The organism is Mycobacteroides salmoniphilum (assembly GCF_004924335.1).
Lineage (GTDB): Bacteria > Actinomycetota > Actinomycetes > Mycobacteriales > Mycobacteriaceae > Mycobacterium > Mycobacterium salmoniphilum.
On the sequence record NZ_CP024633.1, the window covers coordinates 1 to 114,234 of the forward strand.

The following is a 114,234-nucleotide window of genomic DNA, read 5'->3' on the forward strand; positions in this document are numbered from 1 at the left end:
TTGACTGATGAACTGAATTCCCAGTTCACGACGGTATGGAATACCGTCGTCGCAGAGCTTAATGGTGACGACAACCAGTATCTGTCCAGTTTTCCGCCGTTGACACCGCAGCAGCGCGCCTGGCTCACTCTGGTCAAACCGCTCACGATGGCCGAGGGTTTTGCACTGCTTTCGGTGCCGTCCAGCTTCGTGCAAAACGAGATCGAACGGCACCTGCGCGGGCCGATCGTGGAGGCCCTTTCCCGCAGGATCGGCGAGAACGTCGAACTCGGCGTACGGATCGCGGCACCGGCTCCTGGCGAAGATTCAGAGGTCGCCGGAGCAGCTCCAGAACTCGAGCTCGACGAGGTCGATGAGACCACCGAGGCGCTTGCTAGCGCACACGAATCGTGGCCTTCGTACTTCATCGACCGCCCTGGCGGAGCCGACAAGGCCGAGACCCCCGACACGAGCCTCAATTCGCGCTACACCTTCGAATCTTTCGTCATCGGCGCGTCCAATCGGTTCTCCCATGCGGCGGCTGTCGCTGTTTCCGAAGCCCCCGCCCGGGCCTACAACCCGCTGTTCATCTGGGGCGAATCCGGGTTGGGCAAGACACATCTGCTCCATGCCGCGGGGAACTACGCCCAGCGCCTGTTCCCCGGTATGCGCGTCAAGTACGTGTCCACCGAAGAGTTCACCAACGACTTCATCAACTCTTTGCGCGATGACCGTCGAGTCGCGTTCAAACGCAGCTACCGCGACATCGACGTTCTCCTGGTCGATGACATCCAGTTCATCGAGGGCAAGGAAGGTATCCAGGAAGAGTTCTTCCACACCTTCAACACCTTGCACAACGCCAACAAGCAGATCGTGATCTCCTCTGACCGGCCTCCGAAGGGCCTGGCCACTCTCGAGGACCGGCTGCGCACCCGCTTCGAGTGGGGCCTCATCACCGATGTTCAGCCCCCTGAACTGGAAACCCGAATCGCGATCCTGCGCAAGAAGGCGCAGATGGACCGACTGGACGTCCCCGACGACGTACTCGAGCTCATCGCAAGCCGGATCGAACGCAATATCCGTGAGCTTGAGGGTGCCCTGATCCGAGTCACCGCGTTCGCCTCGCTGAACAAGTCCCCCATCGAGTTGTCGTTGGCCGAGATCGTGCTGCGTGACCTCATCCCGGACTCCAACGCCATCCAGATCAGCGCGGCCACGATCATGGCCGTCACCGCCGAGTACTTCGATACCAGCCTTGACGAGCTTCGTGGGCCCGGTAAGACGCGTGCGCTGGCACAGGCACGTCAGATCGCCATGTACCTGTGTCGCGAGCTCACCGACCTGTCACTGCCCAAGATTGGCCAGACATTCGGGCGCGACCACACCACCGTCATGTACGCCGACAAGAAGGTCCGTGGCGAAATGGCTCAGCGGCGTGAGGTTTTCGATCACGTCAAGGAGCTCACCGCGCGGATACGCCAGCGCTCCCGACACTGACCTCATCCGTCCCCCACCCGGCCCGCGCGGCCGGGTTTTTTGTCTCACAACACCGATGCCGGCTCTCAACACGCGCCTATTTCAAGACTTTTGAAGATTTTTCTCGACGATTTTTTGTCACCCCGTGTGGCTCACACGTCACATCCACACCAGTGGAGGTTGTGCACAGGATTGTGGACTGCTGTGGGGCAAACCTGGGATCGGCTGGGAGTTGCTGAACGAATGACATCTGGTCCACACCCACCGTCCGCGAACCACGTCTGAATCCACAAACTCCTGACAACCCCGCTAGGCCTCTGTCGTGCGATAACACTTGTCTGTCCACAGATTCCACAGCACCTACTAATACTGCTTAAATCTCTATCTAATCTTCCTCTTTAAAAGCAGCTGTGTGGATGGACGCGTCAACAAGGCCCGTCGAGCCGGTAACCGAACGATGGACGACAGGGATCTCCGGGGAGACCGATCCGCTTTCCCGAAGCCTCGAAAGCATCTACGGTTGTGCTTCGGAAGTCGCATAGCCTGTCGGCTTCCCACTCCGAGTGACAGGACTTGTGCACGGTGCCCCGGTCAGTGCCGGACGGCCGCCGATGCGCTGTCGGCACTGTCACTAGGACGTGCCACGATGGCTATCAGGGATTTTTGTGTGGAAACAGTCCGAACTGGACAACGAGGAAGCGAAGGGTATTCATGGATCTTGCGAGCCCCACTGCCGCAGACACCAGCCTGAAGTTCAGGGTCGCGCGTGACGACTTCGCCGATTCGGTGGCGTGGGTCGCGCGGAGTCTGCCCTCGCGGCCGACGGTTCCGGTGCTGGCGGGTGTGCTGCTGACCGCGCATGACACCGGTTTGAGGTTGTCGGGCTTCGATTACGAGGTTTCCTCACAGGTGCAGGTGCCGGCCGAGGTCGCTGCTTCCGGTAGTGCACTGGTGTCGGGCCGGCTGCTCTCGGATATCACGCGGTCACTGCCCAACAAGCCGGTCGATGTGGCGCTGGAAGGCACTCGACTGCTGATCAGCTGCGGAAGCGCGAAGTTCTCGCTGCCGAGCATGCCGGTCGAGGACTATCCTTCGCTGCCTTCGCTGCCCGAGGAGACCGGAGCCCTGGGCGCCGAGGTGTTTTCCGAGGCGATCGGTCAGGTTGCAGTCGCCGCGGGCAAGGACGACACGCTTCCGATGCTTACCGGCATACGCGTTGAAATAAACGGCGACACAGTGGTTTTGGCGGCAACAGACCGATTCCGCTTGGCGGTCCGTGAGCTGAAATGGACCTCCGGTGCAGGTGAGATCAACGCTGCGGTGCTGGTACCGGCCAAGACGTTGTCCGAGGCGGCGAAGTCGGCCTCCAGCGGGTCAGACGTGCAGCTCGCCCTGGGATCGGGTTCGGCTATCGGATCCGAGGGCCTGCTCGGCATTGTCAGCAACGGCAAGCGCAGCACCACCCGCCTGCTAGATGCTGAATTCCCTAAGTTCCGCCAGTTGTTGCCGACCGAGCACACAGCTTTGGCGACGGTCGGCATTGCGGAGTTGGTCGAGGCCATCAAACGTGTTGCGCTGGTTGCTGATCGCGGTGCGCAGATCCGCTTGGAATTCGAGCCGGGGCTGCTGCGCCTGTCGGCAGGCGCCGACGATGTGGGTCGAGCCGAGGAAGAGCTGGAAGTCGAGTTTGTCGGCGAACCACTGACCATTGCCTTTAACCCGACCTATCTGACGGACGGGCTGGGGTCTCTGCACTCGAGCCGGGTGACGTTCGGATTTACCACGCCCAGCCGTCCGGCGGTGCTGCGTCCTGCGGAAGACGATCAAAGCTCCCCGGAAGGCACCGGGCCGTTCACGGCAGCGCAAACTGACTATGTGTATCTATTGATGCCGGTGCGCCTGCCCGGCTAGGGCTTGCGCCCCAAACGGTATAGGTACTGGTCATCGGAGGTTATGGGTCATGCAGCTGGGTTTGGTTGGACTGGGCAAGATGGGTTTCAACATGCGCGACCGGCTGCGGGCCGGCGAGCATGAGGTCATCGGGTACGACCCCCGCCCCGAGGTCACCGATGTGCCGTCGCTGAAAGCACTGGCGGATGCACTCGAGGCGCCACGCGTTGTGTGGGTGATGGTGCCGTCGGGGCCGGTCACGCAGCAGACGATCGCCGAGCTCGCCGAGGAGTTGTCCGAAGGCGACCTCGTGATCGACGGCGGCAACTCACGGTTCACTGAAGATCAGCCCAATGCAGATCTGTTGGCTGCCAAGGGAATTGGATACATCGACGCGGGAGTCTCCGGCGGGGTGTGGGGCAAAGACAATGGCTACGGGTTGATGGTCGGCGGCAGTGATGCGGATGTGGCGCGCGCGCTGCCGATTTTCGACACGTTGCGGCCGGAGGGCGACCGCGCGGATGGCTTCGTGCATGCCGGACCGGTGGGCGCAGGCCACTACGCCAAGATGATCCACAACGGCATCGAGTACGGGCTCATGCACGCCTATGCCGAGGGGTACGAGCTGCTGGCGGCCGAGCCCTTGATCACTGATGTGCAGGCCGTGCTGCAAGCCTGGACCAAGGGCACCGTGGTCCGATCCTGGCTGCTGGATTTATTGGCCAAGGCGTTGAAGGAAGATCCGGGCTTCGACGCTATTTCGGGATACACCGAGGATTCCGGCGAGGGGCGCTGGACCGTGGAAGAGGCCATCAACCACCGAGTGCCGGTACCCGTCATCGCTGCGTCCTTGTTCGCGCGATTTGCCTCGAGGCAAGAGGATTCGCCGGCGATGAAGGCAGTTTCAGCGCTGCGCAACCAGTTCGGCGGCCACGCGGTAAAGCGCGTCGGTCTCTCCGGCTAAGGCAGGCGCGTGGACTAGGTGTACGTACGACAGCTGGGATTACGGGATTTCCGGTCATGGGAGCGAGTTGACCTGGAGCTCGAGCCCGGACGCACGGTATTTGTGGGGCCCAACGGCTATGGCAAGACGAATCTAGTTGAAGCCCTGTGGTATTCATCCACGCTGGGGTCTCACCGGGTCGCGACCGACGCACCCCTGGTCCGCAACGGCGCGGAGCGGGCGGTGGTGTCGACCATCGTCGTGAACGAGGGTCGAGAGCTGGCGGTAGACCTGGAAATCGCGGCTGGTCGCGCCAACAAGGCCCGGATCAACCGATCCCCGGTGCGCAGCCCCCGCGAGATCGTCGGGATCCTGCACGCGGTGCTGTTCGCACCCGAAGACCTGTCCCTGGTGCGCGGCGACCCCTCTGATCGCCGGCGCTTCCTCGACGATCTGTTGATTCAGCGCCGTCCCCGAATGGCAGGTGTGCGTGCCGACTACGACAAGGTGCTTCGGCAACGCACGGCACTACTCAAGACGGCTGGGGCAGCGTTGCGGCAACGCAACGATCAAAGCGTGCTGGATACCCTCGACGTGTGGGACGGCCATTTAGTGGCGCATGGGGCCGAATTACTTTCCGCCCGTATCCAATTGGTGGGTGAGCTGCGGCCGCTGGTGGAGAAGTCGTATCAACTGCTGGCTCCGGCGTCGCGTCCCGCGGATATCGCGTACCGCAGCAGCGTGGTGGGTATCGAAGGGGAGCTGTCGGTGCAGCATCTCGCCGATGCGCTGCACGCGGGGTTGGTGGCCAAACGGTCCGCGGAGATCGAACGAGGCGTCTGTCTGGTGGGACCGCACCGCGATGACGTGGAATTGCGGCTCGGCGACGGGCCGGCCAAGGGGTTCGCCAGTCACGGGGAGTCGTGGTCCTTTGCGTTGGCATTGCGATTGGCGGCCTTCGACCTGCTTCGCTCCGACGGCACCGACCCGGTCCTCATGCTCGACGACGTATTCGCCGAACTGGACGGTGCCAGGCGTCGGTGCTTGGCCTCGGTGGCCGCCGATGCGGAGCAAGTTCTGGTGACGGCGGCGGTTCCGGACGACGTTCCCGAGGAATTGTCGGCACGCACGGTTACCGTCGATGTGCGGGAAGATTCCTCGGGAAGAAAGTCGGTGGCGCATGAGTGAGGAAGAGGCCTGGCCGCCGGAGCATTTGGCGGGGGTGACCGGGATGGATTTGGTGCGCCGGGTACTCGAAGAAGCGCGTGGTGCGGCCAAGCAGCAGGGCAAGGATGTCGGCAGAGGTGGTCGGTCTCCGCAGCAGCGCCGCAAGGTCGCGGGAGGGCGACGCACCTGGTCCGGACCGGGCCCAGATGCTCGAGACCCGCAGCTGTTGGGAAGGGCCGCAGGAGATTTGGCAAACCGGCGCGGATGGTCCTCCCGGGTGTCTGAGGGCGCGGTGTTCGGACGGTGGGATGCTGTCGTCGGTGAACAGATCGCCGCACACGCGACACCGACCGCCCTGAACGAGGGTGTGCTGACGGTGGCCGCGGAGTCCACGGCGTGGGCGACTCAGCTGCGGCTGGTGCAGGCTCAGCTGCTGGCGAAGATCGCCGCGGCCGTGGGCGACGGTGTGGTGACCAGTTTGAAGATCTCCGGACCGACCGCGCCGTCCTGGCGCAAGGGTCCCCGTCATATTGCCGGACGCGGTCCGCGCGACACCTACGGCTGAGGGCTCATCGCCGCGTCGCGCGATGGAACCGGCGTCTAGAGCGTCCTGACACGGGCAGATCCGAGATATGCGACGGAGGGCGTAAATAGAGGGGATGAAACATGCCCTGAAACTAGGTGCCGTCGGTACAGACCAGTAGGATGGTGCTAACACGGATCGCTGGGTCTATGGCCCGCGAGAGTCGTTACTTCCAGACAGGAGACAAAGTCGATCGTGGCTGCGCCGAAGAAGAGTGCCAAGAGCGAATACAGTGCCGACTCGATCACCATCCTAGAGGGGCTCGAGGCGGTCCGGAAACGCCCGGGCATGTACATCGGGTCGACCGGTGAGCGCGGTCTGCACCACCTGATCTGGGAAGTTGTCGATAACTCCGTCGATGAGGCGATGGCCGGGTACGCCTCCACCGTCGAGGTGACGATGCTTGAAGACGGCGGCATCCAGGTCAAGGACGATGGCCGCGGTATTCCGGTGGCCATGCACGCCTCCGGAATCCCGACCGTTGATGTCGTTATGACGCAGCTGCACGCCGGCGGCAAGTTCGACTCGGACTCCTACGCGGTGTCGGGCGGTCTGCACGGCGTGGGTATCTCGGTGGTGAACGCGCTCTCGACAAAGGTCGAGTTGGAGATCCTGCGGGATGGGCACGAGTGGCGGCAGGTGTACACCGCGTCGGTGCCGGGAACCCTGGAGGAGGGCGCCCCGACGAAGAAGACGGGCACCACGGTCCGATTCTGGGCGGATCCGAACATCTTCGAGACCACGACCTACGACTTTGAGACGGTCGCCAGGCGTCTGCAAGAGCAGGCCTTCCTCAACAAGGGTCTGACCATCAAGCTCACCGATGAGCGAGTGAGCAATGCAGATGTGACGGACGAAGTGGTCAGCGATACCGCTGAGGCACCCAAGACAGCTGAAGAGCAGGCTGCGGAATCTGCTGCGCCGCATAAGGTTAAGAACCGCGTCTTCCACTACCCCGATGGCCTGGTTGACTTCGTCAAGCACATCAACCGCACGAAATCAGCCATCCACTCCACCATCGTCGACTTCTCCGGCAAGGGCGAAGGCCATGAGGTGGAGATCGCGATGCAGTGGAACGCCGGTTACTCGGAGTCGGTGCACACCTTCGCCAACACCATCAACACCCACGAGGGCGGTACGCACGAGGAAGGATTCCGGGCGGCACTCACGACGGTGGTCAACAAGTATGCCAAGGAGAAGAAGCTCCTCAAGGAGAAGGACACCAACCTCACCGGCGACGACATTCGCGAGGGCCTGGCGGCGGTCATCTCGGTGAAGGTGGGCGAGCCACAGTTCGAGGGCCAGACCAAGACCAAACTGGGTAACACCGAGGTCAAGTCGTTTGTGCAGAAGGTGTGTAACGAGCAACTGCAGCACTGGTTCGACTCGAACCCGGCCGACGCGAAAACTGTTGTGAATAAGGCTGTTTCGTCGGCACAGGCGCGTATTGCGGCGCGCAAGGCTCGCGAGCTGGTTCGCCGTAAGAGCGCCACCGATATCGGTGGGCTGCCCGGCAAGCTGGCCGACTGCCGCTCCACTGATCCGTCGAAGTCGGAACTGTATGTGGTGGAGGGTGACTCGGCCGGCGGTTCGGCCAAGAGCGGTCGCGACTCGATGTTCCAGGCGATTCTGCCGCTGCGCGGCAAGATCATCAATGTCGAAAAGGCCCGTATTGACCGGGTTTTGAAGAACACGGAAGTCCAGGCGATCATCACGGCGCTTGGCACCGGTATTCACGACGAGTTTGATCTAGCCAAGCTGCGGTATCACAAGATCGTGCTGATGGCCGACGCCGACGTTGACGGCCAACACATTTCGACGCTGCTGCTGACGCTGCTGTTCCGGTTTATGCGCCCGTTGGTTGAGCACGGGCACATCTTCCTGGCACAGCCGCCGCTGTACAAGCTCAAGTGGCAGCGCACGCTGCCCGAGTTCGCGTACTCGGATCGTGAACGCGATGGGTTGATGGAAGCCGGGCTCAAGGCCGGCAAGAAAATCAACAAGGACGATGGCATCCAGCGCTACAAGGGTCTGGGCGAGATGGACGCTAAGGAACTGTGGGAGACCACCATGGATCCGTCCGTGCGTGTGCTGCGTCAGGTGACACTCGATGACGCTGCCGCGGCCGACGAACTGTTCTCGATCCTGATGGGCGAGGACGTCGAGGCGCGCCGCAGCTTCATCACCCGAAACGCCAGGGATGTGCGCTTCCTCGACGTGTAGTAGTCGCCGGCCCGACCGGGGAGATAGTTGCGGCCGGTTGCCGGCGGAACTCCCAGAAGCTGTCCTCGTCGTCCCAACCGGGGGTGGCCGGGCGCTTCTGGGGTGCATCTTTCGTCGCGACGGGGGGCTCTTGCGCGGGCGCGGGCGGGTTTCCCGCTTGCCAGGCGGCGCGTTCACGTGCCTGCCGCGCCTGGTCCGCGTGTATCTCCTGGGAAACGCTGCGCCGTCGTGAGTTTTCGGCTCTTCGAGCCTCGCCCAAACTCCAGCTGCAAGGCGTACAGCCGGTCCGCGTACCCCATCTTCCGTGTCCTTTCGCAGCTTGGAAGTGCCCAGATTTCACCTCTAAATACTTGAGACGTCGGTATGCCAGATTCGGTTCCATCGAATTTGGGGGTGTGGAGTGGTGCCGCGCAGGACGTCGGTCGCTCAGTTGATCGCCCCGTCTGGATCAAGATCCAGACGGGGCGCGGAGCGGGCGCCGGTCAATCACCAGAGGCCGGGTACCAGCCGGTAGCGGACGCGTGCCGCGTATTCGGGATAGCCGTCGAGTTCTCGGGTGAGCAGCCGCTCCTCCCCGACTGCTCGAAACCCCAGCGCGACGACGGTTACCGCGGCTCCGATCAGCCCGTACCAGGATCCCAGCAGCAGCGGCATGCCGATGAGGAACGGTATGGCTCCCGCGTACATCGGATGCCGCACATACGCATAGGGGCCGGTGTCGGCGATCGAGTGTCCACGTTCGGCCTGTACTTTCACGATGGGCGCGGCAAAGCTGTTGGCGCGGAACACAGAGATCATCGACAACAACGAAGCCGCGACGAGTACAGCGCCCATCACCTCAACCCACAGGGGAACGTCCGACCAACCCCAGCGATGGTCGAATCCCGGTATTGCGAACCAGATCGGCATGCCCACGATCGCAAACACCATGAAGACCTTGTCCCAGGTCGTTTGGTCTGGCTGGCGCGGTGAACCAAGCCGCTCCGCCAGCAGCGCAGGGTTGTCGTTCAGCAGCCACAGGTGCACACCGATGTTGAGGATGGTCATCTCGATGATCAGGGTCCACAACTGAGGCCAGTTCCACGTCCCGGCGGCCAACAGCATCAACCCGCCCAATGCAATGGTCGAGACGATGTTGGCGGTGAGCAGCTTGACCAGTAGTCGCTTTTTCGACGGAATGGCCTGAGTCATATGTCGACGCTACTGCGCGGACAACCTCTTCAACAGCAGTGACGAGCTATCGGCGTCCAGTTCGATGCCGAAGACTTCCTGGAGCGCGACCAGTACCTGGTCGGGTGTCAGATGCTGAGTGTCCCTGCCGATGCCGGGCCGTACGGCGTGCAGCTCCCGGTGGTCCAAGATGTATGCGTGATCGGGCGCTATACGTTGCACGAAAAGCCTTGTGCTGAAGGGGGAATGAGGACTTGATGCGACAAAGTAGCTCGCGGCGCGATAGTCGATCGGGTACTGAGGTTCGAGCACGAATGTGTGTCGGCTCATCCACCCCGTCTGCGTCCCGTCTCCGGCTGCCTCCGACAGGGTCCAGCCATCGGCCCCGGGTGTGACTTCACCGCGGCGCAGCTCGTACGTCCACGACCCGTCGGTGATGACGTCCTCATCGACGAGACGTATGGGCACAAGAGGACTGGTGCCGAACCCGACGTCACAAAGCCATCGTTGTCCGTCAAGTCGGACCACGAGCATGCCGTGTGTCGACGGCCGAATAGTGGTGGCACCCATCTGTACCCGGCCCTGAATGCCAAAGAAGTCGAAACCGAGACGCTCTAGAACGGCCGCGAAAAGCGCGACGTGTTCATAGCAGTAGCCGCCGCGGGGGCTGCGCAACAGCTTCGCCTGGACCGTCGGGATATCCAACGCAACGTGCTTGTGTAGTACCGCATCCAGGTTCTCCCACTTGATGTTCAGGACATGTCCGCGCTGCAGGCGGCGCAGGGTGTCCAAGGACGGCGACCGGGTGCCGTCGAAGCCTACGAAGGCCAGGTATTCGTCGAGCGCGAGCTCGTCTCCGTTCCACATGGTGTGGACAACGTACTAGCAGGCCGGGGTATCGCTGAAGCGCCGCGGACGATATCTGGCAGAAAGGTGGAACCGAATGGCGCGTTCGTGCGTCGGAGCACAATAGAAGGCGAATTCTGTCCACGATCAGGAGGTGAGGGCTATGAGCGAGGAGCTTCAGCGCGATCTCGACCTGATCCGCAGTGTCGCCGACCGCAGCGTGATGGACATTGAAGTCGCCGGTCGTGAGGCGACAGCCGAGGTCAGGCGGCAGTTGAATTCTGTGCAGGCGTCGGAGCATCAGCAGCAAGTGAAACCGGTCGTCCCGCCTCCGTCCGAGCTTGACGAGGACGACTACTACCAGTTTCAGCGATACGGGCGATGACAATCTGCGCTGAGTTAGGAGATCCGACATGCCTGCAGTGATCCCTGGGAACGGACCGGGAGGTCAGGGTCTCCAGGTAGACGCCACGCAGGCTCGCGAGGTAGCGCAGCAGCTGAAGCAACTGGGCGACAGTTTGATACCGGCTGCGTCCGCGCCGCAAGAGAGTCCAGGGCCGGAGAAATCCATAGCAGCCATCGCGGCGGTGTTCGCGGCCAGTGACCACTTTTCGAAAGAGTGCGGCTCCTTCCTCCAGAGGGAGGGCGCAACGCTGGAGCGCGCGGTCCATGCGTTTGAAGATATGGATCAACGGAACGCGGGGAACATCGGTGCCGTCGACCCGCGGAACAAGTAGGCGGACCGGATGGGGGATCCGACGCGGGCACAGATTGAACAATGGCGAACCGACCAGCTCGGCGCGGCAGCGAAGAACTGGGGTGAGGTTGCCGATCACGTCGAATTCGTGCTGAACGCGGCGAAGGAGGCGATAAAATCTCCCATCGGAAAGGGGCAATTCCTAGACAAGTTCAAGGAATCGGCCGAGGCGGTCATCGCGAGAACCCCTCACCAAATCGAGAGACTCCGAGCCGCTAAGACGGCAGCCGAAACGTCCCAGACGGACTTGAAGGACGCCAAGAGCGCGGCTGTGTCAGCGATCAACGATGCAGAGGGCGACGATTTCACCGTCAACCAGGACCTCTCACTCACGGATAGGAAGACGAACGCGTCCTTTGTGGACCGAGCGTTTCGGAAGATCACAAAATTCGTGCACGAGGGCATCATTCGACTTCGCGCAAGGGCACTCGTGGGTGTCGACAACAGGATCGCTGCCGAGCTGCACAAGATCGCTGAGGAGGTAAGCGCGTTCCGCGTTGGAGGAGCCGACGGGACCACAGTGCTTACTGGCGGGGCACTGCCGCCGGGGCAAAGCAGGAACCTTGGTCCGATCGCAGGCACTAATGCGCCCCCTATCTCGGGCATCAAGGGCACCGACCTGGGCGAGGTCATCGAAATCCCTGACGGCAAGGGCGGCAAGAAGCTGGTCGCGATCTTTGGTGACTCGTTTTCCGAAGATCGACTGGGGGGCAACCACTACAAGTCAGTTGCCGTCGAGGTCAAAGGGTTTGACGAACAAGGGAAGCCGATCTGGGGCGATGTCCTTACCGGTTACGACGGCGAGCAAGGGCGAGCCCCGCTTTTTCCGACGACCGGACTTCCTGGCGACGTGGCGAAGGGCCCGAATACCTTGCCCGCGGGAAGCATTGTCATGAACAACGGGGATGTTTACACGATGGTGGCAGCCACAAAGGATTTGCACCCGGATGGTGGAACATGGTTCGCGAAGGCCAACGGTGATTTCTCTAACGGTTGGCCACCGATCGGCTCCAGCTACCAGACGGCGGAAGCTTCACCCATCTCACAGGTCAGCGGGTATCAGGCCAAAGACGGGACCACCTACATAGCGGCTAATGGGTTCGATCGGGGCCAAGGTGTGACCATGTACCGAGTGCCCGACGGAGTCGATGTCACAGATCGCAAGAACTGGGAGCCATGGACGGGAAATGGATGGGGTAGTCGTGGGCAGATCACAACCCACGATGTCACCCAAGGACAGCGCTTCGGGGAGATAAGTATGCGTGAGGTTCAAGGCACACCGGTAATATCTGGATTTAATAGCACAACAGGCGATGTCGAAGTGCATGTTGGTGTTGGCGGTAACGACCCGACAAAAATATTCTCTAGCGCGCCGACCACGGTCATCAGTAGCGGCCAGCTTCCTCAACCGTATGGGGGGTATATTCTCCCTAATTCGACGCTAGATCGTCTACTTATTATGGGAAGCCAATGGGATACCACGACCAACGATACCTATCATTCGAGCGTAATTGAGGTTAACCCGAACCGGTAGAGGCGAAAGATACTGGGACAAAGGAAGTTACGGCGATGCGAAAGAAGTCACTACCGGCGAGGGCCACAACAGCTTCGATGGCGGCGTTTCTCGCCGTTCTGTGTGCGTGTCACGCAAATGCTGAACCGCCCAGGTTTCCCGATATGAACAGCTATTCAGCGGCCAATGTTGACGAATATGTAATTCTGCTTCCCAATGTCGGCCGCGAACCAATTAGGGCGGTGTATTTTCTCACCCCGGACGGCCTCCACTGCGGTTTTCTCAGAGGATCGGCGGGTTGCACGGGCGATAATATTCCTGGAGTGTCTGAAAAAGACAAGAATCCGTATACCTATGTAAGTACCGGTTCCGGTATTGAGCCGACTGCGTCGACGCCGTACAAAAATGGCCAGATCCAAGGACATGAGCTGAAGACTCTGCCGCCATTGCACTCCATTACGGTCGAGGGAGCGATCTGCGGTGTTGACGATGCAGGCACGACTGCATGTAGGGGGTCGGACGGAGGCGGGTTCGTACTGTCCAAGTTGGGGTCAACGTGGTTCCCGAAGGTGTAACCGCTGTCACTCCTCACCCATAGAGTGACCGCATGGCCGTCGAGCGTCCCACCATCTACTTTGCCTCCCAACAAGACTGGGAAGCGTGGCTGGACGAGAATCACGAGGACTCCCCCGGCGTGTGGATCAAGATGGCCAAGAAGGCCAGCGGGATCCCCAGCGTCAATCACAAGGAAGCCCTCGAAGAGGCTCTCTGCTTCGGGTGGATCGACGGACAAGCCAAATCGCTTGACGAGACATACACCCTGCGCATGTTCACCCCGCGCCGTGCCCGTAGCACCTGGTCGAAGATCAACGTCGGCCACATCGAACGGCTCACCAAGGAAGGCCGCGTCCGACCGGCCGGCGTACGAGAAGTGGACGCCGCCAAGGCAGACGGACGCTGGGACGCCGCCTACAGCTCGCAGGCAACCATCGAGGTTCCCGACGATTTCGCGCAGGCACTGCGGGCCCGGCCTGACGCGCAGAGGTTCTTCGACTCCCTGACCAAAACGGCACGCTGGCCGTTCCTGTTTCGGCTTGCCACCATCAAGAAACCGGAGACTCGCACCCGGCGGATCGTCCAATACGTCGAGCTACTGGCCGATGGAAAGACGTTGACCTAGCGCGCCTTCACGCCTTGTGCGCAACGGAGACGATGTAGTCCGAATGCAGCGAGAAGAGCCGCATACCCACCGAATTGAACTGCGCCCGCAACAACGGGTTGACGTGCTTCATATCCGGCTGGCGCAGTCGTTTGGCCAGGAATTTGGACAGTGGCGGATAGACATCGTCGGCAATCGACCACGTCTCGGCGCGTGCAAAGCCGATGTCCAACAAAAGATCCCGATACCCCTGCACGTCGACGGCCCAGGGCACCGCGCTCGCCGGCGCGCCCTGCCAGCCCTTCCGCGCCACCTGGTTGCGTGCCAGCGCGGTGAGTGCGGTGCGCCGCGGGACAATATCGGCGGTCACCAACCGGCCCCCGGGCTTGAGCACGCGCAGCGCCTCACGGAAGAAGTCGATGCGCGAGGGGAAGTGAAAGGCCGACTCGAGCGCGACCACTTTGGTGCAGGACTCGTTCGGGAACGGCAGATCGGTGGCGGAGGCCTTGACGTAGGAGACCGTCTTGGACAGACCTGCCTCGGCGACGCGACGGGTTGAGATGGCGATCTGTTCCTCGGCGATGTTGACCCCGGTGATCTTTTTCACCTTGAACTCGTTGGCCCACAAAATGTCCTGATCGCCGTACCCGCAGCCGCAATCGACCACCACGTCCGAGGAAGTAAACCCGGCGCTGGAGGCAACCAGGCGCGCGAGATCGCGGCTGGCCTCGTCGAGGGTTGTCGGGTGATCGCGCCAATAGCCAAAGTTGATGAAGAGCGATTCCTCGCCGAACAAGTTCTGCGGGCCGACGATGTCGTAGACCATTCCGGTCTTGGGGCCGTCGGTGTTCGATACCGCGACGGCCGCCATGCGCCGCCACTCGTCTGCCCATCGGCGTAGCCGTTCGCCGGTTGATTCCTCGGTGAAATCGGAAGTCAGAGTGGTCATGGCTGGCAGCTCCATTCGGTTCTGGCCGCCCCGTTGCGGCCCATGCCTGCGTAACAAACAGTACCGGATACTTTGGATATCGGCATCTAAAGCCGCTGAGAACGACGCACGGGACTGCATCCGAGAAGCCGGCGTACAAAGTGACTAGGCTGGTGGGGTTGCCCGGCCTTCTCCGGGCGCAGCATGAACGAGGAGCACATGACCGACACAACGCTGCCCCCCGGCGGTGATGACGCCGTCGACCGGATCGAACCGGTAGATATCCAGCAGGAGATGCAGCGCAGCTACATCGATTACGCCATGAGCGTCATCGTGGGCCGCGCCCTGCCAGAGGTGCGAGACGGCCTCAAGCCTGTGCACCGCCGCGTTCTCTACGCGATGTACGACTCCGGGTTCCGGCCCGACCGCAGCCACGCTAAGTCGGCGCGCTCGGTTGCCGAGACCATGGGTAACTACCACCCGCACGGCGACTCGTCGATTTACGACACCTTGGTGCGTATGGCGCAGCCCTGGTCGCTGCGCTACCCGCTGGTGGACGGCCAGGGAAACTTCGGCTCACCGGGTAACGACCCTGCGGCCGCCATGCGTTACACCGAGGCCCGGCTCACCCCGCTGGCCATGGAGATGCTGCGTGAAATCGACGAGGAGACAGTCGATTTCAGCCCCAACTACGACGGCCGTGTCATGGAGCCGACCGTGCTGCCGAGCCGGTTCCCGAACCTGCTGGCCAACGGCTCAGGCGGTATCGCCGTCGGTATGGCCACGAACATGCCCCCGCACAACCTGCGCGAGTTGGCCGAGGCGGTCTACTGGGCGCTGGACAACCACGAGGCCGACGAGGAGACCACCCTCAAGGCGGTCTGCGAAAGGATCAGCGGTCCGGACTTTCCGACATCCGGATTGATCGTTGGCACACAAGGGATTCACGACGCATACACCACCGGGCGCGGTTCCATCCGCATGCGCGGTGTAGCCGAGATCGAGGAAGATTCCAAGGGCAGAACGTCTTTGGTGATCACCGAGTTGCCGTACCAGGTCAACCACGACAACTTCATCACCTCGATCGCCGAGCAGGTGCGAGACGGAAAGATCGCCGGTATCTCGGCCATCGAAGACCAGAGCTCCGACCGTGTGGGCCTGCGAATCGTGGTGGTGCTCAAGCGCGATGCCGTCGCCAAGGTGGTGCTGAACAACCTCTACAAGCACTCCCAGCTGCAGACCAGCTTCGGCGCCAACATGCTGTCGATCGTCGACGGTGTGCCGCGCACGCTGCGTCTGGATCAGCTGATCCGGCACTACGTCAATCACCAGTTGGACGTTGTCATCCGGCGTACCCGCTACCGGTTGCGTAAGGCCAACGAGCGTGCGCACATCTTGCGCGGCTTGGTGAAAGCCCTTGACGCGCTTGATGAAGTGATCGCGTTGATCCGCGCCTCGCAGACTGTCGATATTGCCCGGCAGGGCCTGATCGAGCTGTTGGATGTCGACGAGATCCAGTCACAGGCCATTCTCGATATGCAGCTGCGTCGCCTGGCGGCCCTGGAGCGGCAGAGAATTGTCGAGGACCTCGCCAAGATCGAAGCCGAGATCGCCGACCTCGAGGACATTCTGGCCAAGCCGGAACGTCAGCGCGCCATCGTTCGAGACGAACTGAGCGAACTCGTCGAGCGCTATGGCGACGACCGCCGCACCCGGATCATCGCCGCGGACGGCGATGTCGCCGACGAAGACCTCATCGCCCGCGAGGACGTCGTCGTCACCATCACCGAGACCGGGTACGCCAAGCGCACCAAGACCGACCTGTACCGCAGCCAGAAGCGCGGCGGTAAGGGCGTACAGGGCGCGGGCCTGAAGCAGGACGACATCGTCAAGCACTTCTTCGTGTGCTCGACGCATGACTGGATCCTGTTCTTCACCACCAAGGGCCGCGTCTACCGCGCCAAGGCGTACGACCTGCCCGAGGCCGCCCGCACCGCGCGCGGTCAGCACGTCGCCAACCTGCTGGCCTTCCAGCCGGAGGAGCGCATCGCGCAGGTCATCCAGATCAAGAGCTACGAAGACGCCCCGTACCTCGTGCTCGCGACCAAGAACGGCCTGGTGAAGAAGTCCAAGCTCACCGACTTCGATTCCAATCGCAGCGGTGGCCTGGTGGCCGTCAACCTGCGTGATGGCGACGAACTCGTGGGTGCGGTGCTGTGCTCCTCCGAGGAGGACCTGCTGCTGGTTTCGGCGCACGGCCAGTCCATCCGCTTCAGTGCCACCGACGACGCCCTTCGGCCCATGGGCCGCGCCACCTCGGGGGTGCAGGGCATGCGTTTCAACGGCGAGGACGACCTACTGTCGCTGAACGTCGTCAGAGAGGGCACCTACCTGCTGGTGGCGACCGCCGGCGGCTACTCCAAGCGGACGGCGATCGAGGAGTACCCGGTGCAGGGACGCGGCGGCAAGGGCGTGCTGACGGTTCAGTACGACCCGCGCCGAGGCAGCCTTGTGGGCGCACTGGTCGTGGACGAGGACGCCGAGCTGTACGCCATCACGTCGGGCGGCGGCGTCATCCGCACGACGGCGAAGTCGGTGCGTAAGGCCGGCCGTCAGACCAAGGGCGTGCGGTTGATGAACCTCGGCGAGGGCGACACCCTATTGGCAATCGCGCATAATGCCGATGAGGGTGATGCTGACTCCGACGACGACATCGTCGGCGCAAGCGAGTAAGGAGCTGTAGGTGAGTTCACCGAACGATCCGGGGGAGTCTGGCGCCAACGAACGCCCCGTGGACCAGGCGGACTTGCCTCCCTGGCAGCGGGCGGAGCGGCGGCGTGGCTCACACGCCGCCGCTACCGGTCCGCAGCGGGTCCCCAGCAGGGAGCCGCGGCCAGGTGGCGCACCGACGGAGATCATTCCGATCATCGACGACGCCACCGCACCGCCGACCGCACCGACATCGGCACCGCGACCCGCCAGTCGACCCTCCGCGGGCCTGGATGCCCGGCTCAACCGGTTCATCTCGGGGACCGCCGCCCCGGCCGGATTCAACACCCCACTGGAACGGCCGGAACCGGAGCCCGAGCAGGAACCCGAGCCGTACGACGAGGTGCCGGAGCGTCCCGAAAGGCCGGAACGGCCCGAGCCGGCGCGTTCGGGCACCCCGTGGGGCGAGGCGAGCGCACAGGAGCCCGTGCGCGCCCCCAAGAACAACGACCTGCCCGACCTGTCGGGGCCGGTTCCCCGCCCACCACGCAGAAGTGAAGCGGCACAAAGTGGTTCAGCGGTAACGGTTGGTCCCGCACGCCGCGGCCCGCTGCGGGCGGCCATGCAGATCCGCCGTGTTGATCCGTGGGCGACCCTCAAGGTTTCGCTGGTGTTGTCGGTGGTGTTCTTCTTCGTCTGGATGATCGCCGTCGCGATGCTGTACCTGGTGCTCGGCGCGATGGGTGTGTGGTCGAAGCTCAACGAGAACGTGGGCGAACTCATCACCAACAGCGGCGGGGGCGAGTTGGTGTCCAGCGGCACCATCTTCGGCACCGCACTGCTCATCGGTTTGGTGAACATCGTCCTGATGACCGCGGCCGCCACCATCGGCGCGTTCATCTACAACCTGACCACCGATCTCGTCGGCGGTATCGAGGTCACACTGGCCGATCGCGACTAACGGTTTGGGATGCACCCCTCCTGTGCGGTAATCTCTGCGTTCGGTCCAGGGGCTATAGCTCAGGTGGTTAGAGCGCTTCGCTGATAACGAAGAGGTCGGAGGTTCGAGTCCTCCTAGCCCCACCACACTCGTTGGGAGGTCCACCACGTGAGAGTGCTGCTGCTGGTGCTCGCACTGCTGGGCGTGGCCTATGCGGCAGCCATCACCGTGGCGCGCAACAACATGGAAGTGTGGCACACAGCAGCAGGTGAGGGGCCTTAGCTCAGTTGGTAGAGCGCTACCTTTGCAAGGTAGATGTCAGGAGTTCGATTCTCCTAGGCTCCACTCAAGTTTCCGTTCCGCGCGACCCGATCAGCCGTACGGCTGAGGTTGCGGATCCACACTCGGCGCCAGGGTCGATGGCTCGGGCTGTCCCGAGCGGCGCAGCACGCTGAATGCGACGGCGCCCGCACCGAGTAGGCCAACGACCGCCAGCCCGGTCAAAGCGCGCGGCAGCTTGCGCTTGCGGGCACCGCTGACCACCTCCGGCAGGGCGTCCACCACATCGGCGACGGCGTCCTGTACCTCCGAAGACACCGCCTTGCCCCGACGCAGCAGCCTGCCCGCCACGCTGGTCGCCGATTTCGCCAGCCCGAAGCCGAGTCCGGCGGTACCGCGCGAGACGTCGATAGGGGCCAGCGCCGCCTCCTTGAGGCCACGCACGAGACGCTCCCCGGAGGTCAGCTTCACGGCAGGTTCAGCGTTCTTGGTCAGCAGGCTCATCGTCAGCGGGTCCCTTCGTCGGGCGGTGATCTCCAGAATGAGTGGTACTTCAGATTGCCACCTTTGCACCACCTATTGGGAAACATCCGCATGAATGTCTTTTCGGCGCGGATAAGGTGGTCGTCGTGACTTCACCAATCCAGACACAAACCGCCACCCTGCACACCAACCACGGCGACGTCGCCATCGCGCTCTTCGGCAATCACGCCCCGAAGACCGTCGCCAACTTTGTCGGCCTCGCCGATGGCAGCAAGGACTACTCCACCAAGAACGCCAAGGGCGAGGCCGCCGGCCCGTTCTACGATGGAGCCGTCTTCCACCGCGTCATCGAGGGATTCATGATTCAGGGCGGTGACCCGACCGGCACCGGCCGCGGCGGCCCCGGATACCAGTTCGGCGACGAGTTCCACCCCGAGCTGCAGTTCGACAAGCCGTACCTGCTGGCCATGGCCAATGCCGGACCGGGCACCAACGGCTCGCAGTTCTTCATCACCGTCGGCAAGACCCCCCACCTGAACCGCAAGCACACCATCTTCGGTGAGGTCGTGGACCCGGCTTCGCAGAAGGTTGTCGACGCCATTGCCTCCACCTCCGTCGGTCGCGGCGATCGTCCCACCGAGGACGTCGTGATCAACTCCATCACCATCAGCTAGGTCTTGATGGCTCATCCCGGACAGGTACCGGTCTACGGGTGCGCGTGGCACCCGGACCGGGCCACCGCGGTGCGCTGTGTGCGATGCGGGCGCCCCGTGTGTCCGGACTGCATGCGATCAGCGCCCGTGGGGCAGCAGTGCGTCGAATGCGTCCAGCAGGGCGCCAAATCGATGCGTCAGGTCAAACCGCTGCGGCAGGCGCGGGCCTGGGTCACCTGGGCGCTGATCGCCGTCAATGTGCTCGTCTATACCGCCGTCGTGGGGGGCAGCGACGAGACGATGGCCGTCACCACTAGTCCGCTGTTCCGCGAACTGGTGCTGTACTTGCCGTGGGTGGCGCAGGGTGAGCTGTGGCGCACCGTCACCGCGGGCTTCCTGCACTTCGGTCTGATGCACATCGGGGTCAACATGCTCTCGCTGGCGTTGATCGGGCCCGGGCTGGAACACGCCTTCGGCCGCGAGCGATACGCCACGATCTATGGCACCGCGTTGCTCGGCAGTAGCGCCATCGCGATGTGGTTCAGCCCGAATGCCTTGGTGGCCGGTGCCTCCGGCGCCATCTACGGTCTGCTGGGTGCGGCACTGGTGCTGTATCTGCGGGAGCGTTTGAACCCGCAGACCATCATCATTGTGCTGGTGCTCAATATCGGGCTGAGCGTCTCGCTGCCGGGTATCTCGTTGGCCGGACATATGGGCGGCCTGTTGTTCGGCGTACTCAGCGCCGGTGCGCTGCTCTACTACCGCGAGGTGTGCCGCGCGGTAGGCACGCCGGACCTTGCCCAGAAGCCGTCGACACCCTGGGTGCTGGCGGCCGTGGTGACCGCGTTGTCGGTCGCGCTCATTGTGGCGAGGGTGCTCACCTACACCGGTTAACTCACAAGGGCAGTTTGGCTTTGAGAAACTGCCATTGGGTGTGCTGCTTGACGATGTCCGGCACATCGTCGGTGAAGGGACGCTCGTAGTGCGCGGCGATCTCGGCAGCCGTGTGTACCTCGGTGATCCAGCCGTGCCCCGTCAGCCAATCCGCGGGTGGCATGCGGGAATCCGGATATGTGAGCATCCAGAAGTTCGCTGCCCGGATATATTCGGGGACAACGGGTTCGGCGAGTGATTCCCACGTCTCGGTCGAGGACAAGAAGATGTTGGCGTCGCTGCAGATGGCGCTGCCCGGCGCGGACAGCTCGATGATTCGTTCAAACAGCAGGTCCTGACTCTCGCTGGGTATGCCCGCCATGATCAGCGGAGCGATCAGCCAGGCGGTGGGTTGTTCCGGGTCGAAGCCCGCGGTGCACAGATCCTCGACCCACGGTCCTGCCGTCGTCGCCACGGGCACGAGCCGCTGCGTCACGGCAGCGACGGAGCCGTGCTCCTTGAGTACACGGCTTCGGAACTCCAGCGTGTGCGGATGGTCCACCTCGTACAGAACGGCATCCGTCGGCCATGGGAGTCGGTAGGCCCGAGTGTCCAGACCCGCGACAAACTGCACGACTTGCCGGGTTCCCAGCGCAAGCTCCGTGGTGATGAAGTCGTCACCGTATCGCGTGAAGATTCCCGACGCGTTGATGAGGAGGAAAGTGCCGTCGGCCGCCGACGGGTTCTCAGGAAATCCTGTCGCGAGGAAGGCACTACTGAGGGGCTCGTTCGCCGCGGCAACCAGGACCGCCGCGAGCGGATCATTGATCAGTGGGTGGCCGCGCTGACTTTCCAATGCACGCAGAGCCGCGGCGATCAGGTCGAACTGGTACTTGTGCGCCGGTGAGGTCACGGCCCTTTCCCGTTGACCGTCCAAGGAACCACCTGCCTTCCTGCACGTTGTTTTCAAGATATCCAGGGAGCGGCCAATCCGCGACGGTGTTGCGCAAGCTACCTGGCGGAGCCAGTCACCCCAGCGATCCTCATGGCGCGGCGAGCTCCTCGCACGGGGAAGGCTGCGCGCAATGCGCAAGATAATCGCTCGGCAGCGTCGCGGTGAGGAAACGGCGGTCCGCCAGATCGTCGAAATCCGGGGCCAGCGTGTCGCCGAACGGCCTGCCGTAGCGCTCGGCCAGCTCACGGGTGGTGCGTGTCCGGGTCAGCCACCCGTGCCCGGATAGCCAATCCCCGGGAGGGGTGCGTTCGTCGTAGCGCGCGAGTGCCGAGTAGTCGGCGCCGCGAAGTGCGTCCGGGAGAATGGCGCCCACGACGTCACCCCATGCCCGCCCCGAGGGGGCTAACGCGTCGTTGTCCGTCGAAATGGTGCTGCCCGGAGCCGACATTTCGATGATCCGCTCGAACATCGTGTCCTGGCTGCCGCCGGGGAGGTTGCAGATGACGGATTCTGCGAGCCATGCCGTGGGGGCGTCGGGGTCGAATCCGGCCAGGCTCAGCTCCGCCTGCCACTGATCACCGAGTCCACACAGGACCATGCGTTGGGTCGTACGAGGCGTGACACCCGCGTTGTCGAGTGCCTTCATCTTGAGCGTGAGGACCTCGCCATAGTCGATCTCATAGACGGTGGTTCCGGCGGGCCAGGACAGTCGGTAGGCGCGGGTATCGAGTCCCCCGGCCAGCAGCACCACCTGACGATTGCCGTTCTCGACGCAGGCGAGCAGGGATTCGTCGTAGTACCGGCACATCGCCGCCGCGTAGTTGGTGAGCAGGGACGTGCGGAGCTCATCCGCCGTCGACGGCTCCTCACGGAGGCCTGCGTCCAGGAGCGCGAGTGTGTGGGGATCGCCCACCGCTTCGAGGACTGTTCGAGCGTGCTCGTCCAACAGCAAAGGATGTGCGCGGCGGGCCTCGAGTACCCGCAGGGCAGCGATGGTCAGCCCAATCTGCATGCCCTGGCGGACGAATCCGCCGCTATGGCCGTCTCCCGACATGAAACTCAGCTCTCAATCCCCCAACCGTCAAACGACAGGCCTTTGCCAACTGGCCTGTTCGTACAGACGGCACCCTTGTGACCGATTGCATGGGAAACTTTAGTCGAGGCGGGACGGAAGGTCCCACCCCGGCGCTCCCCCGCGTGCCGCGTTCGCGACGGCTAGCGCGTGGCGGAGATGAAGTAGGCGTCTGACCACAGCGAAGTGATCTCGCTGTGCTCACGGGGGGCGGGCCGCCCGTAGTCGGCGGCCTGCTCCAGCCGGTTGATGGTAGCGACCTGCCAACCATGTTCACCGAGCCACTCGACGGGGTCTTTGCGCTCATCGTCGTAGATGAGATCGCCGATGCTGATGTCCTTGAGGAAGTCCGGCCGGAGCTTGTTGACCGCATCCTGCCACTGACTGGCGGTTGCCACCTGGCGGCGCCATTCGGTGGCGAGGAAGCTGCCGGGGGCGGAATGCGCGGTGATGCTCTCGAACAGCGCATCCTGGGCGGCACCGGGGAGGTAGGCCAGCAGGCCCTCCGCGAGCCACGCCGTCGGCTTGGCCGCGTCGAAGCCCGCCGTCTCCAGCGCCGCGACCCAGTCGTCGCGAAGGTCGACGGCGACTTCGCGCCGCTCGGCCAGGGGTGTTGCGTTCTGTTCGGCAAGGACGTGGTCCTTGAATTCGAGGACCTTCGGCTGATCGAGCTCGTAGACGACGGTGCTATCCGGCCAGGGCAGCCGGTACACCCGCGCGTCCAGGCCGGCGGCCAGGATTACAACCTGCCGGACGCCGGAAGCCGTTGCAGTAGTGAAGAATTCATCGAAGTACTTGGTACGAACGGCGAGATGATTGACCAGATAGGTGGTGGCGACGTCCCACTCGGACTCGGGTTTGGGGGCCGTCAGCGCCTCGGTGAGGTGGGGTTCCCCGGAAGCCTCGACGAAGGCGCGAGCGTACTCATCGCGGATGAGTGGCTCGGAGCGGATGGTCTCCAGGGCCCGGAACGACGACACCATCAGGGCCGTGAAACCGACGCTGCTGACAATGTCCCACTGATCGCCATCGGTCCGTGTCATGTGGCCGCCTCTTACCTAGGAGTAATTACCTAAGGCAACGATACGCGTGTTGAAGCCCTCACGCCCGATAGCGGGCGGCGCGCAGCGCTTCGTACACGTCGCGGGGGTCGGTACCCAGATCCCAGCGGTTCAAGACGATCAGGTCATCTCCGGACTCGATCTCCAGCAGCCGGGTGCGCCGACCGAGCCTGCGGAACTCGGTGACCTTCACCGAGTCCACGGTGGCCCGGGGCAGCAGCGTGACACGGGTGAGGCCCTGCAGCTCGAGACCCTCGTCGACGATGCGCAACTTCGGGCGGCACCGCCAGGACACCGCGGCGAATCCCAGCAGACCGAGGGCGGCCACGGCGGCCAGCAGACGTCCGGGTGCATCAGCGACAAGGAAGACGGCGATACCGAAGGCGACACCGACCAGCGCCGCGGCGGCGATGCCGGCGGGTTTCGGGCCCCATTCGGTGGCGGATGCGGTCGGGTTATCCACAGGCGTTATCCACAGTGGGGATAAATCACATCGTTGTGATTGGGTGTCTCGCGGGTTGACTCGATGCAAACGGGTGCTAACCGAACCGGCAACGGCAACATGGGATCGGTCAGGTCTTTTGTCACCGCCACCGCATGGTCAGCAGCAGCCCGGTGATCATGAAGGCAAACGCGATGGCGTAATTCCACGGGCCCAGATCCAGCATCCAGGTGATGTGCTGGGCGGCGAGCTGGAACACCATCAGCCAGGCCAGGCCGATGAGCATGAGGGTGAGGAAGAGCGCGACAAACCAGACGCTCGACGGACCGGCCTTCACCTTGACCGGGGTGCGGCTAACGGTGGTCGCGTTGAACGCGGACTTCTTGCGGACCTTGGACTTGGGCATCGACTACCTCGGAAGCATCTCGGATATGGCGGCACGACGACGGATCGCGGTGGCCGGAGTCGTTATGGGTTCTTACGCAGGTTACAGCGCGGTGCTGCGACAATCTTCTGGTGACCGCCGATGAGCCCCTAGCGCGAAGAGGTTCAGACCCCGATGAGGCCCCCGAACGCGGGGAGGACCCCCAGCGCACACCGGGGGTCCCTCCCGCTCGCGGGGGCCGCATCTGGCGCGTTGGCGTGCCCCTGGTCTGTGCGCTGGCCGGCTTTCTGCTGGCCGCGACGCACACGGTGTCGGGTGGCAACGAGATCCGCCGGGGCGACTCGCCATCGCCGCGGCTGGTGGATCTGGTGCGTGAGACGCAGAAGTCGGTCGACAGGCTCAGTGCCGCCCGTGACGGCCTGGCCAGTCAGATGGCGGCCGCGCGTGAGCAGTCGGCAGGGGGCGACAGCAAGGTGGCGGCGGCACTCGCGGAAACCGGCGAGATGGCCGATGCCGCCGGAGTGCGACCCGTCACCGGCCCCGGTCTGGTGGTGACGCTGACCGATGCCAAGCGCGACTCGTACGGCCGTTTCCCCCGGGATGCGTCGCCGGACGACTTGGTGGTGCATCAGCAGGATGTCGAGGGCGTGCTCAATGCCCTGTGGAGCGCGGGTGCCGAGGCGATCCAGATGCAGGATGACCAGCGCCTGGTCGCCAGCTCGGTGCCGCGATGTGTGGGCAACACGCTGCTGCTGCACGGCCGCACCTACAGCCCGCCCTACGTGATCACGGCCATCGGCGATGCCGACACCATGCAGGCGGCGCTGGACGCGGCGCCGTTGGTGACCCTGTATCGGCAGTACGTCGCGCGATTCGGCTTGGGGTACACGGTGACTCGTGGACATCATCTCGAGGTGGCCGGATATCGGGACGCGGTGGGGCCCGGCCGCGCGGTGCCGTTGCAGGGTCCGTAGGCATCGTGTGTCACCGTCCGGGTAAACCGGCTGGGAAAACGCTGGCGCGTGTCCGTACCCTGGATCTGTGCGCATCCTGGTCGTCGACAACTACGACAGCTTCGTGTTCAACCTGGTCCAGTACCTGGGCCAGCTCGGCGTGGACGCGGTGGTGTGGCGTAACGACGACCCGCGGCTGGCCGATACCGACGCGGTGGCCGCCGACTTCGACGGCGTACTGATCAGTCCCGGTCCGGGCACGCCGGAGAGCGCGGGGGCCTCCATCGCGATGGTGCATTCCTGTGCGAAGACGGGCACCCCGCTACTCGGGGTGTGTCTGGGACATCAGGCGATCGGGGTCGCGTTCGGCGGCACCGTCGACCGCGCGCCGGAGTTGTTGCACGGCAAGACGAGCACGGTCGAACACGAGGACGCCGGGGTGCTGCTCGGTCTGCCGAACCCGTTCACGGCCACCAGGTATCACTCGCTGACGATCCTTCCCGATACTGTGCCCGAGGGGCTCCGGGTAATCGCCCGCACGGCCAGCGGGGTAATCATGAGCGTCATGCACACCGAGCATCCGATCCACGGCGTGCAGTTCCACCCCGAGTCGATCCTCACCGAGGGCGGGCACCGGATGTTGGCCAACTGGCTCACCTATTGCGGTGCGCCCCTTGATGAACCGCTGGTGCGTTCGCTTGAGGCAGAGGTCGCGTCGGCGCTGAACGGGGTCAGCGGGCGAGTGGCCGCCCTCGGCGGGTGACGCTCTAGCCCGCGCCGAAGCGCAGCTTGATCGGTCCGTTGTATCCGACACCCGCGCCGGGTAGCGGATCCTGAGAGACCACGCGAGCTCTGTTACCGCCATCGGACGGCACATCCTCGGTGCTCAGTCCCCCGCCTTGCCACCCGGCCTGGTACAGCATCGGCTCGGCATCGGTCCAGAACTTGCCCACGATGTTCGGCATGCGGAACTGCCCGCCCTGGGAGACCCGGATTTCGATGACCCCGTCCTCGGGGAACATGGTTCCGGCCGGCGGATTCGTGCTCAGGATCTGACCCTTCGATTCCGGACTGGGAACGGGGATCACGGTGGGTGGTGCGGTAAAGCCGTAGGTGGGCAGGTTCTTGAGGGCGACGTCGACGTTCTGGCCGACAAGATCCGGAGCGGGCTTCTCTCCCGGGCCCTTGCCGACAACGATGGTGATGTTGTTGGTGACGGCCGAGTACTGCCCCGCCGGCGGGTTGGTGGCCATGACCCGGCCCTTGTCTTCGGGCAGCGACTTGGTCTCGCTCTGGGTGAAGGTGCCCTTGAAACCAGCGCCCTGAAGCTTCTTCACCGCGTCGCCGAAGCTGAGGCCGTGGCAGTCGGGTACCTGCTGGCTCTCCGGTCCGATGGACACGTTGAGGGTGACCTCGGAGCCCGCGGACACAGTGGAGCCCTTCGCGGGGTCGGTGTCGATGACCTTGTCGGGAGCGAGCTTTGAGCTGGTGTTCTTCTGGATCTTGGTCTTGAAACCGAGGTTCTGCAGCGCTGCCACGGCCTCGGACTGCGACCTGCCGGTCACATCCGGAACCTGAACATCGCGCGAGGGCCCGCTGCCCAAGATGATGGCGAAGGTGACCACCACGGTGAGCACCACCAGTGCGGCCAGGCCAACCAGCCAGCGGCTCAGCGGATTGCGCCGCGGCTCCGCGTAATGACTGGGAAGCGGGTTGGTCTGGGGCCCGGTGGCCGGGTACGCCTTGGAGTTGGCAGGGGTGTTGAGCATCGAGCTGCGCTCGGCGTCGGTGAGGACCTTCGGGGCCTCCGGTTGTTCGCCCTGGTACACCCGCATCAGGTCGGTGCGCATCTCGGCGGCGTTCTGGTACCTGTTATCAGGATTCTTCGAAAGTGCCTTGAGCACAACGGAATCCAGTCCGGGCGGAATCTCCGGGTTGCGCTTGGACGGCGCCACCGGATCTTCACGTACGTGCTGGTAGGCCACCGCGACGGGTGAATCACCGACGAAAGGCGGTTCTCCGGTGAGCAATTCGTATAGGACGCAGCCCAGCGAGTAGACATCGGAACGAGCGTCCACGGTCTCGCCGCGCGCCTGCTCCGGCGAAAGATACTGCGCTGTACCGATGACCGCCGCGGTCTGGGTGACGCTGACACCGGCGTCCGACACCGCGCGCGCGATCCCGAAGTCCATCACCTTCACCGCGCCGGTCTTGCTGATCATGATGTTGGCGGGCTTGACGTCGCGGTGGATGATGCCGTGCTGATGGCTGAAATTGAGCGCCTGGCACGAGTCGGCGATGACTTCGATCGCTCGGCGGATCGGCATGGGGCCGTCGTCCTTGACGATGTCACGCAGGGTGATGCCGTCGACGTACTCCATGACGATGTACGGCAGCGGCCCGGTGGGCGTCTCGGCCTCACCGGTGTCGTAGACCGCGACGATCGCGGGGTGGTTCAGCGCGGCGGCGTTCTGCGCCTCCCGGCGGAAACGCAGATAGAAGCTGGGGTCGCGGGCCAGGTCAGCGCGCAGCACCTTGATCGCGACGTCGCGGTTCAACCGCTGGTCGCGCGCCAGGTGAACCTCGGACATGCCTCCATAGCCGAGGATCTCCCCCAGCTCATAGCGGTCCGAGAGGTGCTGCGGAGTGCTCATTACGGTGATTTCGTCCCAGTGATCGGGTCCGGTTCGTCGACCGGAAGCAGAGCCACGATATTAGCTGGCGCAAGCGCTCCTGGCGAAGCTGAACCTGGACTTGAGGGTGCCTCGCTGCTCGAGGTTGTTGCCGAGGGGAGGGGAATGTCGTTCTTCTTCTCGCTGGCTCGCAACAAGATGAGCGCCGCGATGATGATCGCGAAGATGCCCAGCACCGCGGCGGCCCACATCAGGGCCTTCTGTCCGGGCGAGAACGTGCCGCGCCGGGGCGGTGGCGGCCGGTGTGAGCCCGTCGGCTGGCGGGTGCGGGACGTGGGCGGTGCGACGCGGCTGGGTGCCCCCACGGCGGGCCGCACCTGGGTGGCGGGCGGGATGGCCGCCGGCGTGGCCCGGCTGATGGTGGGTGCCTGGTTGGGCCGGGGCGGGCGCCGTCCGGCGCGTACCGCGGCCACCGCATCGGCGAACGGGCCGCCGCTGGTGTATCGGTTCTGCGGGTTCTTCACGAGCGTGATCTCGATGAGCTCGCGCACGTTCGGCGGCAGGTCGGCCGGCAGCGGCGACGGCGTTTCCTTGATGTGCTTCATCGCGACCGTCAACGCGCCGTCTCCGGTGAACGGGCGCTTGCCCGAAACCGCTTCGTACCCAACGACTCCCAGTGCGTAGACATCGCTGGCGGGGGTGGCGTCGTGGCCCAGCGCCTGTTCGGGGGCGATGTACTGGGCGGTGCCCATCACCATGCCGGTTTGGGTGACCGGGGCGGCATCCACGGCCTTGGCGATGCCGAAGTCGGTGAGTTTCACCTGCCCGGTGGGCGTGATCAGGATGTTGCCCGGTTTCACGTCGCGGTGCACCAGCCCCGCGGCGTGCGCGACCTGCAGGGCGCGGCCGGTCTGCTCCAGCATGTCCAGCGAGTGACGCAGCGACAGGCGGCCGGTGCGCTTGAGCACCGAGTTCAGGGGCTCGCCGTGCACCAGTTCCATCACCAGATAGGCGGTGCGGCCCTCGCTGTCCATATCGGTCTCGCCGTAGTCGTACACGCTGGCGATACCCGGGTGGTTGAGCATGGCGACGGTGCGTGCCTCAGCACGGAACCGCTCGATGAACTCCGGGTCCGAGGAGAATTCGGCCTTGAGCACCTTCACGGCCACCTTGCGGCCCAGACGGCTGTCGGTGCCCTCCCACACCTGGCCCATACCGCCGGTGGCAATGAGCCGCTGCAATCTGTAGCGACCCGAAAGCGTTTCTCCCACACGTACTGTCATGAGGCTCCCTGTAGTGCTGCGGCGATGACCTGTCGCCCGATGGGTGCGGCGACGGAGCCGCCGGTGGCCGCCAGTGCGCGGTCTCCGCCGTCTTCGACGAGTACCGCGATGGCCACCTGGGGGGTGACCGGCGTGGCCTGAGGATCAGTTGTGGCGCTGGACGCGGGAGCGAAGGCGATGTACCACGCGTGCGGCGGGGTGTTGCGCGGATCGGTGCCGTGCTCGGCGGTGCCGGTCTTGGATGCGATCTGCACGCTGGGGATGGCACCGGTCTGCGCGGTGCGCTGTTCTGAGGCAATCATCAGTTCGGTCAATGTGTTCGCGATAGCGGGTGTCACGGCTTGGCCGATGTCATCCGGGGTGGTGGTGGACAGATTCGAAAGGTCTGGGCCCTTAAGGCTATCGACCAGGTGCGGCTGCATCAGCAGGCCCTTGTTGGCGACTGCCGCGGCAACCATCGCGTTCTGCAGCGGGGTCACCGCGACATCCTTTTGCCCGATGCTCGACATCGCGACGGCCGCGTCGTCGGACATCGGCCCGACAGTGGAGGTAGCCACCTGGAGCGGAATGCCGTCGAGCTCGTGGTCGAGACCGAACGCCTGCGCGGCCTTGACCAGCTTGTCGCGCTTGAGTTGTTCGGATCCGAGTTTGGCGAAGGCGGTGTTGCAGGAGCGCGCGAAGGCCTCCTTCAGCGTGGTGTTGTCGCCACCGCCACAGGAGGCTCTGTTGTAGTTCTCCAGGGTTGCGTTGCTCCCCGGCAGGAAGATGGTCGGCGACGCGGTCACCTCGGTGTTGACCGTCTTGCCATCTGCCAGTGCCGCCGCGGTAGTGATCACCTTGAAGGTCGAGCCGGGCGGGTACGTCTGCGAAATGGCGCGATTCAGCATCGGTTGCGCGGGGTCGTCCTGCAGCCGCTTCCAGGCCTCGTTCTCCTGCGCGGAATCCTGACTGGCGAGCAGATTGGGGTCGTAGGAGGGCGTCGACACCATCGCGAGGATCTTTCCGGTGGAGGGCTCGAGCGCGACCACCGAGCCGCGGCAGCCGTTCTTGCACCCACGGTGCATGGCGTCGTAGGCGGCCTGCTGCACATCGGGGCGAATCGTGGTGACCACGCTGCCGCCGCGGGGGTCGCGGCCCGTGAAGAAGTCCGCGAGCCGCCGACCGAACAGCCGAGGGTCGGATCCGTTGAGCACGCTGTCCTCGGCGCGCTCCAATCCGGCGCTCGAGTAGTTGAGCGAGTAGAAGCCGGTGATGGGTGCGTACACCAGCGGGTCCGCGTACTGCCGCAGGAACCGGAAGCGGCTGTCGGTGGCCACCGAGGAGGCGAGCAGCTGCCCACTGGCCGAAATCTGTCCCCGCTGGCGCGAGTACTCGTCGAGCAGCACCCGTTGATTGCGCGGGTCGGCTCGCAGCCCGGGCGCTGTGAACACCTGGGTGAGGGTGGCATTGGCAAGCAGCAGCACGACCAATCCCATGACGACGAGAGACACCCGGCGGATCGATGTGTTCATACGCGATCGATCAGGTCTGTGCGGGCCTCCGCGATGGGGGCGGCGTTGGGCGCGGAATTAGTGGTGAGCGGCCGGCGGGCGATGTGCGATATGCGCAGCAGGATGGCCAGCAGCACGTAGTTGGACACCAGCGACGACCCGCCATAGGAGATCCAGGGTGTGGTGAGTCCCGTCAGCGGGATCAGTTTGGTGACACCGCCGACGACGATGAACAGTTGCAGCGCCAGTGCCGCCGACAGCCCGCAGGCGAGCAGCTTGCCGAAGCTGTCCCGCACCGCCAGCGCGGTGCGGAAGCCACGGACGATCAGGATGGTGAACACCAGCAGTACCCCGGCCAGGCCCACCAGTCCGAGTTCCTCACCGATTGCGGCGATGATGAAATCCGTTGAGGCGGCCGGAACCGTGCCCGGCTGGCCGTTTCCGAGGCCGGTGCCGAAGATGCCTCCGGTGGCGAAGCTGAACAGCGACTGCATCATCTGATACCCGTTACCGTCCGCGTCGGCGAAGGGGTCGAGCCAGGTTTCGACGCGCACGCGCACATGCGCAAACAGAAAGTACGCGAGGAACGCGCCGACGACGAAGAGACCAAGCCCGATCAGCACCCAGCTGATCCGTGCCGTGGCGATGTACAGCACCGTCAGGAACGAGGTGTAGAGCAGCAATGAGGTGCCCAGGTCTTTCTCAAAGACCATGACTCCGACCGAGATTGCCCATACCGCCAGCAGCGGGCCGAGGTCCCTGGCCCGAGGCGACTCCACGCCCCAGTAGCTGCGGCCGGCGGTGCGGAATAGGTCGCGTTTCGTCATCAAGAAGGCGGCAAAGAACACCAGCAACAGGATCTTGGCAGCCTCGGCGGGCTGAATCGACAAGAACGGCAACTCGATCCAGATCTTGGCGCCATTTCTTTCCGAGGCCGAGGATGGCAGCAGCGCCGGGATGGCCAGTAAGACGATGCCGACGATCCCGAAGGTGTACCCGTATCGCGCCAGCACGCGGTGGTCCTTGACGGCAGCCAGCACACCGACAAGTGCCGCGACACCGACCAGCGTCCATAGCACCTGCGCGTTGGCTTCCAGGGTCTCGGTGCCGTCACCGGCGGCCACCTTTGCCAGGTCCAGGCGATGGATCATGACGAGTCCGAGGCCGTTGAGCAGCGCGACACAGGGCAATAGCAGCGGATCGGCGTACGGGGCGTAGCGGCGAATTCCCAGGTGCGCCAACATAAACAGGACGAGGTACGCAAGGCCGTACTTCAGCAGGTCCAGTGACAGACCGCGTTCGAGGTTGGCCTCGACGAGGATCAGGGCGACGGTGGTGATCGCGGCGGCGAAGCCGAGTAGCCCCAACTCCGCACTGCGTCGTGTGGATTGGGGCGGTGGCGCGGTGCCTGCCCCACGGGCCACTACAGCGGTTTGGGGCGCCGTCGTCATGACACGGTCCGGCAGGTAACGCCCGGCTCTTGTGGTGGCGCCGGCAAGGGCGCCGGCGCAGGAGTGGATGTTGTGGTCGGCGTGGTGCTCGCGCCGGGGCTCGTCGTGGACGTAGGCGTGGGGGACGGCCGCGTGGTGGTCGTGGTGGCGGCGGCGGAGCCGGATGTGGTGGACGGGGTGCGTCCGGCGGTGGTCGGCGCGGGTGGCGGGGTCTTGGGGGCGGGCGGCGCGCACGGTGGCAGCGCGTTCTTGGTGAGCTGACGCAACTGGCCGATCGCCTGGTCCAGGGTGCCACCGGGCAGGCCGGCTTCGACCTGCTGTCGCTCGGACGGCCGCAGGTCTGACACCTTGAAGTACTTGCAGGACAGGCCGGATGCGGGTTCGCCGTAGCTCACCAGCGACATGTCCCCACGGCTGTCGAGGCAACCGACGAGGTCGGGCCGCTGTAGTCGATAACCGAGGAGTGAGCCCTGGACGCCCTGCATGATGGAGACGTTGCCCTCATGGGCGCTCACGTAGTAGTTGTTCAGCACCACGCGGCGGCCGATCGCCAGTCCGGACAGCGCGATCAAGACCACGAGCACCGCCGCGATCAACCAGCGCAGCCGGCGCTTCTTGGGCTTAGCCGGATCGGAATCGGTTGTGTCGGAATCGGATTCATCCTCGGCCGGCTCCGGCTCTTTGAGGGTGCGCTGAATGGCGGCGGCGCGCCCGGCCGCCGTGTTCGGCGGAGGGGTGTCGGTGTCGTCATCGGCGGATATCGCCCCCGCCACGATCGGCCGGGTCTGCCCGTAGTCCAGCTCCACGACATCGGCGACGACCACGGTGACGTTGTCGGGTCCCCCGCTGCGCAGGGCGAGCTCGATGAGCCTGTCGGCCGCGGCGGAGACATCGGGGATTTCCAACGCCTCGGCGATGGTTTCGTGACTGACCGGGTCGGAGAGTCCGTCCGAACAGAGCAGGTATCTGTCCCCGGCCTGCGCCTCACGCATGATGAGCGTCGGTTCGACGGGTGCACCGGTGAGCGCACGCATGATCAGCGAGCGCTGCGGATGGTTGTGCGCCTGCTCGGGGGTAATGCGCCCCTCGTCGACAAGAGTCTGGACGAAGGTGTCGTCCTTGGAGATCTGGGCCAGCTCACCGTCGCGCATCAGATAGGCGCGCGAGTCACCGATGTGCACCATGCCCAACCGTTTTCCGGCGAACAGGAAGGCCGTCAGGGTGGTGCCCATTCCGTCCAGCTCCGGTTCGGCGCGCACGTGATCGGCGATCGCCCCATTACCTGAGTAGACCGCGTCGGCCAGCGTGTCCAGCAGGTCGCCACCGGGTTCGTCGTCGTCGAGCGGCGCCAATGCGGCGATGACCAGCTGAGAGGCGACCTCGCCGGCGGCATGACCGCCCATGCCGTCGGCCAATGCCAAAAGACGGGCTCCGGCATAGACCGAGTCCTCGTTGTTCGACCGCACAAGTCCGCGGTCGCTACGCGCGGCGTAGCGAAGTACCAGTGTCACGAGCGCAGCTCGATCACTGTCTTACCGATACGTACCGGCGTCCCCTGGGGAACCCGCAGTGCCGTCGTCACCTTCTCCCTATCCAGATATGTGCCGTTGGTCGATCCTAGATCCTCGACGTACCAATCCGGCCCGCGTGGCGATAGCCGCGCGTGCCGCGTCGACGAGTAATCGTCGGTCAGGACCAGGGTTGAGTCGTCGGCGCGGCCGATCAGAATGGGCTGTGTGCCGAGCGTTATCCGCGTGCCCGCAAGTGCACCCTCGGTGACCAGGAGGTACTGCATCTGCCGCTTGCCCGCCTTCGCGGGACGAATGGCGCGCAGGTTGAGCCCGCGATTGGCCATCAGCTGACCGGTCGGGGCGTAGATATCGGTCCGCAGGATGCGCAGCACCGACCAGATGAACACCCACAGCAGTAACAGGAACCCACCGCGGGTGAGCTGGAGCACCAGTCCCTGCATCCGGTTGTCGTTCCTCTCGCTGGTCCATCGCGCCTCGGCGAGGGTGTCCGGAGACCGGACATATTCGGCAGGGCAACGATACTTGGCTGGGTTACCCGCCGGGGCCCGATACGTGCAGCCTGTGTCGAACGCGGTGTTGCCGATGCGGTCCTACTGCACCCGAACGATGATCTCGGAGTGGCCCAGCCGGATGATGTCGCCGTCAGCCAACTGCCACTCGGTGACGGGGGCGTTGTTGACCGTGGTGCCGTTGGTCGAGTTGAGATCCGACAGCAATGCGGCATGCCCGTCGAAGCGCACCTCGAGGTGACGACGCGAGACGCCAGTGTCCGGCAGCCGGAACTGGGCGTCCTGGCCGCGGCCGATCACATTGGTGCCCTCGCGTAATTGGTAGGTGCGGCCGCTGCCGTCGTCCAGCTGCAAGGTGATGGTGGTACGTCCGGACCCAGCGCCGCCTCCGGTCGGGGCGCCGTAGTCGGGGCTGCTCTGGTAGCCGCCGTGTTCGTAGTCGCCGTATTCGGGCTCCCCGTAACCACCCTGGGGCGATCCGTATCCGCCCTGCTGCGGCGGGGCGCCGTAGCCACCCTGCTGTGGGTACGCGGGGGGACGACCGTAGTCCTGGCCCGGAGGAGGACCTTGCGGTGCGCCGTACCCACCGCCCTGCTCGTACTCGCCGTAGTTGGGGCGAGGAGGCTCACCGTATCCGCCCTGTTGCGGCGGGGCGGGGTAGCCACCTTGCTGCGGAGGCGCCGGTGGGCGACCGTAGTCCCCGCCGCCTTGGGCAGGGCCTCCGTACCCGCCCTGGTCGTAACCACCGCGGCCACCTTGCTCATATCCGCCCTGCTGTGGCGGGCGCGGTGGGTAGCCGCCCTGCTCGTAGCCGGCCGGTGGGCGACCGTAGTCCTGACCGTGCTGCTGGCCCTGTCCGTAGCCGCCGCCTTCGTAGCCGCCCTGGCGCGGGGGGTATCCCTGGTCGCCTTGTGGGGGCTGCTGACCGCGCGGATCCTGATCGGGACGCCCGTACCGGTCGTCCTCCCGGCCGTACTCTTCGCCGGGGCGTCCCTGCTGGGGACCTGGGTTGTCAGTCATGGATGCTCCTGGTTGTGAATCCGGGGTCGAAGGGGCAGTCGTCACGGCGCCGTGCGTACGGTCCCGCTTGGTATCGGGATTGACCACACCGCGCGTGCGAAACTGGCCGGTGTGCAAGTTCGGTGATTGTTCGAATCGGACAACAACTTCACCATACGTTTGCCACCCCTGATCGCGAATATATTCGCGCAGGTGTTCGGCGAACGTGTCTGGGTTGAGATCGCGGTCGTCGGCCGCTTTCTCGTGATCTCCGGTGCTGAGGAGAACGAAGAACTCATTGGGAGTCAGCAGCCGCCCCTCGCCCGCGGACCTGACTCCGTCGGCGGCCTCGCGTCGCAGCGAGGCCTGCACTTCCTGGGGAACGATGCTGCCGCCGAATACGCGCGCGAAGGCATCGCCGACCACGTCTTCAAGCTTGCGCTCGAAGCGCTGGACAATTCCCATGCCTCCTCCTTTCGGCGATCGCGTGGCAGTTCTGAGCGCATGACACAGCGCACCGCCACGAGCGGATCTCGAGTAGATCGTATCGGTTTGATGATCGTCGGCACCCACTCCTCTATTACGAGACGACATCGTCTTGGCACCAAGAGGCCTTCTACGCTCGCCGTATGTGACGATTGGCGTGCGTAGACGGGCTTTCGCTGGGCGTTCTCGGTTCAAAGGTGGGGTCCGGAGCGTGATAGGCTCTCGCGGTCGTTGGGGCGAGTGGCGGAATGGCAGACGCGCTGGCTTCAGGTGCCAGTGTCCTTCGGGACGTGGGGGTTCAAGTCCCCCTTCGCCCACAAGTGAGTGGGCTAGGAAGCCCAACGATGGAAGGCCGGAGACCCGCTGGGTTTCCGGCCTTTTGCGTTGTGGGCGGAGTGCCAGGCGCACGTGCCCGCCGTACCAAGCAGTCGGAGTGTTTCCTATGATTCGGGCAACGAGGGGGAAGAGATGCCCGATTCGTCCATAGGCGACGAGGATGCTGACCGGCGTGAGGCGCCGCAAGGCCGGGGTGCCGTGCGGTGGCAAGAGCCGGGCGTCACCACGCCGCGGCCGCCTACCGTCGCCGAGTCGCGGGCTCGCGACAAAGCACGCCGGACCCGCGAGGCCGAACGGCGGCTCGCGGAGGTCCAGGCCCAGAAGGCAGCGGAACGGCGCCGGACCCGCAACCACGTCCTGATGGGTTCCATGGTTGTCGCAGGTATCGCGGCGGTGGTGGCCGTGGGCTACGCGGTGATCGACCGCGATGACGATGTCGAAGCGACGTGCGTCCAGGACGGCTCTAATGTCGTCGCGCCCGAGGAGTACTGCGAGCGCGGTACCGCGTCGTCCGCGGGCGGCGGCGTCTTCATCTACGCCGGATCGCCCTATCGGTACTACTACGGTGGACGGAATCAAGGCATTGGAACCATCGCATCCGGCGGCAATCTTGAACTGCCCAGGGGCACGCGGGCCAAGACCAGCTCGGGTACCACGCTCACCAAATCCGATGGTTCGGGCAGTGTTTCACGGTCTCCGTCGGTATCGCGCGGCGGCTTCGGGTCCAGCAGCTCGGGAAGTTCGGGGAGCTGATGCGGCGTGAGCACGCGCGGCCCCGCCCCGGTTGGGAAGAAACCGTTGTCTCCCAGGGAATGTGTTACGGCACGCCCGCGCGGATGGCGGACGGTAGCGACCGTCCCTACTGGGACGAGTCGGTCCACTACGTCTTCGACATGGACGAGGTGCTGTCCCTAGAAGCCACCGTCGAAGTGCTGCACTCCATGTGCCTGGACGCAGTCGAGCATGTGATCCTCACCGGGCGCTACCGAGATTTCGGGGTGCCGGAATGGTCCTGGGAACACATCGAAAAGTCTTGGCGCCGAAGAGATCCCCATCTGTACGGGCGCTTCGACCTGCGATATGACGGACGGCGGCCACCGGTCCTGCTCGAGTACAACGCCGATACCCCCACCTCATTGCTGGAGGCGTCGATCCTGCAGTGGCACTGGAAAACGGATGTGTTCCCCGAGGACGACCAGTGGAACTCCCTGCATGAACAGCTGGTCGCACGCTGGACGCAGATCAGTAAGCAACTTGCCGGTACGGAGACACATTTCACCTGGTCATCGGCGGACCAGACCGGTGAAGACAACGTGACCCTGGCGTATCTGCAGGAGTGTGCGGCCGAGGCCGGGATCAACACGGTGGGCCTGCCCATCGAGGATATCGGCTGGGATCACGACCTCAACCGGCTCGTGGACCTCGAAGAGGCGCCGATCGAATCGATCTTCAAACTGTATCCGTGGGAGTGGATCCTCGACGATGACTTCGGCCGCCACGCCCTGGACCTTCTGCCCGAGACGCTGTGGATCGAGCCGCTGTGGAAAACGCTCTTGAGCAACAAGGCGATTCTTGCGGTTCTGTGGGAGATGTACCCCGGCCACCCCAATCTGCTGCCGGCCTATCTCGACAACCCACACGAGCTGACCGAGTACGTCCGTAAGCCGAAACTTGGGCGAGAAGGGGCCAACATCACCGTGGTGGGAGCGGGCTATGAGACGGCCACCGGCGGTGTCTACGGTGAGGAAGGCTACGTCTACCAGTTGCTCGACCCGCTGCCGGAGTTTGACGGCATGAGGCCCGTCCTCGGTGCCTGGATAGTCGGCGACGAATCGGCGGGGCTGGGGATACGGGAGACAGCCGGCCTGATCACCGACGATGGCGCCGCGTTCGTTCCGCACCGGATTCCAGCTCAATAGGGACACCGAATACCAGAGAAATGGGGATCGCAACCATGAACGCTGCAGGGTATTGGTCGATAGTCGCGCACGGGGCCGCAGCAATCTGGCTTTACGCGGCAGTCGGTTTCGTGCTGATGGTCGTGGGATTCTTTGTGCTGGACTGGACAACTCCCGGTCCGCTGCGGCAGATGGTCCGCGTGGGCCTGCCCAACGCCGCCGTGATCACCGCGGCGGGACTCCTCTCGCAGGCGTTCGTGATCGTGCTCGCCATCTATACCGCGTCGGGGAACATCGTCGAAGGACTGTTGCGCACTCTGGTGTTTGGACTCATCGGTATTGCGGCACAGACGATCTGCATCAGGCTGATCGAGTGGGTGGTGGGCCTCGATGTTGGAGATTTGTTGGCGCACAAGAGGTTCACACCCGCAACCCTCGTTGTCGCCGCCGCTTACGTGGCCGTGGGTCTGATTATCGCCGCTGCGATTCTGTGATCCGAGTGGTTGAGTCGACGAGCCCGTCGATGCGCGCGACATAAGCGAACGCTCCGCTACCGTCATACCCATGCAACCCCTCCGGACCGGCAGCAAGGGAATGCCTCGTCAGGAACGGGAGCAATGGATCCTGACCGCCGCCGGGGTTGAGTTCGGGGAATCGACCTTTGCGGCGTCGAGCATGAACGGGATTGCGGCGCGCGCAGGGGTGTCCAAGGCTCTCGTGTTGGCCTATTTCGGGTCCAAAGAGGATCTCTATGTCGCGTGCGTCGAACGTGCCGGGGAGCTACTGGCCACCGCGATCGGCGACGCATTGGCGGGATCGCCGGCGCGTGCGGAGGTCGCCGAGGCGGTGCTGACGGCAATCTTCACCACGCTCGAGAACCGGCGCAGTGATTGGCCGGTCCTTTACGACAGGACGGTGCCGAGCGGGCGGGCCCGGGATGCCGCCCGGCGGCAGCGGACCATTCTGCGCGAACAGGCCGCCGCCGCGGTGACCAGAACGCTTGGGGCCGTGGGGCTCAGCGATGACGACGACCTTTCGGCGGCGACGCTCGTCTGGGAAAACATGGTCTCGGCGTTGGTTCAATGGTGGCGGCACCACCCCGAGCGTTCCGCCGATGAGATGGCCGGACGCGCGCGGAGGGTTCTCATGGCGTTGTCGGACCGCGCTGTCGACGAACTTTGAGAGCATGCGGTCCCAGCCAGTTAGATGTTGCTGGTGACCTGCGCCACATTCGCGTGGGGGTGCTTGGGGTTTATGCCAGTGGCACATTGTCCAGACTTCTCTGGCGAAGAGCTCAATAAGCGCAGGTCACGCTCGGCTTCGCTCCCGAACGGAGAGAAGAGCGTCAGGGCTAGCAACCTAGATTTCCAGATTTGAGACAGTTCACAGGCGGAGAGCTGGTTTCAAGCGAACTATCGACAGCGCTATTAGGTGATGCTAACTTCGCCCCATGCGGTCGCTGATTCGCGAAGCTAGATGATCACCAATGATCAACACAGCTACTTCACGCCATGCGCCGTACCCGGTGTTCACCGGCTGTGGGCTGTTCGAGTACGGCCCGACCGTGTATTCGCTCGTCACTAAGCGCACTGCTCAAGGAAGGGAATGCCCACGATGAATCTCAATGTCGTTCCGGAAGGTCTGCTCGCCACGAGTGTGGCCGTGGAAGCACTGACCGCACGGTTGGCGGCCGCTCATGCCGCGGCCGCTCCGGTGATCGGTGCCGTGGTTCCGCCCGCCGCCGACCCGGTGTCGTTGGAGACCGCTGCCGGATTCAGTGCGCGCGGCATGGAGCACTCCGGTGTGGCCGCCCAGGCCGTCGAGGAACTGGGACGGGCCGGGCTGGGCGTCTCGGAGTCCGCGGCCAGTTACACCACCGGTGACATGCAGGCCGCCGTCACCTACATGATCGCGCGGGGTTAGCTTCGGTGACTGCTCCGATTTGGATGGCTTCTCCCCCCGAGGTGCATTCGGCGCTGTTGAGCGCCGGGCCCGGGCCGGGAGCACTGTTGGCGGCTGCCGCCCAGTGGCAGGCACTCTCCGCGCAATACACCACTGCGGCAACGGAGTTGACGCAGCTGCTCGCTGCCACCGGCGCCGGGCCATGGCAGGGGCCCAGTGCCACGCAGTATGTTGCCAGCCATACGCCCTACCTGGCCTGGCTTACCCAGCAGAGCGCGATGAGCGCGACCAACGCGGTGTTGCAGGAGACTGCTGCGGCCGGCTACACCACGGCGCTGGCCGCCATGCCCACGTTGGCCGAGCTGGCCGCCAACCACATGATCCACGGCGTGCTGATGGCCACCAATTTCTTTGGTATCAACATGATTCCGATCGCGTTGAATGAGGCCGATTACATCCGGATGTGGGTCCAGGCCGCCACCGCCATGAGCGTGTACCAGGGTGTTTCGGGTGCGGCCCTGGCCGCGACGGCGCCGACGCAGCCTTCGCCGATGATCATGGCGCCGGGCGGCGAGATGTCTCGCATGTCCGCGGACATGATGTCGATGTCCGCGCAGCCGCAAGCCCTCGAATCCGGCACCGCGCTGGATAACAGCAACAACATGATCGATCAGCTCATGCGGTTCTTGACCAATCCGCTGGGCACGCTCCAGGACATGATCGAAGACTTCATGAAGAACCCGATCGCCGCGCTTATCGCGTGGTTCCCGTTGTTGTTCCTCATCGCCTACGAAGCGTTCTTCATCCCCTTCGGGTTCACCTTCTGGGGCGTCTTGCTCTCCGCGCCTGCGTGGTTGCCGATTGTGCTGGGGCTCGCGCTGTCGGCGCTGGCTCCGCCCGCCGGAGTTGAAGAGCCCGGCCATGAAGATGAGCCCGGCCGCGAGCCTGCACGGATCGAGCGCAGAAACCCGCAACAGGTCCTGCAACTCGCGCACGTCCCCTCGACACCCTCAATGCCGGGAGGCTCGTCCTCGGCTCCGACCACCCCGAGTAGCCCGGCGTCCTCACCGGCGGCATCGGCACCTGTGACTCCGGCGTACATGGTGTACGCGGTGCGTGAGGATCCGCCTCCGGTGCGGTTTGGGCCGACGTTGAATGAGGGTGCCGGCGCGAAGGCGCCGGCGGCGGGGATTTCGGCGGCGGCCGCCGCGGCGGCCTCGGCGCGTTCGCGGGCGCGCCGTAAGCGTGGGGCTCGGATCAAGGATCCGGCCCCGCAGTTCATGGACATGAATTCGACGGTGGATCCGGACTTTTCCGGGCCGGCCGCACGACAGAGCGCAGCCGTCGGAGCTTCGGCGCGCGGGTCAGGCAGGCTCGGTTTCGCCGGGACAGTGCCCAGGACCACCTCCACGACCACGGCGGCCGGACTGATCGAACGCGAAGCAGCCGCCGGTGCCGTGGACGGCACCCGCACCACACCGATGCTGCCTACTACCTGGGGCACCGATGCAAACCTGGACCCCGAGGACAGCGCTGAAGGGGGGCCAGCACCTGATCGGCCATAGACAACCAGAAATCACCGACAACACAACACGATTGAGGAGATGAATAATGAGTTTGCTTGATGCACATATTCCGGCTTTGGTGGCCGCTGAGGGCACTTTCGGTGCCAAGACCGCGTTGATGCGTTCGACGATTTCGCAGGCCGAGCAGGCCGCGATGTCGGCGCAGGCCTTCCATGTCGGTGAGTCCTCGGTGGCTTTCCAGGCCGCGCACGCCCGGTTCGTGGAAGTGGCCGCCAAGGTCAACGCGCTGCTCGATATCGCCCAGATCAACCTCGGTGATGCCGCCGCCACCTACGTGGCCGAGGACGCCGCCGCCGCCAGCCGCTACATCGGCGTCTAACCCACACAACTCGGAAAGGACAACACACGATGTCGCAGATCACGTTCAACTACCCCGCGATGCTCGCCCACGCCGGCGAGATGAACACCTACTCCGGTGTACTGACCGCCCTGGGCGCCGACCTGGCCGCCCAGCAGGCCTCCCTGCAGGCCGTCTGGCACGGCGATACCTCCATGAGCCAAGCCGCCTGGCAGGCCCAATGGAACACCGCCATGGAAGAACTCATCCGCGCCTACCGCGCCATGGGCACCACCCACGAAACCAACACCCTGTCCATGAACGCCCGCGACATGGCCGAAGGAGCCAAATGGGGCGCATAAACGCCGTCTAGCAAGTCAATGCTTAAGGGCCAGGGACTCTAAAGGTCTCTGGCCCTTAAGCATTGACTCCTTGCGAATCGTGTCACGGTCCGGCGGGGGCGCCGCTAGCGCTGCGCTTTGCAGACGTTGATGATGGCTTCGCTCTCATGGAGCATCTGCTGCACCGTCGCGTCATAGGCGGCGGTGTCGACGGCTGTTTCACGGCTTCGTTTCACGATGTCAACGGATTGGTCGGCAAGGTCGTTCAGGCGCTGGATCCGCCCCGCGAGATTCTGATCGGACAGCGTGGGGTGCGCGCGCATGCGGTCGGCCCAGTCCTGATAGGCGCTGATCGGAGGTCCACCGGGCCCAATGAGATTGCTTTTGGTGAGATCGCGGTGCTCGTCGTCGACGTAGATCCCGACCACGGTCAAGGCGGTTTCGCAGTCGGTGGGCCTTTTGCCGCTATTGATGACGGTGAGGCCGCCGGCGATTGCCCCGACGATGGCCGCAGCGATTAGTAGACGTGAGCGCGGCGGGGGCTGATAGCGAGGCGGTAGCGCAGGCGAGGCACCGGCAGGCGAACCCGCCACGGAGTCGAGCCGCTGCATCTGACGCTGTACCCGCCGGAAGTAGTACTCGCTCCAGCAGACCAAGGCTGACACCATGAGCACGAGAAGTAGATAGGTGACACCGCGTCGAGCTCCGCCGCTGTAGAACATCAACGAAGCTCCGCTGATCATCAGCACGATCGGGAGCCACCACAGGCGAATCAGCCAGCCGGGCACCTGCTTTCGTGTCTCGAGGATGACGCTGCCCATCTGGGTCGCCGCCGCTAGCACGGCCGGGTCGTCGGGCGGATCGCCGCGCCGCAGCGAGGCGATCGCCTGCGAACGTTGGTGCTTGTCGAGCCCGGCGACTGCAGCCGTGCAGTAGCGGTGCGGGCGTTGCTGAATGCCGAACGCGAGGACTGCGATGGCAACAACCACGACGCCGGCCTGGAGTGCCAGCCAGCGGGGATCGGTAGCGCTGTCGCCGAAGTACAGCAGCCAGAACGGAACGTACAGCGCTGCAGCAACAGCTGCGCTCACCGCTAATCGCACCCACCACGGTTGCAGCAAGAATCGAATCCCCATGGTTGCCAGTGTGCCAGATTATCGATGCGGCTCACACTTATGGGCTACCGCGGCATGAGGAAATGAAGTGTGTATTCGGTGATTCAGGCAAAGGGTGCGAGGCCGTTAGCGAGCGGCGTTGATGGCCTTGAGGATTCGCTGCTCGCTGACGGCTCGCGCGGTACCGAGCTGCTGGGCCCACAGGCTCACGCGCAGCTCCTCGATGAACCATGCGATGTCCCTGACGTCGGGATCGTCTGCGCGCCCGGCGGGCAGGTCGCGCAGTAGGTCGTCGTAGGTGTCTTCCACGGTGTGCACGCGTTGCATGCGCTCGCGGTCCGCTTCCACGCCCTGCGGTAGGCGCTCCAGTCGATTCCCGATCGCGGTGACGTAGCGTGCCAGGTCTGCCAGCCGCGCCGCACCGGTGGCCGCGACGAACCCGCCCTCGAGCAACCTGGCAAGTTGTTCGCGCATGTCGGCGATCGCATCGGCTTGCACCGCAGGCACTTTGGTGGGCAGGGCCACCTGCACCTCGCTCCAGGCCGTCACCACCTTCTCGGCACGGCGCACGATATCGAGCGTGGTCGCCGCCAGATTCTGTGCGGCGTGGTCTCGAAGCGTGGTGAACTCTGCCCGGGTCCAGACCGGTGCGGGCGCCAGCAGATCGACTGCAGCGTCGGCGCAATCATCGAGCAGAGCCGCCAGCGAGCCGTCCGGATTTGAGGAGAGCATCAGCTTGGAGCGCGGGTCTAAGCCTCTTTCAACGGTTTTCATGGGCGACGGAATGGACAGCCGCAGCAGGCGCCGGGTGCCGGCTGCCATGGCTGCCCGCTGCTCGGAGGCGGTGGCGAACACGTGGATGTCCACGGCGGTGCCCGTGTCCACCAGGGCCGGGTATCCGCGCACGGTGTGCCCACCGCTGACTTGTTCCACAGTGCGGGGCAATTCGGCTAGATCTTCGGGCCAGCCACGTAGGCCGTCGCGTTCCCACTCCCCCGCCACCACTGCCGCCACGGCCTGGCGGGTAGAACCCGCGAGCTGCTGTTGCAGTGCTTCGAGATTCTTGTCGCGCGCCACCTCGGAGCCGTCGGCGGACTCGATGATGAAGGTCACCCGCAGGTGTGGGGGCACCTTGTCCAGGTCGAAGGCTTCGGTGGGGACGCGGATGCCGGTGAGCCGATGCAGCTCGCGCCCCAAGGCATACACCAGCGGTTCGGCGCCGGGTTCGAGGCTTTCGAGCACCACGCGGGCGGTATCGGGTGCGGGAACGAAGTTGCGGCGCAGATCCTTGGGCAGCGAGCGGATGAGGGCGGTGACCAGCTCTTCGCGTAAAGCCGGTACATGCCAGGCAAATTCATCACCGCCGAGACGGGCAAGAACTTCCACCGGGATGTGCACGGACACGCCGTCGTCGGCCGCGCCCGGTTCGAATCGATAGCTGACCGGCAGCGCCACGTCGCCCGCTCGCCAGGTGTCGGGCATGTCGGCGGCCGCGTCCCCGGCGCGCAGCAGATCGTTACGGGTGAATGTCAGCAGATCCGGTGTCTTGTGCCGTTGCTTGCGCCACCAGGCATCAAAGTGCGTTGCGGACACCGCGTCCGCGGGAATACGCGCCGCATACAGCGCGAAGATCTCGTCATCGCCCACCAGCAGGTCGCGGCGGCGAGCTTTGTCCTCGAGCTCGGACAGCTCTTCCAGCAATCGCGTGTTGTCTCGCAGGAAGTGGTGCTTGCTCTGCCAGTCGCCCTCCACGAGGGCGTGCCTGATGAACAATTCGCGGGCCAGCTCCGGATCGACTTGCGCGTAACCCACGCGGCGGCGGGGCACCAGGGGCAGCCCGTACAGCGTTACCCGCTCGAAGGCCATCACCGAGCCGCGCTCGGCGTCCCAGTGCGGCTCGCTGTAGGCGCGCTGCACCAGATCCCCGGCGATTCGCTCGACCGATTGCGGCTCGATGCGTGCCGCGACCCGGCCGAACAATCGGCTGGTCTCCACCAGGTCGGCGACGACCACCCACCGCGGGGGCTTCTTGGTGAGCACCGAACCGGGAGCCAGCACGAATTTGGTGTTACGCGCGCCGGAGTAGTCGCGGGTGTCGCCCTCGCGTAACCCGATGTGGGACAGCAGCCCGGCGATCAATGCGGCGTGGACAAGGGCCGGGTCGGCTGGCTCCCCCGACTCTCGAATGCCGAGGTCGCGCGCGATGCTGCGCAACTGGCCCACCAGGTCCTGCCATTCCCGGATACGCAGGTAATGCAGAAACTCGTCCCGGCACATACGCCGAAACGCACTGCCCGAGAGTTGGCTTCGTTGATCCTGGATATACCGCCAGAGATTGAGGTAGGCGGTGAAGTCGGAATGGTCGTCGGCGAACCGGGCATGTTTTTGGCGGGCGGCTTCCTCGCGGTCTGCCGGGCGCTCGCGCGGATCGGGAATCGACAATGCTGCCGCGAGCACCAGGATCTCCTCGACGCAGCCTTCGGTATCGGCCTGCAGAATCATCCGCCCGATGCGCGGGTCAAGGGGTAGGCGCGCCAGCCGGCGCCCCAGCTCGGTGATGGTGCCGGCGGTGTCGAAGGCGCCCAGTTCCTGCAGCAGCTGCACACCGTCGCGGATGCTGCGCTTGTCGGGCGGATCCAGGAAGGGGAAGTTCTCGATATCACCGAGTTGCAAGGCCGCCATCTGCAGGATGACGGCGGCAAGGTTGGTTCGCAGCACCTCCGGATCGGTGTATCGGGGTCGGGCCTCAAAATCCCGCTCGGAGTACAGCCTGATGCACACGCCGGGCGCGGTCCGTCCGGACCGGCCGGAGCGCTGCGCGGCCGACGCCTGAGAGATGGGTTCGATGGGCAGGCGCTGCACCTTGGTGCGTCGGCTGTAGCGGGAGATGCGTGCGGTGCCGGGGTCGATGACATACCGGATGCCAGGAACGGTCAGCGAGGTTTCGGCGACGTTGGTGGCCAGTACCACGCGCCGACCGGTGTGAGGCTGAAAGACCTTGTGCTGCTCGGCTGTGGGCAGCCGCGCGTACAGCGGAAGTACCTCGGTGTTACGAAAGGCGCCGCGCAGGGTCTCGGCGGTATCCCGGATCTCACGCTCGCCGGACAGGAACACCAGCACGTCCCCGGGCGGCTCGCTCTCCAGCTCGCGGACGGCTTCGGCGATGGCTTCGGTCTGGTCGCGTATCTCGGTACGGACGATCTCGTGATCGGGGTCATCGGGTTCGTCGTCAGCTTTCGTACCGGACTCGCCGGATGCGGGGACTTCCAGTGGCCGGTAACGAATCTCGACAGGGTACGTCCGGCCGGAGACTTCGACGATGGGTGCGTCGCCGAAATGTGCCGAAAATCGCTGTGGCTCAATGGTTGCCGAGGTGACGATGACCTTCAGGTCGGGCCGCCGCGGCAGCAGCTCGCGCAGATAGCCGAGCAGGAAGTCGATGTTGAGGCTGCGCTCATGCGCCTCGTCGAGGATGAGCGTGTCATAACGCAGCAGTCGCCGGTCGCGCTGGATCTCTGCGAGCAGGATGCCGTCGGTCATCAGTTTGACGAGGGTGCGATCGCTGGCCTGATCGGTGAATCTGACGGTGTAGCCCACGGTCTCACCGAGCGGAGTACCCAGCTCCTCGGCGATGCGCTCGGCGACGGTGCGTGCCGCCAGCCGGCGCGGCTGGGTGTGCCCGATGGTGCCGCGGATGCCGCGGCCCAGCTCCAGGCAGATCTTGGGAAGCTGGGTGGTTTTTCCCGATCCGGTCGCGCCGGCGACGACGACAACCTGATGCGCGGAGATCGCCCGGGCGAGTTCCTCGCGGTGTGCGCTGACGGGCAGATCCGGGTACGTGATAACGGGGATCGCAGCGGTCCGGGTGGCGACCAGGGCCTCGGCGGCGGCGAACTGTTCGGCGAGTTTCGCCAGCGCGTCGGGGTCCGCGTCACGTTGATTCTTGAGACGGCGCCCGAGCCGAGATGCGTCGCGAATGGTCAGTCCGTCGAGGCGCGTGCGCAACGCGGAACGGGACAATTCGGACACTCGGACAAGGATAGGCCGCGTTGCGAAGAGTCCCGCTGGTCGCCTCTAGATTCTGTCGGTGAAGCTGCCGTGGAATCCGGGAAAGTGGTGGCCCGGAAGGATCGCGATGGCGAGGGCGGGGTCTTCGATGGCGTGGGCGTCGAGAATATGTAGTTCTGTGCGGTGTTCACCGCCGTTGTAGACGACGGCGAGTATCCAGCCTTCGTCTTCAGCCGCGGAGCGCGACTTAGGGACGAAGAGGGGCTCGCCCGCAACCAGGCCGGGCGCGAATGTGTGGTGACGTTGGGTGTCGTTGGCGCGGTCGAGCTTCACGATGGCGGTCCCGTCGGCCTGGCTTTGGGCGGACAGGTAGGTGTAGCGGTGTTCGCGGCCCGTGCGGCGTTCGTCGTGGGTGGGGAATTCCGCAGGGGCGCTGGGGTAATCGGTGATATGCACGGTTCCCGCCGAAGTGATGCGCAGTCGTGTCGGCCAGCCCAGCGTGGGCACCTGGGTACGGAATTGCTTCAGCCCGGCGGTGAGAAAGTCGAAGTCCTGGTGGCGCAGGATGTCCAGCACGACGTCACCGCGGTCCTCGTAGGCATTGTCGACGTGGACATAGACGAGGGGATCGCATTCGATGATGCGATGCGGGCCTCCGTCGCGCGGGACCAGCACGATTCGCATGCCCTGTTCGGGCCGGTAGCCGGCGCTGTCGCCCAGCGCCGCGAAGCCCAGGCCCGCCCATGCCGCGCGCAGGGGGTCGACGGTGATGGGCGCCAGAGCGAACACCAAATAGGTTGGGGTGATGGCAAAGTCGTGCTGAATGTGAATGTGATCGGTGGGAATCTTGGCGATCTGCGTCAGTCTTCCGCTCGGGTCAACCCGGAAACACCGGAGGCACGCGAGGGTGGGGCCCGTCAGTGAGGGCGAGACATCCAGCCCGAAGTTGAACAGTTCACCGGTGTCCGGATCGATGCGCGGATGCGGTGAGAACCGGGAGAATCGCGGCAGCCGGCCGTCGAAGGTGCAGGGCCCGATCGTGCTCAAGTCGCCCGGATCGATCTCCCAGGGTCGGCCGGCGTCGCTGAGGGCCAGTAGCCGGTCGGCATGGACGACGGCATGAGTGTTCGCGGTATCGGCGGGCTGTCGTCCCGCGTTGTCCCACAAGTGTTTTCCTTGCGTGTACACACCGCGGAGGTGTGCACCCCGACCGTGCGCCTGCTTGCGCCGCTTCGGCGTATCGACGAAGCGTGAGCGGAAGCGCACCGAGCCGTCGGTGATCGTGAACTTCGCCACCAGTCCATCACCGTCGAACGGGTGGGCGGCACGAAAACCCCCGTGGTCCCAATCGGCCGGGCCGTTGCGATAGAGGGTGCCCCGAAGCTCGCGCGGTACTGCGCCGATCAGCGGTAACACCATCTCGCCGGGGGTTTCCCGCGCGGGCAGGTACATCGTGAGGGCGTCGGCCACACGGCTGTCGGCAAGGGTCATCGCGAGCTCCTCGGGCTGAGAAACGGAGTCGAGCATATCTGCACACAATTGTTCGCAGATATGACTGATTGTTGCTACCCGGGCGAGCAGAAGTCAATAGCGATTCAAATCCAGTGGCGCCGAACGCGGGACGCGCTGTATCCCGCTGGGTAACTTCGCACCGGTGACCGGGTTCTTGTCTGAGACTGCCTTCGCCGGACGCACTGTCGTCTTGATCGGCGGGGGAACCGGCATCGGGCGCGGCGTGGCCGGGTTGGTGACTGCGGCGGGCGGCGAAGTCGTGCTCGGCGGGCGCACCGCCGCAACCCTCTCCACCGCTGCACACGAGCTGGGGCCGCGAGCGCGCTGGCATCTGGTCGACACATCGGAGCAGGCGAGCATCGACAAGTTCTTCGCGGATATCGACAGGGTGCACGGGCTGTTCACCACCGCCGCGACCTACGTCACCGGGTCGATCGCCGAGCTGTCCGTCCAGGAGGCGGCGACGCCGTTCGAGTCGAAGTTTTGGGGCCAGTACCGCGTGGTGAAAACGGCCGTGCCGAAGCTCGCCGGGGATGCCGCGGTGGTGTTGATGTCGGGGGCGGCCAGTGTTCGTCCCGCCGGAAGCGCGCCGGCGTATGTCGCGGCCAACGCGGCGATCGAGGGCCTGGCCCGGGGGTTGGCCCGGGAACTGGCACCGATCCGGGTCAATGCACTCTCGCCGGGCACCGTGGACGGACATCTGTGGAACCAGCGCGCGCCCGAGGTGCGCCGCCAGGCGTTTGAACACATCGCGGCAGCCGCCACGCTCGGCCGGGCCGTCACGGAGGACGAAGTGGCCCAGGCTGCCGTCTACCTGCTGCTGAATACCGGCACTACCGGCTCAACGCTGTACACCGATGGTGGGTACTCGCTGCGCTAGACGCTCCAGGCGCTCGCCAGACCGGCAGAGACCGACGCCGCGGCCGTCAGTAGTCCGTGCCAGGTCTCCGGCTGCAGCTGCTGGATGTCCAGCGGGCCCGCGGTCGCGATGTGCGGGTCATACGGCACGGCGACGATGTGGTTCGGCGAGATCCAGCGGTGGAACCGGGCGACCATGGCCGCCACCAGACGCTCGGAGTTCCTGCGATCTTCCCGACTGTCGTAGCCACGGACGTGGTTGATCACCACCACCATGCGGGGGATCAGGTACTCGTAGCCCTCGGAGATGAGCCACTCGATGGCGCGGACCGCGCCCTCGGCGCCGACCGGCGTGGCAGCGGCCACCAGCACCACACCGTTGGCGCACCGCAGCACGCCCGGCATCACCGGATGCCAGAAGTCCACGCCGGTATCGGTGATGAGCAGGCTGTAGAGCCGCTGCAGCCGATCGTGGACCTGGGTGTAGACCTCGGAATTGAGTTCTCCGCGGGGACGCACCGAATGTGCGTTGGCAGCAAGCACATCCAGCCCGGTCTCCGAGTTCTGACCGACGAAGAAGCGCAGATCGAAATTGCGCTCGGGCTCGTTCTGCGCCAGGACATCGGCGAAGGTGGACGAGGCGGACGGGTCGATCCAGGACGCCAGGTTGGCCGACTGGCCCGGGTCGGCATCGGTGGCCAGCACCATGTCCTTGCGGCGCAGCTCGGACAGCACGGAACCGAGGGCGGCGGTCATCATCGTCTTGCCGACGCCGCCGTTGCCGCCCAGGACCGCCAGGGAATGGATGCCGCGCCAGGGGGTGCGCACCACGGCGGTGAGCTCTCGGAGCTCGGCCTCCTCGCGGGACTCGCCGGGATTGATGGCGCCAAAGCTTCCGCGGTACACCCACTTACGCCAACCAACCGATGCGGGTCTACGCGGCGGAGGCAGAATTTCCGAGCGAAGCTGGGCGCCCAATGCGTCGCCGATGGCCGGCGGGAGATCGACGCGCGGATCGTGGGGAGGCGCGGCGTCCACGATGGACAGCGGGCCGCGGGGCGGCAGTTGCACGGGCGGCGGCAGAGGCCGCAATTCGGGCTGCTGCTGTTGCGCGGTTGCCTCCGCACGCTGCCGTTTGGCGTGTGCACCTAGCTTGATGGGGATGATGGGTCCGGTCCGGTCGAGGATCTCCTCCTCGGAGCCGTCCGCCGGGGAATCGTTGGGCGCACTCACGGAATCTCCTCCTCCACTAGAAGCCGTCTGGCCCCAGCGCTCCGACAGTTTCGTTCTGCATCGCGGGCAGCATGAGACCCGTCGCATACGCAGTCTCTTATGGCCGTTGCGCGGTTGGCGAGGGCCGTTACCCACCCGTGTCTGAATCGGCATCAAATGGGACGCGGTTGGTATGCACTCGGTACCGGCGGTAAATCAGCAGGTCACATCCACGTACATGGTCTTGGTGGTTGTGGTGGTGGTGAAGACGCCCGGACGCTTGTTGCTCGGCAGGCCGTAATCGGAACGAGTGGTGGTCTGTCCGGGACGCACACTGCTGGCGGTGCACTGGGTGAGGGCCTTGGAACCGGACTTACTGACGATCACGTTGTATCCCTGTGCCTGTAGCTCGCTCACGGTCTGCTGGGCGTTTGAGCTGTCGGTCTGGGCGGACGCGGTGCCCAGGGCGAAGCCGAGGGGTGCGAGCGCAAGAGCGGCGGCGGCGGTTCCGGCGATGATGTACTTCTTCATGATTTCTCCTGTGCCAGTTGGTCTTTGAGTTTGATCACCGGGCTGTTTGGTGATACTTCAACGATGCGACCTGGCGGCGGCAAAGTCTGTCGGGCAAGTGGCTGATGAGGGGGATGATCGTGTTGTCCACCAATTGGGGGACACGTGCCGATTTGGCGTGCCAAGCTTGCGTTTGTGCAGGTGAGCGGCGAGCTCGTGCGGGTAGTGGTCGGTGACGATCACCCGCTCTTCCGTGAGGGTGTGGTGCGGGCGCTGACCGGCAGCGGCCAGATAGAGGTGGTGGCGGAGGCCGAGGACGGCGCCGGTGTGCTCGCGCTGATCAGGCAGCACCTGCCTGATGTCGCGCTCATCGACTACCGCATGCCGGAGCTCGATGGAACGCAGGTGGCGGCCGCCGTGCGCCGCGATGAACTGCGCACCCGGGTGCTCTTGCTGTCCGCACACGACGATGCGGCGATCGTCTATCGCGCATTGGCGGAGGGCGCCGGGGGCTTCCTGTCGAAGGAGTCCACGCGCGCGGAACTGGTCAGTGCGGTGCTCGACTGTGCGCGGGGCCGTGACGTGGTGACGGCGAGCCTGACGTCAGGTCTGGCCGGTGAGATCCGCAGGCGCGCCCAACCAGCGGGCCCCGCACTGAGCGCCCGTGAACGTGAGGTGCTGCGGATGATCGCCGCCGGGCTTACCGTGCCTACCATCGCCAAGCAGCTGTTCTTGGCCCCGTCCACCGTGAAAACCCATGTGCAGCGGTTGTACGAGAAGCTGGGTGTCGGCGACCGTGCCGCCGCGGTGGCCGAGGCCATGCGGCGTGGATTGCTGGAGTAACCGTGGCGATCGGACGGGACCGGATAGCCGACTACTTCACCGCCGAACCCATGCGGGTTTCGGCCTGGCTGCGGTTGCCGCTGATCGTGCTGATCGTGCTGCTGGGGTCGAACCCGAACATCGAAATGTGGCATGACGGTGTGTATTACGGGGTGATCGCGGTGTACACGGTGTCCGCGATCGTCTGGGTGGTGATCGCGGTTCGTGGACACGTCCCGCTGTGGGTGGCTCCCGCGGCCACGGCCATCGACATCGCCGCCGTGGTGGCGCTGTGTGTGGCCTCCGGTTACGGCACGTCGGAATTGCTTCCGGTGTTCTTCCTGTTACCCGTCTCGGTGGCCTTTCAAGAGCGGCCCGCCGTGACGGCTGCCCTGGGAATTATCACCGCTGCAGGGTATTTGGGCGTTCTGGTGTTCTACACCAGGAGCGGCAACATCGACGGCATCCCCGGCGACGAGTACGTCACGGTGGCGACATTGCTGTGGTTGGCCGCTGCCACCGCGGGAATGTGCTTCGTCCTCAAACGCCGCTCCGAACACGTGGGGCAGCTGTTGCGCACACGCGAGCAGCTGGTCCTGGAAGCGATGCGCGCCGATGAGCGGCATAACCGCGAGGTCGCCGAACGACTGCACGACGGTCCGTTGCAGAACTTGCTGGCGGCGCGCCTGGAGATCGAAGAAGTGCTTGAACGCCATCCGGATCCGATATTACAAGCGATCCACTCCTCCCTGCGGGAGACGGCCGCGGAGCTACGGGGGGCGGTGTCCTCGCTGCATCCGCAGGTGCTCGCCGAGCTGGGATTGACGGCGGCGATCCATGAGCTCGGACGGCAGTACGCGGGGCGGGGCACTGTCGAGGTCAGCACCGAACTGCAAGAAGTGGGCAGTCCCCCGGTACAGCCGTTGGTGTACCGCGCGGCCAAGGAGCTGTTGACCAACGCCGTGAAACATGGCCGTGCCAAGAACATTCATGTCGAGCTGACTCGGGACGGGAATCTTTTGACGCTCGTGGTCGCGGACGACGGCAGGGGCTTCGATCCGCGCCGCCTCACCTCGTCGGTCGCCGACGGGCATATCGGGCTGGCCTCGCTGACGGTGCCGATCGCGGCCACGGGAGGCAACGTCGCGATCGTGTCGGCGCCGGGTGCGGGCACCAGGGTCTCCGTCATGGTGGCTGCCGATATGGCAGCGTAAGGGGGACGCTCGACGCGGAGAGCGGGCCCCTCGACAGATGGAGAACAGGTGTACGACCTCGTCATCATCGGTTCCGGCAGTGGAAACTCCTTGGCCGACGACCGTTTCGCGGATCAGGAGATCGCGATCGTTGATCGCGGTGTGTACGGGGGCGCCTACGGCGGCACCTGCCTGAATGTCGGGTGCATACCCACCAAGATGTTCGTTTATCCCGCGGACCTGGCTGATGAGGCGCGCGACGGTGCCCGGCTCGGTGTGGACAGTTCGGTACGCGGGACCCGCTGGGCCGATATCCGTGAGCGTGTCTTCGGCCGGATAGACCCGATCGCAGCGGGTGGGCTGCGCTACCGCGTCGAGGACTGCCCGAACATCACCGTCTTTCAGCAGGAGGCGCGATTCGTTGCGTCGGGAGCCGATGCCGATGGCGATGTGATTCACCGGCTCCGACTGGCAGACGGCACGATCCTGGAGACCCGGCAGGTGGTGATCGCCGCGGGATCGCGCCCGGTCATCCCGCCAGTGATCGCCGAGAGCGGCGTGGTCTTTCACACCAACGACGACATCATGCGGCTGCCGGAATTGCCCGAACACGTGGTCATCGTGGGCAGCGGCTTCATAGCAGCCGAATTCGCGCACGTATTCAATGGCTTGGGATCGGCGGTGACGGTGATCGCACGCGGCCCGAGGCTGCTGCGCGCCCAGGATGAGACGATCTCGCAGCGTTTCACCGAGGTGGTGTCGGACCGGTGGGATGTACGGCTGAATACGGAGGTGGTGGCGGCTCGCGAGATCGGTACCGGTGGAGTCGAATTGGAACTCACGGACGGATCAACGGTGGCGGGTGATGTGCTGCTGGTCGCGACCGGACGTACCCCCAATGGTGATCACCTGGATGTGGCGGCGGCGGGATTGACGCTCGACGAAGGGGGACGCGTCCCCGTCGACCAGTACCAGCGCACCCCGGTGCGCGGCATCTACGCCCTGGGCGATGTGAGTTCGCAGTACCTGCTCAAGCATGTGGCCAATCACGAAGCCCGGGTGGTGCAGGCGAATCTGCTCTCCGGGTGGGACTCACCGACCACCGCCAGCGACCACCGTTTCGTGCCCGGCGCGGTATTCAGCCGCCCGCAGGTGGCGTCGGTGGGCCTGACGGAGGACCAAGCGCGGCAGCGCGGGATCGACGTGGCCGTCAAGGTTCAGACGTACGGGGACATCGCATACGGCTGGGCGATGGAGGACACCGAGGGCCTGTGCAAGCTGATCGCGGATCGCGCGACGGGCCTGTTGGTTGGCGCGCACATTGTCGGCTATCAGGCATCGGCACTGATCCAGTCGTTGATCACCGCGATGAGTTTCTCGATTCCGGTGCGCGAGATGGCGCGTGGGCAGTACTGGATACACCCGGCACTCCCCGAGCTGATCGAGAATGCGCTACTGGGACTGGAGCTTTAGCTCAGCCGGCCATGAATTCGTCGTAGGCGGAGGCCAGGCCTGCCGGGAGCACCGTGACATTGCATTCGCGCTGGGCGTTGCCGATCGGTGCCAGAATGCCGCGTAACTCGTGGTACTCCGTGGGATGAGCGGTGAAGTACGTGCGGATGTTGGCGGCAGCCTCGGGTCGGGACTGGTTGGGGGCGGCATCGAACACCGCGCGTGCGCCCGGGTGGCTGTCGAGGTAGCTGCGTGTCGCCGACGTGGTGGTGCCGACAGTGTCGGACAGTCTCTCCTGGCTGCAGTCCGGCGCCGTGAATGCGGCGGGAGCCGTTGCGACGGCGGCGAATCCTCCGAAGAGGCTGATGACGCTGGTGAGGACTATCTGGCGTATGCGTACGTTGTGGAGCTTCATGGCATCTCTCTTTGGGTCAGTCGTGCACTGATCCCCGACCTGTGTTCCCCGGCCCTTGTTTACACAGTACGCTTGACCGCCGCGAGGTCAACCGACCAGCGGAATCTCCGCGGCGATGCTGTCCAGCAGCGCCGGATAGCGCTTGGCTTCCTTGTGGTTGCCCGGCTTGCCGCTGCTGACCACGCCGACGGAAAGTGCGCGTGCGGGATCCGCCCAGACGGCGATGTCTACCAACCCGGTGTGCCCGAACGCGGCCGGAGAGTTGCGCCCGAATGGGCCGAATCGTTTGGAGCCCAACATGTACCCGGTACCCCAGCGCATCGGCATGCCGCCGGTCGCCATATCGGGGCGCAGCCGCCGGGCCGGTGCCGCTGCGGCCCGGATGGTCTCGGGAGACATGATCCGTACCCCATCGAGTTCCCCTCCACGGCAAAGCATCTCAGCGAAGCGGGACAGCTCGTTCGCGGTGGATACGGTGTTGGACGACGGCACCACGCCGGTGAGGAAGAACGGCTGGTTCGACATCGGGATGATCTCGTGCATGGTGCCACCGACCACCGCCCGGAAGGCCGCGCGCATGGGCGCGGGTAGGGGCTTGCCGGTGGGATGACTCGGAGCCACCAGCGGCACGTCCTCCGGCGCGACACCGTAGTTGGTCCACCGGAACCCAAGGGGGTCAAGGATTTCCGTGGCAAGTATGTCGCGGATGCTCTTGCCGGTGGCGCCCAGAACGATCTCGCGCACCAACGGTCCCCAGGTCAGCGCGTGGTACATGTGCACCAGGCCGGGACGGTAGAGCGGGCGCAGCTGGCCGAGCTGTTCGCGGGTGTACTCGCTGTCATCCATCCGGGTGATGTCCGGCCGCGGTCCGGTGGGCACCGGAATGCCCGCGCTGTGCGTCATCACGTGACGGAGGGTGATGCGGTCCTTGCCCCGGCTGGTGAAGGTGGGCAAGTAGTCGCAGACGCGGTCATCGAGCGATAGCGCTCCGCGCTCGACCAGTAGGTGGACCACCGTTGTGGAGATGGCCTTGGCGGCCGAGTACACGCAGAACGGTGTGTCGGTGGTGACGGGGATCTTCTCGGCGTCGGCCGGATCGGTGGGAGCGTTGCCCCAGCCGTGTCCGATGGCACGGTTGAGGATCACCTTTCCCTTGTGCCGCAGACACACCTGAATCGCCGGGTGCATACCGGCCTGGTACCAGTACCGGGTCGCCTGCCAGATTCGTTCGACGGCGGCCGGATCGATGCCGGAGTGGTCCTCGGCCTGATCACCGCTGCCGGTGTTCGTCACCGAGTCCAGGTCTGCCGGAACTCGTATACGTCCGTCGTCGGTCATAGTGCCCTTTCGCCGAGTGGGAATCTCACGAGGAAATTCCGGCCAAACGCCTCGTCAGATTCCCATTCGACGTTAGCGGCCCGGGCGGGGTCGGATCAGAAGCCCAGGTCGCGCCCGATGAGCTCCTTCATGATCTCGTTGGAGCCTGCCCAGATCTTGGTGACACGGGCGTCCATCCAGGCCCGCGCGACCCGGTACTCCTTCATGTAGCCATAGCCGCCGTGCAGCTGCACGCAGGCGTCGATGACCTCGTTCTGCACCTGCGAGGACCACCACTTGGCCTTTGCGGCATCTATTGCGGAGAGCTCGCCCTTGCTGTGCGACAGCACACCTTGATCGACGTACACCTGTGCTGCTTCGAGTTTGGTGACGAGCTCGGCGATGAGGAACTTGTTGTACTGCAGGCTGCCGATCTGCTGACCGAATGCCTTGCGCTCCTTGGCGTACTCGATCGTCTCCTCCAGCACGCCGGCCGCGTGGGCGATGTTGGCGACCGCACAGCCCATCCGCTCCTGGGGCAGGCGCTGCATCATCGAGATGAATCCCTGGTTGACCTCGCCGATCACGTTCTCGGAGGGCACCCGCACATCGGTGAAGAACAGTTCGGCGGTATCGGCCTCGGGCTGGCCCACCTTGTCCAGCTTGCGGCCACGCTCGAAGCCGGGCATGCCCTCTTCGACGGCGAACAAGGTGATGCCCTTGGCCTTCAGCTCGGGTGCCGTGCGCGCGGCGACGACGACGAGATCGGCGCGGGCGCCGTTGGTGATGAACGTCTTGGAGCCGTTGATGACCCAGTCGTCGCCGTCCTTGACCGCGGTGGTCTTGAGGGCAGCCAGATCCGAGCCACCCGACGGCTCGGTCATGCCGATGGCGGTGATCATCTCGCCGCTACAGAACTTCGGCAGCCAGCGCTGCTTCTGCTCGTCGGTGGTCAGCTCGACCAGGTACGGGGCGACGATGTCGAAATGGATGGACATCGACGAGGCCAGCGCGGCGCTGGAGCGCGACAGCTCCTCCTGCAGCACCGCGTTGTAGCGGTAGTCCCCGGCGCTGCTGCCCCCGAACTCCTCGGGCACATCAAGCCCCAGGTAGCCCTGCTTGCCGGCCTCTAACCACAGTTCGCGGTCGATGTAGCGCTGCTCGATGAAGTTCTCGGCGCGCGGCTCGACGTGGCGCTGCACGAATGCCTTCACGGACTCCCGGAACGCGTCGTGGTCCTCGGTGTAGATAGTGCGTTGCATGGTGTTATCGAAGCACGCGTCTAAATCCGCGTGCTGAGGTGTTCGGTGAGGTGGTAGGCATGGGGACCATGAAGCTGCTCGCCGTCGCCGCGCTCGCCGTCCTCGTCGCGGGATGTACCGCCCCGCCGGAGCAGCCCGAACAGCACGAACACGGGAACTCGCTCACCGCGCCGGTGGCGGGAGATCCGGTATGGACGCAGCCGCGCGCACCCATCCGCGTGCATGGCGACACCTACTACGTCGGGACAGAGGGCATCAGTTCGGTGCTGATTCGGACCGACGATGGTCTGATCCTTCTGGATGTCGGCATGCCACAGTCGGCCCCCCAGGTGGAGGACAACATCCGCACGCTGGGGTTCGCCGTGGAGGACGTGAAGTACGTGCTGTCCTCTCACACCCACGTCGATCACGCGGGCGGTATCGCAGCGATGGTCCATGACAGCGGTGCCACGGCGGTATCGAGCCCCGTCGGCGCGCAGTCGTTACGCGCCGGGCACGTGTCTGCCGATGATCCGCAGGCCTCCGATACCGCGAACGCCGTCTTCCCCGCCGTCGAACGAGTGCGGGAGATAGCCGACGGGGAGGTGCTAAAGCTCGGAAATGTCTCGGTGACAGCCCATTTCACTCCGGGCCACACACCTGGTGGCGTCAGCTGGACCTGGAAATCGTGTGAGGGCGGCCGGTGCCTGGACATGGTTTACGCCGACAGCCTCAATGCCGTCGCCACCGGCAACTACCGCTTTGTGCCCGGTCACGTGTCGAGGTTCCGGCAGAGCATTCAGACGGTGCGCGCGCTGCCGTGCGACATCGTGTTCTCCGTGCATCCCGAACAAGCGGACGACATCACGAAGTTGAACAGGCTCGCGGTGCGGCGTGACCCGAACCCGATGATCGACCCCACGGCGTGCAGGACGCTTGCCGACAAGTTCGACGCGAAGCTGGACGAGCGGATCGCCGAGGAACAGGCGGGCCGCTAAGTCGGCTGAACAGAGGTAGCCCGCGACGGCCGCGCACGAGCCCTCGCCGTGACACGGAACACCCCGTGAAGTGCCCTTTTCGGTTTGCGATAGCCAAGGTAATCATCTTAGATACATGTTGTGTCTATCATTCGTACTGCCGCCATATCCGCAAGTGAAGAGGCATATCGCTCCGTCAAGGAGCGCATCCTCAGCGGTGATATCCCCGGCGGTGAGCTGCTGAGCGAAGGGGAGATCTCGGAGCGGATGGGATGTAGCCGCACCCCGGTGCGCGAGGCCTTCCTGCGACTCGAGACGGAAGGCTGGCTGCGGCTCTATCCCAAGCGCGGGGCACTGGTGGTCCCGATTACCCCCGAGGAACGGCGGCATGTGGTCGATGCGCGCCGCGTCGTGGAGAGCGCGGCTGCGGCGCGCATTGCCGAACGGGGCGCGTCTCAGGCACTCCTGTCTGACCTGTCAGCACTCATCGACGTGCAGTTGGGGCGTGCCGCGCAGGGTGATGCCGCGGGCTTCGCCGCGGCCGATGTGGACTTCCACCGTGCGATCGTCGCCAAGCTGGGCAACCCACTGCTGGAGAACTTCTACGACAGTCTTCGCGAGCGCCAGCGCCGGATGGCGGCCGCCGCCATCGGGGTTGACCCGGTGCGGGTCGCGCGGTCGGTTGCCGGGCACCGCGCGCTGGTGGACGCGCTCGAGGTGGGTGACGCGGCACGCTTCAGCGTCGAGCTGGTCGAGCACATGAAAGTGGTGACCGAAGTTGACTAGCAGGCTGGCACCTTGGCAACGGGTGGCACTCGCGATGTTCGGAATTGCCTGGGGTGGTAACGAATTCACTCCCTTGCTGGTGATGTACCGGCAGGCCGGACAGTCCGCGGCATCCGTTGACATTTTGCTTTTCGCTTACGTGCTGGGCATCATCCCGGCGCTGTTCCTGGGCGGACCTCTCTCCGATCGTTATGGCCGTCGTGCGGTGATGCTGCCCGCGCCGTTCATGTCGATGGCTGGGTCCCTGGTGCTCGCGCTGGGTTCGCAGCATTTCGCGTTGCTGTTCACGGGACGCGTGTTGTCCGGTATCGCGCTGGGCCTGGCCATGGCCGCGGGCAGCTCATGGGTCAAGGAGCTTTCGGCTCCGCCGTTTGATCGTGCAGGTGCCGGGGCTCGGCGCGGGGCGATGAGCCTGACCGCGGGATTCGCGCTAGGTGCGGCCGTGGCCGGAGCATTGGCGCAGTGGGGGCCCTGGCCGCAGCACCTGGCGTTCCTGGTCAACATCGCGATCACGATTCCCGGTGCGGTGCTGGCGCTCTCGGTTCCGGAATCTGCGGCCGAGCGCGCACCGGGACGGCTGCTGGACGATCTCACGATCCCCGCCGCCCGGCGCCGCCGGTTCCTGCGCGTCGTTGTGCCGTTGGCGCCGTGGGTGTTCGGCTCAGCGGCGGTGGCGTACGCGGTGCTGCCGACGCTCGTCGCGCCGACGCTTCCGGGCGATCGCATCGCATTCTCGGCGTTGTGCTGTCTGGTCTGTCTGGGCTGTGGTTTCGCCGCACAGATGCTTGCGCCCAGGATCGACCGGGCAGGTACCGCCCGGCTTGGCATCATCGGGTTGGTGTTGATCGCGTCGGGGATGGCACTGGCCGCCGTCGCCGCGTACCGACTCACCGTCCCGCTGGTCCTGATCGCCGCGCTGGTGCTGGGCGCGGGGTACGGAACAGCACTGGTCAGCGGGCTGCAGGAGGTGAACCGGATCGCCGGGCCTACGGACCTGGCCGGCCTCACCGCCGTGTTCTACGGGCTGACATACCTGGGCTTCGGGGTGCCGATGATGCTGACGGTGCTGAGCGGCGCGTTCCCGGCGCTGACGCATCCGGTGCTGCTGGGCGGCGGTGCGGTACTGGCGACGGTCTGCGCGGTGGTGGTGGCGATGAACTCGCGTACGGATATCTGCGAGCGGCCGGGCGTCGAGGCGACGCAGGCTGAAGGAACGCTCGAGTCGGCACTGCGTTAGCCGAAGGACGGATAGGCTCTCGCAACATGATCATCGCAGGGTTGGTATTGACGGGAATCGCAGCGCTCATCCACGTCTACATCTTCTATCTGGAGTCGATCACGTGGACCAGTGAGAAGACCCGCAAGGTGTTCGGCGTCCGCACCGCGGAGGAAGCCGAGATCACCAAACCACTTGCCTTCAACCAGGGTTTCTACAACCTGTTTCTTGCCATCGCCATTGCGGTGGGGACGGTCTTGTGGGCACGTGGTTGCACATCGGTCGGGGCGACACTGGTCTTCACGGGCGCGGGGTCGATGGTCGCCGCCGGGCTGGTGCTGTTGATCTCGTCACCGGACAAGGCATCGGCCGCGCTGAAGCAACTGGTACCCCCGCTGCTCGGGATCGTTGCTCTGGCCGTGGGATTGGCGCTCTGATCGTCTAGTTCGGATCCGGTCCGGTCGCGATGGGGCGCCGCGGGTCACTCGACCATTCGGACCAGGACCCGGGATAGAGGGTCGCGTCGAATCCAGCGATGGCCAAGGCGGCGATCTGATGTGTCGCGGTGACACCCGACCCGCAGTACACCGTGACGGGTGTGTGGCCGACGCCGAGCGTGTCGAAGCGTGCGCGGAGCTCGGCGGCGGGCCGGAAGGTGCCCTCCGGCGTGAGGTTCTCGGCAGTGGGAGCGGAGACGGCACCGGGGATGTGCCCGGCACGCGGGTCCAGGGGCTCTTCGTCTCCGCGGTAGCGGGCCAACGCCCTGGCGTCCAGCACCAGGGCATCCGGGGAACCTGCTTGGGAGGCAACCGTGTCGGCGTCAGCCGAGGCGGATCCGTCCAGCGACGAGATGGTGATCTCGCTGGGCTCGGGGACAACCTCTCCCGTCTCGGCGGGCCCGCCGATCCGCTGCCAGGCCGCCCAGCCGCCGTCGAGAATCCGAACGTCGGTAACTCCGGCGGCGCGCAGCAGCCACCAGGCGCGCGAGGCCGCCTGCCCGTTCCAGTCGTCGTAGACGACCACGGTGTCACCTTCGTTGAGGCCCCAGCGGCGAGCACTGGACTGAAAGGCCTCGGGCGTCGGCAGTGGATGGCGGCCGCGACCCGTCACCGAGTGGTCGGCGAGGTCGGCATCGAGATCGACGAATACCGCGCCGGGAAGGTGGCCCTCCAGATAGGCCGGGCGGCCGTCGGGAGCCATGACGGTCCAGCGCACGTCGAGTAGCCGGACCTCGGAGAGTCGGTCGGCGAGTTCGGTCGCCGAGATGAGCACGTCCATACCGAAACGGTACCGCCGATGGGGCTTACCGCTGCGTGCAAGATTCGGTTCATCGGACGAACTGATTGCTGCCATCGGTCAAGGGCAGCAACGCGAGATCCCGGCGAGGGTGCTCCGGGGCCGCTCGGCGGGACGACAGTAACTCTGTCAACATGACTGGTATGGATCAGCAGGAATGGCAACCGCTCGGCGCGTTGGTTCACCGCGTGTCGGCGGCCTTGCGTTCGGAGATTGCGGCGGCGTTGGCGCCGCTGAATCTGCCCTTCCCGCAATACGTCTGCATGAGGGTGCTGTCCAAGAATCCCGGCTGGTCCAATGCGGATCTGGCCCGTGCGACAGATGTGACACCGCAGTCGATGAACACGGTGCTGCAGGCGCTGCAGGACGCCGGTTTGGTGTCCCGGCCGGACACCGTCGACTCCGGGCGCGCGCGCCCCGCACAGCTGAGCCGGTCCGGTGCCGCCTTGCTCAAGCAGGCAGACGTACTGGCGCAAGAGGCCGAAGAGCGGCTGCTATCGAGCATCTCGGCACAGCAGCGCAGCGACTTCTTCCAAACTCTGCGTGATATCGCCGGTGAGGATGCGACTACCTGCTGAACCTCGCGTCCGGCGGTGGCGCCGGCGAGTAGTTTCGGTGCTATGAAAAGGCTCGCGGCATGTGCGGTAGTTGGAATATCGGCAGTGCTCGTCGGGTGTTCGGCACCCCCACCGTCAGTGGTTCCCTCCAGCACGCCGGGCGTACCGGCCCCACAGCGGCGCACATCAGAGGGCGCCATCATCGTCTCGCCGGACAACTTCGTGCGGGCGGAGACGGACCGGTATTTCGGGAACATCGTGAAGGACGGCGGTTTTGGTTCCTTCCACCACATCCGCGAACTGTCTCCGCTCGATAGGCAGCTGGTCATCCGCCAGAACCGCGACACGCTCTATTCGTCGGCGGTGTTCGACCTGGATGCGGGGCCGGTCACCATCTCGACACCGGACTCGGGACAGCGGTTCATGTCGCTGCAGCTCATCACCGAAGACCACTATGTGCCGGCGGTCTTCTACGGCAAGGGTGAGCACACCATCACCAAGGAACAGACCGGTACCCGCTACGTTGCCGCGGCGGTGCGGACCTTGGTGAATCCGGGCGATCCGGCCGACCTGGCACAGGTCCACGCCCTGCAGGACGCGGTCGGGGTACGGCAAGACCGTCCGGGGGAGTTCGTTATTCCGAAGTGGGAGACTGCAAGTCAGCAGAAGGTTCGCGACGCGCTGCTCCAGCTTGCCGCGACGCTTCCCGATACCAAGGCGACCTTTGGGACCAGGGACGCCACGGACCCGGTGCGCCATCTCATCGGCACCGCGTCGGCCTGGGGCGGGAACCCCGAGAAGGACGCCCTCTATCTCACGGTGAATCCCGTCAAGAACGACGGCACCACGGTGTACCGGCTGACCGTGGGACAGGTGCCGGTGGACGGATTCTGGTCGGTCACCGTCTACAACAAGGACGGCTACTTCACGCCAAATGCACGGAATGCCTACTCGCTCAACAACATCACCGCACAGCGGGATGCCGGAGGCAACACCACTGTGCAATTCGGGGGATGCACGGACGCCGCGGTGAATTGCCTGCCGACCACGCCGGGCTGGAACTACACGGTGAGGCTGTACCGCGCGCAGCCGCAGATTCTCGACGGCCGGTGGGTGTTCCCTGAGGCGCAGCCCGTCGGGTAGTCGGCCCTACTGAGGGGTAACGAATTTCGCGACCTGCTGGGCAACCTCGGATCGGATATCGGCCTCGGACATGTCGTCGAGACCGAAACCGGCCCGCAGGCTGGGGCCCATCAGTCGCCAGCCAAGCTGTAGCGCGATCGCGTGGGCCCCGGCCAGGCGCGCCTCTCGATCGTCGGCGTGGGCAGGACGGATCTGTTCGAGCAGCCATTCCATGCCGGGTTTACGTTCTTGCAGTTCTTCGATGGGGAAGCCGTCGAGAGTGGAGCGGACCATGACGCGCAGCTGTAGATCGTGTGCCGCCTCCAGCTCTTCACTGGGTGCCCCCGCCTCCCGCAATGCCACTGCGGCATCGGCCAGGTGCTGCAAGGTGTCCGCCAGCAGCTGACGCTTGCTTCCGAAATGGCGGTGCACCAGACCGTGGTTCACACCCGCGCGGGTGGCGACCTCCCGGATGGACGTTGCCGTAGGCCCCTTCTCGGCGAAGAGCTCGGAGGCGGCGTTCAGGACGGCCTCCACGACCTCCTCCTTGCCGACGGGTCTGGCATCCGTTGCCTCCGGTGTAGTCATGTGTGTACAGTAGCGGATGGCACGGTGTAGTCAATTGACTACACCCAACGAGTATCGAAGGGATGGGCCATGAGCAGCGATTTTCGTGTGGTGAAGGTGGGCGAGAACATTGGTGCCCGCATCGAGGGTGTGCGCCTCGGGGAGGTGGACGCCGAGACGGCGCATGCCATCAACGAGGCAATGCTGGAGCACAAGGTGATCTTCTTCCGTGGACAGCATCACCTCGATGACGAGGCCCAGTTCGCGTTCGCGCGGTGCATGGGTATCCCGACGTCGGCGCATCCCACGCTGAAATTCGACGGTGAGCGCGTGATGCGGCTCGATTCGGAGGAGGGTGGCCGTGCCAACCAGTGGCACACCGACGTGACCTTCGTGGACCGGATTCCCAAGGCATCCATCCTGCGGGCGGTCGAGTTGCCGCCCTATGGCGGAACCACCACCTGGACCTCGACGGTTGCGGCCTACCGGCAGCTGCCCCGGGCCTTGCAGGAGCTGGCGGACAATCTCTGGGCCATGCACAACAACCAATTCGATTACGCCCAGGTTGATCCCGCCAAGGTGGCGGAGCTGCTGGCCAAGGCGGGGTCCGGATCCAAGTACGTGCGCGAGTTCGGGGCGACACATTTCGAGGCACATCATCCGGTGGTCCGGGTGCACCCCGAGACGGGCGAGAAGGCACTGCTGCTGGGCAACTTTGTCAAGCGAATCCTAGACGTGAGCGCAAGCGAGTCGCAGGCGCTGTTCCGAATGTTCCAGGATCGGATTACCTGGTTGGAGAACACGATTCGATGGAATTGGGAGCTGGGTGACGTCGCGATGTGGGACAACCGGGCCACCCAGCACTACGCCATCTCCGACTACGGCGATCAGCGGCGCCGGATGCATCGCGTGACGCTCGCCGGTGATGTGCCGGTCGGTGTCAACGGCGAAAGCAGCCGGATAATTGCCGGAGACGCCAGTGACTACTCGGTGATCGACAACCCGAAGCGGCTGGTGGCGTAGGGCCTCGGTGGCGTGGTTCAGCCGCGCGTCTCCGGAGATTGCGCGTCGCCGTCCGAGGATGTTCGGCGACGTTAGGCCCGGCGCCTGCCCAGGAAGAACGCGGCCGCGGCAGCCAGGGCGGCAGCCACCACAGCAATTCCTCCGGCCAGCCACCAGGACGGACCGTTCGAGGCGTCCGGGCTCTTGGATCCGAGCAGCGCCCCGACGATCGTGTTGAAGTTGTCGGTCTGATCGGTGAGGCCGGAGACGTTCGCGGCACCCGGGCCGTAAGCCGCGATGCGCACCTGAGTACCGGTGTGTGTCTGCGATGCACCCTCCGGCGCGGTGGGGTACATGATCCGCATGGTGGCGCCGTCGGCAGTCTTCACCGCGACTGACAGCGCGGTCGGATTGTCGAAGTCCTCGGGAACGATGAGCGAGGAGTGTCCATGATCGGCGGTCACGATCACCAGGGTGTTGCCGTCCTTACGGGCGAAGTCCAGGGCGGCGGCGACTGCCTCGTCGAGAGCGATGGTCTCGCCGATCTGACCGCAGATGTTGGCGGCGTGGTCCTGCTTGTCGATCGATGCCGATTCCACCTGCAGGAAGAAGCCCTTGTCCTGGCCCTTCTTCGAGTTCACCAGCAGATCAATGGCTTTGGTCGTCATCGCGGAGAGCTGTGGTTGATCCGTGGGCAGCTCGGGATTGGCCTGGCAGGTGGTCGCGGGCAGCTTGCCGCCATTGGGGACCGCCGCGGGCACCTTGTCCCACTGCACCGGCAGGTTGCCCTTGCCGAAAACACCCAACACTGGGTTGTCGAGGTTATTGACCTTGTTCAGATCGCCTGCGGTGGTGGGTAACTGGTAACCGGTGGCCTTGGCGACATCCAGCGAGGTCTTGCCTTTGTGTTCCCCGGAGGTGATGGTCTCCTCGAAGTACTTGGCGCCGCCGCCCAGGCTGATATCGGCCCGGGTACTCACCAACTGCTCGGAGATGGAGCCCTTGCCGCCGTTGTCGACGGCGTTGCCCGCGCACTTCTCCAGGGTTTCCTTGGGGCCCTTGCAGTCCCGATCGGTGACATGAGCGGTGAGCACCGCCGGGGTGGCGTCCTGCAACTCCGAGGTGGTGACGTTTCCGGTCGCGAAGCCCTGCTTCTGCACGATTTCCAGGATCGTGTCCAGAGGCTTGCCGTCGAGGTCAACCGAGATGGCGCCGTTGTAGGTCTTGGTCCCGGTCGCCCACCCGGTGCCGGAGGCCGCCGAGTCGGTCACGTAGTCCGGCTTGCCCTTCTCGGGCCCGTCCTTGGTGAGGGCGAACGTGGTGTACTCGCCGGTGATCGGCAGCGCATCGAGTCCGGGAAGCGTCCCGGCGGCGCCGTGCTGGTAGTTGCGCGCCGAGGTGATTTCCGAGGTCCCCATGCCATCACCGATCAGCAGGATGACGTTCTTGGCGTTGCGGCCCTGCACCGAATTCCGCAGATCCGCCGCCTTATCGCCGTCGCGCCCGCCCTTGGTGCGGTTGGCGCCACCGGTTGTGGCGATATCGCCGACGGGTACCTCGGGGGAATCGGAGGGCGGGGCGGCAGCCGCGGACGGCGCCAGCGCCAGGATCAGTGCGGAGATGAGGGCCGTGGCTGCGTGGGAGATGCGCATCCGGACAGTTTCCTGTGAACCGGTGAACGCCCGGTGAACCGGCACGGAGGCGTCCCGCCCAGACCGAGGTTATGGCGCATATGTCTCGCACAAATCCGCCACAACCTCGGTCTCGGCGTAGAGGTGTTACTCGGCGGGCAGGTCCAGAACCAGACGACCCTCACCGCGGGATACGCAGGTCAGAATCTGCCCCTCTTCCCGCTGGGATTCGGTGAGGATCTGGTCACGATGGTCGGCCGTGCCCGCGAGCACGTTCACCCTGCAGGTGCCGCAGAAACCCTGCTGGCATGAGTACGCCACATGCGGCAGCCGTTTCCTGATGACGTCCAGCGCCGTGCGATCGGCGGGAACCTCGAGCACCGGCCCGCCGGGGCCCAGTTGTACCTCGAACGGATGACCGTCCACCACGGGGGCGGCGGCAAATCGCTCGAAATGCAGTTCCACCGAGGGCATTTCGAGGAGACGGCGCTGTAGGACGGCAAGCATCGGCGCGGGGCCGCAGCAGTACACCGCGTCGTTCTCCCCCACCTCGGGCAGTAGATCATCGGCGGTCGGTAGACCCGATTGATCGTCGGTTCGCACGATCACGCGATCGCCAAATCGCTTGAGCTCGTTCAGGAACGGGAGTGAATCGCGGTTCCGGCCGGTGTACACCATGGTCCATGGCTTACCCAGCTGCTCGGCGAAAGCGATCATGGACAGGATTGGCGTGATGCCGATGCCGCCGGCCACGAAGTGCAGCTTGCGCGGCCCGGGCTGGGTCATGGCCAGCGGGAACGCGTTGCGTGGTCCCAAGATGGATACTGTCGACCCGACGTTCAATACGTCGTGCACCTCGATGGAGCCACCGCCGCCTTCGGGGATGCGGCGCACGGCGATGCGGTAGTGGAAGGGATCCGACACGTCACCGCAGAGCGAGTACTGCCGCATGCGGCCCGACGGCAACAGCAGATCCAGGTGGGCACCGGGGTGCCACGGCGGCAGCCGCGCCCCGTCGGGGGCGGCCAAGACCAGGCTCGCCACGTCCTGGTCCTTAGCCTCGATCCAGCGGTCCTTCACCACCAGCGTCAGCGTCCGGTCGACGTGATTCTCGGGTGGCTTCTTGAGGATCAACAGGGCGCCGATGGCGCGGACCGCGACCGGGAACAACACGGTGCCGAGCGCGATCGTGGGTGAAATCGGCAGAGTGCCGTACAGCGTGGGCGGCAGCGACGGCCGCTTGCGCCGGGGAGTGGGCTGCGGTGTGCGGCGAAAGCGATCGAACATCAGTAGCCGGCCGCGGCCTTCGCGGCGGGTGACGTACTCAGGTATGCCACCGCCTGTGCCGTGCTGCCCACCTGGTCGGGGGAGAAGCCCGGACGCATGAACTCCATGGCCGACTTGGCCAGCTCTCGCCACCGCAGGAACGCTCCCCGCTTCATGGCCTTGTTCATCTGCCGCAGTACGCCGAAGACGCCATAGTTGGGCAGCGACGGGTCTTGCCGCACCAAGAACTTGGTGTAGCGCAGCATCACTCCGACGAGCAGCAAGGTGGCCAGCACGAAGGTCAGCATCATGTGCCCGCGACGGATCTGGAAGTACCGGGCGACGTCGTATGCGACGCTGCGGTGCTCGACCTCCTCGGCGCCATGCCAGCGGAACAGATCCACCATCTCCGGGTCGGCGTTGAACTTCTCGAAGGGGTGGTTCAGCACCCAGTCGCCGAGCACGGCGGTGAAGTGTTCGATACCCGCGATGAGGGCCAGCTTCTCCACCATCACCCGGTAGCGGAGCTTTTCGCTGCGCAGTTCGTTGGTCCGCTCCAGCATGTGGGTGATGTATTCGATTTGTTCAAGGGCCGGGCGGACGTTGATCCCGTTCTTCTCCAGGAAGTCGCCCAGCACCTTGCTGTGGGTCTCGGCGTGCACGGCCTCTTGACCCATAAATCCGATCATCGCTTCCCGGATCTTGTCGTCCTTCACGTACGGCAGCGCGCGGGTGAAGGTGTCGACGAAGGCCCGTTCCCCTTCCGGCAGAAGCAGATTGAAGGCGGAAATGAAGTGCGAGACGATGGGCTCATTGGGAATCCAGTGCAGCGGGGTGTGGCTCGTGTCGAACTGGACATTGCGCGGCCGTAACACGACCTCGCCGGGCTCAGTGGGTACGACGTGCAGGCCGGTGGCCTCAGTTGTATTGCGCGCCATGATGTCCTCCTACTTGTTGAGCTTGTTGCCAAGATTGCCCCAGAAGAACCGGTTCAGCGCTGGGGCCAGGCGGCTGAGGTGATATTGCACATGTGCTTCCGGGGTGACCGGAACGACCGACTTGCCCTTGGTGACGGCGTTGACGATCTCCCTGGCCACCTTCTCGGGGCCGTATCCGCGTTTGGCGTAAAGCCCAGCTCCCTGTTGTTGCCGCTGCGCCTCGTGTTCGGCCGACAGGCCCGAAAATTGGGTGGTGCGAATGATGTTCGTGTTGACGATGCCCGGGCAGATGGTGCTCACCTTGACCTTGTCGCGGCCGAGCTCGCCACGCAGCACGTCGGAGAACATGAACACAGCCGCCTTGCTGGTTGCGTAGGCGCCCATCTCGGGGATCGGCGTGTACGCGGCGGCGCTGGAGATGTTGACGATGTGTCCGCTCTTGCGCTCGGCCATCCGCGGCCCGAAGGCGCGGCAGCCGTAGACGACTCCGCCCAAATTGATGTTGAGTACCCGCTGGAAGTCCGCGGACGGGGTGTCGAAGAATCGCCCGGCCTGGCCGATGCCGGCGTTGTTGATCAGGACATCCGGCACGCCGTGGGCGGTGCACACCTCGTCGGCGAATGCGATGACGGCACTCTCGTCGGAGACGTCCAGGGCATAGGGATGAGCGGTGCCGCCCAGCTTCTCGATGAGCCCGACTGTCTCATGGGCGGTGTCGAGATTGATATCGGCGACGACGACACGGGCGCCCTGGCGGGAGAAGGCCAGCGCCGTTTCGCGGCCGATACCGCTTCCGCCGCCGGTCACCACCACCAAGCCGTTGCGCTGGGCACTGCCGGATGTCATGCATCCTCCGAATCCTGCGCACCACTGCGCTTACGTGATGGAGCAGATTGTAAATCACTGCGGGTGTACTGAAAAAGGCGTGATGTTCAATACGCGGTTCACCAGATGTTTGTCGAGGAAACGGGCGTTGACCTACGCGTTGAGAGGATGACGCCAGGAGGTGTCGCGCCATCTAACCACCCGAGTTGGCGTCTACCGGGGTTCCTGACATATCGTTTTGATTACTTGTCGCGTCGGGGCACGAGATCCGCTGGTCAAAGGTGTCCGGTGGGTGCCTCATCGTCACCGCGAGCACACCCAGCAGACGGCCGAGAAGGACGCTACGGACAAGGGCCAACGGGCCAGCCCCGGGGTTTTGAGCACCACCCCGTGCCGGTCTGTGGGGCACCTTCGAGGAGGGCATTGACGGGTGCATACAGCCTATGCACCCGGGGAGGCCCTGGAGACGAGACGAGCAGCCATGCCACACCCCGCGACCGGGCTCTATAACCCGGCCTACGAGCACGATGCGTGCGGTGTCGCCATGGTCGTGGATATGCACGGCCGGCGGAGCCGCGACATCGTGGACAAGGCCATCACCGCACTGCTGAACCTTGAGCATCGTGGTGCCGCGGGAGCCGAGCCCAATAGCGGTGACGGCGCCGGAATTATGCTGCAGATCCCGGACAAGTTCTTCCGTGCTGTTGTGGAGTTCGAACTGCCCGCCGAGGGCAGCTACGCCTCCGGAATCGCCTTTCTGCCCCAGGGGTCCAAGGACGCGGCCGCCGCATGCGAGGCCGTCGATAAGATCGTCGAGGCAGAAGGATTGACGGTTCTGGGTTGGCGTGAGGTTCCTCACGACGACTCATCACTGGGTGCCCTCGCCCGCGACGCCATGCCGACCTTCAGGCAGCTGTTCATCTCCGGTGCCTCTGGCATCGATCTGGAGCGGCGCGTCTATGTGGTGCGCAAGCGCATCGAGCATGAGCTGGGTAACCAGGGATCCGGCCGCGGTAGCCTCGGCGAAGAAACCGTCTATTTCCCAAGCCTTTCCGGTCGCACCTTTGTGTACAAGGGCATGCTGACCACCCCGCAGCTGCGGGCCTTCTACCTCGATCTGCAGGACGAGCGAGTCGAGAGCGCACTGGGCATCGTGCACTCGCGGTTCTCCACCAACACCTTCCCGTCCTGGCCGCTGGCGCATCCCTACCGCCGGGTGGCGCACAACGGTGAGATCAACACCGTCGCAGGCAACGAGAACTGGATGCGGGCCCGTGAGGCGCTCATCAAGACCGACGTTTTCGGTGATCCCGCCCAGCTCGACAAGATCTTCCCGATCTGTACGCGCGGTGCCTCGGACACGGCGCGGTTCGACGAGGCACTGGAATTGCTGCACCTGGGTGGCCGCCCCTTGCACCATGCGGTGCTGATGATGATCCCCGAGGCGTGGGAACGACACGAGTCCATGGACCCGCAGCGCCGCGCGTTTTATGAGTACCACTCCTCACTCATGGAGCCCTGGGACGGACCGGCCTCGGTCTGCTTCACCGATGGCACCATCGTGGGCGCGGTGCTCGATCGCAACGGGCTACGCCCGGGCCGTGTTTGGGTGACCACCGACGGACTCGTCGTGATGGCCTCCGAAGCGGGCGTGCTGGATCTGGACCCCTCGACCGTCGTGCAGCGCACCCGCCTGCAGCCCGGCCGTATGTTTCTGGTGGATACCACCCAGGGCCGCATCGTCTCCGATGAAGAGGTCAAGGCGGAGCTCGCGGCCGCAGAGCCGTACCAGCAGTGGATCGATGAAGGTCTGGTGCGCATGGAGCAGCTGCCGGACCGCCCGCACCAGCACATGCCGCACGACCGGATTGTGTTGCGCCAGCAGGTATTCGGCTACACCTACGAGGAGATCAACCTCCTGGTCTCGCCGATGGCCCGTACGGGTGCCGAGGCGCTCGGGTCGATGGGCACCGACACCCCGATTGCGGTGCTGTCCAACCGTTCCCGGATGTTGTTCGACTACTTCCAGCAGCTTTTCGCGCAGGTCACCAATCCCCCGCTGGACGCCATCCGCGAGGAGGTCGTCACCAGCCTTGGCGGTGTGATCGGCCCCGAGGGCGATCTGTTGCACCCCACCGCTGAGTCGTGCCACCAGATCCTGCTGCCGCAGCCGGTGCTGCACAACGACGAGCTGGACAAGCTGATCCACCTGAACCCGTTGGATGAGGTCAACGGTCGGCCGCATGGGTTCTCCAGCCGCGTGATTCGTTGCCTGTACCCAGTCGCCGAGGGCGGCGCCGGGCTGCGGACCGCGATCGAGTCGGTACGCGCGGAGGTTTCTGCCGCCATCGCCGACGGCGCGCAGGTGATCATCCTGTCCGACCGCGAGTCTGACGACCAGATGGCGCCTATCCCTTCGCTTCTGGCTGTCGCGGCGGTACACCACCACCTCGTTCGTGAACGGTCTCGCACCAAGGTCGGTCTCGTCGTCGAGGCCGGCGACGCCCGCGAGGTGCACCACGTGGCGGCGCTGGTCGGTTTCGGTGCGGCCGCCGTCAACCCGTACATGGCTTTTGAGTCGATCGAGGACCTGATTGACCGCGGCATGATCTCGGGGGTGGAGCGCGACAAGGCGATCCGCAACTACATCAAGGCCGCGGGCAAGGGTGTACTCAAGGTCATGTCCAAGATGGGCATCTCCACACTGGCCTCCTACACGGGTGCCCAGCTGTTCCAGGCCATCGGCCTCTCACAGGAGCTACTGGACGAATACTTCATCGGATTGGCTTGCCCCACAGGCGGTATCGGCTTGGATGAGATCGCTGCCGATGTCGCCTCACGTCATCACCTGGCCTTCCTGGAGCGCCCAGAAGAATGGGCGCACCGGGAACTGGAGGTCGGTGGCGAGTACCAATGGCGGCGCGAGGGTGAGTACCACCTGTTCAACCCCGACACCGTTTTCAAGCTGCAGCACTCCACCCGGACCGGCCAGTACTCGGTCTTCAAGGAGTACACGGCCCTGGTCGACGACCAGAGCGAGCGGATGGCCTCGCTGCGCGGTCTGCTGAAGTTCAAGAGCTCCGAAGACAGCGGGCGGCCGTCGATCTCCATCGACGAGGTGGAGCCCGCCAGCGAGATCGTCAAGCGCTTCTCGACCGGTGCGATGAGCTTCGGCTCCATCTCCGCCGAGGCACACGAGACTCTGGCGATCGCCATGAACCGCTTGGGTGGCCGGTCGAACTCCGGTGAGGGCGGCGAGGATCAGCGACGGTTCACCCCCGACGAGAACGGCGACTGGCGCCGCAGTGCCGTCAAGCAGGTGGCCTCCGGCCGCTTCGGTGTCACCTCGCACTACCTGAGCAACTGCACCGATATCCAGATCAAGATGGCGCAGGGCGCCAAGCCGGGTGAGGGTGGCCAGCTGCCCGCGCACAAGGTGTACCCGTGGGTGGCCGAAGTGCGGCACTCCACGCCCGGCGTGGGGCTGATTTCCCCGCCGCCGCATCACGACATCTACTCGATCGAGGATCTGGCACAGCTGATCCACGATCTGAAGAACTCCAACCCGCAGGCGCGTATCCACGTGAAGCTGGTGTCGGAGAACGGTGTCGGCACGGTCGCGACGGGCGTGTCGAAGGCCCACGCCGATGTGGTGCTCATCTCGGGGCACGACGGCGGAACGGGTGCCACCCCGCTGACCTCCATGAAGCACGCCGGTGCGCCGTGGGAGCTGGGGCTGGCCGAGACACAGCAGACGCTGTTGCTCAATGGTCTGCGTGATCGCATCGTCGTGCAGGTCGACGGTCAGCTCAAGACCGGCCGCGACGTGATGATCGCCATGCTGCTCGGCGGCGAAGAATTCGGATTCGCGACCGCTCCCCTGGTGGTCTCGGGCTGCATCATGATGCGTGTCTGCCACCTGGACACCTGCCCGGTGGGCGTCGCCACCCAGAACCCCGTGCTGCGCGAGCGTTTCAACGGCAAGCCGGAGTTCGTGGAGAACTTCTTCCTGTTCATCGCCGAGGAAGTGCGGGAGCTGATGGCGGAGCTCGGTTTCCGCACCGTCAACGAGGCAGTGGGCCAGGTCGCCGCGCTGGACACCGAAAAGGCGATTGCGCACTGGAAGGCCAGCAAGATCGACCTGACTCCGGTGCTGACGGAGCCGGAGTCGGCGTTCATGAACCAGGATCTGTACTGCAGTGGTTCGCAAGACCACGGCCTGGAGAAGGCGCTGGACCAGCAGCTGATCGTGATGAGCCGCGAGGCGCTCGATCGCGCTACCCCGGTGAAGTTCGAGACGCTGATCACCAACGTCAACCGGACCGTGGGCACCATGCTTGGTCACGAGGTCACCAAAGCCTATGGCGGCGAGGGCCTCCCGGACGACACCATCGACATCACCTTCACCGGCTCGGCGGGTAACAGCTTTGGCGCGTTCGTCCCGCGGGGCATCACGCTGCGATTGTTCGGCGATGCCAACGACTACGTGGGCAAGGGCCTGTCCGGCGGACACATTGCGGTGCGGCCCTCGCGTGAGGCACCGGCCGACTTCGAGGCCGAGAAGAACATCATCGGCGGAAACGTCATCCTGTTCGGCGCCACCAGCGGTGAAGCCTTCCTCAACGGCCTCGTGGGAGAGCGGTTCGCGGTGCGTAACTCGGGTGCATCCGCTGTCGTCGAGGGTGTGGGCGATCACGGGTGTGAGTACATGACCGGTGGCACCGTGGTGGTGCTCGGCCCGACCGGGCGCAACTTCGCCGCGGGTATGTCGGGTGGGGTGGCGTACGTGTACGACCCTGCCAAGCAGCTGGTGGACAACCTCAACGATGAGATGGTCGATGTGGACGCGTTGGACCCTGACGATGAGCAGGTGCTGCGCAGTCTGATCGAAAAGCACGTGGCGGCGACCGACTCTGCTGTCGGACAACGCATTCTGGCCGACTGGAGCGGCCAGAGCGACTCCTTCGTCAAGGTGATGCCCCGCGACTACCGTCGCGTGCTCGAGGCCATCGCCGACGCGGAGCTGACCGGAGGCGATGTGAACGAAGCGATCATGGCGGCAGCTCGTGGGTGACCCAAGCGGCTTTCTGACCCACACCACCCGCGAACTACCGAAGCGGCGTCCTGTGCCGTTGCGGTTGCTCGACTGGAAAGAGGTCTACGAAGACTTCGAGCACAAGGCCCTGCAGACGCAGGCGTCGCGCTGCATGGACTGCGGAATCCCGTTCTGCCACAAGGGCTGCCCGCTGGGCAACCTGATACCCGAGTGGAACGACATGGTGTACCGCGGGAACTGGCGCGAGGCCATCGAGCGGCTGCACGCGACCAATAACTTCCCCGAGTTCACCGGTCGGCTCTGCCCCGCGCCGTGCGAGGCATCGTGCGTGCTGGGCATCAACCAGGATCCGGTGACCATCAAGCAGGTCGAGGTCGAGCTGATCGACAACGCCTTCGAGAACGACTGGGTCAGGCCCATTCCGTCCGAGGTGAAGACCGGCAAGAAGGTTGCCGTCGTGGGTTCGGGCCCGGCCGGATTGGCCGCGGCCCAGCAGCTCACCCGCGCCGGACACGATGTCACCGTGTACGAGCGGGCCGACCGCATCGGTGGTCTGCTGCGGTACGGCATTCCCGAGTTCAAGATGGAAAAGCGCCATATCGACCGGCGCTTGGACCAGATGCGGGCCGAGGGCACGGTTTTCGAGGCCGGTGTAAACGTTGGCGTGGACATCACCGCCGACGAGCTGCGTTCGAACTTCGATGCGGTGGTACTCGCGGGCGGGGCGACTGCCTGGCGCGACCTGCCCGTTCCGGGCCGCGAGCTCGAGGGCATCTACCAGGCCATGGAATACCTGCCCTGGGCCAACAAGGTGCAGCTGGGCGATGACGTCGTGGACGAGAACGGCCAGCCCCCGATTACCGCAAAGGGTAAGCGCGTCATCATCATTGGTGGCGGCGATACCGGAGCCGACTGCCTGGGCACCGCCCACCGTCAGGGCGCGGCGAGCGTCCAGCAGTTCGAGATCATGCCCAGGCCGCCGGAGCTCCGTTCCGAGCGTGACCCGTGGCCCACCTACCCCACGCTGTTCCGGGTGGCCTCTGCCCACGAAGAGGGCGGCGAGCGCATCTATGCCGTCAACACGGAGCGGTTCCTCGGTGAGGACGGCAAGGTGACCGGTCTGCGGGCCCATGAGGTTGTCTTCAACGCCGGCAAGTTCGAGAAGGTCGAGGGCTCGGACTTCGAGCTGGAGGCCGACATCGTCTTCCTCGCCATGGGATTCGTGGGACCGGAGAAGCCTGGTCTGCTGGAGAGCCTGGGCGTGGAGCTCACCGAGCGTGGCAATGTGGCGCGCGATGGCGTGTACGCGACCTCCGTTGACGGTGTGTTCGTGGCGGGTGACATGGGCCGTGGCCAGTCGCTGATCGTGTGGGCGATTGCCGAGGGTCGCTCCGCCGCCGCCGCGGTGGACACCTACCTCACCGGCGAGACGGCGCTGCCCGCGCCGATCAAGCCGACCGCTGCGCCGCAGCGCTGAGACTCGGGGCTGTTGCCAGGCCCGACAGCATCGGTAGCTCCGGACAGTATCACTGCGCCTCGGCCGACATGTTTGCCTAACGCGGGCGAGACACGTGATCTAGGTCGGGATTTGCGTTATGCTACTGACCGGTTCTGAAAGCTTGCCGACGCAGGAGATGTTCTCGTGCCCAACACGCCCGCTACAAAAACATGGGTTGGCCGAATTGCCTGGTCACTGCTCCGTCATCCCATGAAAAGCCACAGTTTCCCCGCGAAGAACGAGCGGCTCATCACTCCCGAAGAGGCCATGCGCTTCAGTCACTGAGCGTTGCTCACGGCGACCGCGCAGCGTGTCGGATTGCGGACACGCCTGCCGTTGAAGATCGTTATCGACCTGTAACCAGTCGGGGTGAGGGGGGTTGCGGACGGTGCGCCGTAGTCGATCCCCTCTAGCCCCGTAACGTCAGTACCTGCGGCCCGTCCTCGGTGATGGCGATGGTGTGCTCGGAATGCGCACCCCGGGAGCCGTCGGCCATCCGGAGCGTCCACCCGTCCGGATCCACGGTCAGCCGATGGGTCCCGCGTCCGAACCACGGTTCCAATGCCAGCGTCAGGCCTGGCTGCAAGGTCAATCCCCGTCCCGCCGTCCCCTTGTTGGGGACGTGGGGATCTTCGTGCATGGTCCGGCCCAGACCGTGTCCACCGAAATCTGTGTTGATTCGGTACTTGGCTCCCTCGGCCACCGCGGCAACTGCCGCCGAGATGTCACCAAGCCGGTTACCCGGTTGAGCGGCCGCGATGGCCGCATCCAGCGCGGCGCGGGTGGTGTCGATGAGCCGCACGTCCTCGGGATCTGGGGTGCCGACGACAACGCTCACCGCGGAGTCGGCCACCCAGCCGTCGATACCCACCGCGAAATCCATGCTCAGCAGATCACCGTCGGCCAGCACGTAATCATGCGGCAGCCCGTGCAGCACCGCGTCATTCACCGACAGGCAGATGACATTGCGGAACGGTCCGCGCCCGAATGAGGGGGAGTAGTCCCAGTAGCAGGACACCGCGCCGCGTTCGGTGACCATGTCACGCGCTCGCTGCTCCAGGTCGAGCAGATTGACGCCGGGCGCTGCGATCGCCGATAGCTCGGCGAGCACCGTGGCCACGAACCCACCGGTCACCCGCATGCGCGCGATCTCCGCGGGCGATTTCAACTCGATCACGCGTACCTCCTGGACGGTATTTAAATACCACCTTAGGACTTTTGGTATTTAAATACCAAGACTAGAGTCGGCGGCATGGTTCGTCAGCCGCTCACCGCAGAGCAACTCGCCGCGGGTAAGCGCCTGGGTGGGCTGCTGCGCGCCGCGCGCGGCGACCGCCCCCTCGATGATGTCGCCCGCGCGTCGGGAATCTCCCCGGAAACCCTGCGCAAGATTGAAACCGGACGGCTGCCCACGCCGGCATTTGGTGCCGTCGTCCAGTTGGCCGCAGCCTTGTATCTCGACCTCAACGACGTCGCGGCCGCTTGGCAGGACGAGGCCAAGATCGGCGCCGCGTCCTAACCGTCGCGGCCGTAAAATCGGCCGGGTGCACAGCTGGGGTGGGGAGATGCGGCTGCCACGTGGCGTCGTTCTGGGTGCGTTGGGCGTGGCTGTCTTGGCCATGGTGGTCCACAACCGCCTCGTCCCCTTCGATGCACGGTTCTTCGGGCTGACCGAAAACGGCTACGACCTGGACACTTACCGCGCCGCGGTCCGCGGACTCTGGGATGGCAAGAGGCTGTACGAAGCTCCGGCGCTGAACCAGGCCTGGTTTGTCTACCCACCCTTTGCGACGCTGGTCCTCGCACCGCTTGCCTGGGCCTCATTCGATGTCGCGAAATGGGTGCTGCTCGCGCTGTCCGTCGCTGCGTTGGCGTTGATCGCGTGGCGCATCCTGCGTCTGGCCGGCGTCCGCGCGGATATCCGGCTGGCCGTGCTGAGTGCCGCACTCGCGGTGGTCATCATCGACATCGAGCCGGTGCAGGCCACCCTCTGGTGGGGGCAGATCAACGTCCTGCTCATGGCGATGGTGCTCGTGGACCTGGTGCGACCGAACCAGGGACGGTGGCAGGGGATCGGGCTCGGGCTTGCCGCGGGTATCAAGCTCACCCCGCTGATCTTTCTGCCGTACCTGCTGCTCACCCGGCAGTGGCGCGCTTCCGTGACCGCGACGGCGACCTTCGCCGCCACGGTGGCGCTGACCTGGCCACTGCTGTCGCGCGACAGCGCATGGTTCTGGAGCCATCTGGGCGATACCGCGCACATCAGCCGGATTGATCACCTGGCGAATCAGTCGATCAACGGATTCCTGGCCCGGTACTTTTTCCCGCACACGCGCCCGGAGTGGTTATGGATTGTGTTGAGCCTCTTGGTACTTGCCGCAGGTATGGCAGTGGCGGTGTGGGCGCACCGCAGGGGAGAGCGGCTCTTGGCGGTGGTGTTGGTGGGACTTACCGGTTGCGCGGTGTCACCGTTCAGCTGGGCTGCGCACTGGGTGTGGTTCGCCCCCGCGATCATCTGGCTCGTCGCGAAGGCATGCACCACCGGGCGGCCCTGGTCGAGCGGATGGGCCTGGCGTGCGCTGGGGCTGTTCGCGATCGTCTTCATGTGGACGCTGCACCGGACAGGTCGCGGGCACACCACGATCTATTTCAGCGGGGTGTATTGGAACTTCCTTGACCTGCGACCGTTCTGGATAGGCCAGCTGATGAGCGGCTGGTACCCACTGGCGTTCCTGTGCTTCATGATCGGTGCCGTCAGCTGGCTGCGGCTGAGCGCGCCGACGGAGTTTGATGAACTGGACGAACTGGCGATGCTGTCGGCGGAGATTGAGGACTATCCGCCAGATAATCGTGATGAGGAGCTGGCGGTACGCGCCTAGAGTCCAGGACATGGACCCCGTCGCCGCCCTGCGCGAGATCGCCTACTACAAGGAACTCGCCCGCGAGGAGTCGCGCCGCGTCATGGCGTACCGGAAGGCCGCCGATGTTATCGCCGCGCTCAGTTTCGAAGAGCGCGAGCGCCATGGCGTTGGCAAGAGCTGGAAGAGCCTGACGGGTCTGGGGCCCAAGACGGCGACCGTCGCCGCCGAGGCCTGGGCCGGCAAGGTACCCGGCACTCTCGAACAGCTGCGCGCCAACGCCAAGAGCACCGGCGGTGGCAGTATGCGGGCCGCACTCAAGGGGGATCTGCATCTGCATTCGAACTGGTCGGACGGCTCGGTGCCCATCGAGGAAATGATGAGCACCGCCAAGGCGCTTGGCCATGAGTACTGTGCGCTCACTGATCATTCGCCCCGCCTGCGCGTCGCCAACGGTCTGTCGGCGGAACGGTTGCGCGCCCAGCTGAAGGTCATCGATGGACTACGCGATCAGATGGCACCCATGCGAATCCTTACCGGTATCGAGGTGGACATCCTGGATGACGGCGCACTGGATCAGGACCCCGAGCTTCTCGATGCGCTCGACATCGTTGTGGCGAGTGTGCATTCCAAGCTTGCGATGGACTCCGCCGCGATGACCCGCCGCATGATTGCCGCCGTCACCAACCCGCGCGTCGATGTGCTGGGCCACTGCACGGGACGGCTGGTGGAGGGGGAGCGGGGAACCCGCGGTGAGTCGAAATTCGATGCGGCTGAGGTCTTCCGGGCTTGCCGCGACTCGAGCACCGCCGTCGAGATCAACTCGCGCCCGGAGCGGCGTGATCCGCCGCGCCGGCTGCTCGACCTCGCGCTGAACATCGGCTGCGACTTCTCCATCGACACCGACGCGCACGCACCGGGGCAGCTGGAATTTTCTGGATACGGCTGCGAGCGTGCACTGGAGGCCGGCGTTCCAGAAGAACGGGTGATCAACACCTGGCCCGTTGAGCGGCTATTGGCCAGGACCACACAGGGCGGCTGATCGCCTATTGACACTTTGAACATATTCGCGCAAAGTGTTCAAACGTGAAGCTGGTGAAGACGACGGGCCCGCGCGGTGAGGTACCCGAACCGATCGTCGCGGCCGTCGCGCAGACCCTGGTCCGCTCGGGAATTCAGCGTTTCAGCCTGTCGGCCGCCGCCGATGAGGCGGGCGTCTCCCGTGGAACCATCTACAACTGGTTCGGTGGCAAGAAGGAGGCCATCGATGTCGCCGTCGGCTTCATCGCCGGCGCCTTCATCGAGCTGTTCGCGGGTGCGGTGAGCGCCAAGACCACCCTGACCGACCAGGTGGGCGAGGCGGCGGTACGCATCAGCGACCACCGAGCGTGGTCCGATCGCCTGGACCCGACGCTGCACGTGTCCAACGTGTTGGAGCTGGTGCTCGACGAATGTGGTGATGACCTGATGCGCCGGTCGGTCGAGTTTTGGGCGCCGCAGGTCGAAGCCGCCAAGGAGCGCGGCGAGATCGGTAGGGATGTCGATGCCACCGAAGGCGCCGAATGGATCATGCGAACGCTGATGAGCATCGAAGTGCTGCCGGCCATCTCCGTGAATCTGAAGGACCCGGCCGTGGTGCGCGACTACTTCTCCCGATTCATCCTGCGCGGACTGGCATGAGCGGCATCGACTGTCAGGTGGCGATCGTCGGGGCGGGTCCGGGCGGTATTGCCGCCGCCTACTACCTGCGCCAACAGGGTATCGACGACTTCGTGATCCTGGACCGTGCCGAGGATTTCGGTGGCACCTGGCGCGACAACACCTATCCGGGTCTTGGCGTCGATATCCCGGTGCTGTTCTACCAGTTGAGTTTTGCGCGAACTGGCCGGTGGAACAAGCTATTCGCCGACGGCGCCGAAATCCAGCGCTATCACCTGTCGGTGGCGGACGAACTGGGGTTGCGCAAGCACTTTCAGGGAGGTAGCGCCGTCATCGCGGAGCGCTGGAACGAGGACGGCGGACACTGGGAACTGACCGTGGCCGGGAAGCCGGGCATTCGGGCCCGGTACGTCATCAGCGCGGTGGGTGGATACATAGACATCAAACCCGGCCCCGATATCCCCGGCCTCAACGACTTTCGCGGCAGAACCATGCGGCCCAATGCGTGGGACCACACCTACGATTACGCGGGTAAGCGTGTCGCGGTGATCGGTACCGGTTCCAGCGGCATCCAGATTGCCCCCGCCGTTGCGGAAACCGCCGCGTCGGTCACGACATTCCAGCGCACCCCCGCATGGATTATTCCGAAACCCAACCCCGGTCTCTCACCCCGTACCCAGCGGATGCTGAGTGCGCCGTTCGTGCTGACAGCGATCAACGCGCTGATGGTCGGAGCCATGGACGCCGCACAGGCGGTGCTGTTCCACCTGCTGCCGCTGCTGCCGGAGGCATTGTTACGCAAGATGATTCCCCGCTACGACGACATGGCGCGGCGGTGGTACCGCGGGCTGCTGGCCGACACGATCAGGGACCCCGCGTTGCGTGATGCCCTGATGCCCGGCTACGGGATCCTCGCGCGACGCACCGTCTTGTCCAACGATTTCCTGCAGGCCATCGATGCCGGGAGGGTACGGCTGGTCACCGACCCGATCGTGCGCGTCACCGAAACCGGTATCGAGACAAGCGGTGGCACGCGTCACGATGTCGACCTCTTGGTGTTGGCGACCGGGTACGAGATCTACACGGACCCGGAGCACTACAAGCCCGGAACTGTTCGGGGCCGTAACGGGTTTGACCTGGGCGAGTATTACCGAGACCACGAGATGCGGACCTACGGCGGCTCGGCGCTACCGGGCCTGCCCAACCGGTGGGTGTTGGTGGGCCCCGAGGGAAATCAAGGGCAGGGATGGCACGCCATGGTGGAGGCTAATGCGCGCCATGCCGCCCGCGTCATTGCCGAATCCGGTCGCACCCACCGAGAGGTAGCGGAAGTGAGGCAACACGCTTTCGACAAGTGGGTGCGCCGGATGATCCGTCAGGGCAAGGCGATCCGCCTGTACGCCACCGACTGCCAGCCGTCGCTGAGCACCTACTTCGTCAACTCCAAGGGTGAGGCCCGCTATTACCGGCCCCAAATGGTGAGCGAAATGAACTGGTTCTCAAGGCATTCCCTACTTTCCGATTACTCGTTTCGCTCGGTCTCTCTGGAAGCAAAGGTGTTTCATGAGCAATCAGCCTGACAAGCCGCTCGCCGGGCGCGTCGCCTACATCACCGGGGCGGGGCGCGGACAGGGCCGTGCGCACGCCATTCGGCTGGCCGCCGACGGAGCCGACATTGTGGCCGTCGACACCTGCGACAAGCCGTCGTCCTACAACGAATACCCGGCCACCACCGCCGAAGACTTCGACGAGACCGTTTCGGCGGTGAGGGATCTGGGCCGCGAGATCATCGCCGAGCGCATCGACGTGCGCGACCTTGCCGGGCAGCAGAAGGTGATCAATGAGGCGATCACGCGATTCGGTCGCCTGGACATCGTGGTCGCCAATGCGGGCATCGCGAGCTGGGCGCGGCTGTGGGAGATCGAGGCCGATCAGTGGCGCGACGTCATCGATGTGAATCTGACCGGAGTGTGGAACACCATCAAGGCGGCGGTCCCCGCGATGATCGAAGCCGGCAACGGTGGATCCATCATCACGGTCAGCTCCTCTGCCGGGATCAAGGCCATGCCTGGCTGCGGCCATTATGTGGCCGCCAAATTCGGGGTAGTGGGACTGACGAACTCGCTGGCGGTCGAGCTGGGGGAGTACGGGATTCGTGTCAATTCCATCCACCCCTACGGAACCAACACCCCGCTGGCGGCCGATGAGTCGGTGCTGCGGATGTTCGAGAAGCATCCGGCATACCTGCAGAGCTTCAGCCAGACGCTGGTGGACAACGACAGGCTCGTCGAACCCGCCGAGATCGCCGAGGTGGTGGCCTGGCTCGCCGGCGATGCATCCGGTGTCATGACCGGAGCTCAGATTCCCGTCGACAAGGGGTACCTGAAGCGATGACCACCTGCCCGTTCGCGCCCGGGTTCGATTTCACCGACCCCGACCTGATCCAGCAGCGCATCCCCGTCGACGAGTTCGCGTATCTGCGTAAGACCGAGCCCATCTGGTGGAACGCACAGCCCAGGGGAGTGGCCGGATTCGACGACGACGGATACTGGGTGGTGTCCAAACACGCTGATGTCAAAGAGGTATCGCGGCTCAATGACGTGTTCTCCAATAGCGTGAACACGACGGTGGTGCGGTACAACGAGGACATCACCGCTGAGCAGCTCGACATCCAGCGCGAGAACCTGCTCATAGACATGGATGAGCCTAAACATCGCATCCTGCGGCGGATCGTCTCCCCGCTGTTTACGCCCAAGGCCGTGAACGGATTACACGAGCGGTTGGTCGCGCGCGCCCGGGACATCGTGGAGGCCGCCGCGGAAAAGTCCAGCGGCAATTTCGTGTCCGATATCGCCTCGGTGTTGCCCATGCATGCCATCGCGGATCTGGTGGGCATTCCCGAGTCGGATCGTCAGCAGGTGCTGGACTGGACGAACCAGATGTTCGCCTACGACGATCCGGCCGTCGGTAAAGACACGGCCACCACCGCCACTGTTTCCATGTTGGGCTACGCCTACGCGATGGCCGAAGAGCGGCAGCTGAATCCGCGGGACGACATCCTCACGGGTCTCGTCCAGGGCGCGTACGACGATCGCCCGCTCACCCCACTGGAGTTCGCCTACTTCGTCATCCAGCTGATGGTCGCGGGTAATGAAACCTCACGGAATGCCATCACGCACGGCGTGCTGGCCTTCGCCGACAACCCCGCGCAATGGGAGCTGTACCGAGAGCTCCGCCCGCCGACCACCGCCGACGAGATCATCCGCTGGGCCAGCCCCATCATCGCCTTCCAGCGCACCGCGCTGGAGGACGTCGACCTCGGGGACGTGTGGATCCGAAAGGGGCAGCGCGTGGGAATGTTTTACGCGTCGGCCAACTTCGATGAGGAGGTGTTCGACAACCCGTTCACCTTCAACATCGAGCGCGACCCGAACCCGCACCTGGCCTTCGGCGGTCACGGGATTCACTACTGCCTCGGCGCCAACCTCGCCCGGCTGGAGATCGGCATCATGTTCGACGCCATGGCGGACAGGCTGCCGGATCTGATGCCGACCGGCGAGCCCACCCGGTTCAGGTCGGGATGGATCAACGGTGTCGTGTCTCTGCCCGCGAACTACCTCGGGTAGATAGCGTGCGTAACCCCTACGCGGGGCATGCCTTCTCCACTGCCACGCAGGAGATCGCCGCCGCCCTGGAGGACGTCAGCATCCCGACGCTGCTGCTGTCGCTGGTGCATATCACCGGTGATCCGCGGTATATCCGCGAGTTCACGCAGGCGGCCACCTTCCTCAACGAAGTGCAGGGCTTCATGTCCGAGGAGGACAAGGCGAGGGCCCGACAGGTGGCGCTCGAGGTGATCGTGGACTACCGCGATCGGGGATGCCCGGAGCCGGAGCCACTGGATGCCGGCGTCGTGCGGGAGATGATGAATTGGACGGCCTGCGAAGAGGTCCCCGAACATTACCTGCCGCTGGTTCTGGAGGAACTGGATCTGGAGGCCGTCGATCCGCGGCGCGCCACGCCCCTGGATTCAGGACAGACGGACAACTTGCCCGTCGTCGTGATCGGTTGTGGCGAATCAGGGATCTTGGCCGGAATCAGGCTCGCGCAGGCCAACATCCCGTTCACCATCGTCGAGAAGAACGCAGGCCCCGGCGGAACCTGGTGGGAGAATACGTATCCGGGTGCACGCGTGGACGTCGCGAATCACTTCTACTGCTACAGCTTCGAGCCGAGCGGCCGCTGGAGTCACTACTTCGCCGAACAGCCCGAGCTGCGTGACTACTTCCAGGAGGTCGTCGACCGGCACGGCCTCGGTGAGCGTGTGCGATGGGAGTCCGAGGTCGAGTCGGCGAGCTGGGATGAACAACGCGGGTACTGGAATATCCTGGTGCGTACCAAAGATGGTTCGGTACAGGAACTTACTGCCCGAGCCGTGATCAGTGCGGTGGGTCAGCTCAACCGCCCCAGCATCCCGCGATTCGATGGCGCCGGAACCTTCGCGGGCCCGGCATTTCACTCCGCACGATGGGATGGCTCGGTGGATCTGGCCGGGAAACGTGTTGCCCTCATCGGTGCGGGCGCCAGCGGATTCCAGATCGCGCCGGCCATCGCCGAGACCGTAAAGCATCTGGCCGTATTCCAGCGCACCCCGCAGTGGATGTTCCCTAACGCCATGTACCACGACCGCGTCGAGGACGGCGTGCGGTGGGCCATGAAGCATCTACCGTTCTACGGGCGCTGGTACCGGTTCCTGCTCATGTGGCCCGGGGCCGACAAGGGGCTGGACGCCGCCGAGATCGATCCCGACTACCCCGACCAGGATTACGCGGTGAGCGCGATCAACGCCGCCGCACGAATGATGTTCACCGACTGGATAACCCGGCAGGTGGAGGGCGATGAAAAGCTGCTTGCCCAGGTGCTGCCCGATTACCCGGCCACGGGCAAACGCACACTCCAGGACAACGGCAGCTGGCTGCGCACCCTGCGGCGCGGCAATGTCGCGCTGGTACGCACACCGATCGAGCGCATCGAGCCTGAGGGCGTCGTCACCGGGGACGGCGTGGTCCACCCCGCCGATGTGATCGTGTATGCCACGGGATTTCGGGCCACCGAGGTGCTGTGGCCGATGCGGATCACGGGACGCGACGGCATCGAGTTGCACAGTATGTGGGGGAAACGGCCGTACGCGCATCGCGGCATCACCGTTCCGGGGTTCCCCAATTTCTTCATCCTCTACGGGCCCGGCACGCACCTGGCCCACGGTGGGAGCCTGATCTTCCAGTCCGAACTGCAGATGCGCTACATCACGCAATGCCTCGAACGTCTGGCCGCCGAGAGCACGCTGGCGATGGAGCCGGAGCCGGAGGCGGCGGCCGAGTGGCATCGCCGCACACAGGACCGGATCAAGAAGATGGTGTGGTCGCACCCGGCCGTCGAACACTCCTACTTCAAGAACGCGGACGGCGAGATACACACCGTTAGCCCCTGGCGATTGCCGGAGTACTGGCATGCGGTCCGGAGCCCGGACTGGTCTGAGTACGTGTTCACCAGCGCCGGAGGGCGCTGACCTGCGGCGTCGTCGGCATAGTGTGACTGCGACCGCAAGGGTCTAACTTTACTTTTCTCCCCGATCCGTAAGCGGTAGCATCGCGGCATGTCCGAACACTTTGACGTGCTCATCGTCGGCGCCGGCATCTCCGGCATCAGCGCCGCCTGGCACATTCAGGATCGCTGCCCGTCCAAGACCTATGCGGTGCTTGAGGCCCGTGACGATATGGGCGGGACCTGGAACCTGTTCAAGTACCCCGGTATCCGGTCGGACTCGGACATGTATACGTTGGGCTTCCGCTTCTCGCCGTGGAACGACAGCCGCACCCTGGCTGACGGACCTTCGATCCTCGACTACGTGCACAAGACCGCGGCCAATTCCGGAATCGACGGACATGTCCGGTACCGACACAAGGTGGTCGGTGCGGCCTGGTCCACCGAGACCCAGCAGTGGACGGTGCAGGTGGATCACGACGGCAAGAACGTCGAGTACACCTGCTCCTTCCTGTTCTGCTGCAGCGGCTACTACGACTACGACCAGGGTTACTCACCGGAGTTCCCCGGCGTCTCCGATTTCAAGGGCACCGTGATCCACCCGCAGCACTGGCCCGAGGATCTTGACTACAAGGGCAAGAAGGTCGTGGTGATCGGCTCCGGCGCCACCGCGGTGACCCTGGTTCCGGCGATGGCGCCCGATGTCGGACACATCACCATGCTGCAGCGCTCGCCCACCTACATCCTGTCGCTGCCGAACGAGAACCCGATCATCAACGGCCTGCGAAAGATATTGCCGCCCAAGCTCGCCTACCCGATCGCGCGGTGGATCAACATCGGCCAGCTGATCTTCAGCTACCAGGCCAGCCGCAAGTTCCCGAAGGCTGCGCGGCGGATCATCATGCAGCAGGCCAAACTTCAGCTGCCCAAGGGCTATGACTACAAGACTCACTTCGGCCCCAAGTACAACCCGTGGGACGAGCGCCTCTGCGTGGTGCCCAACGGCGACCTGTACAAGACGATCCGCAAGGGCAAGGCCGATATCGTCACCGATCACATCGAGACGTTCGACGAGACGGGCATCAAGCTGAAGTCGGGCAAGCATCTCGACGCCGACATCATCATCACCGCGACAGGTCTGAACCTGAAGTTCTTCAGCGGCGTCATCCCGACGGTCGATGGTGTACCCGTGGACCTGCCCGCGCAGACCGTGTACAAGGGCGCGATGCTCACCGGTATCCCGAACATGGCGTTCACCATTGGATACACCAATGCCTCATGGACGCTCAAGGCCGACCTGGTGTCGGAGTATGTCGGCCGACTGCTGAACTACATGGACGAGAACGGTTACGTCACGGCGGTTCCCGAGCTCGCCGACGAGACGCTCGAGAAGCAGCCGTTCATGGACTTCACCCCGGGCTACGTGCTGCGTGCGCTGGAAGAATTACCCAAGCAGGGCAACAAGCACCCGTGGCGTTTGAAGCAGAACTATGTCTATGACGTCGGGATGATGCGGCGTAGCCGGATCGCCGAGGGTATGCGATTCGGTAGGAAGAAGGCCGCGACGGAGACGGCACCGGTGGCCGTTAACGGCTAGGCGATTTCAGCGGAACGGCCGGGTGTTGCTTGTCGACGCCCGGCCGTTCGCTGTTGTGGCCGAAAGTTCACGGACGCTAGTTTTCTTCGGGTGCAGCCTGATCCGCGCTCGCGGCGATCAGCATGGAAAGCATCGGCCGCATGGGCAGCAGCCGTTGCACGGCGGCCAGGAGCCGTTCGGTCCAGTCGGTGGTCGACGAGGGGTCTTTGATGCTGTCGATGGCCACTCCCTGCCCGACCGCGACACACAGGCGTGCGAGGTCCTGCACGCTCTCCTCGGGAAGTTCGAGATTGTCGTCGAGCTGCGCGATCACGCCGGCAACGTGGTCCAGCATGGTCTTGTCGCGGGCGGCGAGTTCCTCGTTCAGCGTCGAATTGTGCCGGGCGACCAGAGCCAGCTCGATCTTCAACAGCGCCCACCCGGTGTCACTGAGTGATTGCTCAATCCAGTCCTGAAACTTTTCAAGGCGATCCTCTGAAGAACCTCCAGCGAGCGCTTGCCGGTAGCTTTCCAAAACTTGTTCGGTATGCCGATCGATGACTTCCAGCGCCAAGGCCTCTTTACTCGGGAAATTCGAGTACACGGCACCGCGGCTGTAGCCGGCGTCTTCGGCTACTTGTTCGTTCGACGTCGCCGCAAAACCCTGCTGCAAGTAGAGCTGGGTCGCGGACTCAACGAGTCGGGCCTTTGTCTGAGCCTGAGCCTCAGAGCGAGTCAATCGTTTGGCCACGACCGTTGAGTCTATGCGCTCGGCCCTGCTCACCAGGAGAATCCGGCCTCGTGAAGCCGATGTACCGTCGAGCCATGATCCGCTGCGGGGTGATGGCCTGACCGAGCTCTTGACCAACATCGCCGACGGGGTGGCGACGCTCACCCTGCACGGCCCGGCGACACGCAATGCATTCACCGCCGAGGTGGGTCGCCAGTTGGGCGCGGCCTATCGGCGGCTCGACGATGACTCAGCCGTACGCGTCATCGTACTGACGGGCACTGCGCCCGCATTCTGCAGTGGCGCTCAGATCTCGGCGGGTGCCCAGACTTTTGCCGCTCCGAACAACGCCGACTTCTCGGCATCACCGGTGTGGCCCGCCGCGTTCGAGCTGAGCACTCCCGTGATCGCCGCGGTGAACGGGCATGCCATCGGCATCGGAATGACATTGGCGCTGCACGCGGACATCCGCATCCTCGCCGAGGAAGGTCGCTACGCGATACCTCAGGTGAGATTCGGAGTGGCGCCGGATGCCATGGCCCACTGGACGTTACCGCGGTTGGTGGGCACGGCGGTGGCGGCCGAACTACTGCTCACCGGTGCGACATTCTCGGCGCGCAGGGCTCTCGAGACCGGCCTGGCCAACAGATGCCTGCCTGCCGAACAGGTGCTCGTCGCCGCTGTCGAGATGGCTCGCGATATCGCGACCAATGTCGCGCCACAGTCCGCGGCGCGGACCAAACGGCTGCTGTGGGATGCGCAGATGACGGGGATGTCGCCCGCCGACGTGGCGGCGCGGGAGACGAGCGATCACCTGCGGCTCATGGGCTCGCCGGATGCGGCCGAGGGCCCGCGCGCGATTACTGAACGTCGCGCCCCGCGCTGGCGTGGCCACGGGTAACGCCGCAGCGTGCCGGGGTTGAATCCCGCACCTCGCCACCTCATTTTATATCTGGGTACAGTATGTACCCAGATGGTCATCGTGGTCATGAGGATGGAGTGCATCGTGGGACGACACAACCGGCCCTCCGCCGTGGACGATGCGTCCGCCACGGACACGTCGCCGTCCGACGCGGACTGGACCGCCGACTTCGTCTGGGAAAGCGAAACTCCCGGGACGTCCCGCGCGGTAAGTGAATCCGACGGCGCTCTCGCCCCGACACCGCCGCCCTGGTTCAGGGGCTAACGGGGCCGAGGAGCCTGTCCAGGTAGCCACCGCTAAACACGCCCTCAGGGTCGAATCTGGCGCGGACGTCTTGGAATGTCTGCCATTCCGGATAGCGCTGGCTCAGCTGTGCGGCGGTCAAGGTGTGCCGCTTGCCCCAGTGGGGGCGGCCGCCCAGCCCGATCAGGATGGGTTCGAGGTCGTGGAAATACGACTCCCATGGACCGTGAATCGTCTGGTGTACTGCCAGGTAGACGCTTTCGCGGCCATAGGCCGGTGCCAGCAGTGCGTCATCGGCCTGGGTGAAGCGGACCTCCAAGGGGAAAGCCACCTGATGACGGTTCTGCTCAATCGTGGACAGGGCAGTCGCGATGGCATCGCGAGCATTCTCCAGCGGAAGCGAATATTCCATCTCGGTGAACTTCACCTTGCGGGGGCTCGCGAACACCGCGGCGCTCTCATCCTGCGATTCATTGGAACCAGCAAGATTGGCAACAAATTTCGATATGTACGGGGCCGCAGCGGGCACACGCCCGGCCGTCCACATCAACGCCCCGAGCGCGCCATTTTCCACGAGATCGCGCTCCACCCAATGCCGCACCGGATGGCGAGGCCATGGATCCTCCTGGGTGCGTGTCGACTGCAGCAGCAGGACCCGTCGTGTGTGTGGAAAGAGGTACAGCTCAAGGTGATCGGTATCGTTCAGCAATGTGGGCAGATCGGCCAGCACGGTATCCAGATCGTGCACGGACTGGCGGCGGTGCAGCCGGAAGGCCGGAACACATTGCAGCGTGAACTCGGTGACCACTCCCAGTGCACCCAATGAGATCCGTGCGGCGCGCAGCTCGTCGCCACCTGATATCTCGTGAATAGAGCCGTCAGCAGCCATGATTCGCATGGAAACGATGGTCTGCGAGATATTGCCGAACTTCAGGCCCGTCCCATGCGTTCCGGTAGCAGCTGCCCCGGCGAGAGTCTGGACGTCGATATCGCCGAGGTTCGGCAGGGCCAGGCCGCGCCTCAACAGCTTGTGGTTCAAATCATGCAGGTTGATGCCGGCCTGGACTCGCACCCGGTTCTGCTCGTCCACCGATATCAGTTGGCGCAGTTCCGAGATATCTACCTGCACACCGTCGGTGACACACAGCTCGGTAAAGGAATGCGATGAACCGACCGGCCGTACCGTCCGGCCGGCAGAACGTCGCAGGGTGAACGCCAGCTCCTCTTCGGACCGCGGACGTACCACTAGTCCTGGGGCACAGGATGTCTGACCACTCCAGTTATGCCACTCGCTCACAGGAACATCATTCCCTCGCCGCGATAGGTGGACACCGATCCGGCATGCTGACCGTGCTCGACGAGCTGCAGTTCGGTGAAGTGCTCACAGAGCTCGCCGGCCTTGGCGTGGCGGAACCACACCACATCGCCGATCGCCAGCTCCCGCGCGCCGCGCAATGGCGTCTGAACCTCTCCGGCGCCCTCGGACGCCTCGAAGGACAGACCCTTGGGCCACGAGGGCACCGGCACGCGGCTCGCTCCGGCTGGGCCGCTGGCTATGTACCCACCGCCCAGCACCGTAGCGAGCTCGGATGCTGGTTTACGCACCACCGGTAGCGCGAACGCGGCCGCCGGATCCAGCTGCAGGCTGCGGTAGTTGTCGAAAAGAGCCGGGGCGAAGAACCCCGACCCGGCAGCCAATTCGGTGGCGAATCCCAGTCCTGCGATGCGGGCCAGGCTGCCGGTACCGCCGGAGTTCACCAGCTCGAGCGGCGGTGCCCCGGCGGCATGGAGCCGCGCGGTCACCGCATCCAGCACCCGGGGGAGACGCGCGCCGAGGTCGCGCAGCGAGGAGGCTTGCATGCCGCGAACGGCCAACTGGTACCACGGGTTTCCCGGGACAATGTCGCCCACGCCGGCGATCTGTCCGTCGTAGGCCATGACGGCCGCCAGCCGCAGCCCAGGGGTGGCGCACACCAGATCGGTGAGAGCGGCCGCCTGTTCGGGGGTGTGCACCGGCGATCGCTTGGGTCCCAGATGCACCGGACCGTTGAGGGGACGCCACCCGGCGTCGATATCCAGGCACACCGGGATCGGCGCGTTGGTCTCGTGCGAGATCGCCGCGAGCAGATTCACATGCTCGGCGGAGTCGATCAAGGGGCGGATGACGGAGCGATGCCGGGCCGCCGTGGCCAGGGCTCCCCGGTCGACACTGGGGTAGGCGATCAGTAGATCGTCGACACCGGCGTCGGCGAGATGCACGGCCTCTGCCGGGGTGAAGGCGAGCACCCCGCGAAAACCTGGTATCTCCAAAAACTTTCGAATCAGTGCGGTACTGCGTATCGACTTGCTGGCCACCCTGATCGGTAGACCGGAGGTGGCGGCGACCAGCGACGCGGCGTTGGCCCGCACCGCGTCCATATCGACCGCCGCCAGGGGTGCAGGTGCTCCCCGCAGCGCCTCGGCCAACCGCCGCACCGACATCAGGCAGGAACCACGACAACGCCGTCGTGGTCGGCGTAACAGATCGCCCCCGGTGTGAAGTCGATACCGCCGAAGCTGACGACGACGTCGCGCTCCCCGGCACCGGTTTTGGTGCCCTTGCGCGGGTTGGTACCGAGGGCCTTGATGCCGATGTCCATGGTGGCCAACTCCGCACTGTCCCGAACCACTCCATTGATCACCAGGCCCGACCATCCGCTGTCGACGGCGATCCCCGCGATGATGTCGCCGACCAGCGCGCAATGCAGCGATCCGCCGCCGTCGATCACCAGCACACCACCCGAACTCGGCTCTGACAGTATGGATTTCAGTAGAGCATTGTCATGGTGGCAGCGCACCGTGGTGATGACCCCGGCGAATACCGGCCGCGCACCGAACTGCGCGAGCTGAAGATCGCAACTGGCCATGTCGATGCCGAGCTCATCTCCCAGGTCGGCGGTCGGGCGGGGCGTGATCGGTGCTGTCGTCATACCCCAAGCGTATTCGCCGGGCACAGCTACTGGGTCTGGCGCATAGGCAACCACGACAGCACGCGGCCATTGCGCCAGACCGGGCTCGGTGCCGTCGTAGTACGCCCGGAACCGATCGTCAGCGACGCACATTCGGATCCGGGTCGCACGCCCTCGCGTTTCGCGGCTGCGAGGTCGCCGATCAGTCCAGTTCGGCGGGGTCTTCGCGGCGACGCCTGCGCCGCAGTAGCAACACGACGAAGATCGCGAAGGCGGCACCGAACGCTATCTTCACGTTCGGCGATTGCCGGCCCGCTTCGGACGCGGGTCCGGGAATCGGTGGCGGGGCCGAATCGACAGTCGACTTCGCGTGCGCGGCGGCCTCTCGGGCCGCTGCTGCGAGATCGGGCTGGGCAGGTTCAGGTGCGGGCGCCGGTGTGGGTGCCTCTGGTTTGGGAGCCTCGGCAACGGGCTTCGGTGCCTCGGCAACAGGCGCCGACTCAGGCTTGGGCGCGGGCGCGGGCGCGGGCTTGGGAGCCGGTGGGGCGGCGGGTTTCGGTGCTTCGGATGCCGGTGCTTCGGCGGGCTGCACCGCTTTGGCAGGCTTCGGTGCCGCAGGCGGCTTCGGGGCCGGGGCAGCGCTGGACCCGGGTTCAGCCTTGGGACCCGTCTTCGGCGGTGCCGACGAGCCGGCGGGCCGTTTGGCAGGCGCGCGTTTGGCTGCGGGACGTTTCGCAGCCTTCGCGGGGCGGGCCGGTGTCGCGGGCTTTGGTGCCTCGCCGCCGACGGGCTTCTCCGGTGTCGCGGGCTTTGGTGCCTCGCCGCCGACGGGCTTCTCCGGTGTCTGGCTGGGCTCGTTAGCCGAATTGTCCTGGTCCGCCATGCGCCTGCTCCTTCGCAAGTTTCGGTCGTCCTGGGTGTTCGTGGCGCGTTCGCCGCCACGATGGGCGGCTCACACCCGAATCTCTGCCGCCCCGCCGTTGTCCATCATGCCGTCACACCGGAAAAAGGCCAGTCGGCCCCCTAACGGTTTACGACTGACGACGCTGAGTCCAGATGAGTGCCGCACCCACAGAGACCACCACAGCCACGACAAATGGCCACATGGGCAGGTCGCCGTCGGCAGGATTCGCCGAGGGCGACGGAGCGGAAGAACTCGTGCTCGATGGCTGCTGCGACACCGCGGGCGCGCCTGCGGAGGCCGGTGCACCCGAGCCGGTGCTGGTGAACTGCCAGGATCCGTCGACGGGATGCCCGTCCTCGGAGATCACCCGAAAGTTCACCGTGTACTTTCCGGCGGGTGCTCCCGGCTTCATACCGACCGAGATCGTCGCACCGGACACCAGCGGATCGCCCGCCTGCCACTGGTCGGTCTTGGCATCCGGGCCGATGATCGTCATCGCGGAAAAACGCTTCTGCAGCGGCTCGTTGAAGGTGGCGCTGACCTGCGCGGGAGGCCCGGATAACACGGCGTTCTCGGCCGGATCGGAGGACACCTTGACGGCGTGTGCCGCCGCCACACCCGGCAATGCCAGGCCCAGCGCCAACACGATGAAGGCCGACAACAACACGGACACCGACTTGCGTAGAACCGTCATCACTGCTGCCTCCGCCGATTTGTCACCGCGAGCACGAGCGCGACAGCACCGAGGACCAGACCGATACCGCCGAACCAGCGGGCCGTCTTGTCCGGATGTGCCGCGTTCTGCCCGGAATCATGGGTTGCCGACACCTGAGGTGCGTGCGCCGAGTGTCCATCGTGGTCGGCCTTGCTCTGTGTCAGGTCGAGTGTGGGTGCGGGGTGCTCCGGCTCGGTGCCGTCGGGCTGGGCCCGCTGATCCCACCTGACGACCTGGCCGTCGGCATATGTCTGTGTTGCGGGGAAGACCACCGACTCGGTATCGGGAAGCTTGACGCGTACCCGGAACAGTGCGAACTGGTCGGGCCCAATCCCATTACCCGGGACGGCCTTCCATGTCACCGACCGGACCGTGCCTTGAGCGGCGTCCCGATCCACGGTGCTGGTCCAGCCCGGCAGCAGCTCGGTGCTCGCCGAACCGACATCCGGCAGCTGGACGGTCAACTCGGTGGTCAGCGCCTTGCTCTGGGACTCGTTGGGAACCGAGAACTCCAACGTCGCGTAGCCGCCGCGGGCGGTGTTATCCGTGGTCACGCGCACGTGGGCGGACGCCGGAATGGCGAGCGCCAACAGCGCCGCGGCCGCCGCGGTCGACGCCGCGATCAGTCGAGGGAACATGCGCATGGATTACCTCACTCCGAGTCGGGCAAGTAGATCTGCGTCGATGCCGTCGAGCTCGCGGGCGATGGCGGCATGGGCCGCGCGCCTGCGGGTCGGTGGCATGTGCTCGGAGGCCCCCACCGCGGTACCCAACTCCTCCAGCCGCGCACGGACTGCCGAGGTGAACTTCTTGGTCTCGGCATCCTTGGGCGCCCGGTCGAGTACGGCCTGGAGGGACTGCTCAGCGCCGGCGATACGGGCCGACAGCTCCGCTCCGAATCCTGAGTACTGACCAAGCTCTGCCAGCGGTATGCCAAGGCGATCGGCGCGGCGCTGATCCAGCACCCCGCGGACCGCGATGGCCCCCTTGTACAACACCGGCAGGAGCACCGGAGCGAGCAGCCGCACCACCGTGAGGGTGCGTTTGATCCGCGTCGGAGAGAGCAGTTTGCCCTCTCGCACCGCCCTGAGCTGGTCCTGGGCGATCTGCCGCTGAGCCTTCAACGTCGCGAGCTCCGTCTTGCGCGAGTCGCGCCGGGCGGCGGACTCCGAGCGCGCCTGCATGAGCATCCGTCGCCGGTCGTTACGCGCCGCCAATCTGGCTTCGAGCTTGGCCTTCGCCTTCAGAGCCCGAGCCTCGGCGCGTTTCGTCGAGCGGCTCTTGCGGCTGGTGAGAAAACCCATCCCAGCGGCCTCCGTTCATCGCGTTGCGAGTGTGGCGCTAACCCTAGCGCGCCGACCCGCGCTGGCCCCGTGCGGATGGGGCGGCGTATTTAGGTGGTCGCCCCGCACGCTGCAAAGGTTCCCGGCAGCCCCCAGCGAAGTCTTAGAAGCCCCCATTCGGGTGGTACATGGCGAACATGAGGTGAAAGGGCCCACAATGTGCGATAGATATTTGACCTCCGAGCAAATTCCCGGCATTCTGATCGCGTGGGGCGACATCGAGCAAAGCAGAGTAGGCGGAGCCAGCAGCTGAAGCGTGCTTCGGCGCGCGCTGCTGTGGTGACGGTGCTCAGCTCGGGGACGCTCATGGGGGGATTCGGGGTTTTCGCCGTATCGACCCCAGCTGCGGATGCAAAGCCCGGCGGCGGTTCCGGTGGTGACAGCGACCACGACCATGGCTTGGGTGGCGCGATCCACAAGATCACCGGCGGCCTCCTCGGTGGCGGAGTCGGCGGAGGCGGTGGACCCGGCAGCGGCGGCACGCGCAACGCGCCCTCGTCCCCAAGCTTCGGCAAAAGCCTGCACAGCGGCTCTGGATCGGAAGGCGCGGCCGGCGGTAGCAGCAGCGACTCCTCCGCCGGTGACAAGGACAAAGGCAAAGATAAAGACAAGGGTCCGGGCGCGAACGTTCCCAAGCCGGGGTCTGTCGGCGCCAACGGCAAATCGCCCGATCATGGTGCAGGCAGCCATGATTCGAGCACTAACAGTCCTGGTTCGAGTATCAGCACCCCCAACGGTTCGAGCACCAGCACCCCCGGCTCCTCTAGTGGTACGTCCGGCGTGGGGATCGGTGTCGGCCCCGAGATAGCGCTGCCGCATTCGGGTGGTGCCGCGGGCGTCCATACCCCCAATGCCACGGCAGTCACTGCTGAAATCCCCAGTGGCGCAACAACTCACACCGAAACGTCACCGACGTTGAAGGGCGCCTTGGGCTCCGTCGCCGGTGCCATGGCCCCGAAGACGCAGACCGCCACGACGCCCAAGACCGACACCGCGACCTCGCCGCACAACGCGACGGCACCGGGTGCGACCGCGACGGTGGACACCCCCGCTTCGGGCCCTACGCACACAGGGCACGAGGCGTCGTCCGAGGAGCCCAGAGTTCCGGGCGTCACCCTCAATGTGGGCGGGCGCACCATCGTCATCTGGAAGAAAAAGCCGAGTACATCGACGCACACGCCGGGTGCCGGGGGCGATTCGACGCACGAGCACGAATCCGATGACCACGATCACGTGATCACCCTGCCCGGGCTTCCCGGTATCGGTGGCGTCCCGAACCCGGCAACGCCGTCGTTCGGTGGTGCGGCCGGCACCCGGAACCCTGGCGGAAACCCCGGTATTCACACCGGACCCATAGCTCCGCCGACCGTACCCACGCCCAAGGCTCCCGCCGTCGCGATCGCGGCACCGCCCGCACCGCCGGTCATCGCGCCGCTGGCGCCGGTCGTGCCGCCGGCACCGCCGGTCGTGACCATCAAGCAGGCCGAGGGTGGTCGGGGTGGCGATGCCGTCGTGACCGCGGGCGGGTCCCAGCAACCCGAGGCCGTCACCAAGCCGATCGAGCAGTTCGTCGCGGCCGAGACCGTCGCGCCTCGTACCGGCTACGGCGACTACCTCCGACTGACGAAGACGTCCGAGATCGCCGCGGTGGCCATTCCGGGTGCCGTGGGCATCGCGATGATGACCTTCGTGGGAGGCGCCATCGGATACCGGCAAGCCAAGGCCGGGCATACCGTGCGTGCCTCCGCTGCCGCCCGCTTCCTGGAGTAGGGGAGAATCGATACAGCACCCCGTCAGGGGTCTGTCCGGGAAGGTACGTGTTGAGGGGAGACGCACATGGGCGCAGGCCGTCGTGTGACCGACGCCGTCAACGCTGTGCTGGATCTGGCCCCGCGCAAGGGCGAGGTGACGCTGACCGCGCTCGTGGAGGCTGTCGGTCGCGATCGGGACCGGTCCATCGAGATCATCTCGGCTGATCTACCGTCCGGGGTGTGCGGTCAATGGCGCCAGTACGAGAACGAAGACATCTTCATCATCCAGCGCGGCCTGCCCACCTGGGATCGCACGCTCGCCCATGAACTTGGGCATGTGGTGCTGCGTCACGAGGGCATCTCGGTGGTTGAAATGGCCAGGGACGAAGCCGAATTCGCCAGCGACGACCTCATCGCATACATGCTGTCCCAGCGCACCGGATGCATGGGTGCGGCCGGGATGGAGGCCGAACAAGAGGCCGAGGACTTCGCGGCGTTGCTGCTCTACCGGCTTGGTCGGCTGCCCTCGGACCGCGCTTCCATTGTTCAGGTGAGGCTCGGGGAGGCCTTTGGGTGATCGCCTGGGTGATTGCCGGGCTGCTGGGTATGGCGACGGGTTTACGCATCGGGTGGGTGCTCGTCCACAAACAATCCCCGGTAAGCACCGGAATGATCGTTGCGCTGGGGAGCCTGGCGCTGGTGTCGGCGCTGAACTGGGAGCCGCTGACGATTCTTGTGGACAGCTCGTTGGGCTGGCCCAACATCTCGGTGGCGGTGAGCCAGGCCGCGCTGACGGCCTGCGCGGCGGGCAGCTGCGTGATGATCACCAGCATGTCCGCCAGCCGCACCGCGGCGGCCAACAGGCGATGGGCGCGCTGGCAGTACCTGGCCGCGGCCGTGATCGCCGGCGCCAGCCTTGCCGTGTTCTTTTCCCGCGGTCCGCAGCCCGAGATGACGCCCCGCGAGTTTCTCAAGCACGATCTGGGCGGATTCGCCTCTGGCACAGCCTGGCTCATCCCGATGCTGTACATCGCCGTCGCGCTATCGGTGGTGCTGTGGGCCGGGATGGCCTACTCGAATCGCAGTCGTCGGGGCCGCGCCTTGTTCCTTTTCACCGTGGGGATCAGCCTGCTGGTGCTGGCCGTTTTGGTGGTGGCCGGTGTCGCGGTGGCCAATTCGGAGTATGTGACGATCGGGACAGCGGCCACATTGATCGGCTGTGCGATGGCGATGGTGGCGGTCGGGTCGCTGTTGCCGACCTTTGAGACCTGGTTGGTCGCTCGACGTGAGATGTTCGTACTGGCCCCGTTGTACAACGACCTGAAGAAGCGTCAGCCGGACGCAGCGATCGGAGTACGGCCGCGTGGACCGCTGGCCTTCCAGGTGGCAGACCGGATGGCTTACATCTCCGATGCGCTCTTCCTGGAGGCGATGCACGCCCAGGGGCTAGACCCCGAATCGGAGGGCGAGGGCGATATCGACCTCGGTGCGGAACCGGTGAAACTCGATGTACCACCGGACGCGCAAGCCCACGCGGTAGTGAAATGGGTTCTTACCGAGGGCGATCCGAAAGAGAACTTCCCGGGCCCGGAATGGCTACACCAGCCTGACGGATACTCCGATCGCGAATGGATTCTCGCGATTGCCACTGAGTACCGCAGGCTGGTGCGTGCCGAACATCGTTCTTAAGTTTTTCATCGCCGTCCCTCCGTGCGTACCCCGCCGGCTCGATGAGCGGTGAACGCCAAACTGACCGGTCCTTCCCCGAGTGGACCGGTCAGGCGAGAAGCGGACTAGCTGTCGAGACCCTCTTGGCGACGGTATTCGTCGACGGCCTGCGTGATGCGGTCCTGTGCCTCGACGGACAGCCCCACGGTGCGGGCCGCGATCCGACGGACACCCTCATCGCGCATGTTGGCGAGCCAGGTCAGTTCCTGGTCGAGCTTCTCGTAGTACTCATCGTCGGTGAAGTACGCCGGCTTGATACGGAAGAAGTTCGCGAGCGCCTTCATGGTTGCCGACGAAGGGTTGGTGCGGTTACCTGATCGCAGCTGCGACAGGTACGGCGCGGACATGGTGATGCCCTCGGAACGCAGCGCCGCGATCACCTCGGCAGAGGTGTGGGGGCCGCGCCCGGGTGGGTACACGGTGTCGAACAACCGATTCAAACGTGCGGTGAACGTGGTGCTCATCGAGCCTTACCTCCACAAACAGATAAAGTTGCTAATTCGGGGGACGTATTTGCTGCCCATCGTAACCTTAGTTTTGCCTGGAGCCAAGCGCAACCATCAAGTTCGCCCAGGGTGGACGTAGTGTTCGGTTATCCAAACCTGCTAGCTCGGGCACATTTGTGCAGCGTCCAATATTCGGGACGATCTGGGAATCTTCGTTCTCAGGCAAATGATTGATGAATCCCCAGTGCGATGGCTCGGAGGCTCCACGGTGGGCCGTGCGGACAGGTCGCATTCGTTTCCTAAGTCGGCCGGACACAGTGCCCGGCTGTATAACCTGCTCAGTTGCTACTGGCACCGGCGCCACGCCTTCTCCGCGCATGCCTCGCTGACCTGGCCCGATGTCATGCCCGTGACGATAACGGCAGCTAGCGATTATGGCGGGAATCGCCGCGCAGAGGTAGCGTTTAAATACCGGAGCGTTGATGGCAAGTGTGCCCGTCAGCAGGGCATCGCCTCTGACCAGCGGTAAATCCACGACCAAAGACTGTGAGCAAGATCACAGCAACCACCGGGGGCGTGCGCTCCGTCACTGCCACCCGAATGCTGCCCGCGCGGGCCGTCGAAGACTCTCCGAAACCGGGATCGTGACGATTGCCGCGGTGATGCCCCGGAGCAGATGTGACGGAAGTTACCGGTGCGGCAGCACCCGTGGGGCACGCGCGCCCGCGTCAGCGCACATCGTGCCCGGTGGCGAGCCCAGCAGCGCTTGGTTCCGCCGATGGTCGCTGCCGGGGCGAGGGCGGTCGATGATGCCCGGTTACCGAGCCCCGGCCTGAATGATTGAGGAATGATCGCCAGGAAGGAGAGACGGGTCGTACGGGCAGTCGCTGGTTTACGACCGTGGTTTGCGTGGTTCTCGCGCCGCATTGAGCTCGCGGAGCGGAGAAACGCCAATCCTGCGCAGAAGGCGATGGGGCGCTAGGGAGGAATGCCCCCGGGGACCTGTCCGATGGGAGGGGGAGGCCGTGAATTACGGCCGGCGATGGCGGGGAGACCCGCAGGCGTCATCGACCAACGGCAGCGCAGCTCATGCGTGATCTCCGTCAGTGTGGGAATGGTTGCCGAGCTGGGCCCGCAAGGCCAGGTCGGCACCGCCGGCCAGTGCTCGGGGCGGGTTGTCGTGGGCGGGCACACCGAACGTAACCGGTTCGCCTACCGGCTGTTTGGCGCGAGCAACGGTGACGGTATGTTTACGCCAGCTCCGCTGGGTCAGCTTCGCGGTCGCGACCTCGCGGGATCGAAAATATCTGCAGAAGAACATATTTCGACCATGGGATGTCATTGGTCGGAATGGCGGGGAAGGCGGGCGGCCGAATTCCGCTACGCGGCAAGCAGCATTGCCAATACGGCCGTGTCGGGATCGCTGATGGGATCGATGCCTACCCGACTCACCACCGATGTCACCGTGCCGTCCGACTCGGCCTCGGCCCATGCGGCCCGATGCTCCAGGCCCAGGTGTGGCAATCCGGGAAGAAGCAGGCAACCCGAGGCCGCACCAAGGCATTCCGGCAGTGTCGGGTTGGTCTCGGATGGCGGATGGAGCATAAGCAACGCCGGTGGTTGATGTTCCGCAAAATGCCCGGGTGCGACGGCGGATTCTCCGAGTACCGTGCCTTCCGCGACGACCAAACCGACCATGCCGGGCGCGGGATCATCAGGAAGATCCTCGCGGGCACCAAAAATCGTTGTGGTGGAAAGCAATCCGGGCAGCGTGGCGATGCGCACCGTCACGATCAGCAGCTGCATCCATTCCTTGGTGGAATCGGGCCAGCGGCCACACACCACGAACCCTCTGAGCGATCCGCCCGCGTGAAAGGGCGCGATCTCGATCGGCTGATCGGAACTGCTTGTCATATCTGCCACGCTCGCAATCACTCTGACATCACAATCCACGTTGCGCGACGCTGCTCTCTCCAGAAGTACCATGCGCGGAGTCGCTCCGCAATTGCTAGCGGACACGCCGAAAACACACTTGGGCCCCGGATTCGTAACAAACCCGGGGCCCAAGCGAAACAGCGAGATCAGCCGAAGATAAGACCCGATGTCTTCGTGGTGGCCGCGGTGTAGCGGTCCTGCACGTCGGCCCAGTTGACCACGTTCCAGAACGCCTTGACGTAGTCCGCCTTGACATTCTTGTACTGCAGGTAGAAGGCGTGCTCCCACATGTCGACCTGGAGCAGCGGGATGATGCCCAGGGGGACGTTGGCCTGCTGGTCGTACAGCTGGAAGGTCAGCAGCTTCTGCCCCAGGCTGTCGTAGCCGAGCACGGCCCAGCCCGAGCCCTGCAGACCATTGGCCGCGGCGGTGAACTGCGCCTGGAACTTGTCGAACGAGCCGAACTGGTCGTCGATGGCGGCGGCGAGATCGCCGGTGGGCTTGTCACCACCGTTGGGAGACAGGTTCTTCCACCAGATCGAGTGGTTTACGTGGCCGCCGAGGTGGAAGGCCAGGTTCTTCTCATTGAGGAAGATCGCGGCGTGATCCCCCTTCTCGCGGGCCTCTTCCAACTTCGTGACAGCGGAATTGACGCCCGCCACGTAGGCCGCGTGGTGCTTACTGTGGTGCAACTCGTTGATCTGTCCCGAGATGTGGGGCTCCAGCGCTCCGTAGTCGTAGTCCAAATCGGGCAGTGTGTACTCAGCCACGAGATTCCTTTCGGCTTGCTTCGTATCCGCGGGTGTGCAGATCCATTCAATGAGAAGACACGGCCAAACCGGATGCACCGGATGTGCCGGCCTACCGATTCAACCCTGCTCTATTGCGCAACGCGTCGCAAGGACGCGCGCATCCTGAATTGGCTACCCAATGTTGGCCGGATGAAACGGATCGCCGAGACCGCCGACTAGATCAGGATGAGAAAAGCGAGGCCAGCCGCGAGGATGAGGGCGATGACAAGCGCTCGAAAGGCCGCGACGCGGTAGGAGGTGTTGTAGCAGCGTGGGGTCAACTGCCAGCCGGAAGTGGACATCGACTCGTGCCCTGCCGACTGCGCCGTCATCGCCGCCCTCCTGTCACCCTGTGCAAGTACCGTCACGGTGAGATGAGTCACAACATCTCGCGTGTGACGGTCATCATAGCTCCAAATCGCGATGCGTGAAAATTCACCCTGCATGTACCTGGAAACCCCAGCTAGACCAGCAAATTGGTAGCGTGCTGCGGCGTACCATGAACGGCATGGCTTCTTGGGTAAATAACGTTCGCGATCAGATCTTGGGGCGACTCGAGGACGGACTCGCGTCGGGAAAATCGGCAATCGTCGAGGAGGCTGCGGCCCTACCCGGGCGTACCACCCCGATCCGGATATCCGGGACTCACTTCGTCAGCGGTCACGCGATCGTGCCGCCCTTCCCGGAGGGGCTGGAAACCGCGGTGTTTGGCGAGGGGTGCTTCTGGGGTGCCGAGCGAGGTTTCTGGAAGGTTCCCGGCGTCTATTCCACCGCGGTCGGGTACGCCGGGGGTTACACGCCCAATCCGACGTATGAAGAGGTGTGCTCTGGGCGGACTGGGCATGCCGAGGTTGTGCTGGTGGTGTTCGATCCGCGCGAGGTGACCTACGAGCAGCTTCTGGTTCAGTTCTGGGAGAGCCATGACCCCACTCAGGGCATGCGCCAGGGCAACGATCGCGGCAGCCAATACCGCTCGGCCATCTACGCGACGAGTGAGAGTCAGGCGGCGCAGGCCGCCGAGAGCGCCGCGCGGTATGGCTCCGCACTTGCTGATGCCGGATACGGAGCGGTCACTACGGAGATAGCTCCGTTGGACGGGCCGATCGGGCATGCGTCGCGGCGCTTCTACTACGCCGAGGAGTATCACCAGCAGTACCTGGCCAGGAACCCCAACGGTTACTGCGGACTCGGTGGGACGTCAGTGTCCTGCCCCATCGGACTGGATGTGCCACCTGGCGATCCAGCACAGGCGTGAGCTACCCCACGGCAGTGACTATGAATTCGCTAACTATGCACAGGCAGTGCTACGGTTCCCCGTCGCCAGCCCTGCTGGGCGCCTCCATGAAGTCCTGGCCAGCGCAAATACAAATGAGCAGCCTGTGGTTTGTGGATCAACCTGTGGATACTGTGGATAAGCCGACATTGCTGTGGCGTGCGTCACACTGCGAAAAGTTGCAGGCACAGCAGCCGTCACCCCAATTGAGCGACAGGAATGGACGATGAGCTTCCCTTCGGGCGATGAGGTCCCACAGGTCGGCATCGACGAGATCTCGGCCGCGTTGGATCTTGGTGTCAAGTTGCTTGACGTCCGCGAGGACGATGAGTGGGCGGCCGGACATATTGACGGCGCGCAACATATACCGCTCGGCGATGTGCCCTCCCGAATGGACGAGCTCGATCCGGATGCTCCGCTGTGGGTGATCTGCCATGCGGGCGGGCGATCTCAGCGTGCCGCCGCCTACCTGAACCGCAATGGATTCGACGTCAGCAACGTTTCTGGCGGCATGCTGGCCTGGGTACAGGCAGGTAAGCCGACGATCAGCTGAGTTCCCGGCGACCTCGCTCGCGGGTGGGCGCCAGTGCACGACTCGCTGCCGGTTGCGCCCCCAGGCCGTTACGCTGGACGAATGATCCAGGTGTGCTCCCGCTGCGGTACTCAGTGGAACGTGCGTGAGCAGCGTCGATACTGGTGCCCGCGGTGTCGGGGCACGCTGCTTGAGCCGGGGATGACTGCCTCGCCACGTCCTCCCGCGTCGACACCCGGTCCGCCTGCCGGGGCGCAGTCGCCGGCTGGCAAGTACTGGGTTCCGCCCACCGCACGGGGTCCCGTGGCAACGCCCGCCGGGCGTCCTTCGGCCCGTCCCACGCGGCTTCCCGCGGGATATCGATGGATTGCCGTGCGTCCCGGCTCGCCACCGACACCGGCCCGTCGTCGGCGGCCGCTGGGACCGACACCGCGTTACGCGTACATCCCCCGCTGGGGTCTGGTAGACCACATCGAACCGGCGGGGTCCTCACGCCAAGGGATAGCCGGGGGGCATATCCCCAGCCGGGTGCTCGAAAGGCTCCTGCTGGCCACAATCATCACCCTGGCAATCGTTTCGTGTGCGCATTTTCTTCGATATGCGCTGATGGTTTACAACCGCGGAGCCCTGATTCCGCGGTTTCTCGCCAGCACCTCGAACGGGCTAGTGCTCTTCAGCGTGGCGGTTGCCTTTGCGGTGATGGCCGCCACCGCGTGGTTCCTCACCGACTGGATGATCGAGCGGCGCGCTGAAACATACCGTGACCTGGGATTTGATGATCCGCGGGCGCGGTGGGAGATCCGCGTGGGCTGCCTGGTGCCGATCGTGAATATGGTCGGCGTACCCCTGCTGCTTCTCGAGCTCGCCAAGATCGAGAACCGGTGGTATCGCCAGTACCGAAACATTGTGTGGTGGTCGATCCTGTGGGGTGTGACCTGGCTGCTGGTGCTCGTGACATGGGTCGTCCGCGATCCGCTCACGGTGCAGGGCGTCGCCGACAACGCGCTGTTCACCACCTTCGACTACGCGATCGCGGCGGTTGCGGCCTGGTCGCTCCGGCGCGTGTACAACGGCTTCACCGCGCCGGAAGGACAGCACCGGTCGGTGCGCTGGCTGGCGGTGGAATCCCCCCGGGGTCCGGTACCCATCGATGCCGATCGACCAGATGTGCCGGCGACACGCGGGGACAATTCCGGCGCTGCGGTTGAACCGATGGGGCAGGAACCGGCAGCATTGGAGCGTGACCGAGTCGCCGGAGCCTGGTGATGGAGCGGAGCCTCAGCTTGTGCAAGGAGCCGACGAGATAGACGGCAGGGCCAAACGGCATCCGTTCGTCGTCGCGCATCGAGGTGCGTCGGCGGACCGGCCCGAGCACACCCTTGCCGCCTACGAGCTCGCTCTCGAAGAGGGAGCCGACGGGGTGGAATGCGATGTCCGCCTCAGTCGGGACGGGCAGCTGGTCTGTGTGCACGACCGCCGGGTGGATCGCACGTCCAACGGGACCGGGTTGGTCAGCGAGATGACGCTGAGCCAGTTGCGCGCGTTGGACTTCGGCGGTTGGCATCCGGGCGGCGCGGAGATCGAATCAGGCACTGAGCTGCTCACGCTGGAGGAGCTGGTTTCACTTGTCCTCGACTGGAACCGTCCGGTGAAACTATTCATCGAAACCAAGCACCCGGTCCGCTACGGGTCGCTGGTGGAGAACAAGGTGCTCGCCCTGCTGCACCGGTTTGGGATCGCCGCACCGGCGTCGGCAGATATGTCACGGGCGGTCGTCATGTCGTTCTCGGCTGCGGCGGTGTGGCGTATCCGGCGCGCGGCCCCCATGTTGCCGACCGTGCTACTGGGCGAGACGTCCCGGTATCTAGGAGGCAGCGCGGCGACCACCGTGGGAGCCACCGCGGTGGGGCCGTCCATCGCGACCCTGCGTGAGCACCCGGAGTTGGTCGACAGGGCGGCCGCTCAGGGACGCGCGACATACTGCTGGACCGTCGACCACTACGAGGACGTCGAATTCTGCCGGAGCATTGGCGTCGCCTGGATCGCCACGAACCATCCTGGCCGCACCAAATCGTGGTTGCAGCGGGGCCTCACCGGCACCACGTTGTAACTGAATAAATCCCATTCGCCTTCGGCCTAGGACAGATACGTCGCAGGCAGTGTCGCGGTGAGGAACCGGCGTTCCGCGAATTCCTGGGAGTACGGCGCCGGCTCGCCGTCCAACGGACGGTCATAGCGGTCAGCGAGTTCGTGACCGGTAGTGGTACTCGTCAGCCAGCCATGCCCCGACAGCCATTCCCCGGAGAGGGTACGTCCGTCGTTCACCGGGGAGCGCCCGTCTGCCTGTAATGCGTTCGGGCCCAATGCATCACGAACGTCAGCCCATGGTTGACCAGAGGGGGCGATGCCATCGGTGTCGGTGGCGATGCTGCTGCCGAGCGCGGACATCTCGATGACTCGCTCAAAGAGCGCGTCATGGCTCGGGCCGGGTAGGTGTGAGACCAGCGCCTCGGCCAGCCATGCGGTGGGCAGATCGGGATCGAAGTCGGCGGCGGTGAGGTCCGACTGCCATGGGCCGCTGAGGAATGTTCCGACCTGTCGGCGTTCGGCACGTGACTTGGCGCCGCTATCGGCGAGCACCTCTTGCTTGAAGCTGAGCAGTTCGGGGTAGTCGACCTCGAACACCGTGGTGCCCTCGGGCCAGTCCAGCCGGTAGGCCCGAGTGTCCAGTCCGCCCGCCAAGAGCACCACCTGTCGGGCGCCGGAATGCGTCGCCGCCAGGAGGGAATCGTCGTAATGCTTCGTCATGAGAGACCGACAATGTGCGATGAAGGATTTGTGGTCGCTAGTCGAGTCCACAGCAACGGGAGAATCCGCTGGTTGGTGGTTCAGTAGCGCCAAAGCGTAGGGCTCACCCGACGCCATTACCAGATGCCCGGCCAATGCATCGACAAACAAAGGATTGGCGCGAAGTGACTCGATGGCACGAGAAGCGGTGAGCGTCAACTGAATGTGTCGGCCGCGGAACATCCGGTCCACCGCCCCCTTCCCGGCGCGTCGTCGTCAGAGATGGCAAATCAGTATCTGCCATTCAAGATTAGCCGACGGGGGTTACACGAATGGGTGTGATGGGGCCGAAAACAAACTCGCCCTCGTCCGCGACCAGGGTCGAGGACGAGGGCGAGCAGTCAGAGATGCGTCAGGTTGACTACAGCGAGCCACCCGCGGCCGGGGGTGCGGTGGGATCGCTTGATTCGACCGAGATCTCGCGCGCCACGAACTCCTCGAGGTCGAAGTAGTTGTCGCCGGCACGCTCGGCGACTGTGAGCAGCGTGTCCATGAGGGCGACCTCTTCCACTTGCTCCTTGAGGAACCACTGCATGAACTGCTCGCCGATGTAGTCGCCCTCATCCCGGGCGGTACGGGCCAGCTCGGTGACCTGTTCGGTGACGGTCTGCTCCTGAGCTAGCGCCAGGGCCAGCGGCTCGCGCGGCGCGGTGAATCCGTTGGTCACCGCACCTACGGCGGGGATCTCCACGGAGACGCGCCGATCGATGAGGTACCGCACGATCATCATGGCGTGATTACGCTCTTCGACTGCCTGCTTGTAGAAATGCGCGGCGAGCTGCGGAAGGTCGGCGTCATCGAAATACGCGGCAATTGCAATGTATTGCTGCGACGCGGTGAACTCGTGGCCGATCTGGTCATGGAGGAGTGCGTTGAATTTAGTTTTGGGGGTGTCGGTCGCGGACATGAATTCGACAATAGACCAGGTCAGGGGCCTTGTCAGCCAAGGTCAACCTTAATGAGGTTATCGTCACCTAAGTAATGATTGAATATTACGCAAGCGAATTGGCCGTTTATTAACTTAGCCAAAGTTAATGTGTGTGCACGGCGTTAATTGGGAATCGCCGTGCGCAAAATTGACCTAGAGATTGACCTAGAGTGCGCCGCCGGCGGCAGGCGGCGCCGTCGGATCCGGGCTGACGGGGCGGCTGAGTTCGCGCGCCACAAAGTTCTCCAGATCGAAGAGGTCGTGATCAGCGCGGTCGACGACCGTCAACAGCGTGTCCATGAGGGCGACCTCCTCGACCTGTTCCTTGAGGAACCACTGCATGAACTGCTCGCCGTAGTAATCCCCCGAAGACCGGGCCGAGCGGGCGAGTTCGGTGACCTGATCGGTCACGCGCTTCTCCTGCTCGAGGGCCAGGGCGATGGGTGCGCGCGCGTCCTCGAATTCGTTGATGACGGGGTCGATGCCGGGGATCGAGATGGCGACATTTTTGTCGATCAGATAGCGGATGATCATCATCGCGTGATTGCGTTCCTCGACCGCCTGTGCGTAGAAGCGCTTGGCCAGCTGCGGCAGGTCGGCGTCGTCGTAGTAGACCGCAATGGCGATGTACTGCTGGGAGGCCGTGAACTCATTGCGGATCTGGTTACGCAACAGTTCGAGGAATGGTGAGGATGCGCGCGCATGGAGATCGGTGGTAGCCACATCGAAAAGCCTAGTGCGTCAAGGGGTCGCTGTGGCCGGGTCGGGCAAGAGGTCTGTGGGAACTTGCTGACCGGTACGTAGAGCCTCGAACAGCCGCGCCGAGGCATCCTCATCCCACGTGACGACGTCTCCCGCCCAGTTCGAGGAAAACGAGCCGATAGGCATAGTCAGGTTCTGCACGGAACCCGCTAGGGCCAGACCTAATTGGGCCAAATTCCAGCTGTGATCGCCGTGCGCGATGGTGATGGCGTCGGCGGTGGATGTGGCGAGCGGATACCAGCGGAACGGGTTGGCCCATACGGCCGGACTGCTGACGCGGTGAAGCAGTGCGGACATGAACGCCCGCTGGTGTGTCATGCGATCCAAATCAGCGCGAGGTGTGGCCCGGCTGCGTACGTATCCAAGTGCGTTGGGTCCGTTGAGTGTCTGGCATTCGGGCGCCAGGTTGATTCCGGCCAGCGGATCGTCGATCGGCTCGTCGAGGCACATCGCGACGCCGCCGATGGCATCGACCACCGAGGCGAATCCACTGAATCCGATTTCCGCGTAGTGGTCGATGCGCAGTCCGGTGGCTTGTTCGACGGTTTGGGTGAGCAACGCCGGCCCGCCCAGTGTGAACGCGGCGTTGATCTTGTCGCTCCCGTAGCCGGGGATGGGGACGTACGAATCACGCGGGAGGGACACCATGGTGGCCGACCCGCCGTCGTAGAACGCGGGTATGTGCACCAGCAGGATGGTGTCGGTGCGGCCGTCTCCGGTGTCTCCGCCGGTAGCGAGCTCCGCTTCCTGTTCCGGGCTGAGGGCTTGGCGGCTATCCGAGCCGACCAGAAGCCAATTGGTCCCGCTGCCGGTTGCGGGGCGTTCCGGATACTCGGTGAGTGCGTCCACGCGCTGTATCCGCCCGTCGATCCAGAACGCAGCGCCGATGATGGAGCAGAACCCAAGGAGGACAAGGGTCGTCGCGAGAGCGAAAGTGCGCCGTATCCAGGTGCCCCATCGTCGCGTGCGTCGTGGGCGTGATGGTGGCGGGGGCGGCTGCGGTATGGCTGGCGGCGCCGAACGACGCGGCCGCCGATCGCGGGCAGAGGGCCGCGGTGGCGGTGGTTGTTCGCGGCGCGGGGGCGGGGGACTCTGCCGAGGCGGCGGGTTATCGCGCGCCGGGGGAGGTGGCTGCCGCGGATGCCGACGGATGACCTCGCTGTCCTCCCGGTTTTCCGGCTGATGGGGGCGTCGGCCACGGAAGGGGATGGTGGGCTCTGTCATCGTGCGCATCCCATGAGATGAGGCTAATGGAGCCAGACCAGGTGATCCCGGAGCAACGCGAACCCGACGAAGGCAACGGTGTCGATCACGCCATGGGCGACGACCAGCGGCCATAACCGTCCGGTGCGGTGCCAGACGTATCCGAAGATCAGACCCATCGCCAGGTTCCCGACACCTGCCGAGACACCTTGATAGAGGTGGTAGCAACCGCGCAACAGTGCCGAGGACGCGATGGCGCCGATCGCTCCGTGGCCCAGTTGCCGCAGCCGTGTCTGTAGGTAGGCGACGACGACGACTTCCTCGGCCCAGCCGTTGGCGAACGCGGACAGCACCAGCACCGGCAGCCGCCACCAGGTGTCATCGAGGGAGGCGGGAATGACCTGAACACTCAAGCCCATCCAGCGCGCGCCGACGTACAGCGCCAGGCCGGGCAGCCCGATCAGCGCCGCCAATCGGAGTGCACCCAGGCCGTCGGGCCGCCAGCGCCAGCGGCCGAGCCCCATCGAGGACAGACTGAAACCGCTGCGCCACAACAGGTACACCGCAAGTGCGCCCCAGGCCACCAATCGTGTGATCGATACCAGGTTCAATCCCAGGTCTATCAGGCTGAGCTCGGCGCGACGGGGATTGAGGGCGACGGTCTGGCCGGCAAGCCCGGCCAGGACGGCAGACGTGAACTGAAGGAGGGCGCTGAGTGCGCTCATCCCGAAACTGATGGCGAGCACGATCCCGATCTCGATGCGGATGGTGCGCGGTGTCATGTCCGATGAGGCCCCCGTAAACGGGAGGGACCCCCCGCATGCGCGAAGAGATGAAGACTCCGATTCGGCCACGGCGCCCATTGTGGCTGGTATTGGTGGAAGAGTGTCCGATGTGGTGAGCACTCTGCGCTGTGTGGCATCGCCCGATGGGGTACGGCTGAGTCTGACCGTGTCCGGTGAGGGGCCACCGCTGGTGATGGTGCACGGCGCGATGGATTCGGGGGCGAGCTGGTTCGATGTCGCCGCAGAGCTGCGACGGGACTTCACCTGTTTTCTCGTTGACCGACGCGGGCATGGTGCGAGTACGGACGCCGAGGAACACAGTCTGGCGCGCGAGGCAGACGATGTCATCGCGGTCGCCGCGGAAGCGGGACCCGATGCGGTGGTACTGGGCCATTCGTTCGGCGCCGTCGTCGTGCTGGAAGCGTTGCGTCGCGGGCTCGATGTGGCGGCCGTCGTCCTGTACGAGCCACCGCTTCCGGTGTCGGACAGTGTGGCTACGGCGAATCGGGAAGGGAGCGCGGCGGTTCGAGCGCGTTCGTCGACCGTGTCACGGGAGTTCCAGGCGTTGGAGCATTGCGTGGAGGTGCTCGATGAGTACACCCATGCGGTCATCCCGATGCTGCTACTCGAAGGGGCGAACTCGCCGCTGCAGTTCCGCGAGCCGGTGGGGTACTTGGCACGGCGGGTAGCCGGTGTGCGAGTCAAAGAGCTTGTTGGGCAAGGTCATTTCGCGCATCGTGAGGCCCCTGCGATGTTCGCCGGAGTGTTGCGCGAACTGTTGCTGGGTTAGATCTTGCGGGCGCGCAGTCCGTTGAGAAACGGGCAGCCAGCCAGGATGCGCAGTGCTTGGCTCAGGCCTGCGGTGTCGTTGACGGGTTCGTTGAACGGCAGTCTCACGTCGTGGTCGCCCGCCGCGCCTTCCACACGCAGTTGGATGCCGTAACGGTCGATGCCGAGCAGCCGCACCTCGCCGTGCTGCAGGTTCAGGGGAAGGCGCCGTGCCAGTCGTTCGACCAGATCGCGGTGGTCCTGGTCGATATGTGACAACCAGCCGGCCTCGAGTGCGCAGAAGGGGTCGGGCCGCGCGCCGAGCAGTGCGGAGACGTCAACCGATTCGGCTCCTGTCGAGTCGGCGACGACGACGGACTCGACGCTCAGGCACAGCAGGACCGAGCCGGGCTCTGTGCGCAGCCGCATATCGGTGCGGATATCCAGGAGCGCCGGATTGGGTATCCGGCTGGCGATCACGTCGACGATGCCGCGGGCCTCCCGATCGGAGGCGGCCACCACGTTGCCGCGCACCCAGACCAGTGATCTGACCGGTTCACGCACGGGAAGCGGAGCTTGATCGGTCAGCTCCAGGAGGGCGGGCATCCCGGATTGGCCGGCTGCGACAACGGTGGCGGCGATGGCGCTATCCGAGGGGACCGCGACGGCAAAGGTGCCGTCGTCGAACAGATGGTGCAGCGAGGTTCCGACCACGTCGGCTCCGGCGATGGCGAGAGTTGAGCTCGCGGCCCGTGCGCAAGCCGAACGAACGCGCTCGGCGGTGGTGGGCGGTGCTGCGGTCATGGTGACCCTTCCTGTTCAAACCCTGGAGAACCCGAGGAACTGAGGTAAGCCTAAGTTAACAACGGACCGTGGAGAGTGCAAGGGACACCTGTGCTGTCGCCTGTGTCGGGGGTTCGCCCGGCGGCGGAACGCCTAAGGTTTGAAGTGTGCAGCGCATCACGTATTTAGGGCCGGAAGGCACGTTCTCCGAGGCCGCGCTGACCACGCTGCGGACGACGGGACGGATTCCGGGCGCGCCAGAGGTGGAGCCGGTCTCGGTTGCCAGTGCCCGCGAGGCGTTGGTACAGGTACAGAAGGGGGGCGCGGCCTACGCCTGCGTTCCGATCGAAAGCTCGCTCGAGGGTCCGGTAGTGCCGACTCTGGATACCTTGGCCGTAGGCACTCCCCTGCAGATCTTCGCCGAGACGGTATTGCCGGTGTCGTTCACCATCGCGGTGCGGCCGGGTACGTCCGCGGAGGATGTGAAGACCGTCGCCGGATTCCCGATCGCTGCCGCGCAGGTACGGGAGTGGCTGGCGGCCAATCTGCCCAATGCCGAGCTGATCGCCGCCAACTCAAATGCCGCGGCGGCCGAGGATGTGAAGGCGCTGCGGGCCGACGCGGGCGTATGCACGGAATGGGCCGCGCAGCGACTGGGGCTGGATGTCCTGGCCAGCGGCGTCGTCGATGAAGCCCACGCGCACACGCGCTTCGTGCTGGTGGGGCGACCTGGGCCGCCGCCCGCGGCCACCGGCTCGGATCGCACCTCGGTGGTGCTCGGGCTGGGGAACGTACCCGGTGCACTCGCGTCCGCCATGAACGAGTTCGCGATCCGGGATATCGACCTCACCCGCATCGAGTCCCGACCGACCCGTACTGGCCTGGGTACCTATCGGTTTTTCCTGGACTGTGTCGGCCATATCGACGACGTCGCGGTCGGTGAGGCACTCAAGGGGCTGCATCGTCGTTGTGCGGATGTGCGGTATTTGGGATCGTGGCCGAGAGGAGTCGCGGCGCCTGCCGGTGCCAACCCGCCGGTATTGGACGAGGCGTCGGGATGGCTCGCCGAGACACGCGAAGGGAAGCTGCGATGAGCGGGCGTCTTGTCCTGGTCCGGCACGGGCAGTCGTATGGAAACGTCGAACGCCGGCTGGACACCAAACCACCGGGCGCGGCGCTGACCGAACTCGGACTGCAACAGGCGCGCCTGTTCGCCAAACAGTACGAGGAGCATGCGCCTGCGGTGCTGGTGCATTCGGTGGCGCTGCGCGCCGTCCAGACCGCTACCGAAATCGCGGGACATCTGGGTGTGGAGGCGCTTCAGCTCGACGGTTTGCATGAGGTGCAGGCCGGGGAGTTGGAGGACCACACCGGGCTGGGGTCGTTCGAGATTTTCGACCGTACGTATGAGCGTTGGCATTTCGGTGATTTCGGAACCCGTTTGCCTGGTGGTGAATCCGCGCAAGACGTGTTCGACAGGTATCTGCCTGTGGTTGCCGAGCTCCGGTTGCGGCACTTAGAAAACGACGCGTCGACCGGTGATGTGGTGGTGGTCAGCCATGGGGCGGCAATCCGCTTGGTGGCGGCCACGCTCGCCGGAGTGGACCCGGGCTTCGCGGTGAACCATCACCTGCGCAATGCGGAAGCGGTTGTGCTGGCACCGATTACCGACGGACGGTGGAGCTGCGTGCATTGGGGCGATGTGG

105 protein-coding genes, 3 tRNA genes and 2 pseudogenes (1 of these 110 only partly in view) are annotated in these 114,234 nt (G+C 64.9%); 60 read left to right on the forward strand and 50 right to left on the reverse strand.

All coding sequences use genetic code 11. The features are described 5' to 3' along the window. Nucleotides 1-1,476: a chromosomal replication initiator protein DnaA gene (gene dnaA, locus DSM43276_RS00005; RefSeq protein ID WP_078328742.1), complete on the forward strand. Its 1,476-nt coding sequence runs from the start codon at nucleotides 1-3 to the stop codon at nucleotides 1,474-1,476. Between the two features lie 76 nt (nucleotides 1,477-1,552). Here dnaA and DSM43276_RS23965 read toward each other — a convergent pair. Next, a pseudogene (locus tag DSM43276_RS23965) lies at nucleotides 1,553-1,746 on the reverse strand (hypothetical protein). Nucleotides 1,747-2,166: 420 nt separating this feature from the next. Between DSM43276_RS23965 and dnaN the strand changes: the two are divergent. The 5 genes from dnaN to gyrB all read left to right on the forward strand — a co-directional run bounded on the left by dnaN (nucleotide 2,167) and on the right by gyrB (nucleotide 8,261). Then, nucleotides 2,167-3,366, forward strand: a complete 1,200-nt coding sequence (dnaN, locus tag DSM43276_RS00015) for a DNA polymerase III subunit beta (RefSeq protein ID WP_078328743.1) — start codon at nucleotides 2,167-2,169, stop codon at nucleotides 3,364-3,366. Between the two features lie 49 nt (nucleotides 3,367-3,415). Beyond that, nucleotides 3,416-4,309, forward strand: coding sequence for a phosphogluconate dehydrogenase (NAD(+)-dependent, decarboxylating) (gnd, locus tag DSM43276_RS00020; RefSeq protein WP_078325659.1), 894 nt, complete (start codon nucleotides 3,416-3,418; stop codon nucleotides 4,307-4,309). Nucleotides 4,310-4,327: 18 nt separating this feature from the next. Then, nucleotides 4,328-5,476: a DNA replication/repair protein RecF gene (gene recF, locus DSM43276_RS00025; protein ID WP_078328744.1), complete on the forward strand. Its 1,149-nt coding sequence runs from the start codon at nucleotides 4,328-4,330 to the stop codon at nucleotides 5,474-5,476. After that, nucleotides 5,469-6,020 (forward strand): DUF721 family protein, encoded by a 552-nt coding sequence (locus DSM43276_RS00030; protein WP_078289686.1) that lies wholly within the window; start codon nucleotides 5,469-5,471, stop codon nucleotides 6,018-6,020. Before recF ends, DSM43276_RS00030 begins: the two co-directional genes overlap by 8 nt. Before the next feature lie 213 nt (nucleotides 6,021-6,233). Beyond that, nucleotides 6,234-8,261 (forward strand): DNA topoisomerase (ATP-hydrolyzing) subunit B, encoded by a 2,028-nt coding sequence (gene gyrB / locus DSM43276_RS00035; protein WP_078325657.1) that lies wholly within the window; start codon nucleotides 6,234-6,236, stop codon nucleotides 8,259-8,261. Between the two features lie 486 nt (nucleotides 8,262-8,747). On the opposite strand, the gene DSM43276_RS00040 is transcribed toward gyrB, so the two are convergent. Further along, nucleotides 8,748-9,452: a methyltransferase family protein gene (locus tag DSM43276_RS00040; RefSeq protein ID WP_078328745.1), complete on the reverse strand. Its 705-nt coding sequence runs from the start codon at nucleotides 9,450-9,452 to the stop codon at nucleotides 8,748-8,750. A 9-nt stretch (nucleotides 9,453-9,461) separates the two neighbouring features. Beyond that, nucleotides 9,462-10,298 carry an arylamine N-acetyltransferase family protein gene (locus DSM43276_RS00045; RefSeq protein WP_078328746.1) on the reverse strand — a complete coding sequence of 279 codons (837 nt, stop codon included), beginning with the start codon at nucleotides 10,296-10,298 and terminating at the stop codon, nucleotides 9,462-9,464. A 142-nt stretch (nucleotides 10,299-10,440) separates the two neighbouring features. Between DSM43276_RS00045 and DSM43276_RS00050 the strand changes: the two genes are divergently transcribed. From DSM43276_RS00050 to DSM43276_RS00070, 3 genes are all read left to right on the forward strand, one after another. After that, the gene (locus DSM43276_RS00050) at nucleotides 10,441-10,662 is read left to right on the forward strand and encodes a hypothetical protein (RefSeq protein ID WP_078328747.1); all 222 of its coding nucleotides are present in this window, start codon (nucleotides 10,441-10,443) and stop codon (nucleotides 10,660-10,662) included. A gap of 361 nt (nucleotides 10,663-11,023) precedes the next feature. Further along, nucleotides 11,024-12,568 carry a DUF4185 domain-containing protein gene (locus DSM43276_RS00060; RefSeq protein ID WP_078328749.1) on the forward strand — a complete coding sequence of 515 codons (1,545 nt, stop codon included), beginning with the start codon at nucleotides 11,024-11,026 and terminating at the stop codon, nucleotides 12,566-12,568. 586 nt (nucleotides 12,569-13,154) lie between these two features. Next, nucleotides 13,155-13,727 (forward strand): YdeI/OmpD-associated family protein, encoded by a 573-nt coding sequence (locus DSM43276_RS00070; RefSeq protein ID WP_078328751.1) that lies wholly within the window; start codon nucleotides 13,155-13,157, stop codon nucleotides 13,725-13,727. Between the two features lie 7 nt (nucleotides 13,728-13,734). On the opposite strand, the pseudogene DSM43276_RS00075 reads toward DSM43276_RS00070, so the two are convergent. Next, a pseudogene (locus tag DSM43276_RS00075) lies at nucleotides 13,735-14,699 on the reverse strand (SAM-dependent methyltransferase). A gap of 154 nt (nucleotides 14,700-14,853) precedes the next feature. Between DSM43276_RS00075 and gyrA the strand changes: the two are divergent. The 4 genes from gyrA (at nucleotide 14,854) to DSM43276_RS00095 (ending at nucleotide 18,628) form a co-directional block, all read left to right on the forward strand. Beyond that, the gene (gyrA, locus tag DSM43276_RS00080; protein ID WP_078326070.1) at nucleotides 14,854-17,367 is read left to right on the forward strand and encodes a DNA gyrase subunit A; all 2,514 of its coding nucleotides are present in this window, start codon (nucleotides 14,854-14,856) and stop codon (nucleotides 17,365-17,367) included. Between the two features lie 10 nt (nucleotides 17,368-17,377). Further along, the gene (locus tag DSM43276_RS00085) at nucleotides 17,378-18,304 is read left to right on the forward strand and encodes a DUF3566 domain-containing protein (RefSeq protein WP_078328753.1); all 927 of its coding nucleotides are present in this window, start codon (nucleotides 17,378-17,380) and stop codon (nucleotides 18,302-18,304) included. A 48-nt stretch (nucleotides 18,305-18,352) separates the two neighbouring features. After that, nucleotides 18,353-18,429: transfer RNA gene (locus DSM43276_RS00090), tRNA-Ile, on the forward strand. A 126-nt stretch (nucleotides 18,430-18,555) separates the two neighbouring features. Continuing rightward, nucleotides 18,556-18,628 (forward strand) — tRNA-Ala (locus tag DSM43276_RS00095). A 27-nt stretch (nucleotides 18,629-18,655) separates the two neighbouring features. Here DSM43276_RS00095 and cwsA read toward each other — a convergent pair. After that, complete coding sequence (gene cwsA, locus DSM43276_RS00100; protein WP_078328754.1) at nucleotides 18,656-19,066, reverse strand: cell wall synthesis protein CwsA; 411 nt, start codon at nucleotides 19,064-19,066, stop codon at nucleotides 18,656-18,658. A gap of 116 nt (nucleotides 19,067-19,182) precedes the next feature. Here cwsA and DSM43276_RS00105 point away from each other — a divergent pair, with 116 nt between their 5' ends. After that, entirely contained in the window at nucleotides 19,183-19,719 is a 537-nt protein-coding gene (locus DSM43276_RS00105) for a peptidylprolyl isomerase (RefSeq protein ID WP_211196699.1), read from the forward strand. Between the two features lie 126 nt (nucleotides 19,720-19,845). Then, entirely contained in the window at nucleotides 19,846-20,592 is a 747-nt protein-coding gene (locus DSM43276_RS00110) for a rhomboid family intramembrane serine protease (protein ID WP_234802979.1), read from the forward strand. 1 nt (nucleotide 20,593) lies between these two features. Here the strand turns inward: DSM43276_RS00110 and DSM43276_RS00115 are convergent, their stop codons facing one another. The 5 genes from DSM43276_RS00115 to crgA form a co-directional block, all read right to left on the reverse strand. Further along, nucleotides 20,594-21,484 (reverse strand): SAM-dependent methyltransferase, encoded by an 891-nt coding sequence (locus tag DSM43276_RS00115; RefSeq protein ID WP_157896020.1) that lies wholly within the window; start codon nucleotides 21,482-21,484, stop codon nucleotides 20,594-20,596. Nucleotides 21,485-21,614: 130 nt separating this feature from the next. Beyond that, entirely contained in the window at nucleotides 21,615-22,580 is a 966-nt protein-coding gene (locus DSM43276_RS00120) for an SAM-dependent methyltransferase (RefSeq protein ID WP_078328757.1), read from the reverse strand. Nucleotides 22,581-22,741: 161 nt separating this feature from the next. Further along, complete coding sequence (locus tag DSM43276_RS00125; protein WP_078328758.1) at nucleotides 22,742-23,641, reverse strand: class I SAM-dependent methyltransferase; 900 nt, start codon at nucleotides 23,639-23,641, stop codon at nucleotides 22,742-22,744. Between the two features lie 58 nt (nucleotides 23,642-23,699). After that, the gene (locus DSM43276_RS00130; protein ID WP_078328759.1) at nucleotides 23,700-24,122 is read right to left on the reverse strand and encodes a PH domain-containing protein; all 423 of its coding nucleotides are present in this window, start codon (nucleotides 24,120-24,122) and stop codon (nucleotides 23,700-23,702) included. 121 nt (nucleotides 24,123-24,243) lie between these two features. After that, a complete protein-coding gene (gene crgA, locus DSM43276_RS00135; RefSeq protein WP_078289620.1) occupies nucleotides 24,244-24,507 on the reverse strand; it encodes a cell division protein CrgA in 264 nt (87 codons plus the stop codon). 236 nt (nucleotides 24,508-24,743) lie between these two features. Here crgA and DSM43276_RS00140 point away from each other — a divergent pair, with 236 nt between their 5' ends. Both DSM43276_RS00140 and DSM43276_RS00145 read left to right on the forward strand, forming a co-directional pair. Continuing rightward, nucleotides 24,744-25,460, forward strand: coding sequence for a DUF881 domain-containing protein (locus DSM43276_RS00140; RefSeq protein ID WP_078328760.1), 717 nt, complete (start codon nucleotides 24,744-24,746; stop codon nucleotides 25,458-25,460). Nucleotides 25,461-25,527: 67 nt separating this feature from the next. Then, entirely contained in the window at nucleotides 25,528-26,202 is a 675-nt protein-coding gene (locus tag DSM43276_RS00145; protein ID WP_078328761.1) for an aminodeoxychorismate/anthranilate synthase component II, read from the forward strand. Between the two features lie 4 nt (nucleotides 26,203-26,206). Here DSM43276_RS00145 and pknB read toward each other — a convergent pair whose 3' ends face one another. From pknB to DSM43276_RS00180, 7 genes are all read right to left on the reverse strand, one after another. Then, nucleotides 26,207-28,093: a Stk1 family PASTA domain-containing Ser/Thr kinase gene (pknB, locus tag DSM43276_RS00150; RefSeq protein WP_078328762.1), complete on the reverse strand. Its 1,887-nt coding sequence runs from the start codon at nucleotides 28,091-28,093 to the stop codon at nucleotides 26,207-26,209. Continuing rightward, the gene (locus tag DSM43276_RS00155; RefSeq protein ID WP_078328763.1) at nucleotides 28,093-29,355 is read right to left on the reverse strand and encodes a serine/threonine-protein kinase; all 1,263 of its coding nucleotides are present in this window, start codon (nucleotides 29,353-29,355) and stop codon (nucleotides 28,093-28,095) included. The genes pknB and DSM43276_RS00155 overlap by 1 nt, the downstream gene beginning before the upstream one ends. After that, entirely contained in the window at nucleotides 29,352-30,866 is a 1,515-nt protein-coding gene (locus DSM43276_RS00160; RefSeq protein ID WP_078328764.1) for a penicillin-binding transpeptidase domain-containing protein, read from the reverse strand. The genes DSM43276_RS00155 and DSM43276_RS00160 overlap by 4 nt, the downstream gene beginning before the upstream one ends. After that, on the reverse strand, nucleotides 30,863-32,296 hold the full coding sequence (locus DSM43276_RS00165) for an FtsW/RodA/SpoVE family cell cycle protein (protein ID WP_078328765.1): 1,434 nt from the start codon (nucleotides 32,294-32,296) through the stop codon (nucleotides 30,863-30,865). The genes DSM43276_RS00160 and DSM43276_RS00165 overlap by 4 nt, the downstream gene beginning before the upstream one ends. Then, the gene (locus DSM43276_RS00170; protein ID WP_136628961.1) at nucleotides 32,293-33,807 is read right to left on the reverse strand and encodes a PP2C family protein-serine/threonine phosphatase; all 1,515 of its coding nucleotides are present in this window, start codon (nucleotides 33,805-33,807) and stop codon (nucleotides 32,293-32,295) included. The genes DSM43276_RS00165 and DSM43276_RS00170 overlap by 4 nt, the downstream gene beginning before the upstream one ends. Next, entirely contained in the window at nucleotides 33,804-34,268 is a 465-nt protein-coding gene (locus DSM43276_RS00175; protein WP_078304541.1) for an FHA domain-containing protein FhaB/FipA, read from the reverse strand. Before DSM43276_RS00175 ends, DSM43276_RS00170 begins: the two co-directional genes overlap by 4 nt. A 150-nt stretch (nucleotides 34,269-34,418) precedes the next feature. Next, the gene (locus DSM43276_RS00180) at nucleotides 34,419-35,801 is read right to left on the reverse strand and encodes an FhaA domain-containing protein (protein ID WP_211196700.1); all 1,383 of its coding nucleotides are present in this window, start codon (nucleotides 35,799-35,801) and stop codon (nucleotides 34,419-34,421) included. A 255-nt stretch (nucleotides 35,802-36,056) separates the two neighbouring features. On the opposite strand from DSM43276_RS00180, the gene DSM43276_RS00185 reads away from it, so the two are divergent. The 9 genes from DSM43276_RS00185 to DSM43276_RS00225 all read left to right on the forward strand — a co-directional run bounded on the left by DSM43276_RS00185 (nucleotide 36,057) and on the right by DSM43276_RS00225 (nucleotide 42,183). Continuing rightward, a tRNA-Leu gene (locus tag DSM43276_RS00185) sits at nucleotides 36,057-36,139 on the forward strand. A 217-nt stretch (nucleotides 36,140-36,356) separates the two neighbouring features. Further along, nucleotides 36,357-36,911 carry a hypothetical protein gene (locus tag DSM43276_RS00190; protein ID WP_078331618.1) on the forward strand — a complete coding sequence of 185 codons (555 nt, stop codon included), beginning with the start codon at nucleotides 36,357-36,359 and terminating at the stop codon, nucleotides 36,909-36,911. Then, a complete protein-coding gene (locus DSM43276_RS00195) occupies nucleotides 36,911-38,077 on the forward strand; it encodes a glutathionylspermidine synthase family protein (RefSeq protein ID WP_078331617.1) in 1,167 nt (388 codons plus the stop codon). Before DSM43276_RS00190 ends, DSM43276_RS00195 begins: the two co-directional genes overlap by 1 nt. 35 nt (nucleotides 38,078-38,112) lie before the next feature. Continuing rightward, nucleotides 38,113-38,550 (forward strand): DUF350 domain-containing protein, encoded by a 438-nt coding sequence (locus DSM43276_RS00200; RefSeq protein WP_078324511.1) that lies wholly within the window; start codon nucleotides 38,113-38,115, stop codon nucleotides 38,548-38,550. Nucleotides 38,551-38,650: 100 nt separating this feature from the next. Further along, nucleotides 38,651-39,238 (forward strand): TetR/AcrR family transcriptional regulator, encoded by a 588-nt coding sequence (locus DSM43276_RS00205; protein ID WP_078324512.1) that lies wholly within the window; start codon nucleotides 38,651-38,653, stop codon nucleotides 39,236-39,238. Nucleotides 39,239-39,670: 432 nt separating this feature from the next. Further along, the gene (locus DSM43276_RS00210) at nucleotides 39,671-39,979 is read left to right on the forward strand and encodes a PE family protein (protein WP_078331619.1); all 309 of its coding nucleotides are present in this window, start codon (nucleotides 39,671-39,673) and stop codon (nucleotides 39,977-39,979) included. A gap of 5 nt (nucleotides 39,980-39,984) precedes the next feature. Beyond that, on the forward strand, nucleotides 39,985-41,523 hold the full coding sequence (locus DSM43276_RS00215; protein WP_136628962.1) for a PPE family protein: 1,539 nt from the start codon (nucleotides 39,985-39,987) through the stop codon (nucleotides 41,521-41,523). Between the two features lie 46 nt (nucleotides 41,524-41,569). Further along, a complete protein-coding gene (locus DSM43276_RS00220) occupies nucleotides 41,570-41,863 on the forward strand; it encodes a type VII secretion protein EsxS (protein ID WP_078324150.1) in 294 nt (97 codons plus the stop codon). A gap of 29 nt (nucleotides 41,864-41,892) precedes the next feature. Next, nucleotides 41,893-42,183, forward strand: coding sequence for a WXG100 family type VII secretion target (locus DSM43276_RS00225; RefSeq protein WP_078291808.1), 291 nt, complete (start codon nucleotides 41,893-41,895; stop codon nucleotides 42,181-42,183). A 104-nt stretch (nucleotides 42,184-42,287) separates the two neighbouring features. Here the strand turns inward: DSM43276_RS00225 and DSM43276_RS00230 are convergent, their stop codons facing one another. The 3 genes from DSM43276_RS00230 to DSM43276_RS00240 all read right to left on the reverse strand — a co-directional run bounded on the left by DSM43276_RS00230 (nucleotide 42,288) and on the right by DSM43276_RS00240 (nucleotide 48,812). Then, the gene (locus DSM43276_RS00230; RefSeq protein ID WP_078330211.1) at nucleotides 42,288-43,298 is read right to left on the reverse strand and encodes a hypothetical protein; all 1,011 of its coding nucleotides are present in this window, start codon (nucleotides 43,296-43,298) and stop codon (nucleotides 42,288-42,290) included. Nucleotides 43,299-43,403: 105 nt separating this feature from the next. Then, nucleotides 43,404-47,306 carry an ATP-dependent RNA helicase HrpA gene (hrpA, locus tag DSM43276_RS00235; protein ID WP_078330212.1) on the reverse strand — a complete coding sequence of 1,301 codons (3,903 nt, stop codon included), beginning with the start codon at nucleotides 47,304-47,306 and terminating at the stop codon, nucleotides 43,404-43,406. Between the two features lie 45 nt (nucleotides 47,307-47,351). Next, nucleotides 47,352-48,812 carry a carotenoid oxygenase family protein gene (locus DSM43276_RS00240; protein WP_078330213.1) on the reverse strand — a complete coding sequence of 487 codons (1,461 nt, stop codon included), beginning with the start codon at nucleotides 48,810-48,812 and terminating at the stop codon, nucleotides 47,352-47,354. A 127-nt stretch (nucleotides 48,813-48,939) separates the two neighbouring features. On the opposite strand from DSM43276_RS00240, the gene DSM43276_RS00245 reads away from it, so the two are divergent. After that, on the forward strand, nucleotides 48,940-49,677 hold the full coding sequence (locus DSM43276_RS00245) for an SDR family oxidoreductase (RefSeq protein ID WP_078330214.1): 738 nt from the start codon (nucleotides 48,940-48,942) through the stop codon (nucleotides 49,675-49,677). Here DSM43276_RS00245 and DSM43276_RS00250 read toward each other — a convergent pair. Together DSM43276_RS00250 and DSM43276_RS00255 are read right to left on the reverse strand one after the other, a co-directional pair. Next, entirely contained in the window at nucleotides 49,674-50,888 is a 1,215-nt protein-coding gene (locus DSM43276_RS00250) for a MinD/ParA family ATP-binding protein (protein WP_078324155.1), read from the reverse strand. The genes DSM43276_RS00245 and DSM43276_RS00250 overlap by 4 nt on opposite strands. Nucleotides 50,889-51,083: 195 nt before the next feature. Beyond that, nucleotides 51,084-51,398 (reverse strand): hypothetical protein, encoded by a 315-nt coding sequence (locus DSM43276_RS00255; protein WP_078290804.1) that lies wholly within the window; start codon nucleotides 51,396-51,398, stop codon nucleotides 51,084-51,086. Nucleotides 51,399-51,593: 195 nt separating this feature from the next. On the opposite strand from DSM43276_RS00255, the gene DSM43276_RS00260 reads away from it, so the two are divergent. The 3 genes from DSM43276_RS00260 to DSM43276_RS00270 are packed head-to-tail and all read left to right on the forward strand — an operon-like array spanning nucleotide 51,594 to nucleotide 54,865. Beyond that, nucleotides 51,594-52,220 (forward strand): response regulator, encoded by a 627-nt coding sequence (locus DSM43276_RS00260; protein WP_078330302.1) that lies wholly within the window; start codon nucleotides 51,594-51,596, stop codon nucleotides 52,218-52,220. A gap of 50 nt (nucleotides 52,221-52,270) precedes the next feature. Further along, entirely contained in the window at nucleotides 52,271-53,413 is a 1,143-nt protein-coding gene (locus DSM43276_RS00265) for a sensor histidine kinase (RefSeq protein WP_078330303.1), read from the forward strand. Nucleotides 53,414-53,461: 48 nt separating this feature from the next. Then, nucleotides 53,462-54,865, forward strand: coding sequence for a mycothione reductase (locus DSM43276_RS00270; RefSeq protein ID WP_078330215.1), 1,404 nt, complete (start codon nucleotides 53,462-53,464; stop codon nucleotides 54,863-54,865). Between the two features lies 1 nt (nucleotide 54,866). On the opposite strand, the gene DSM43276_RS00275 is transcribed toward DSM43276_RS00270, so the two are convergent. From DSM43276_RS00275 to DSM43276_RS00285, 3 genes are all read right to left on the reverse strand, one after another. Further along, nucleotides 54,867-55,259 carry a heme-binding protein gene (locus tag DSM43276_RS00275; protein WP_078330216.1) on the reverse strand — a complete coding sequence of 131 codons (393 nt, stop codon included), beginning with the start codon at nucleotides 55,257-55,259 and terminating at the stop codon, nucleotides 54,867-54,869. 87 nt (nucleotides 55,260-55,346) lie between these two features. After that, a complete protein-coding gene (gene lipE, locus DSM43276_RS00280; RefSeq protein WP_078330217.1) occupies nucleotides 55,347-56,597 on the reverse strand; it encodes a lipase LipE in 1,251 nt (416 codons plus the stop codon). Nucleotides 56,598-56,692: 95 nt separating this feature from the next. Further along, nucleotides 56,693-57,838 carry an acyl-CoA dehydrogenase family protein gene (locus DSM43276_RS00285; RefSeq protein ID WP_078330218.1) on the reverse strand — a complete coding sequence of 382 codons (1,146 nt, stop codon included), beginning with the start codon at nucleotides 57,836-57,838 and terminating at the stop codon, nucleotides 56,693-56,695. A gap of 59 nt (nucleotides 57,839-57,897) precedes the next feature. On the opposite strand from DSM43276_RS00285, the gene bla reads away from it, so the two are divergent. From bla to DSM43276_RS00305, 4 genes are all read left to right on the forward strand, one after another. After that, the gene (gene bla / locus DSM43276_RS00290; protein ID WP_136628963.1) at nucleotides 57,898-58,815 is read left to right on the forward strand and encodes a subclass B3 metallo-beta-lactamase; all 918 of its coding nucleotides are present in this window, start codon (nucleotides 57,898-57,900) and stop codon (nucleotides 58,813-58,815) included. 126 nt (nucleotides 58,816-58,941) lie between these two features. Then, nucleotides 58,942-59,580 carry a GntR family transcriptional regulator gene (locus tag DSM43276_RS00295; RefSeq protein WP_078330305.1) on the forward strand — a complete coding sequence of 213 codons (639 nt, stop codon included), beginning with the start codon at nucleotides 58,942-58,944 and terminating at the stop codon, nucleotides 59,578-59,580. A 34-nt stretch (nucleotides 59,581-59,614) separates the two neighbouring features. Then, nucleotides 59,615-60,817 (forward strand): MFS transporter, encoded by a 1,203-nt coding sequence (locus tag DSM43276_RS00300; protein WP_078330304.1) that lies wholly within the window; start codon nucleotides 59,615-59,617, stop codon nucleotides 60,815-60,817. A 26-nt stretch (nucleotides 60,818-60,843) separates the two neighbouring features. Continuing rightward, a complete protein-coding gene (locus DSM43276_RS00305) occupies nucleotides 60,844-61,233 on the forward strand; it encodes a DUF1304 domain-containing protein (protein WP_078324161.1) in 390 nt (129 codons plus the stop codon). Between the two features lie 4 nt (nucleotides 61,234-61,237). On the opposite strand, the gene DSM43276_RS00310 is transcribed toward DSM43276_RS00305, so the two are convergent. Continuing rightward, nucleotides 61,238-62,074 carry a sulfurtransferase gene (locus DSM43276_RS00310; protein ID WP_078330306.1) on the reverse strand — a complete coding sequence of 279 codons (837 nt, stop codon included), beginning with the start codon at nucleotides 62,072-62,074 and terminating at the stop codon, nucleotides 61,238-61,240. A 161-nt stretch (nucleotides 62,075-62,235) separates the two neighbouring features. Between DSM43276_RS00310 and DSM43276_RS00315 the strand changes: the two genes are divergently transcribed. Continuing rightward, on the forward strand, nucleotides 62,236-62,670 hold the full coding sequence (locus tag DSM43276_RS00315; protein WP_078330220.1) for a MarR family winged helix-turn-helix transcriptional regulator: 435 nt from the start codon (nucleotides 62,236-62,238) through the stop codon (nucleotides 62,668-62,670). Between the two features lie 42 nt (nucleotides 62,671-62,712). After that, nucleotides 62,713-63,792, forward strand: coding sequence for a DUF1254 domain-containing protein (locus DSM43276_RS00320; RefSeq protein WP_078330221.1), 1,080 nt, complete (start codon nucleotides 62,713-62,715; stop codon nucleotides 63,790-63,792). Nucleotides 63,793-63,798: 6 nt separating this feature from the next. Here DSM43276_RS00320 and DSM43276_RS00325 read toward each other — a convergent pair whose 3' ends face one another. Next, nucleotides 63,799-64,359, reverse strand: coding sequence for a TetR/AcrR family transcriptional regulator (locus DSM43276_RS00325; RefSeq protein WP_078330222.1), 561 nt, complete (start codon nucleotides 64,357-64,359; stop codon nucleotides 63,799-63,801). Between the two features lie 69 nt (nucleotides 64,360-64,428). Between DSM43276_RS00325 and DSM43276_RS00330 the strand changes: the two genes are divergently transcribed. Beyond that, a complete protein-coding gene (locus DSM43276_RS00330) occupies nucleotides 64,429-65,361 on the forward strand; it encodes a TauD/TfdA dioxygenase family protein (RefSeq protein ID WP_078330223.1) in 933 nt (310 codons plus the stop codon). A 71-nt stretch (nucleotides 65,362-65,432) separates the two neighbouring features. Here the strand turns inward: DSM43276_RS00330 and phoA are convergent, their stop codons facing one another. The 4 genes from phoA to DSM43276_RS00350 all read right to left on the reverse strand — a co-directional run bounded on the left by phoA (nucleotide 65,433) and on the right by DSM43276_RS00350 (nucleotide 70,021). Beyond that, nucleotides 65,433-66,992 (reverse strand): alkaline phosphatase, encoded by a 1,560-nt coding sequence (gene phoA / locus DSM43276_RS00335; RefSeq protein ID WP_078330224.1) that lies wholly within the window; start codon nucleotides 66,990-66,992, stop codon nucleotides 65,433-65,435. A gap of 126 nt (nucleotides 66,993-67,118) precedes the next feature. Continuing rightward, a complete protein-coding gene (locus DSM43276_RS00340; RefSeq protein WP_078330225.1) occupies nucleotides 67,119-68,258 on the reverse strand; it encodes a PDR/VanB family oxidoreductase in 1,140 nt (379 codons plus the stop codon). Beyond that, the gene (locus DSM43276_RS00345; RefSeq protein ID WP_078330226.1) at nucleotides 68,258-69,175 is read right to left on the reverse strand and encodes a metal-dependent hydrolase; all 918 of its coding nucleotides are present in this window, start codon (nucleotides 69,173-69,175) and stop codon (nucleotides 68,258-68,260) included. The genes DSM43276_RS00340 and DSM43276_RS00345 overlap by 1 nt, the downstream gene beginning before the upstream one ends. Nucleotides 69,176-69,184: 9 nt before the next feature. Beyond that, nucleotides 69,185-70,021, reverse strand: coding sequence for an SDR family NAD(P)-dependent oxidoreductase (locus DSM43276_RS00350; RefSeq protein WP_078330227.1), 837 nt, complete (start codon nucleotides 70,019-70,021; stop codon nucleotides 69,185-69,187). 460 nt (nucleotides 70,022-70,481) lie between these two features. Here DSM43276_RS00350 and gltB point away from each other — a divergent pair, with 460 nt between their 5' ends. Continuing rightward, nucleotides 70,482-75,074, forward strand: coding sequence for a glutamate synthase large subunit (gene gltB, locus DSM43276_RS00355; RefSeq protein ID WP_078330228.1), 4,593 nt, complete (start codon nucleotides 70,482-70,484; stop codon nucleotides 75,072-75,074). Continuing rightward, nucleotides 75,067-76,533, forward strand: coding sequence for a glutamate synthase subunit beta (locus tag DSM43276_RS00360; protein ID WP_078330229.1), 1,467 nt, complete (start codon nucleotides 75,067-75,069; stop codon nucleotides 76,531-76,533). Before gltB ends, DSM43276_RS00360 begins: the two co-directional genes overlap by 8 nt. A 430-nt stretch (nucleotides 76,534-76,963) precedes the next feature. Here DSM43276_RS00360 and map read toward each other — a convergent pair whose 3' ends face one another. Then, complete coding sequence (map, locus tag DSM43276_RS00365; protein WP_078330230.1) at nucleotides 76,964-77,731, reverse strand: type I methionyl aminopeptidase; 768 nt, start codon at nucleotides 77,729-77,731, stop codon at nucleotides 76,964-76,966. A gap of 75 nt (nucleotides 77,732-77,806) precedes the next feature. Between map and DSM43276_RS00370 the strand changes: the two genes are divergently transcribed. The 9 genes from DSM43276_RS00370 (at nucleotide 77,807) to DSM43276_RS00410 (ending at nucleotide 88,212) form a co-directional block, all read left to right on the forward strand. Next, nucleotides 77,807-78,073, forward strand: coding sequence for a helix-turn-helix domain-containing protein (locus DSM43276_RS00370; RefSeq protein WP_078330231.1), 267 nt, complete (start codon nucleotides 77,807-77,809; stop codon nucleotides 78,071-78,073). 25 nt (nucleotides 78,074-78,098) lie between these two features. Then, nucleotides 78,099-79,433 (forward strand): glycosyltransferase 87 family protein, encoded by a 1,335-nt coding sequence (locus DSM43276_RS00375; RefSeq protein ID WP_078330232.1) that lies wholly within the window; start codon nucleotides 78,099-78,101, stop codon nucleotides 79,431-79,433. 10 nt (nucleotides 79,434-79,443) lie between these two features. Continuing rightward, nucleotides 79,444-80,454: a PHP domain-containing protein gene (locus DSM43276_RS00380; protein ID WP_078330233.1), complete on the forward strand. Its 1,011-nt coding sequence runs from the start codon at nucleotides 79,444-79,446 to the stop codon at nucleotides 80,452-80,454. Nucleotides 80,455-80,498: 44 nt separating this feature from the next. Next, a complete protein-coding gene (locus DSM43276_RS00385) occupies nucleotides 80,499-81,092 on the forward strand; it encodes a TetR/AcrR family transcriptional regulator (protein ID WP_078330234.1) in 594 nt (197 codons plus the stop codon). Continuing rightward, nucleotides 81,089-82,651, forward strand: a complete 1,563-nt coding sequence (locus DSM43276_RS00390; RefSeq protein ID WP_078330235.1) for a flavin-containing monooxygenase — start codon at nucleotides 81,089-81,091, stop codon at nucleotides 82,649-82,651. Before DSM43276_RS00385 ends, DSM43276_RS00390 begins: the two co-directional genes overlap by 4 nt. Next, nucleotides 82,635-83,465: a mycofactocin-coupled SDR family oxidoreductase gene (locus DSM43276_RS00395; protein ID WP_078330236.1), complete on the forward strand. Its 831-nt coding sequence runs from the start codon at nucleotides 82,635-82,637 to the stop codon at nucleotides 83,463-83,465. The genes DSM43276_RS00390 and DSM43276_RS00395 overlap by 17 nt, the downstream gene beginning before the upstream one ends. Continuing rightward, a complete protein-coding gene (locus tag DSM43276_RS00400; protein WP_078330237.1) occupies nucleotides 83,462-84,697 on the forward strand; it encodes a cytochrome P450 in 1,236 nt (411 codons plus the stop codon). The genes DSM43276_RS00395 and DSM43276_RS00400 overlap by 4 nt, the downstream gene beginning before the upstream one ends. 5 nt (nucleotides 84,698-84,702) lie before the next feature. After that, complete coding sequence (locus tag DSM43276_RS00405) at nucleotides 84,703-86,640, forward strand: flavin-containing monooxygenase (protein ID WP_078330238.1); 1,938 nt, start codon at nucleotides 84,703-84,705, stop codon at nucleotides 86,638-86,640. A gap of 87 nt (nucleotides 86,641-86,727) precedes the next feature. Continuing rightward, nucleotides 86,728-88,212 (forward strand): flavin-containing monooxygenase, encoded by a 1,485-nt coding sequence (locus tag DSM43276_RS00410; protein WP_078330239.1) that lies wholly within the window; start codon nucleotides 86,728-86,730, stop codon nucleotides 88,210-88,212. Nucleotides 88,213-88,288: 76 nt separating this feature from the next. Here the strand turns inward: DSM43276_RS00410 and DSM43276_RS00415 are convergent, their stop codons facing one another. Beyond that, nucleotides 88,289-89,062, reverse strand: a complete 774-nt coding sequence (locus DSM43276_RS00415) for a TetR/AcrR family transcriptional regulator (protein ID WP_078330307.1) — start codon at nucleotides 89,060-89,062, stop codon at nucleotides 88,289-88,291. On the opposite strand from DSM43276_RS00415, the gene DSM43276_RS00420 reads away from it, so the two are divergent. Next, complete coding sequence (locus tag DSM43276_RS00420) at nucleotides 89,040-89,822, forward strand: enoyl-CoA hydratase/isomerase family protein (protein ID WP_078330308.1); 783 nt, start codon at nucleotides 89,040-89,042, stop codon at nucleotides 89,820-89,822. The genes DSM43276_RS00415 and DSM43276_RS00420 overlap by 23 nt on opposite strands. Nucleotides 89,823-90,096: 274 nt before the next feature. Here the strand turns inward: DSM43276_RS00420 and DSM43276_RS00430 are convergent, their stop codons facing one another. The 7 genes from DSM43276_RS00430 to DSM43276_RS00460 all read right to left on the reverse strand — a co-directional run bounded on the left by DSM43276_RS00430 (nucleotide 90,097) and on the right by DSM43276_RS00460 (nucleotide 95,957). Beyond that, nucleotides 90,097-91,383: a D-arabinono-1,4-lactone oxidase gene (locus tag DSM43276_RS00430; protein ID WP_078330240.1), complete on the reverse strand. Its 1,287-nt coding sequence runs from the start codon at nucleotides 91,381-91,383 to the stop codon at nucleotides 90,097-90,099. Continuing rightward, nucleotides 91,380-92,567, reverse strand: a complete 1,188-nt coding sequence (locus tag DSM43276_RS00435) for an amino acid deaminase/aldolase (protein WP_078330241.1) — start codon at nucleotides 92,565-92,567, stop codon at nucleotides 91,380-91,382. Before DSM43276_RS00435 ends, DSM43276_RS00430 begins: the two co-directional genes overlap by 4 nt. Further along, the gene (rraA, locus tag DSM43276_RS00440) at nucleotides 92,567-93,055 is read right to left on the reverse strand and encodes a ribonuclease E activity regulator RraA (RefSeq protein ID WP_078298704.1); all 489 of its coding nucleotides are present in this window, start codon (nucleotides 93,053-93,055) and stop codon (nucleotides 92,567-92,569) included. Before rraA ends, DSM43276_RS00435 begins: the two co-directional genes overlap by 1 nt. A 181-nt stretch (nucleotides 93,056-93,236) precedes the next feature. Then, nucleotides 93,237-93,917 (reverse strand): hypothetical protein, encoded by a 681-nt coding sequence (locus DSM43276_RS00445; protein WP_078330242.1) that lies wholly within the window; start codon nucleotides 93,915-93,917, stop codon nucleotides 93,237-93,239. Nucleotides 93,918-94,065: 148 nt separating this feature from the next. Beyond that, a complete protein-coding gene (locus DSM43276_RS00450; RefSeq protein ID WP_078330243.1) occupies nucleotides 94,066-94,632 on the reverse strand; it encodes a copper resistance CopC family protein in 567 nt (188 codons plus the stop codon). Continuing rightward, nucleotides 94,632-95,297: a YcnI family copper-binding membrane protein gene (locus DSM43276_RS00455; protein ID WP_078330244.1), complete on the reverse strand. Its 666-nt coding sequence runs from the start codon at nucleotides 95,295-95,297 to the stop codon at nucleotides 94,632-94,634. Before DSM43276_RS00455 ends, DSM43276_RS00450 begins: the two co-directional genes overlap by 1 nt. A gap of 3 nt (nucleotides 95,298-95,300) precedes the next feature. Continuing rightward, nucleotides 95,301-95,957: a DUF6474 family protein gene (locus DSM43276_RS00460; RefSeq protein WP_078290770.1), complete on the reverse strand. Its 657-nt coding sequence runs from the start codon at nucleotides 95,955-95,957 to the stop codon at nucleotides 95,301-95,303. A 315-nt stretch (nucleotides 95,958-96,272) separates the two neighbouring features. Here DSM43276_RS00460 and DSM43276_RS00465 point away from each other — a divergent pair, with 315 nt between their 5' ends. From DSM43276_RS00465 to DSM43276_RS00475, 3 genes are all read left to right on the forward strand, one after another. After that, entirely contained in the window at nucleotides 96,273-97,766 is a 1,494-nt protein-coding gene (locus tag DSM43276_RS00465; protein WP_078330245.1) for a hypothetical protein, read from the forward strand. 66 nt (nucleotides 97,767-97,832) lie between these two features. Continuing rightward, complete coding sequence (locus DSM43276_RS00470; RefSeq protein ID WP_078330246.1) at nucleotides 97,833-98,324, forward strand: M48 family metalloprotease; 492 nt, start codon at nucleotides 97,833-97,835, stop codon at nucleotides 98,322-98,324. Beyond that, the gene (locus DSM43276_RS00475; protein WP_078330247.1) at nucleotides 98,321-99,436 is read left to right on the forward strand and encodes a hypothetical protein; all 1,116 of its coding nucleotides are present in this window, start codon (nucleotides 98,321-98,323) and stop codon (nucleotides 99,434-99,436) included. Before DSM43276_RS00470 ends, DSM43276_RS00475 begins: the two co-directional genes overlap by 4 nt. Nucleotides 99,437-99,540: 104 nt before the next feature. Here DSM43276_RS00475 and DSM43276_RS00480 read toward each other — a convergent pair whose 3' ends face one another. The 4 genes from DSM43276_RS00480 to DSM43276_RS00495 all read right to left on the reverse strand — a co-directional run bounded on the left by DSM43276_RS00480 (nucleotide 99,541) and on the right by DSM43276_RS00495 (nucleotide 102,979). After that, a complete protein-coding gene (locus tag DSM43276_RS00480; protein ID WP_046252093.1) occupies nucleotides 99,541-99,939 on the reverse strand; it encodes a secretion protein EspR in 399 nt (132 codons plus the stop codon). Between the two features lie 1,362 nt (nucleotides 99,940-101,301). Then, nucleotides 101,302-101,835, reverse strand: coding sequence for a peptidase (locus tag DSM43276_RS00485; protein ID WP_078324196.1), 534 nt, complete (start codon nucleotides 101,833-101,835; stop codon nucleotides 101,302-101,304). 167 nt (nucleotides 101,836-102,002) lie between these two features. After that, complete coding sequence (locus DSM43276_RS00490; protein ID WP_078330310.1) at nucleotides 102,003-102,626, reverse strand: superoxide dismutase; 624 nt, start codon at nucleotides 102,624-102,626, stop codon at nucleotides 102,003-102,005. Nucleotides 102,627-102,823: 197 nt separating this feature from the next. Next, nucleotides 102,824-102,979 (reverse strand): hypothetical protein, encoded by a 156-nt coding sequence (locus DSM43276_RS00495; RefSeq protein ID WP_109556173.1) that lies wholly within the window; start codon nucleotides 102,977-102,979, stop codon nucleotides 102,824-102,826. Nucleotides 102,980-103,155: 176 nt separating this feature from the next. Here DSM43276_RS00495 and msrA point away from each other — a divergent pair, with 176 nt between their 5' ends. The 4 genes from msrA (at nucleotide 103,156) to DSM43276_RS00515 (ending at nucleotide 106,562) form a co-directional block, all read left to right on the forward strand. Then, complete coding sequence (gene msrA, locus DSM43276_RS00500; protein ID WP_078330311.1) at nucleotides 103,156-103,902, forward strand: peptide-methionine (S)-S-oxide reductase MsrA; 747 nt, start codon at nucleotides 103,156-103,158, stop codon at nucleotides 103,900-103,902. Nucleotides 103,903-104,146: 244 nt separating this feature from the next. After that, entirely contained in the window at nucleotides 104,147-104,473 is a 327-nt protein-coding gene (locus tag DSM43276_RS00505) for a rhodanese-like domain-containing protein (protein WP_030096165.1), read from the forward strand. A gap of 180 nt (nucleotides 104,474-104,653) precedes the next feature. Further along, a complete protein-coding gene (locus DSM43276_RS23665; RefSeq protein WP_234803061.1) occupies nucleotides 104,654-105,718 on the forward strand; it encodes a DUF4328 domain-containing protein in 1,065 nt (354 codons plus the stop codon). Next, nucleotides 105,693-106,562, forward strand: a complete 870-nt coding sequence (locus DSM43276_RS00515) for a glycerophosphodiester phosphodiesterase (RefSeq protein WP_109556163.1) — start codon at nucleotides 105,693-105,695, stop codon at nucleotides 106,560-106,562. The genes DSM43276_RS23665 and DSM43276_RS00515 overlap by 26 nt, the downstream gene beginning before the upstream one ends. Nucleotides 106,563-106,588: 26 nt before the next feature. Here the strand turns inward: DSM43276_RS00515 and DSM43276_RS00520 are convergent, their stop codons facing one another. From DSM43276_RS00520 to DSM43276_RS00535, 4 genes are all read right to left on the reverse strand, one after another. Continuing rightward, nucleotides 106,589-107,482, reverse strand: a complete 894-nt coding sequence (locus DSM43276_RS00520; protein WP_078330250.1) for an SAM-dependent methyltransferase — start codon at nucleotides 107,480-107,482, stop codon at nucleotides 106,589-106,591. 178 nt (nucleotides 107,483-107,660) lie between these two features. After that, nucleotides 107,661-108,206, reverse strand: coding sequence for a ferritin (locus tag DSM43276_RS00525; RefSeq protein WP_078330251.1), 546 nt, complete (start codon nucleotides 108,204-108,206; stop codon nucleotides 107,661-107,663). Nucleotides 108,207-108,392: 186 nt separating this feature from the next. After that, nucleotides 108,393-108,950 (reverse strand): ferritin, encoded by a 558-nt coding sequence (locus tag DSM43276_RS00530; protein WP_078330252.1) that lies wholly within the window; start codon nucleotides 108,948-108,950, stop codon nucleotides 108,393-108,395. A gap of 18 nt (nucleotides 108,951-108,968) precedes the next feature. Next, nucleotides 108,969-109,934 (reverse strand): LCP family protein, encoded by a 966-nt coding sequence (locus tag DSM43276_RS00535; RefSeq protein WP_078330314.1) that lies wholly within the window; start codon nucleotides 109,932-109,934, stop codon nucleotides 108,969-108,971. 26 nt (nucleotides 109,935-109,960) lie between these two features. Between DSM43276_RS00535 and DSM43276_RS23480 the strand changes: the two genes are divergently transcribed. Continuing rightward, nucleotides 109,961-110,143, forward strand: coding sequence for a hypothetical protein (locus tag DSM43276_RS23480; RefSeq protein ID WP_169053018.1), 183 nt, complete (start codon nucleotides 109,961-109,963; stop codon nucleotides 110,141-110,143). A 93-nt stretch (nucleotides 110,144-110,236) separates the two neighbouring features. Here the strand turns inward: DSM43276_RS23480 and DSM43276_RS00540 are convergent, their stop codons facing one another. After that, the gene (locus DSM43276_RS00540) at nucleotides 110,237-110,974 is read right to left on the reverse strand and encodes a CPBP family intramembrane glutamic endopeptidase (protein WP_078330253.1); all 738 of its coding nucleotides are present in this window, start codon (nucleotides 110,972-110,974) and stop codon (nucleotides 110,237-110,239) included. 103 nt (nucleotides 110,975-111,077) lie between these two features. Here DSM43276_RS00540 and DSM43276_RS00545 point away from each other — a divergent pair, with 103 nt between their 5' ends. After that, nucleotides 111,078-111,767 carry an alpha/beta fold hydrolase gene (locus DSM43276_RS00545; protein WP_078330254.1) on the forward strand — a complete coding sequence of 230 codons (690 nt, stop codon included), beginning with the start codon at nucleotides 111,078-111,080 and terminating at the stop codon, nucleotides 111,765-111,767. Here DSM43276_RS00545 and DSM43276_RS00550 read toward each other — a convergent pair. After that, the gene (locus DSM43276_RS00550) at nucleotides 111,764-112,549 is read right to left on the reverse strand and encodes a DUF2470 domain-containing protein (protein ID WP_078330255.1); all 786 of its coding nucleotides are present in this window, start codon (nucleotides 112,547-112,549) and stop codon (nucleotides 111,764-111,766) included. The genes DSM43276_RS00545 and DSM43276_RS00550 overlap by 4 nt on opposite strands. A 146-nt stretch (nucleotides 112,550-112,695) precedes the next feature. On the opposite strand from DSM43276_RS00550, the gene pheA reads away from it, so the two are divergent. Both pheA and DSM43276_RS00560 read left to right on the forward strand, forming a co-directional pair. After that, complete coding sequence (gene pheA / locus DSM43276_RS00555; RefSeq protein ID WP_078330256.1) at nucleotides 112,696-113,622, forward strand: prephenate dehydratase; 927 nt, start codon at nucleotides 112,696-112,698, stop codon at nucleotides 113,620-113,622. Beyond that, nucleotides 113,619-114,234: the 5' portion of a histidine phosphatase family protein gene (locus DSM43276_RS00560; RefSeq protein WP_078330257.1), read on the forward strand. 71 nt of this gene lie beyond the right edge of the window; 616 of the gene's 687 nt are visible here — the first part of the coding sequence; it begins with the start codon at nucleotides 113,619-113,621; its stop codon lies beyond the right edge, outside the window. Before pheA ends, DSM43276_RS00560 begins: the two co-directional genes overlap by 4 nt.

Coding starts and splice junctions, on each gene's coding strand:
- DSM43276_RS00160 (WP_078328764.1), bottom strand. CDS start 30,866: ATGAACACATCGATCCGCCGGGTGTCTCTCGTCGTCATGGGATTGGTC.
- DSM43276_RS00225 (WP_078291808.1), top strand. CDS start 41,893: ATGTCGCAGATCACGTTCAACTACCCCGCGATGCTCGCCCACGCCGGC.
- DSM43276_RS00195 (WP_078331617.1), top strand. CDS start 36,911: ATGCGGCGTGAGCACGCGCGGCCCCGCCCCGGTTGGGAAGAAACCGTT.
- DSM43276_RS00155 (WP_078328763.1), bottom strand. CDS start 29,355: ATGACAGTACGTGTGGGAGAAACGCTTTCGGGTCGCTACAGATTGCAG.
- DSM43276_RS00265 (WP_078330303.1), top strand. CDS start 52,271: ATGCGGGTTTCGGCCTGGCTGCGGTTGCCGCTGATCGTGCTGATCGTG.
- DSM43276_RS00505 (WP_030096165.1), top strand. CDS start 104,147: ATGAGCTTCCCTTCGGGCGATGAGGTCCCACAGGTCGGCATCGACGAG.
- DSM43276_RS00255 (WP_078290804.1), bottom strand. CDS start 51,398: ATGAAGAAGTACATCATCGCCGGAACCGCCGCCGCCGCTCTTGCGCTC.
- DSM43276_RS00040 (WP_078328745.1), bottom strand. CDS start 9,452: ATGACTCAGGCCATTCCGTCGAAAAAGCGACTACTGGTCAAGCTGCTC.
- DSM43276_RS00400 (WP_078330237.1), top strand. CDS start 83,462: ATGACCACCTGCCCGTTCGCGCCCGGGTTCGATTTCACCGACCCCGAC.
- DSM43276_RS00410 (WP_078330239.1), top strand. CDS start 86,728: ATGTCCGAACACTTTGACGTGCTCATCGTCGGCGCCGGCATCTCCGGC.
- DSM43276_RS00330 (WP_078330223.1), top strand. CDS start 64,429: ATGAGCAGCGATTTTCGTGTGGTGAAGGTGGGCGAGAACATTGGTGCC.
- DSM43276_RS00470 (WP_078330246.1), top strand. CDS start 97,833: ATGGGCGCAGGCCGTCGTGTGACCGACGCCGTCAACGCTGTGCTGGAT.
- gltB (WP_078330228.1), top strand. CDS start 70,482: ATGCCACACCCCGCGACCGGGCTCTATAACCCGGCCTACGAGCACGAT.
- DSM43276_RS00395 (WP_078330236.1), top strand. CDS start 82,635: ATGAGCAATCAGCCTGACAAGCCGCTCGCCGGGCGCGTCGCCTACATC.
- pknB (WP_078328762.1), bottom strand. CDS start 28,093: ATGAGCACTCCGCAGCACCTCTCGGACCGCTATGAGCTGGGGGAGATC.
- DSM43276_RS23665 (WP_234803061.1), top strand. CDS start 104,654: ATGACTGCCTCGCCACGTCCTCCCGCGTCGACACCCGGTCCGCCTGCC.
- dnaN (WP_078328743.1), top strand. CDS start 2,167: ATGGATCTTGCGAGCCCCACTGCCGCAGACACCAGCCTGAAGTTCAGG.
- DSM43276_RS00165 (WP_078328765.1), bottom strand. CDS start 32,296: ATGACGACGGCGCCCCAAACCGCTGTAGTGGCCCGTGGGGCAGGCACC.
- DSM43276_RS00415 (WP_078330307.1), bottom strand. CDS start 89,062: ATGTTGGTCAAGAGCTCGGTCAGGCCATCACCCCGCAGCGGATCATGG.
- DSM43276_RS00485 (WP_078324196.1), bottom strand. CDS start 101,835: ATGACAAGCAGTTCCGATCAGCCGATCGAGATCGCGCCCTTTCACGCG.
- DSM43276_RS00325 (WP_078330222.1), bottom strand. CDS start 64,359: ATGACTACACCGGAGGCAACGGATGCCAGACCCGTCGGCAAGGAGGAG.
- DSM43276_RS00120 (WP_078328757.1), bottom strand. CDS start 22,580: ATGTCGGGAGACGGCCATAGCGGCGGATTCGTCCGCCAGGGCATGCAG.
- DSM43276_RS00240 (WP_078330213.1), bottom strand. CDS start 48,812: ATGCTCGACTCCGTTTCTCAGCCCGAGGAGCTCGCGATGACCCTTGCC.
- phoA (WP_078330224.1), bottom strand. CDS start 66,992: ATGCGCATCTCCCACGCAGCCACGGCCCTCATCTCCGCACTGATCCTG.
- DSM43276_RS00180 (WP_211196700.1), bottom strand. CDS start 35,801: ATGGGAATTGTCCAGCGCTTCGAGCGCAAGCTTGAAGACGTGGTCGGC.
- DSM43276_RS00380 (WP_078330233.1), top strand. CDS start 79,444: ATGGACCCCGTCGCCGCCCTGCGCGAGATCGCCTACTACAAGGAACTC.
- DSM43276_RS00275 (WP_078330216.1), bottom strand. CDS start 55,259: ATGAAGCTCCACAACGTACGCATACGCCAGATAGTCCTCACCAGCGTC.
- DSM43276_RS00030 (WP_078289686.1), top strand. CDS start 5,469: ATGAGTGAGGAAGAGGCCTGGCCGCCGGAGCATTTGGCGGGGGTGACC.
- DSM43276_RS00050 (WP_078328747.1), top strand. CDS start 10,441: ATGAGCGAGGAGCTTCAGCGCGATCTCGACCTGATCCGCAGTGTCGCC.
- DSM43276_RS00550 (WP_078330255.1), bottom strand. CDS start 112,549: ATGACCGCAGCACCGCCCACCACCGCCGAGCGCGTTCGTTCGGCTTGC.
- cwsA (WP_078328754.1), bottom strand. CDS start 19,066: ATGAGCCTGCTGACCAAGAACGCTGAACCTGCCGTGAAGCTGACCTCC.
- DSM43276_RS00445 (WP_078330242.1), bottom strand. CDS start 93,917: ATGGCGGACCAGGACAATTCGGCTAACGAGCCCAGCCAGACACCGGAG.
- rraA (WP_078298704.1), bottom strand. CDS start 93,055: ATGACGACAGCACCGATCACGCCCCGCCCGACCGCCGACCTGGGAGAT.
- DSM43276_RS00310 (WP_078330306.1), bottom strand. CDS start 62,074: ATGGACGTGCTCATCTCGGCGACCGAACTCGCCGACCGACTCTCCGAG.
- DSM43276_RS00220 (WP_078324150.1), top strand. CDS start 41,570: ATGAGTTTGCTTGATGCACATATTCCGGCTTTGGTGGCCGCTGAGGGC.
- lipE (WP_078330217.1), bottom strand. CDS start 56,597: ATGACCGACGACGGACGTATACGAGTTCCGGCAGACCTGGACTCGGTG.
- DSM43276_RS00345 (WP_078330226.1), bottom strand. CDS start 69,175: ATGGCGCGCAATACAACTGAGGCCACCGGCCTGCACGTCGTACCCACT.
- DSM43276_RS00175 (WP_078304541.1), bottom strand. CDS start 34,268: ATGCAGGGACTGGTGCTCCAGCTCACCCGCGGTGGGTTCCTGTTACTG.
- DSM43276_RS00200 (WP_078324511.1), top strand. CDS start 38,113: ATGAACGCTGCAGGGTATTGGTCGATAGTCGCGCACGGGGCCGCAGCA.
- DSM43276_RS00460 (WP_078290770.1), bottom strand. CDS start 95,957: ATGGGTTTTCTCACCAGCCGCAAGAGCCGCTCGACGAAACGCGCCGAG.
- DSM43276_RS00495 (WP_109556173.1), bottom strand. CDS start 102,979: ATGACGGCGCAGTCGGCAGGGCACGAGTCGATGTCCACTTCCGGCTGG.
- DSM43276_RS00210 (WP_078331619.1), top strand. CDS start 39,671: ATGAATCTCAATGTCGTTCCGGAAGGTCTGCTCGCCACGAGTGTGGCC.
- DSM43276_RS00320 (WP_078330221.1), top strand. CDS start 62,713: ATGAAAAGGCTCGCGGCATGTGCGGTAGTTGGAATATCGGCAGTGCTC.
- DSM43276_RS00285 (WP_078330218.1), bottom strand. CDS start 57,838: ATGCAACGCACTATCTACACCGAGGACCACGACGCGTTCCGGGAGTCC.
- DSM43276_RS00390 (WP_078330235.1), top strand. CDS start 81,089: ATGAGCGGCATCGACTGTCAGGTGGCGATCGTCGGGGCGGGTCCGGGC.
- crgA (WP_078289620.1), bottom strand. CDS start 24,507: ATGCCCAAGTCCAAGGTCCGCAAGAAGTCCGCGTTCAACGCGACCACC.
- DSM43276_RS00045 (WP_078328746.1), bottom strand. CDS start 10,298: ATGTGGAACGGAGACGAGCTCGCGCTCGACGAATACCTGGCCTTCGTA.
- DSM43276_RS00480 (WP_046252093.1), bottom strand. CDS start 99,939: ATGAGCACCACGTTCACCGCACGTTTGAATCGGTTGTTCGACACCGTG.
- DSM43276_RS00205 (WP_078324512.1), top strand. CDS start 38,651: ATGCCTCGTCAGGAACGGGAGCAATGGATCCTGACCGCCGCCGGGGTT.
- gnd (WP_078325659.1), top strand. CDS start 3,416: ATGCAGCTGGGTTTGGTTGGACTGGGCAAGATGGGTTTCAACATGCGC.
- DSM43276_RS00125 (WP_078328758.1), bottom strand. CDS start 23,641: ATGACACGGACCGATGGCGATCAGTGGGACATTGTCAGCAGCGTCGGT.
- DSM43276_RS00070 (WP_078328751.1), top strand. CDS start 13,155: ATGGCCGTCGAGCGTCCCACCATCTACTTTGCCTCCCAACAAGACTGG.
- DSM43276_RS00305 (WP_078324161.1), top strand. CDS start 60,844: ATGATCATCGCAGGGTTGGTATTGACGGGAATCGCAGCGCTCATCCAC.
- DSM43276_RS00540 (WP_078330253.1), bottom strand. CDS start 110,974: ATGACACCGCGCACCATCCGCATCGAGATCGGGATCGTGCTCGCCATC.
- DSM43276_RS00520 (WP_078330250.1), bottom strand. CDS start 107,482: ATGTTCCGCGGCCGACACATTCAGTTGACGCTCACCGCTTCTCGTGCC.
- DSM43276_RS00315 (WP_078330220.1), top strand. CDS start 62,236: ATGGATCAGCAGGAATGGCAACCGCTCGGCGCGTTGGTTCACCGCGTG.
- msrA (WP_078330311.1), top strand. CDS start 103,156: ATGGCTTCTTGGGTAAATAACGTTCGCGATCAGATCTTGGGGCGACTC.
- bla (WP_136628963.1), top strand. CDS start 57,898: ATGGGGACCATGAAGCTGCTCGCCGTCGCCGCGCTCGCCGTCCTCGTC.
- DSM43276_RS00525 (WP_078330251.1), bottom strand. CDS start 108,206: ATGTCCGCGACCGACACCCCCAAAACTAAATTCAACGCACTCCTCCAT.
- DSM43276_RS00455 (WP_078330244.1), bottom strand. CDS start 95,297: ATGCGCATGTTCCCTCGACTGATCGCGGCGTCGACCGCGGCGGCCGCG.
- DSM43276_RS00300 (WP_078330304.1), top strand. CDS start 59,615: ATGTTCGGAATTGCCTGGGGTGGTAACGAATTCACTCCCTTGCTGGTG.
- DSM43276_RS00060 (WP_078328749.1), top strand. CDS start 11,024: ATGGGGGATCCGACGCGGGCACAGATTGAACAATGGCGAACCGACCAG.
- DSM43276_RS00435 (WP_078330241.1), bottom strand. CDS start 92,567: ATGTCGGTGCGGCGGTTGGCCGAGGCGCTGCGGGGAGCACCTGCACCC.
- DSM43276_RS00370 (WP_078330231.1), top strand. CDS start 77,807: ATGGTTCGTCAGCCGCTCACCGCAGAGCAACTCGCCGCGGGTAAGCGC.
- DSM43276_RS00230 (WP_078330211.1), bottom strand. CDS start 43,298: ATGGGGATTCGATTCTTGCTGCAACCGTGGTGGGTGCGATTAGCGGTG.
- DSM43276_RS00340 (WP_078330225.1), bottom strand. CDS start 68,258: ATGTTCGATCGCTTTCGCCGCACACCGCAGCCCACTCCCCGGCGCAAG.
- DSM43276_RS00350 (WP_078330227.1), bottom strand. CDS start 70,021: ATGACATCCGGCAGTGCCCAGCGCAACGGCTTGGTGGTGGTGACCGGC.
- gyrA (WP_078326070.1), top strand. CDS start 14,854: ATGACCGACACAACGCTGCCCCCCGGCGGTGATGACGCCGTCGACCGG.
- DSM43276_RS00450 (WP_078330243.1), bottom strand. CDS start 94,632: ATGACGGTTCTACGCAAGTCGGTGTCCGTGTTGTTGTCGGCCTTCATC.